102 protein-coding genes and 1 pseudogene (1 of these 103 running past the window's edge) are annotated in these 115,343 nt (G+C 42.0%); 21 read left to right on the top strand and 82 right to left on the bottom strand.

Going from position 1 to position 115,343, the window contains the following annotated elements; all coding sequences use genetic code 11:
• On the bottom strand, nt 1-715 hold the 5' portion of the coding sequence (locus IGJ25_RS08945; RefSeq protein ID WP_225000824.1) for an acyltransferase domain-containing protein. Its footprint begins 200 nt before the window's first position; only the first 715 of its 915 coding nucleotides appear in the window; its start codon is at nt 713-715; its stop codon lies off the left edge, out of view.
• 117 nt (nt 716-832) lie between these two features.
• Between IGJ25_RS08945 and IGJ25_RS08940 the strand changes: the two genes are divergently transcribed.
• Nucleotides 833-1,687, top strand: a complete 855-nt coding sequence (locus IGJ25_RS08940) for a LysR family transcriptional regulator (RefSeq protein WP_225000823.1) — start codon at nt 833-835, stop codon at nt 1,685-1,687.
• Nucleotides 1,688-1,900: 213 nt separating this feature from the next.
• Here the strand turns inward: IGJ25_RS08940 and IGJ25_RS08935 are convergent, their stop codons facing one another.
• From IGJ25_RS08935 to IGJ25_RS08920, 4 genes are all read right to left on the bottom strand, one after another.
• Entirely contained in the window at nt 1,901-2,320 is a 420-nt protein-coding gene (locus IGJ25_RS08935; protein ID WP_225000822.1) for a cupin domain-containing protein, read from the bottom strand.
• On the bottom strand, nt 2,321-2,665 hold the full coding sequence (locus IGJ25_RS08930; protein WP_074535874.1) for a carboxymuconolactone decarboxylase family protein: 345 nt from the start codon (nt 2,663-2,665) through the stop codon (nt 2,321-2,323).
• Complete coding sequence (locus IGJ25_RS08925; RefSeq protein WP_438779251.1) at nt 2,634-3,200, bottom strand: flavodoxin; 567 nt, start codon at nt 3,198-3,200, stop codon at nt 2,634-2,636. The genes IGJ25_RS08930 and IGJ25_RS08925 overlap by 32 nt, the downstream gene beginning before the upstream one ends.
• 166 nt (nt 3,201-3,366) lie before the next feature.
• The gene (locus tag IGJ25_RS08920; protein ID WP_005226043.1) at nt 3,367-4,248 is read right to left on the bottom strand and encodes a LysR family transcriptional regulator; all 882 of its coding nucleotides are present in this window, start codon (nt 4,246-4,248) and stop codon (nt 3,367-3,369) included.
• A gap of 289 nt (nt 4,249-4,537) precedes the next feature.
• Between IGJ25_RS08920 and IGJ25_RS08915 the strand changes: the two genes are divergently transcribed.
• Entirely contained in the window at nt 4,538-4,726 is a 189-nt protein-coding gene (locus IGJ25_RS08915; RefSeq protein ID WP_225000820.1) for a hypothetical protein, read from the top strand.
• A 210-nt stretch (nt 4,727-4,936) separates the two neighbouring features.
• Here IGJ25_RS08915 and IGJ25_RS08910 read toward each other — a convergent pair whose 3' ends face one another.
• The 7 genes from IGJ25_RS08910 to IGJ25_RS08880 form a co-directional block, all read right to left on the bottom strand.
• Nucleotides 4,937-5,641, bottom strand: coding sequence for a flavodoxin (locus tag IGJ25_RS08910; RefSeq protein WP_225000819.1), 705 nt, complete (start codon nt 5,639-5,641; stop codon nt 4,937-4,939).
• Between the two features lie 192 nt (nt 5,642-5,833).
• Nucleotides 5,834-6,775 (bottom strand): ABC transporter ATP-binding protein, encoded by a 942-nt coding sequence (locus tag IGJ25_RS08905; RefSeq protein ID WP_225000818.1) that lies wholly within the window; start codon nt 6,773-6,775, stop codon nt 5,834-5,836.
• 102 nt (nt 6,776-6,877) lie between these two features.
• Nucleotides 6,878-8,014, bottom strand: coding sequence for an ATP-binding cassette domain-containing protein (locus IGJ25_RS08900; RefSeq protein WP_225000817.1), 1,137 nt, complete (start codon nt 8,012-8,014; stop codon nt 6,878-6,880).
• Complete coding sequence (locus IGJ25_RS08895; RefSeq protein WP_318248580.1) at nt 8,011-8,307, bottom strand: ATP-binding cassette domain-containing protein; 297 nt, start codon at nt 8,305-8,307, stop codon at nt 8,011-8,013. Before IGJ25_RS08895 ends, IGJ25_RS08900 begins: the two co-directional genes overlap by 4 nt.
• A gap of 6 nt (nt 8,308-8,313) precedes the next feature.
• Nucleotides 8,314-9,210: an ABC transporter permease gene (locus tag IGJ25_RS08890; protein ID WP_413118775.1), complete on the bottom strand. Its 897-nt coding sequence runs from the start codon at nt 9,208-9,210 to the stop codon at nt 8,314-8,316.
• A gap of 11 nt (nt 9,211-9,221) precedes the next feature.
• Nucleotides 9,222-10,151, bottom strand: a complete 930-nt coding sequence (locus IGJ25_RS08885) for an ABC transporter permease (RefSeq protein WP_225000815.1) — start codon at nt 10,149-10,151, stop codon at nt 9,222-9,224.
• 61 nt (nt 10,152-10,212) lie between these two features.
• Nucleotides 10,213-11,790, bottom strand: coding sequence for an ABC transporter substrate-binding protein (locus IGJ25_RS08880; protein WP_438779250.1), 1,578 nt, complete (start codon nt 11,788-11,790; stop codon nt 10,213-10,215).
• A 492-nt stretch (nt 11,791-12,282) separates the two neighbouring features.
• Here IGJ25_RS08880 and IGJ25_RS08875 point away from each other — a divergent pair, with 492 nt between their 5' ends.
• The gene (locus tag IGJ25_RS08875; RefSeq protein ID WP_225000812.1) at nt 12,283-12,795 is read left to right on the top strand and encodes a GNAT family N-acetyltransferase; all 513 of its coding nucleotides are present in this window, start codon (nt 12,283-12,285) and stop codon (nt 12,793-12,795) included.
• Nucleotides 12,796-12,879: 84 nt separating this feature from the next.
• On the opposite strand, the gene IGJ25_RS08870 is transcribed toward IGJ25_RS08875, so the two are convergent.
• Entirely contained in the window at nt 12,880-14,922 is a 2,043-nt protein-coding gene (locus IGJ25_RS08870; protein WP_315975637.1) for a glycosyl hydrolase 115 family protein, read from the bottom strand.
• Between the two features lie 436 nt (nt 14,923-15,358).
• On the opposite strand from IGJ25_RS08870, the gene IGJ25_RS08865 reads away from it, so the two are divergent.
• Both IGJ25_RS08865 and IGJ25_RS08860 read left to right on the top strand, forming a co-directional pair.
• Complete coding sequence (locus IGJ25_RS08865) at nt 15,359-15,763, top strand: hypothetical protein (RefSeq protein ID WP_225000810.1); 405 nt, start codon at nt 15,359-15,361, stop codon at nt 15,761-15,763.
• A gap of 39 nt (nt 15,764-15,802) precedes the next feature.
• Complete coding sequence (locus IGJ25_RS08860) at nt 15,803-16,312, top strand: AAA family ATPase (RefSeq protein WP_225000809.1); 510 nt, start codon at nt 15,803-15,805, stop codon at nt 16,310-16,312.
• Between the two features lie 213 nt (nt 16,313-16,525).
• Here IGJ25_RS08860 and IGJ25_RS08855 read toward each other — a convergent pair whose 3' ends face one another.
• From IGJ25_RS08855 to lepA, 3 genes and pseudogenes are all read right to left on the bottom strand, one after another.
• Nucleotides 16,526-16,777 (bottom strand): hypothetical protein, encoded by a 252-nt coding sequence (locus IGJ25_RS08855; protein ID WP_015509648.1) that lies wholly within the window; start codon nt 16,775-16,777, stop codon nt 16,526-16,528.
• 271 nt (nt 16,778-17,048) lie between these two features.
• Nucleotides 17,049-17,998, bottom strand: a pseudogene (locus IGJ25_RS08850) (zinc-binding dehydrogenase).
• Nucleotides 17,999-18,178: 180 nt separating this feature from the next.
• Nucleotides 18,179-20,014: a translation elongation factor 4 gene (lepA, locus tag IGJ25_RS08845; protein WP_074535928.1), complete on the bottom strand. Its 1,836-nt coding sequence runs from the start codon at nt 20,012-20,014 to the stop codon at nt 18,179-18,181.
• Nucleotides 20,015-20,159: 145 nt separating this feature from the next.
• On the opposite strand from lepA, the gene IGJ25_RS08840 reads away from it, so the two are divergent.
• The 4 genes from IGJ25_RS08840 (at nt 20,160) to IGJ25_RS08825 (ending at nt 23,039) form a co-directional block, all read left to right on the top strand.
• Nucleotides 20,160-21,374 (top strand): GNAT family N-acetyltransferase, encoded by a 1,215-nt coding sequence (locus tag IGJ25_RS08840; protein ID WP_005226022.1) that lies wholly within the window; start codon nt 20,160-20,162, stop codon nt 21,372-21,374.
• Nucleotides 21,375-21,425: 51 nt separating this feature from the next.
• Nucleotides 21,426-21,911 (top strand): nucleoside 2-deoxyribosyltransferase, encoded by a 486-nt coding sequence (locus tag IGJ25_RS08835; RefSeq protein WP_010748216.1) that lies wholly within the window; start codon nt 21,426-21,428, stop codon nt 21,909-21,911.
• Nucleotides 21,912-22,577, top strand: a complete 666-nt coding sequence (locus IGJ25_RS08830) for a hypothetical protein (RefSeq protein ID WP_225000808.1) — start codon at nt 21,912-21,914, stop codon at nt 22,575-22,577.
• A gap of 276 nt (nt 22,578-22,853) precedes the next feature.
• A complete protein-coding gene (locus IGJ25_RS08825; RefSeq protein WP_005226019.1) occupies nt 22,854-23,039 on the top strand; it encodes a hypothetical protein in 186 nt (61 codons plus the stop codon).
• A 61-nt stretch (nt 23,040-23,100) separates the two neighbouring features.
• Here IGJ25_RS08825 and lepB read toward each other — a convergent pair whose 3' ends face one another.
• The 4 genes from lepB to clpB all read right to left on the bottom strand — a co-directional run bounded on the left by lepB (nt 23,101) and on the right by clpB (nt 29,099).
• Entirely contained in the window at nt 23,101-23,670 is a 570-nt protein-coding gene (gene lepB / locus IGJ25_RS08820; protein ID WP_081117043.1) for a signal peptidase I, read from the bottom strand.
• A 166-nt stretch (nt 23,671-23,836) separates the two neighbouring features.
• The gene (locus IGJ25_RS08815) at nt 23,837-24,790 is read right to left on the bottom strand and encodes an ABC transporter ATP-binding protein (protein ID WP_005226017.1); all 954 of its coding nucleotides are present in this window, start codon (nt 24,788-24,790) and stop codon (nt 23,837-23,839) included.
• Nucleotides 24,787-26,328, bottom strand: a complete 1,542-nt coding sequence (locus IGJ25_RS08810) for an ABC transporter permease/substrate-binding protein (protein WP_438779249.1) — start codon at nt 26,326-26,328, stop codon at nt 24,787-24,789. The genes IGJ25_RS08815 and IGJ25_RS08810 overlap by 4 nt, the downstream gene beginning before the upstream one ends.
• A 167-nt stretch (nt 26,329-26,495) precedes the next feature.
• Complete coding sequence (gene clpB, locus IGJ25_RS08805) at nt 26,496-29,099, bottom strand: ATP-dependent chaperone ClpB (protein ID WP_225000807.1); 2,604 nt, start codon at nt 29,097-29,099, stop codon at nt 26,496-26,498.
• 309 nt (nt 29,100-29,408) lie between these two features.
• Here clpB and IGJ25_RS08800 point away from each other — a divergent pair, with 309 nt between their 5' ends.
• Nucleotides 29,409-30,935 carry an ABC-F family ATP-binding cassette domain-containing protein gene (locus tag IGJ25_RS08800; protein WP_225000806.1) on the top strand — a complete coding sequence of 509 codons (1,527 nt, stop codon included), beginning with the start codon at nt 29,409-29,411 and terminating at the stop codon, nt 30,933-30,935.
• A gap of 38 nt (nt 30,936-30,973) precedes the next feature.
• Here IGJ25_RS08800 and IGJ25_RS08795 read toward each other — a convergent pair whose 3' ends face one another.
• From IGJ25_RS08795 to IGJ25_RS08740, 12 genes are all read right to left on the bottom strand, one after another.
• Nucleotides 30,974-32,005 (bottom strand): lysylphosphatidylglycerol synthase transmembrane domain-containing protein, encoded by a 1,032-nt coding sequence (locus tag IGJ25_RS08795; protein ID WP_225000805.1) that lies wholly within the window; start codon nt 32,003-32,005, stop codon nt 30,974-30,976.
• Between the two features lie 27 nt (nt 32,006-32,032).
• The gene (locus tag IGJ25_RS08790; protein WP_010748207.1) at nt 32,033-32,305 is read right to left on the bottom strand and encodes a DUF1294 domain-containing protein; all 273 of its coding nucleotides are present in this window, start codon (nt 32,303-32,305) and stop codon (nt 32,033-32,035) included.
• A 33-nt stretch (nt 32,306-32,338) separates the two neighbouring features.
• Entirely contained in the window at nt 32,339-33,247 is a 909-nt protein-coding gene (locus IGJ25_RS08785; protein ID WP_159160594.1) for a diacylglycerol/lipid kinase family protein, read from the bottom strand.
• 99 nt (nt 33,248-33,346) lie between these two features.
• A complete protein-coding gene (pepT, locus tag IGJ25_RS08780; protein WP_438779248.1) occupies nt 33,347-34,579 on the bottom strand; it encodes a peptidase T in 1,233 nt (410 codons plus the stop codon).
• A gap of 11 nt (nt 34,580-34,590) precedes the next feature.
• Nucleotides 34,591-35,709 carry a Nif3-like dinuclear metal center hexameric protein gene (locus IGJ25_RS08775; RefSeq protein ID WP_280115273.1) on the bottom strand — a complete coding sequence of 373 codons (1,119 nt, stop codon included), beginning with the start codon at nt 35,707-35,709 and terminating at the stop codon, nt 34,591-34,593.
• Nucleotides 35,706-36,401: a tRNA (adenine(22)-N(1))-methyltransferase gene (locus IGJ25_RS08770; RefSeq protein WP_015509637.1), complete on the bottom strand. Its 696-nt coding sequence runs from the start codon at nt 36,399-36,401 to the stop codon at nt 35,706-35,708. Before IGJ25_RS08770 ends, IGJ25_RS08775 begins: the two co-directional genes overlap by 4 nt.
• 95 nt (nt 36,402-36,496) lie before the next feature.
• Nucleotides 36,497-36,958 carry a hypothetical protein gene (locus IGJ25_RS08765; protein ID WP_225000804.1) on the bottom strand — a complete coding sequence of 154 codons (462 nt, stop codon included), beginning with the start codon at nt 36,956-36,958 and terminating at the stop codon, nt 36,497-36,499.
• 26 nt (nt 36,959-36,984) lie between these two features.
• Entirely contained in the window at nt 36,985-37,914 is a 930-nt protein-coding gene (gene dnaI, locus IGJ25_RS08760) for a primosomal protein DnaI (protein WP_005226006.1), read from the bottom strand.
• Nucleotides 37,914-39,290: a replication initiation and membrane attachment family protein gene (locus tag IGJ25_RS08755; RefSeq protein ID WP_438779247.1), complete on the bottom strand. Its 1,377-nt coding sequence runs from the start codon at nt 39,288-39,290 to the stop codon at nt 37,914-37,916. The genes dnaI and IGJ25_RS08755 overlap by 1 nt, the downstream gene beginning before the upstream one ends.
• 13 nt (nt 39,291-39,303) lie before the next feature.
• Nucleotides 39,304-39,774, bottom strand: coding sequence for a transcriptional regulator NrdR (nrdR, locus tag IGJ25_RS08750; protein WP_005226004.1), 471 nt, complete (start codon nt 39,772-39,774; stop codon nt 39,304-39,306).
• Between the two features lie 203 nt (nt 39,775-39,977).
• A complete protein-coding gene (locus IGJ25_RS08745; protein ID WP_225000803.1) occupies nt 39,978-40,619 on the bottom strand; it encodes a FusB/FusC family EF-G-binding protein in 642 nt (213 codons plus the stop codon).
• A 248-nt stretch (nt 40,620-40,867) separates the two neighbouring features.
• Nucleotides 40,868-41,206, bottom strand: a complete 339-nt coding sequence (locus tag IGJ25_RS08740; protein ID WP_318248581.1) for a CsbD family protein — start codon at nt 41,204-41,206, stop codon at nt 40,868-40,870.
• Between the two features lie 168 nt (nt 41,207-41,374).
• On the opposite strand from IGJ25_RS08740, the gene IGJ25_RS08735 reads away from it, so the two are divergent.
• On the top strand, nt 41,375-42,154 hold the full coding sequence (locus IGJ25_RS08735; protein ID WP_225000801.1) for an ABC transporter ATP-binding protein: 780 nt from the start codon (nt 41,375-41,377) through the stop codon (nt 42,152-42,154).
• 174 nt (nt 42,155-42,328) lie between these two features.
• Here IGJ25_RS08735 and coaE read toward each other — a convergent pair whose 3' ends face one another.
• The 27 genes from coaE to IGJ25_RS08600 form a co-directional block, all read right to left on the bottom strand.
• Nucleotides 42,329-42,922 carry a dephospho-CoA kinase gene (coaE, locus tag IGJ25_RS08730; RefSeq protein ID WP_015509632.1) on the bottom strand — a complete coding sequence of 198 codons (594 nt, stop codon included), beginning with the start codon at nt 42,920-42,922 and terminating at the stop codon, nt 42,329-42,331.
• Nucleotides 42,919-43,761 (bottom strand): DNA-formamidopyrimidine glycosylase, encoded by an 843-nt coding sequence (gene mutM, locus IGJ25_RS08725; RefSeq protein WP_225000800.1) that lies wholly within the window; start codon nt 43,759-43,761, stop codon nt 42,919-42,921. Before mutM ends, coaE begins: the two co-directional genes overlap by 4 nt.
• A gap of 15 nt (nt 43,762-43,776) precedes the next feature.
• Nucleotides 43,777-46,422, bottom strand: coding sequence for a DNA polymerase I (gene polA / locus IGJ25_RS08720; protein WP_225000799.1), 2,646 nt, complete (start codon nt 46,420-46,422; stop codon nt 43,777-43,779).
• 126 nt (nt 46,423-46,548) lie between these two features.
• Nucleotides 46,549-47,241 (bottom strand): Bax inhibitor-1/YccA family protein, encoded by a 693-nt coding sequence (locus tag IGJ25_RS08715; RefSeq protein WP_005231333.1) that lies wholly within the window; start codon nt 47,239-47,241, stop codon nt 46,549-46,551.
• The gene (locus tag IGJ25_RS08710) at nt 47,234-47,707 is read right to left on the bottom strand and encodes a MaoC family dehydratase (RefSeq protein WP_005225996.1); all 474 of its coding nucleotides are present in this window, start codon (nt 47,705-47,707) and stop codon (nt 47,234-47,236) included. The genes IGJ25_RS08715 and IGJ25_RS08710 overlap by 8 nt, the downstream gene beginning before the upstream one ends.
• Nucleotides 47,708-47,848: 141 nt before the next feature.
• Nucleotides 47,849-49,183 carry a UDP-N-acetylmuramate--L-alanine ligase gene (murC, locus tag IGJ25_RS08705; RefSeq protein WP_005225995.1) on the bottom strand — a complete coding sequence of 445 codons (1,335 nt, stop codon included), beginning with the start codon at nt 49,181-49,183 and terminating at the stop codon, nt 47,849-47,851.
• Nucleotides 49,184-49,297: 114 nt separating this feature from the next.
• Nucleotides 49,298-49,762 (bottom strand): SprT family protein, encoded by a 465-nt coding sequence (locus tag IGJ25_RS08700; RefSeq protein ID WP_005225994.1) that lies wholly within the window; start codon nt 49,760-49,762, stop codon nt 49,298-49,300.
• Entirely contained in the window at nt 49,759-51,945 is a 2,187-nt protein-coding gene (locus tag IGJ25_RS08695) for a Tex family protein (protein ID WP_262119337.1), read from the bottom strand. Before IGJ25_RS08695 ends, IGJ25_RS08700 begins: the two co-directional genes overlap by 4 nt.
• A 137-nt stretch (nt 51,946-52,082) precedes the next feature.
• Nucleotides 52,083-52,817 carry a metallophosphoesterase gene (locus tag IGJ25_RS08690; RefSeq protein WP_225000797.1) on the bottom strand — a complete coding sequence of 245 codons (735 nt, stop codon included), beginning with the start codon at nt 52,815-52,817 and terminating at the stop codon, nt 52,083-52,085.
• A 165-nt stretch (nt 52,818-52,982) separates the two neighbouring features.
• Complete coding sequence (locus IGJ25_RS08685; RefSeq protein WP_225000796.1) at nt 52,983-53,354, bottom strand: VOC family protein; 372 nt, start codon at nt 53,352-53,354, stop codon at nt 52,983-52,985.
• A gap of 22 nt (nt 53,355-53,376) precedes the next feature.
• Complete coding sequence (locus tag IGJ25_RS08680) at nt 53,377-53,790, bottom strand: DUF1149 family protein (protein ID WP_005225990.1); 414 nt, start codon at nt 53,788-53,790, stop codon at nt 53,377-53,379.
• Nucleotides 53,791-53,881: 91 nt separating this feature from the next.
• The gene (locus IGJ25_RS08675) at nt 53,882-54,934 is read right to left on the bottom strand and encodes a SepM family pheromone-processing serine protease (RefSeq protein ID WP_005235759.1); all 1,053 of its coding nucleotides are present in this window, start codon (nt 54,932-54,934) and stop codon (nt 53,882-53,884) included.
• Nucleotides 54,924-55,418 (bottom strand): pantetheine-phosphate adenylyltransferase, encoded by a 495-nt coding sequence (gene coaD / locus IGJ25_RS08670; RefSeq protein WP_225000795.1) that lies wholly within the window; start codon nt 55,416-55,418, stop codon nt 54,924-54,926. The genes IGJ25_RS08675 and coaD overlap by 11 nt, the downstream gene beginning before the upstream one ends.
• A gap of 1 nt (nt 55,419) precedes the next feature.
• Nucleotides 55,420-55,974: a 16S rRNA (guanine(966)-N(2))-methyltransferase RsmD gene (rsmD, locus tag IGJ25_RS08665; RefSeq protein WP_005225987.1), complete on the bottom strand. Its 555-nt coding sequence runs from the start codon at nt 55,972-55,974 to the stop codon at nt 55,420-55,422.
• Between the two features lie 100 nt (nt 55,975-56,074).
• Entirely contained in the window at nt 56,075-56,419 is a 345-nt protein-coding gene (locus IGJ25_RS08660; RefSeq protein WP_005225986.1) for a YlbG family protein, read from the bottom strand.
• Nucleotides 56,406-56,834 carry a YlbF family regulator gene (locus IGJ25_RS08655; protein WP_005225985.1) on the bottom strand — a complete coding sequence of 143 codons (429 nt, stop codon included), beginning with the start codon at nt 56,832-56,834 and terminating at the stop codon, nt 56,406-56,408. Before IGJ25_RS08655 ends, IGJ25_RS08660 begins: the two co-directional genes overlap by 14 nt.
• Nucleotides 56,821-57,951, bottom strand: a complete 1,131-nt coding sequence (locus IGJ25_RS08650; RefSeq protein ID WP_225000794.1) for a CAP-associated domain-containing protein — start codon at nt 57,949-57,951, stop codon at nt 56,821-56,823. Before IGJ25_RS08650 ends, IGJ25_RS08655 begins: the two co-directional genes overlap by 14 nt.
• 15 nt (nt 57,952-57,966) lie before the next feature.
• Nucleotides 57,967-61,395, bottom strand: coding sequence for a pyruvate carboxylase (locus IGJ25_RS08645; RefSeq protein ID WP_225000793.1), 3,429 nt, complete (start codon nt 61,393-61,395; stop codon nt 57,967-57,969).
• A 22-nt stretch (nt 61,396-61,417) separates the two neighbouring features.
• On the bottom strand, nt 61,418-62,581 hold the full coding sequence (locus IGJ25_RS08640; protein ID WP_086338268.1) for an FtsW/RodA/SpoVE family cell cycle protein: 1,164 nt from the start codon (nt 62,579-62,581) through the stop codon (nt 61,418-61,420).
• A gap of 2 nt (nt 62,582-62,583) precedes the next feature.
• Complete coding sequence (locus IGJ25_RS08635) at nt 62,584-62,883, bottom strand: YlaN family protein (RefSeq protein WP_010748186.1); 300 nt, start codon at nt 62,881-62,883, stop codon at nt 62,584-62,586.
• 370 nt (nt 62,884-63,253) lie between these two features.
• On the bottom strand, nt 63,254-64,288 hold the full coding sequence (locus IGJ25_RS08630; protein WP_010748185.1) for a diacylglycerol kinase: 1,035 nt from the start codon (nt 64,286-64,288) through the stop codon (nt 63,254-63,256).
• A 10-nt stretch (nt 64,289-64,298) separates the two neighbouring features.
• A complete protein-coding gene (gene gatB, locus IGJ25_RS08625) occupies nt 64,299-65,729 on the bottom strand; it encodes an Asp-tRNA(Asn)/Glu-tRNA(Gln) amidotransferase subunit GatB (RefSeq protein WP_005225979.1) in 1,431 nt (476 codons plus the stop codon).
• Complete coding sequence (gatA, locus tag IGJ25_RS08620; protein WP_081117062.1) at nt 65,726-67,198, bottom strand: Asp-tRNA(Asn)/Glu-tRNA(Gln) amidotransferase subunit GatA; 1,473 nt, start codon at nt 67,196-67,198, stop codon at nt 65,726-65,728. Before gatA ends, gatB begins: the two co-directional genes overlap by 4 nt.
• Complete coding sequence (gene gatC, locus IGJ25_RS08615; protein ID WP_005225977.1) at nt 67,198-67,503, bottom strand: Asp-tRNA(Asn)/Glu-tRNA(Gln) amidotransferase subunit GatC; 306 nt, start codon at nt 67,501-67,503, stop codon at nt 67,198-67,200. The genes gatA and gatC overlap by 1 nt, the downstream gene beginning before the upstream one ends.
• Nucleotides 67,504-67,718: 215 nt before the next feature.
• A complete protein-coding gene (gene ligA / locus IGJ25_RS08610; RefSeq protein ID WP_081117063.1) occupies nt 67,719-69,749 on the bottom strand; it encodes an NAD-dependent DNA ligase LigA in 2,031 nt (676 codons plus the stop codon).
• A gap of 13 nt (nt 69,750-69,762) precedes the next feature.
• Complete coding sequence (gene pcrA, locus IGJ25_RS08605; protein WP_005225975.1) at nt 69,763-72,006, bottom strand: DNA helicase PcrA; 2,244 nt, start codon at nt 72,004-72,006, stop codon at nt 69,763-69,765.
• A gap of 211 nt (nt 72,007-72,217) precedes the next feature.
• Complete coding sequence (locus IGJ25_RS08600) at nt 72,218-73,684, bottom strand: alpha-amylase (RefSeq protein ID WP_225000792.1); 1,467 nt, start codon at nt 73,682-73,684, stop codon at nt 72,218-72,220.
• Between the two features lie 205 nt (nt 73,685-73,889).
• Here IGJ25_RS08600 and IGJ25_RS08595 point away from each other — a divergent pair, with 205 nt between their 5' ends.
• From IGJ25_RS08595 to IGJ25_RS08585, 3 genes are read left to right on the top strand one after another with little or no spacing between them, the layout of a single operon-like run.
• Nucleotides 73,890-74,645 (top strand): DeoR/GlpR family DNA-binding transcription regulator, encoded by a 756-nt coding sequence (locus tag IGJ25_RS08595; RefSeq protein ID WP_005225973.1) that lies wholly within the window; start codon nt 73,890-73,892, stop codon nt 74,643-74,645.
• The gene (gene pfkB, locus IGJ25_RS08590; protein WP_438779246.1) at nt 74,642-75,559 is read left to right on the top strand and encodes a 1-phosphofructokinase; all 918 of its coding nucleotides are present in this window, start codon (nt 74,642-74,644) and stop codon (nt 75,557-75,559) included. Before IGJ25_RS08595 ends, pfkB begins: the two co-directional genes overlap by 4 nt.
• A gap of 13 nt (nt 75,560-75,572) precedes the next feature.
• A complete protein-coding gene (locus IGJ25_RS08585; protein WP_225000790.1) occupies nt 75,573-77,498 on the top strand; it encodes a PTS fructose transporter subunit IIABC in 1,926 nt (641 codons plus the stop codon).
• A gap of 105 nt (nt 77,499-77,603) precedes the next feature.
• Here IGJ25_RS08585 and IGJ25_RS08580 read toward each other — a convergent pair whose 3' ends face one another.
• The 3 genes from IGJ25_RS08580 to IGJ25_RS08570 form a co-directional block, all read right to left on the bottom strand.
• On the bottom strand, nt 77,604-78,479 hold the full coding sequence (locus IGJ25_RS08580) for an IS3 family transposase (protein ID WP_413118969.1): 876 nt from the start codon (nt 78,477-78,479) through the stop codon (nt 77,604-77,606).
• On the bottom strand, nt 78,449-79,015 hold the full coding sequence (locus IGJ25_RS08575; RefSeq protein WP_016249835.1) for a helix-turn-helix domain-containing protein: 567 nt from the start codon (nt 79,013-79,015) through the stop codon (nt 78,449-78,451). The genes IGJ25_RS08580 and IGJ25_RS08575 overlap by 31 nt, the downstream gene beginning before the upstream one ends.
• Before the next feature lie 72 nt (nt 79,016-79,087).
• Nucleotides 79,088-80,419, bottom strand: a complete 1,332-nt coding sequence (locus IGJ25_RS08570) for a hypothetical protein (RefSeq protein WP_438779245.1) — start codon at nt 80,417-80,419, stop codon at nt 79,088-79,090.
• 129 nt (nt 80,420-80,548) lie between these two features.
• Between IGJ25_RS08570 and IGJ25_RS08565 the strand changes: the two genes are divergently transcribed.
• A complete protein-coding gene (locus IGJ25_RS08565; RefSeq protein WP_010748176.1) occupies nt 80,549-80,725 on the top strand; it encodes an SPJ_0845 family protein in 177 nt (58 codons plus the stop codon).
• Between the two features lie 113 nt (nt 80,726-80,838).
• Here IGJ25_RS08565 and IGJ25_RS08560 read toward each other — a convergent pair whose 3' ends face one another.
• From IGJ25_RS08560 to IGJ25_RS08525, 8 genes are all read right to left on the bottom strand, one after another.
• Complete coding sequence (locus IGJ25_RS08560; protein WP_438779244.1) at nt 80,839-81,720, bottom strand: helix-turn-helix transcriptional regulator; 882 nt, start codon at nt 81,718-81,720, stop codon at nt 80,839-80,841.
• 171 nt (nt 81,721-81,891) lie between these two features.
• Nucleotides 81,892-82,476 (bottom strand): ribosome biogenesis GTP-binding protein YihA/YsxC, encoded by a 585-nt coding sequence (gene yihA, locus IGJ25_RS08555; RefSeq protein WP_005225967.1) that lies wholly within the window; start codon nt 82,474-82,476, stop codon nt 81,892-81,894.
• Between the two features lie 69 nt (nt 82,477-82,545).
• On the bottom strand, nt 82,546-83,790 hold the full coding sequence (gene clpX / locus IGJ25_RS08550; RefSeq protein WP_010748174.1) for an ATP-dependent Clp protease ATP-binding subunit ClpX: 1,245 nt from the start codon (nt 83,788-83,790) through the stop codon (nt 82,546-82,548).
• Nucleotides 83,791-84,016: 226 nt separating this feature from the next.
• Nucleotides 84,017-85,300: a trigger factor gene (gene tig / locus IGJ25_RS08545; RefSeq protein ID WP_005225965.1), complete on the bottom strand. Its 1,284-nt coding sequence runs from the start codon at nt 85,298-85,300 to the stop codon at nt 84,017-84,019.
• 119 nt (nt 85,301-85,419) lie between these two features.
• Nucleotides 85,420-86,367, bottom strand: a complete 948-nt coding sequence (locus tag IGJ25_RS08540; protein ID WP_413118964.1) for a hypothetical protein — start codon at nt 86,365-86,367, stop codon at nt 85,420-85,422.
• A 37-nt stretch (nt 86,368-86,404) separates the two neighbouring features.
• Nucleotides 86,405-87,235: an RDD family protein gene (locus tag IGJ25_RS08535; RefSeq protein WP_208773496.1), complete on the bottom strand. Its 831-nt coding sequence runs from the start codon at nt 87,233-87,235 to the stop codon at nt 86,405-86,407.
• Between the two features lie 2 nt (nt 87,236-87,237).
• The gene (sppA, locus tag IGJ25_RS08530) at nt 87,238-88,269 is read right to left on the bottom strand and encodes a signal peptide peptidase SppA (protein WP_081117328.1); all 1,032 of its coding nucleotides are present in this window, start codon (nt 88,267-88,269) and stop codon (nt 87,238-87,240) included.
• A gap of 31 nt (nt 88,270-88,300) precedes the next feature.
• Nucleotides 88,301-88,591: a hypothetical protein gene (locus tag IGJ25_RS08525; protein ID WP_005225961.1), complete on the bottom strand. Its 291-nt coding sequence runs from the start codon at nt 88,589-88,591 to the stop codon at nt 88,301-88,303.
• A 445-nt stretch (nt 88,592-89,036) separates the two neighbouring features.
• On the opposite strand from IGJ25_RS08525, the gene glmS reads away from it, so the two are divergent.
• Nucleotides 89,037-90,848 carry a glutamine--fructose-6-phosphate transaminase (isomerizing) gene (gene glmS, locus IGJ25_RS08520; protein ID WP_208773497.1) on the top strand — a complete coding sequence of 604 codons (1,812 nt, stop codon included), beginning with the start codon at nt 89,037-89,039 and terminating at the stop codon, nt 90,846-90,848.
• Nucleotides 90,849-91,139: 291 nt separating this feature from the next.
• On the opposite strand, the gene glmM is transcribed toward glmS, so the two are convergent.
• The 4 genes from glmM to nifJ all read right to left on the bottom strand — a co-directional run bounded on the left by glmM (nt 91,140) and on the right by nifJ (nt 98,456).
• Complete coding sequence (glmM, locus tag IGJ25_RS08515; RefSeq protein ID WP_005225959.1) at nt 91,140-92,495, bottom strand: phosphoglucosamine mutase; 1,356 nt, start codon at nt 92,493-92,495, stop codon at nt 91,140-91,142.
• 39 nt (nt 92,496-92,534) lie between these two features.
• On the bottom strand, nt 92,535-93,626 hold the full coding sequence (locus IGJ25_RS08510) for a CdaR family protein (RefSeq protein WP_081116837.1): 1,092 nt from the start codon (nt 93,624-93,626) through the stop codon (nt 92,535-92,537).
• Nucleotides 93,623-94,504 (bottom strand): diadenylate cyclase CdaA, encoded by an 882-nt coding sequence (gene cdaA / locus IGJ25_RS08505; protein WP_005235688.1) that lies wholly within the window; start codon nt 94,502-94,504, stop codon nt 93,623-93,625. The genes IGJ25_RS08510 and cdaA overlap by 4 nt, the downstream gene beginning before the upstream one ends.
• Nucleotides 94,505-94,772: 268 nt before the next feature.
• On the bottom strand, nt 94,773-98,456 hold the full coding sequence (gene nifJ, locus IGJ25_RS08500) for a pyruvate:ferredoxin (flavodoxin) oxidoreductase (protein WP_438779243.1): 3,684 nt from the start codon (nt 98,454-98,456) through the stop codon (nt 94,773-94,775).
• A gap of 227 nt (nt 98,457-98,683) precedes the next feature.
• Between nifJ and IGJ25_RS08495 the strand changes: the two genes are divergently transcribed.
• A complete protein-coding gene (locus tag IGJ25_RS08495; protein ID WP_438779242.1) occupies nt 98,684-99,199 on the top strand; it encodes a DsbA family protein in 516 nt (171 codons plus the stop codon).
• Between the two features lie 86 nt (nt 99,200-99,285).
• On the opposite strand, the gene whiA is transcribed toward IGJ25_RS08495, so the two are convergent.
• Nucleotides 99,286-100,221: a DNA-binding protein WhiA gene (gene whiA / locus IGJ25_RS08490; RefSeq protein WP_081116840.1), complete on the bottom strand. Its 936-nt coding sequence runs from the start codon at nt 100,219-100,221 to the stop codon at nt 99,286-99,288.
• A gap of 322 nt (nt 100,222-100,543) precedes the next feature.
• On the opposite strand from whiA, the gene IGJ25_RS08485 reads away from it, so the two are divergent.
• Entirely contained in the window at nt 100,544-101,731 is a 1,188-nt protein-coding gene (locus IGJ25_RS08485; protein WP_438779107.1) for an IS110 family transposase, read from the top strand.
• A gap of 128 nt (nt 101,732-101,859) precedes the next feature.
• Here IGJ25_RS08485 and IGJ25_RS08480 read toward each other — a convergent pair whose 3' ends face one another.
• The 6 genes from IGJ25_RS08480 to uvrB all read right to left on the bottom strand — a co-directional run bounded on the left by IGJ25_RS08480 (nt 101,860) and on the right by uvrB (nt 110,959).
• On the bottom strand, nt 101,860-102,861 hold the full coding sequence (locus IGJ25_RS08480) for a gluconeogenesis factor YvcK family protein (protein ID WP_438779241.1): 1,002 nt from the start codon (nt 102,859-102,861) through the stop codon (nt 101,860-101,862).
• Nucleotides 102,858-103,748, bottom strand: coding sequence for an RNase adapter RapZ (gene rapZ, locus IGJ25_RS08475; RefSeq protein ID WP_005225952.1), 891 nt, complete (start codon nt 103,746-103,748; stop codon nt 102,858-102,860). The genes IGJ25_RS08480 and rapZ overlap by 4 nt, the downstream gene beginning before the upstream one ends.
• Before the next feature lie 113 nt (nt 103,749-103,861).
• The gene (locus IGJ25_RS08470) at nt 103,862-104,572 is read right to left on the bottom strand and encodes an amino acid racemase (RefSeq protein WP_005225951.1); all 711 of its coding nucleotides are present in this window, start codon (nt 104,570-104,572) and stop codon (nt 103,862-103,864) included.
• 3 nt (nt 104,573-104,575) lie between these two features.
• Complete coding sequence (locus tag IGJ25_RS08465) at nt 104,576-105,829, bottom strand: carboxylate--amine ligase (protein ID WP_438779240.1); 1,254 nt, start codon at nt 105,827-105,829, stop codon at nt 104,576-104,578.
• Between the two features lie 308 nt (nt 105,830-106,137).
• Nucleotides 106,138-108,954 (bottom strand): excinuclease ABC subunit UvrA, encoded by a 2,817-nt coding sequence (gene uvrA / locus IGJ25_RS08460; RefSeq protein WP_005225949.1) that lies wholly within the window; start codon nt 108,952-108,954, stop codon nt 106,138-106,140.
• Nucleotides 108,955-108,967: 13 nt separating this feature from the next.
• Nucleotides 108,968-110,959, bottom strand: coding sequence for an excinuclease ABC subunit UvrB (uvrB, locus tag IGJ25_RS08455; protein WP_010748162.1), 1,992 nt, complete (start codon nt 110,957-110,959; stop codon nt 108,968-108,970).
• Between the two features lie 270 nt (nt 110,960-111,229).
• Between uvrB and IGJ25_RS08450 the strand changes: the two genes are divergently transcribed.
• Both IGJ25_RS08450 and IGJ25_RS08445 read left to right on the top strand, forming a co-directional pair.
• Nucleotides 111,230-113,383 carry an amino acid ABC transporter substrate-binding protein/permease gene (locus IGJ25_RS08450; RefSeq protein WP_010748161.1) on the top strand — a complete coding sequence of 718 codons (2,154 nt, stop codon included), beginning with the start codon at nt 111,230-111,232 and terminating at the stop codon, nt 113,381-113,383.
• Between the two features lies 1 nt (nt 113,384).
• Complete coding sequence (locus IGJ25_RS08445; RefSeq protein WP_005225946.1) at nt 113,385-114,122, top strand: amino acid ABC transporter ATP-binding protein; 738 nt, start codon at nt 113,385-113,387, stop codon at nt 114,120-114,122.
• A gap of 48 nt (nt 114,123-114,170) precedes the next feature.
• On the opposite strand, the gene IGJ25_RS08440 is transcribed toward IGJ25_RS08445, so the two are convergent.
• Entirely contained in the window at nt 114,171-114,410 is a 240-nt protein-coding gene (locus IGJ25_RS08440) for a hypothetical protein (protein WP_074934010.1), read from the bottom strand.
• 388 nt (nt 114,411-114,798) lie between these two features.
• On the opposite strand from IGJ25_RS08440, the gene IGJ25_RS08435 reads away from it, so the two are divergent.
• Complete coding sequence (locus IGJ25_RS08435) at nt 114,799-115,338, top strand: hypothetical protein (protein ID WP_438779239.1); 540 nt, start codon at nt 114,799-114,801, stop codon at nt 115,336-115,338.
• The last annotated feature ends 5 nt before the right edge of the window (nt 115,339-115,343 follow it).

The following is a 115,343-nucleotide window of genomic DNA, read 5'->3' as shown; positions in this document are numbered from 1 at the left end:
TATTTTGCAGCAAATCTCGACGGATCTCTTCAGGGTTCATGGTCATCCGACCATCCGTATTTTTGAGGTACGGACAGATAGGCACATCAAGGAATACCGTGTTCATAAATGGCGCAAACCGTTTCACGGGTTCTGCCATCAACACACAATGGGACGGGACAGGCACTGCTAAAAGTTTGGCGGTTTGCGCATGATAATCTTTCGCTTGAGCTAGCGTCTTGCGCAAGCCTTTGATATGACCAGAGATCGTATGCTGCATGGGGAAATTTTCATTTGATAAATAGACGGGAGCAGCAGGATCAAATGTTTTTGCCACGAGCGCTTCTGCTTCACTTCTCGTTACACCAACCAGTACCCCCATGGCATAATCAGTCGGATAGGCTTCTTTCATCAATGTCGCCCGATGATAGACCAAGCTAGCGGCATTTTCGAAACTCAAGCTTTCACAAGCTAACGCAGCGGAAAAAGCGCCAATCGAATGCCCCGCCACAAGCTGAGGTTGCACACCAGATGCTTTCATCTGGTCCGTGTAAAAAGCCGCTTTTACTAAAAGGGCCAACTGAATAGAGACGGTATCTTGTTTGAGACCCCCCGATACAGGGTGTAAATCAAAGCCTGTCGCCTGTTCTAGCCGATGGAAATAACTGGCAGGCACGTCCTCAAGCATCTTGCTGGTCTGACTGCCTTGTCCTGGGTATAAGAAACCTGTACTCATGAAACACCTCCTAAACAATTTCTCTTTCCTGTGTCATAATAACGGAAGTTTGTTATAATAAAAAATACCAGTTTCGTGAATATCCATAACCAAAAGGTATGGAAAGAGGAGTATCTGATGAACCTTGATCATTTACGCTACTTTAAAAAAGTAGCCGAATCGAAAAATATTACCCAATCTGCACAAGAATTATACATCTCACAACCTGCCTTGAGCCGTGCCATGAAACACCTAGAAAGTGAACTAGGCGTTCCTTTGTTCTATCATGCCGGTCGGCATATCGAGTTGACGATGTATGCTGAAGAATTTTATCCCTATGTCGTTGAGACGTTAGCACGTTTCGACGAAGGAATGAGTGCGATCCAAGCCTTAAATGGAGAAATGGTCCCTGCAGTGACGATTTACTCTGAAGTCGCTTCTGTTTCCTTGCCCAACTTGGTGGCGACATTCGTTGAAAAGCACCCTGAGATCCAACTTTCGATCAAGCAGCACGGCAGTAAGGAGACCAACAAAGAACAAGCCTTCTACATTACCTCTGAGCCAAAGAACGGCTTGACCAATCTGCCAATATTCACGGAACCCATCTTACTGGCGATCCCCAAAAAGCATCCCTTGGCAGAAAAAAAAGACTTGCAAGTTGCCGATATCCAACACGTGCCCTTGCTGATGCTGGTTGAAAACAGCCCGCTGCGTAGAACCATCGACGAAGCTTTTGAAGCAAAAAAAATCAGTTTGGCTATCGGTTCAACGACGGAAGATCCGGCGACGTTGCGCTCCCTCATCAATCAAGGACTAGGAATCACGTTCTTTCCTAAAATTACTTGGGGCTATGAAGATGAGGCACCTTTCGTTTTACGTGAACTAGCAGATTTCCCCTTATCAAGGACGATCTATTTAGCATCAAGCTTTACTAAAGGTCATCCCATGACAAAACTAATTGCAAAAACGTTGATTGAATTTTATCTTGGCTAAACAAAAAGAAGCGTCCATTCGCACGTTAGCTGTGCAAGTGGACGCTTCTTTTTTCTCTCCTATTTACAAAGGTTGAATCATCGGCTCGACCGTACATTCATTCACATTGATCACTTCGATCTCTTTTGACTCGCCACACTATTGGCTGCCCCAGTCAGGTGAGACCCCATAAGATTTGTTACATGCCTTCCAGTACGGCTGCCTTATCATCGCTTATGCATCAGGCAATTGATCGTATTCTTCATCACTAACTGCTTCTAACCATTCTAAAGCACCAGCAGTAATCGCGACATGGGCAAACCAACTATTTTTTGATGCACCATGCCAATGTTTGACCCCTTCCTTGATGACTACGACATCACCAACAGTAAGTTTTTGCGGTTTCTTGCCTGCTTCTTGGTACCAGCCTTCTCCTGAAGTCACCAACAACAATTGATACCCACCATCAATATGCCGATGCCAATTGTTGCGGCAACCTGGTTCAAAAGTCACATTGCCAACGTTGACTGGAATCGCTGGATCAGCTACTAAAGGATTCAAGTAACTCTGACCGCTAAAATATTGTGCATAGGCGTCATTTGTGTTCCCTAATGAAAAGATTCCAGCTTCTTTTGCTGCATCGAGTTCTGACATTTATTTTTCCTCCAATTCAGCTAGCTCTTCTTGATAAACCGTTTTGGCGATGTTAAAAGCAGACCAAGCTTTGGGCCAGCCAACATAGAAAGCCAGATGAGTGATTACTTCTGCAATTTCCTCTACAGTGATCCCGTTTTCCTTGCCAATCGTCAGATGGGCAGTCAATTGTTCAAAATTGCCACCCGAAATCAAGGCAGATATCGTTAATAAACTTCTTGTATGAGGAGCCAATTCTGCCTCACGTGACCAAACTTCACCAAATAACACATCATCATTTAATTGCGCAAATTTCGGCGCAAATGTCCCTAGATTATCTCTTCCTGCAGTTTGTTTCTTTACCATATCGATCGACTCCTTCTTCTATTATGATAAAATGCTGGCTCACCCAATTTTGAATGGCAGTATCCGCCTTATTCACTCGTGAACCACGGATGGCTAATCCAGGATAAATGAGGGCTTCAGGACAAGTTTTTTTAAAGTCTTCTAGGCTATTGCCGAATCCTGAGCCTTCATGAGTACAAAAGGGAAAAATAATCTTCCCATCGAAATGATGGTCTTTTAAAAAACTCGCCACGATCATCGGATAGGTCCCCCACCAGTTGGGAAATCCAACAAATAGTATCCGTTCTTTAAAAAACGCAGACGGTACTGTTTGATAGCGGGGAAAATCATTAGCAGCTTTTTCTTTTTTTGCATGTTCGACCATCGCCCGATAACTTTCAGGATAAGGTTCCACAGGGCCAAGAGTATAAAGGGGGCATTGCAGCTGCTCTGACAGCTTCTCTGCTAGAATCTGCGTATTTCCTATGCCCAGTTTTTTGAGCTGTCCCTCAATCAGATTTTCACCAGCTCGTGAACAAACAAGTATTGCCGCCATTGTGTCACCTCCTACTCTTTGTTTCCTGATAGATTTAATGGTAAGCCAATCGAGTTGGATTGGCTAATGCTTTTTCACACAAGACCTTATGCTTACAAAGCATAGCTGGTTTCGATATACAAAAAAGAAGCGGATATCACCGCTTCTTTTGATGTTTACACTGAGATTATTGAAAGGAATCGCGAAATCGTCGAATAAACTCGATAACGACTGGCGACAGTACACGATTCTTTTTCCAAACCAATACACAGCTGGTCTCGATTTGTGGTACTAAAGGCAGAAACTTGATTGCCTCATTCCTTCGCTGACCAACAGCGCCACTTACAGTCAGTGCCGAACCAACATGGTTTTCTACTAAGGAAAAGACATTGAATATTAAATTGTAGGTACCCACGATCGGCAACTCTTCCACTGGTGTCTTCGACCATTGGCTGAACATTTGCTGTACTTCTGGACGCTTGGAGATCAATAAAGGCACACCTTTGATGTCTTCGGGTGTAATTTCTTCTTTATGCGCAAGAAAAGAATCAGCCGAAGTCAAAAAGCCCCATGTTTCTTTTCGTGGTAGAACGATTTTTTCATACTTCTCGATTTCAATCGGTTCGATCAAGATCGCTAGATCCAACAAGCCTTTTTCCAGACGATCGCTGATATCATCTCCGGTACCACTATGAATATGAAAGCGAACATCCGGATAATCATTGATAAATTCTTCCAACATCAAGGAAAGCGTATCGGAATTATCTGCTTCCACACAACCAATCGTGAAGTGACCGCTAAATAAATGTTTTTTACGATCTTCAAACGCTTGCATTGTCTGGTCTGTCAAACTCAAAATCTCTTCCGCACGGCTTTTAAAAAAACGCCCCGCTTCCGTTAAAACCATTTTACGATTATCACGAGTGAATAGTGCCGTCCCTAACTCGTCTTCTAATTCTTTTAATTGTCGACTCAATGTCGGTTGTGTGATGTGGAGCACTTCTGCAGCTTGAGAAATCGTCCCTTCCTCCGCAATCGTGTAGAAATATTTTAATAACCGAATTTCCACAAAATCTCCTCCTCATTTTTTTCTTTTGCATTCAAGGTGTTCGAAACAAAAGAGAACCTCCCTCTCCAGTCTCCTTTTCAAGTCTTATGATAACAAAGAATCACTGTTCCAGCGAATCTAGCTAAAAAAGCGTAGGAAATTGCAGAATTGTAAAAAGATTCGTCAACAACATGTAAAAACTGTTCGCTTAAACGAACAGTTTTGTCAGCTGCTTGCTTTTTACGGCTTTTGGCGTAGGATGTATGAGTATCTTGGTATGAGTCCTCATACAATGATTTGGAGGAATATGATGTTAAATTTATCAATTCTTTTATTTTGTGTAGCGATCGCTTTACTCGGATTTGGAGGATTCATCTTTAGAGTGCGTGCGTTGCTGAACAAACGTCCGTGGAATGGTCCTGTATTGCCATTGTCGGTTATTGGTGTGATTCTTTTCATCGTCTCTTTGGTCATGATCTACCTTTCTTATCCGAAATAACAGAATTGTAGTCAACCTAGAACGAATAAATCGGAAAAATTGACTATTCTCGGGAAGAAGAAGCTCTTGCTTCTAATCCATCAACTCATCCCAAATGATTCATAAATCAACCGCACTAGTTTACCATAATTATATTATGATTATTTCGGCTTGTGGTACATCATGAACATATAGCCAATTGAGAAACGGCTATACTAAACTTGAATTTTGCTAATATCCTAGTTCATCGAGCCAATTCAACAGATTCGGTTCAGCGTCTTCAACACTTCCCGCTCTTGCTGCAAAGCCTTCAAGAAAGTCATACGCTGGATACAAAGTTTGAAGTTCGTTTTGACTATTGTTCAATCCACTTCCCCCATGGGTTGCAAAAGGAATGATTTGTTTATCCGTAAGATCATAGGTTTCATGAAATGTTAAAACGGCTCTTGGGGCACGGTTCCACCAAACGGGAAAGCCGATAAAGAGAACATCCACTTCAGTCATTTCGGCAACGTCAGCCTTCAACGTTGGTCGGGCATCTTCTTCCACCTCTCTAGTCGCAAAAGCTGTATGTTCATCGTAAACGTTAGGGTAATCTACTTCTGTTTGAATCGAGAACAACGCACCTCCTGTCTGTTCAGCAATCATTTCTGCTATCACCTGGACATCTCCTACTAAGGTGTCATCGATTACATTAAAACTACTTCCAGAAACTGCTTCGACTGCTGGTTCATGCTCTAAATTTTCTGGTCTTGTGAAGTAGGCGATCAAAATATCGGCATCCCCATCAATCCCTGTTTCTCTCATTTGTTGCGTAATGGTGTCACTAGTACTTGTTTCTGTTGTACCAATGTCTGGCTCGTCATTCATTGAATCACTGCTGCATCCTGCTAGAAAAAGCATTGTCAGAAAAAGTCCTTTTGTCCATTTGTTCATTGAATTACTCCTTTCTTTTTCCACCAAAATTGGTAGTTCCAGTATAATTCTTGAAGTGGACTTTAAGGCAAGGCTCTTGAGGAAACCTTCCCCTATTTTTTACATCTTTCTCACAACTTCCTCACAAAAAGTCTTCCTTCCCAGCATATTGAAAAAAGTCGTAAACAAAGCTTTGTTTTACGACTTCTTCATTTAGTTATCGATTTTTCTCAAACTGGCAGCGACAAAATGATTTGTTCCTACCTGAACCCAATCCGGGTCCGCTGTTTCTTCTGTTTTAAATGTGGTGAAATCAAAAACATTGTTTTCCTTGCTGTAAAAGTCATCAGGCGCTGTTTTCTTGTTTCGAATGTCGGTTCTTAAAAATGCAGCAAGTAAGCGCCTTGTGTACGGATGGTAAGCATTTTTGAATATCTCATTGATTGGGGCACTCTCGACGATTTTTCCCCCATGCATCACGATCACATCATCGGCCATTTTACTAATGACACCCAAATCATGGGTAATAAATAAAATACTTGTATCCAGCTTGTCTTTTAACTCATTCATTAACTTAAGGATTTCTGCTTGGATGATCACATCGAGTGCGGTAGTCGGTTCATCGGCAATCAATAGCTTCGGATTGCAGGCTAATGCCATTGCGATCATTACCCGCTGACTCATTCCTCCAGATAACTGATGAGGATATTGCTTGGCTACTCGTTTAGGATCTGTGATCTTGACAGCTTCTAACAGCTCATATGCCCGTAAAGTCGCCGTCTTATTGTCGACGTGCTGATGAAGTTTCAAGGCTTCTGTCAGTTGTGCTTTGATTGTAAATACCGGATTCAAACTTGTCATAGGCTCTTGAAAGATCATTGAAATATCATTCCCACGAATTTTTAAAAGCTCTTTTTTGCTTAATTCGAGGATATTTTTTCCATCAAAACGGATCTGCCCTTTCGCTATATACTGATTTCGCTGAAAAAGTTGAAGGATCGACATGGCTGTTTGACTTTTGCCACTCCCACTTTCTCCAACCATTCCTAATGTCTTCCCTCTTTTTAATGAAAAAGTAACGCCTTTGACAGCTTTGACAGTGCCCCGTTTCGTATCAAAATACGTATGCAGATTATCAACTTCTAGTAAATCCATCTGGACCTCCTTTTGATTTTTCCCATTAAACCAATCGTATCATGCTTATGGTTCGATTGATTGACTCATCAACCATGTTTCAATTTCTATGTTCTAAAAAAACTATTTTCGCGTACACTTCACAAAATGATTCGGCTCGACTTCTACCCAATCTGGATCAGCATCAGTTTCTTTTGAATAGTTGAATACCAAATCAGGATGGGTTTCATCAAGAGCCCATGGGCGATACTCTTCGTCTAGCGTTGGAATGGCATTTAATAATTGCCGTGTGTACGGATGGATCGGGTTAGAAAAAATCGTCTCAGCTGAAGCTAATTCTACAAGATGCCCAAAATACATCACACCGATCCGATCAGAAATAAATTTTACGACCCCAAGATCATGGGTGATAAACAAGTAAGTCAAATTGAGTTCTTCCCGCAAATCATGAAGCAAATTGATGATCTGTGACTGAATCGAAACATCTAACGCTGAAACAGCTTCATCGCAAACAATGAATTTGGGCTTTAAAGCTAAGGCACGAGCAATCCCGATTCGTTGTCGTTGTCCACCAGAAAATTGATGCGGATAGCGATGAATAAATTCTTTCTTTAACCCGCATTTTTCCATGATATCAAGAATATAGGTTTCATAGTTTGGGTCCTTTTTACTAGCAAAAAATTTGTGTATCAACAAACCTTCTCCAATAATATCACCCACTGTTAACCGTGGATCTAGTGAGGAGTAAGGGTCCTGAAAGATAATTTGCAGGTCTTTTCGTAAAACTCTTGATTCCTTTTGAGTCAAAGCAGCTAGATCGATGCCAGAATCAAGCTGCTCTTCATAGTATGAAAAATCTTTTTTGTTCATGACATCTTTTTTTAGTTGTGCGACTTGCTTATCAATAGCTGCTAAGTCATTTTGTTGTTCAGCGATCGTTTTTTCCAAATTTATGAGCTCTGATTGATCCACTGCCCCATTCATTGCTTGTTTTTGCTGATTAAATGTTAACGCCCGCTTGCTAGCGGCGACTTTTGCTGCAGCTTCGTAACGAGACGAAAGAAGCTTACTGACCTTTTGTAGATCATCATGCAAAATCAAGCCTCCGACTAATCGTAGGGTATTGCCATATTCATTTTCAAAAGCGATTTTCTTTAGACGCAACCGTTCCGTTGTTGCTTCTACATCAGCAGCTGAATCGGTAGCGAGTTTTGATTCGATCGACTGGAGCTCATTGACAGAATCAGTAAACTGTTTCATCTTTTGTGGCAGTTGTTGATAGACTTTTTTACGTAACGAGGCATGAAATCTTCGATCGTCTCTCCATAGTAAAGGGTCGAGCCTCCGGTTTGTCGTTGGAGCTGAATAATCGTGCGTCCAAAGGTCGATTTTCCACAGCCACTTTCACCGACGATGCCTAATGTTTCTCCTTCATATATATCGATCGTAAGATCTTTATTTGCTTTCACATAGTCTTTTCCCACCCCAAAAAAGTTTTTCTTCTTCACAGGAAAATACTTTTGTAGATTCTTGACGCGCATGATCGTGTCCATAACTGCTTACCTCTCTCTCATCTTCGGATCGATGGCATCTCGGATTCCGTCACCGATCAAATTGAAGGATAAAATGGTCAACATGATCGCGATCCCTGGATAAATCGTCAGGTAGGGATGTGTTCGGATATAGCCTCGTCCAAAATTTAACATCGTTCCCCATTCCGCAACGGAAGCCTCCATACCTAAGCCAATAAATCCTAAGCCAACAGCAGATAAAATTGCTGTGGCAACGCCCATTGATGAATGCACGATGACTGGTGAAAGGATATTTGGCAAGATGTGTTTAAAAATCAGCAATCCATTATTTGCGCCCAGCGCTTTTCCAGCTTCAATAAATTGCTTCTCTTTGACCGCCATCACACTTGCCCGAATAATACGAGCAAAAATGGGGATATTCGCCAACCCGATCGCCAAGATCATGTTCGGCAGACTGGATCCCAAAGAAGCCACGATGGCGATTGCCAACAAAATGGAAGGGATGGATAGTAAAATGTCACAAAAACGCATAATCAGCGTATCGATCCACCCTCTGAAATAACCGGATAAGACACCTAAGATACCACCAAAAAAGAGTGCCAGTAACACCGCACAAACGCTTACAGTCAGCGATATTCTCGTGCCGTAAATCAAACGAGACAATACGTCACGTCCCAAGTCATCTGTCCCAAACCAATGAGAACGACTTGGAAATTGCAATGCATTGGCTAGATTTTGCTCCCGCATACCATAGGGAGCTATAAAGTCTGCAAAAATCGCAGTAATCGTCAGTAACGTGATAAATAGTAACCCAAACATTGCTCGGCGATTTGCTTTTAAGGAAAGCCAAATCTCTTGTTTCGATCCTTCTGGTACGCCTGCAAGTGCTTGCGTTTTCGCAATGGCCTTTTTTCTAGAAAACATGAGTTCCTCCCTTAATCATATGAGGTTTTAATTCGCGGATCGATATATGCATAGAGAATATCGACACATAGATTAACCATCGTAAAAATAAATGCAATAAATAAAACGCCGCCTTGGACGATCATTGTGTCTCTTGTACGGATCGCATTCACCATCAATGTCCCGATCCCATTGATACTAAAAACAGTCTCGGTCAATACAGCCCCACCTAATAAAGCCCCAAACTGCAAACCAATGACTGTCACTACGGGAATCAAGGCATTTCTTAAAGCATGATGGAACGTCACCTTTGAACCATTTACTCCTTTGGCTTTTGCCGTGCGAATATAATCTTGGTCTAAAACGTCCATCATACTCGACCTTGTGATCCGGGCGATCGTGCCAATTGATGAGGAAGCCAATGCAAATACTGGCATGATCATTTGCTGCCAAGTATCAAAACCAGATGCTGGCAACCAGCCCAGGGTAGAAGTAAAAAGAATAATTAAAAGGAGTGCCTGCCAAAAGGTTGGCATAGAAACCCCAACCAGTGAAAGAAACATCACGAAATTATCAACCTTGGAATAAGGTCTCGAAGCAGAGATCACTCCCAGTGGAATACCAATCAGCGAGGCAAATAACACACTCCATACTGATAATTTGATTGTGTTGGGCAAACGGACTAGGATTTCATCCATGACCACCCGGCCAGAAACATACGATCTCCCAAGATCAAATTCGATGACAACATTTTTTATATAATGAAAAAATTGTTCGATAAAACTACGATCAAGTCCCATTTGCACACGCATAGCCTCATATTGTTCAGGAGTCGCTCCTTCCCCCAACACCATCGTTACAGGGCCTCCAGGTGATAGATACATAATCGTAAATACAATAAAAGAGACGCCTAGCAGGATAGGAAACAACCACAGAATTCGTTTTACAATATATTGGAACATCTATTCATCTCCTCAAAATAAAGAGCCATTGCGGCTCTTTATTTTATACTCTCAATCTAATTTAGTTTTTTGACACCGTATCTAAGAAGTAACTTCCAGTTGGATGATGTTCGAACCCTTGCACCCAGTTGCGGATACCTGAAACATTTTCTCTGGTTTGTAAGTAAACCCATGGCATCTCATCATTGATAATCTCTTGCGCCTCGTGATAATAGGCCAAGCGTTCCTCTTGGTCAGAAGTGCTACGAGCTGCATCAAGTAATTCATCTACCCGTTCATTATGATAGAACGTACGATTTCCAGCTTCGCCAAAGCTACTTGAATGGAACAGTGGATACAATCCATAGTCAGCATCTGTTGTGATCGTTGTCCAACCTAGTAAGAACATATCTGGTTCACCAGCTGCTGCAGCATCTAAAAATGCTCCCCACTCCATTTGGTTGACCTCAACAGTGATACCTAATTCTTCTAAAGCAGCGGAAACAACCTGCGAGACACGGATTCGTTCTTGATTGTTATCACCGACATACAACGAAAGGGAGAACCCGCCATCTGGATAACCAGCTTCTGCTAATAGTTCTTTTGCTAATTCAACGTCATAAGGAGTAGCTTCCAAGTTTTCATTATATCCAAAAACCAATTCGTTGATCGGTCCACTCATTTGAGTCCCGATCCCCATATGAACCGTTTGGATAATCGATTCGACATCGATAGCATGGGCAATCGCGCGACGTACCCCTACTTCTTGCAATGGTGTATCATTTCGAACGTTGAAACCCAGGTATTCCGTTCCTAAATTTTCTGTCGCTATTAAAGTCAATTCATCGTTTTCTTCAACTTTTTCATTATCAGAAGGAGCGATATCATAAACAATATCGACGGTTCCTGACTCTAGTTCAATCAAACGAACACTTGAATCTGTAATTGTCCGAAACTCAATTCTTTCCATTCCCGCTGGCTCATCCCAGTGATCGTCAAATCGATCTAACGTCACGTGACTACCGGTTGCCCATTCAACAAATTCAAAGGGACCCGTTCCCACAACGCTGCTGATACCATAATCTTCACCAGCTTCTTCCACAGCTTTCTCACTCAAAATTCCAACCGCAGGATGTGCTAAATGAGTCAAGAAAGGCCCGAAGGCACCATTTGTCCCGATATGGATCGTATGATCATCGATCACTTCGATCGTATCAGGATCGATCGAACCAATGATATGACTGATCGAAGGTGAGTCAACCGCCCGTCGAAGGGTGTAGGCAACATCAGAAGCTGTCATCGCTTCCCCATTATGAAAGACAACATCTTCTCGCAACTTGAACTCATAAAGGTTCTCTTCAATTTCTTCCCACTCTGTTGCTAACCCTGGCACTAACTCAAGATCGTTCGTCTGTTTGATCAGTGTTTCGTAAATCTGTCTTGCTACCCTGGTAGTTGCTTGGTCGTTCGTTTGATGGATATCTAATGTCACTGGATCCGCACCTGATGCGACCACTAATACATTAGGATCAGAACTAGCTCCCCCTGACACATTCCCTCCCGAACTATCTGTTGGGTCTTGGCCTCCACTACCACAAGCACCTAATACCATCAGACTTGTTAACAATACGAGAGCCCAGCTTGTTTTCCTTTTTTTCATGTTATCCTCCATTTCGTCCCCTGTAACTTAAGGATTTTTTTTTGCGCTCTTCTTCATACCAGCAAATATAGAAATTAGACGCATTGGTGTGTAACTTGGATCGAAAACACATACGCTCGTCCTGTTTTCTATAAACTAACTATAAAAAATTTGCTCATAATGAAGAAGCTTTTATCTGAATGATGAAAATTTTCAGATAATAACAAACTTTAGCTTGGAAATGTGATAAATTTGTGATGAATACCTAAGAAAATTGTCATTTTGTTAGAATAAAATGAAGAATTGCGATTTATTATCATTAATTTGACTTTTTCTTATAAGAACCCATTCAGTTAACAACTACTAATTCTTATTTTTGTTTCATTTTATTGAAAGTATGACAACGTTTCTGTACTAGGAATTTTGAGTCTCTAAATTTTTATCGTTCTCAAATATAAACGTCATATATCATTATGTGATAAACTATTTTTGAATAAAGATGGGAGTGATTGAATGAATATTTTCTTCAGACCACCAAAAGAAGAGGATATTGATCGAATCATGCAGATTGAAAATGCAGGATTTACAGCTGATGAAGCAGCATCCAAAACTGCGATGATGAATCGAATACATACAATATGTGACAGTTTTATTGTTGCAGTAAATGAAAAGGATTGTCCGATTGGCTATGTTGTAGGGCCCATTATTTCTAAACGTTATCTCTCTGACGATCTCTTTGAAAGTACTTGTCCTAATCAGCCTTTGGGTGGCTACCAAAGTATTCTGAGCTTAGCTGTCGCTCCTGATTATAGAAACTGTCAGATTGGCAGTAAACTACTGTCAGTCCTCGAAGAACAATGTCGTCTTCAAAACAGAAAAGGAATCACCTTAACTTGTTTAGAATCATTGATTCCATATTACAAAAAGCATGGCTATCAACTAGAAGGACTGTCAGATTCCCAACATGCAAATGTTGCTTGGTATAATATGGTGCTGGAATTGGACGATACGCCTAGTGAATTCTAATAAAAACTGCATACTAGATGAAACGCCATTCAAAAGTAAGATATTTAGTCTAACTTTTGAATGGCGTTTCATCTCAATTTAATATTATTTAGGAATTTTTCTAAAACTTACTCTGATTTTTCTTGCTAACTTTTCATCCGTCAGCGCTTTTTTAGTATTTGAAAGCAACATAACTCTTGATTCAGTGGGATCCATAATATATTTTCTCTCCCACTGATCTTGATCTGGACCATCGCCAATGATGCGAATGTAAGACAACAGACTTTTGATCATCTCTTTTGTCAATGTTAGGTTGGTATAGCCATCATTTTCATAAAAATCATACCATGTATCACTAGGATTTTCCTTCAGTATTTGAATTAGTTGATGGATTTCTTCTAATGCATCGAAAACTTTTACAAATACAAAGACTATTTCTTCCCGATCAATCATCTGATAAGCGTCTAACAAATGGAGCAGTGCTTTTAATGTTTTGCATTGAACGGCTACTGAGAGGTAAATATCATTAAAAAAGTGAGCATTTTGTGCATGTTTATCCTGAAGGGTTAATGTAATCTGCTGGCATCTCAGCAATAGATTCTCCCAGGCTGCTATCTTTTCTCCTACCATAGAGAAAATTTCTGTGACTTGCTCCTTGTTTTTCCGATCACCCGTCAACCATTCTATCCTCGGAATTTTTGTTTCTTGCTTGAGCCAGGATTGAATAATTTTTCGAATCAAATAACAGGCAAACTCGTCCCCAGCGGTTTGATCCTCATGTGTTCCATAGCGAATAATCGCTTCAAAGTAAGCTTCATAGACAGCTTGGATCTCTTCTTGCTGATTTTGATAATATTGTGTTACATGCTCTGAAATTATCTCTTGATTGGTTCGTAACTGATAATCTGCTCGCCAGAAATTCGCTATTTCTTGTAAGAACAAAATATGCGGTTTTATGTTGCCTGTATTGACTAAGACAAACTTATCCATCTTGACTTCTCTAACCGCCATTAACTCTCTAGAAACAAATTCTGGGCTATTAGGCAAGATCGTCAAGAAATTAGATGCTTGTAAATCATGAAAGGCAACGTGATAATAGATTCCTCTTGATTGATTTGGTTTTGATGTGTTTGTTAACACTTCATCTCGTGGATCGTGATTTTCTTGTCTACGAGAAACCATTTTGCCATAACCATTATCCGCCCAAATCTCAATCACATCATCTGGAAGCTCAAGTAAGCCAAGATTAAATAATTCCGTCATCTCCCCATAAACGTTCATTGAGCATACTGCATGAGGATCGACTTCTTTAACCATATGATATTGCAGATGAACGATTTCGTTGATCACTGCTGCTTTTTCCGCTGCTGACCACTGTCGATCAAGATCTTCTACCCAAAAAGGACAATCCCCTTGTCCGCGAAAACCAAGTGTGTAGATAACCTTGGTACCTTTTTGCTCGTGTAGGGCTTTTTTCCATAATTCCTGAAACAACGCAAAATGTTCCTCGTATGAAGCCTTCAAACCAGGATACCTTCTAGCAAACATCTCAGCGCCTAGTGGCTCGGCATGATGATGTGTATAGATCAACCCCATCGCTTGCGCACTTTCTCGATGTCTATGACTGTTCTTATCTGTTCCAGGGATGATGACATTTCCGCCTAAACGTAACAATGTTTCATAAATACGTTCCCATACATATTCATTTGAACCATTATCTTCCCATTGATCCAGCAGCAACTCATCATTGACGAACCAGCCCCGATAGTCCGTTGCAAAATCAGGCAATGTTAAGTCAAAACCTGTCCATTCAATAAATGGCTTTTTTATTGGGGGAATCTCCATGAAATACCAAAAGGGTTGAACACCTAAAATTTTATGAGAGATTTCAAGAACCCCATACATTAATCCTAACGGTGTTTCAGCACACACTTTTACTTTATCTGGCGATACGAAAAGTATATGAAAAGCATCCGTTTCATTTTTTCCATCAAGTAAAACCAATTCAATTTCATTTGCCTTCCTCGTGTCTGTCACAACGGTTAAAATGTCACGCTGCAAGATCTTGCAAGCATGTCCAATCACTTCATTTTTCAACTGTTTTGACGTGACAGAAGTATTTTTCGAAATGAAAAATGTTGTTTCCATGTAATCCCCCGTTTCATCTTTTTCTTTCATTATTTTAACTCTAATGAGAATCCAACTACTGTACTGTAACTAATATTCTATCTATAACTTGATAGTCAATTCGCTCTTAGAAAAAATAGGACCACATTCTAAAAATCATTCTAATAATCCCCATCTAAACACTTTGAGATCGTTTACAAGTATAGAATAAACGAAACCTTTCCCAAAAAAAATAGAGAAAATCGATGAAAAAATTAAAAAAACAGACTTTTTTCGTATTGTGGTTTTAATCGTCTTCTTTTAAGTAAACACGTCTCTCATAGATAGATTACTTTAATTCAATCAATAATTTCGTCCTTCCCATTACTAGATTGGCGATACAAGTTAGCTAAAATTTCCCTCGCTTAGCACCTTCATCCTGATATAATGAAGTAAATCAACGACAAGGAGCCATAGCATGTCAAAAATAATTATTTCTGGAAGTATCGCTTTTCAAAAGGATTTTGAAGAACTGACGAATACACTTACTGAAAATGGTCATCAGGTGATCAATTATCCAAAAGCCACGGACGATCTTTCTACTCAGTTTCCAACCTTATTCGTAGACTTTTATAAAGACATAGAAAAAGCCGAGATTTTTTATTTGTATAACAAAGAAAAAAATGGTATCTGTGGTTATATCGGTGCAGCTGGCTTTGCGGAAGCAACCTTTGCTTTGACTCGAAAACTACTGAACGGACAGAAAATCCAATTGTTTTTGCATGAGGAACCGAGTGAAAAAGTAGCTTGCTCTGAAGAGATTGGGCTGTGGAAAGAGAATGGTTGGATCACAGTTAAAAATCTAAACACGTTTTTGGATTGAGAAAAAAATACTTTTTATATGAAAGCTGGCGGTAGTCTGATGAAAAAGCTTATATTGATCAGTGGTACGATGGGAATTGGTAAATCAACTATAACTGAAGAACAATCCAAACAAACAAAGCAGTCTGTTTACCTTGACGGGGATTGGTGCTGGATGATGAATCCGTTTATCGTCAATGAAGAGAATAAGGATATGGTGATCAACAATATCCATTTTCTGTTAAACTCTTTTATCAATAACTCTATGATCAACGTCATTTATTTTTGCTGGGTTATGGATGAGCAAAAAATTGTGGATCGAGTCTTGAACGGCATCGCATTGGAAGATATTGACGTGCAACACTTCTCATTAATTGCCTCGCCAGAAAAATTGCAGAAAAACTTTGAAGGAGATATAACCACCGGGAAACGAACACTATCTGATTTACAGCGTTCACTGGATAGGTTACCAAAATATACTGAATTGCGTTCAAGAAAAATTGATATTTCCCATTACTCTGTTGCGGAGACCGTTTCAAAAATAAGAAAAATAATTTTGGCATCTTCTTAAATATTCCTTCAATTAGTAAATTTTGGCCCATGTTTTTTAACGCAACTATTCTCAGAGAGCTACTTCTTGTGACTGACACAAATAAGCCCACACTCATAAGAGCATGGGCTTATTGAGATCATTGTCAATTCTATATCTTCAATTGAAATCTGGCTTTTATCAGTTCAGATTTCAATTGCTGAATAATGGTGACAATTTCTTATTATTCTTCAATTACATATACTTCTCAACTTCATCAATTTCTTTTTGTAGTGCTTTTTCATCGTACTTTTCATACTTACCGGCTTCGTGTGCGATCTTTTTGATTTCATGAATCGCTTTTTTCTCAACGATCCATTTCTTCATACTATGTTTTTTTGCATCTGCATCTAGTGTGTCTAATTCAGCTAAATTTTCATCTAACTTATCAAGAACCTCTGCAATCTTTACCAATGCTTTTGCTTCCTTTTCTTCATAGTTTGTCATAGATATCACTCCTTAAGTATTTGATATATTTATCTTACTGCTGTAATTAAATATTTTCAAATTAAATGTACTGTGTATCACAAAGTTTTATCTTATTCTCACTGAATAGATAAAAACTATAATTTCTTTGCAATATTCTTTTCATTTTACATTTATTTTTATCCTTAAAGATGTATCATAAGAGAAATATCGATTATATAAAAAATGCCTTAGTGAAACATCAAACATTCGGTGTATCGTTTGCAATAAAAACATCTAGTTTTTTACCTTCTTATGGTTGCAGCAGAATTTTACCGATACTTTTTCCAGATTCTAAATAATCATGGGCAGCTTTTCCGTCAGCTAATGAAAAAATGGTTGGTTGACTGATTTTCATTTGATCCTTGCTAAAGTAGTCAAACAATCGAGAGCTTCTTCTCTCCCGCTCTTGAAAACTTGTCAAGTAATCCCAGAGATCTCCTGTCAAAATACTTTTTGATTTAGATAGCAAGGGAATAAAGTCGATCGCTGGCGGATTTCCGCCGGCCATTCCAAAAAAGACAACCTTCCCTCTATTTTTGAGCAAGTCGACACTTTCGGCTAATGTATGCCCAATGCCATCATAAACGGTATCAAAGAAAGAAGTGTAGGTATCTTGCCATTCTGTATTTCTTAAAAAGACTTGTTTTGCGCCTTGGTCTAAAGCCAGTTGCCGCTTTTCTTCCGTAGACGTGACGCCATACACTTCTAAACCATCTGCGGTTAATAATTGCGATAAAATTTGTCCGACGCCACCACTTATCCCATGGACGAAGACCTTACTATGATTCACATTATTGCCAAGATCATGAGCAAAAAATCAGCTGTCAACCCTTGCAGACCAATACTGGCTGCTAATTTAGGTGGTATACCTGATGGGATACGGATGGCATTTTCCTCAGAAACAGCCACCAATTCTGCATTAGCAAAAGGAACATCCACAAAAAGAATCGTTTCCCCTAGCTGAAACTTGGAGACAGATGTTCCTTTTTGAATAATCCTCCCTACCCCTTCATAGCCATTAATAAGAGGCTCTCGGGATTCAATATGATAGGTGCCCTTTCTCCGATAAATATCAGCATAATTCAACCCAATATACACCATTTCTACCAATAGCTCATTTTCATGAATGATGGGATCCGGCAAATCCCCATATGTTAAAACAGTTGAATCACCGAATTCATTAAAATACAACGCCTTCATGCGCAAATCATCTCCGATCTTCAATCTATCAAAAGCCACGCATCAATCGATTGAAACTATCTACTAAACAACCGACGAATGTCCCTTCGGTCATTTTATATTTTTCCTTTTATTAAAAAAAGCACCTTCTTTCGAAGGTACTTTCATTTTATTCCTCTTACTGACATCCGTCAAAACAGATTATTTCTTCGGTTCGTCCTCATCCATTTTCAGAACGGCCATGAAGGCTTCTTGCGGTACTTCGACGGAGCCGATTTGTTTCATCCGCTTCTTCCCTTCTTTTTGTTTCTCTAGGAGTTTGCGTTTTCGAGAAACGTCACCGCCGTAACATTTCGCCAATACGTTTTTACGCAAGGCTTTGATGTCGGAACGCGCAACGATTTTTTGTCCGATGGCTGCTTGGATCGGTACTTCAAATTGTTGTCGTGGGATCAGTTTTTTCAGTTTTTCAACGATGGCTTTACCGCGTTCATAAGCAAAGTCACGGTGAACGATAAAGCTTAACGCATCGACTTTTTCAGTATTCAGCAAGATGTCCATCTTCACTAGCTTGCTAGTTCGGTAACCAGACATTTCGTAATCGAGTGATGCGTACCCTTTGGTGCTGGATTTCAATTTATCAAAAAAATCAAAGACGATTTCCGATAGTGGGATCTCATAAACGACGTTCACTCGATAATCATCCAAGTAATCCATCGTGACAAAGTCTCCCCGTTTGCGCTGGGACAATTCCATTACAGCACCGACGTAATCATTAGGCACCATGATTTGTGCTTTGACGTAAGGCTCTTGCACGTTGTCGATCGTGACTGGTTCAGGAAATTCTGCTGGGTTATCAACGACGACCATTGAGCCATCTGTCTTGTTGACGTGATAGATTACGGATGGTGCAGTCGTAATCAACTCAAGGTTAAATTCACGTTCTAGCCGTTCTTGCACGACATCCATGTGTAATAGGCCTAAGAAGCCGCAACGGAACCCAAATCCTAATGCTTGAGAGGTTTCTGGTTCAAATTGCAATGCTGCATCATTCAATTGTAATTTTTCCAATGCTTCTCGAAGGTCGTTGTAGCGTGAAGTATCGATTGGGTACAATCCGCAATAAACCATCGGATTCATTTGACGATAACCAGCTAAGGCTTCTTCTGCTGGATTGTTGGCTAATGTCACCGTATCCCCGACTTGGGTATCTTTAACGGTCTTGATGGCAGCAGTGATATACCCAACATCGCCCACCATCAACGCATCTCGTTGAATGGCTTTTGGTGAAAAGACACCAACTTCCGTAACATCAAAGGTCTTGCCATTGCTCATCATTTTGATTTTATCTCCAGGTTTGACCATCCCGTCCATGATACGGACGTTTAAGACCACCCCACGATAGGAATCGTACACGGAGTCAAAGATCAACGCTTTTAGCGGTGCTTCAATATCACCTGCGGGAGCTGGGACATACTCAACGATTTGTTCCAAAATGTCTTCGATCCCAATACCTGCTTTGGCACTTGCTAAAACAGCTTCACTGGCATCGATACCGATCACATCTTCGATCTCTGTTCGTACTCGCTCAGGATCGGCAGCTGGCAAGTCTATTTTATTAATGACTGGTAGGATCTCTAAATCATTGTCTAACGCCAAGTAGACGTTTGCCAATGTCTGTGCTTCGATCCCTTGAGCTGCATCAACGACGAGCACGGCGCCTTCACAAGCAGCCAAACTGCGGGAAACTTCATAGGTGAAATCGACGTGCCCTGGGGTGTCGATCAAATGGAAGATGTAGGTTTCGCCGTCTTTGGCGGTATAGTTAAGTTCCACGGCATTTAATTTGATTGTGATTCCTCGTTCACGTTCAAGATCCATGGAGTCTAATAGTTGGTTTTGCATTTCTCGTGACGTCACCGTATGGGTTTGTTCCAAAATACGGTCCGCCAGTGTTGATTTCCCATGGTCGATATGGGCGATAATGGAGAAATTACGAATCTTCTCCTGTCGTTTTTTCATTTCTTCTATGTTCATGGATACGTTCCTCATTTCTTTTAGTCAGCTTTTCTATTATACCAACGAAACGCCAATAGATAAAGTATTTTTCTTAACCGTTATTTAGACATATTCATTCAGGTTTTGCTATACTAGAGCTAGCAAATAAATTGGAGTTGAAAGAATGGACAATAATTTTCATCAAAATCTACATATTCGAGCGGTGGAAGAAAAAGACGTTGATCAGTTCAACGAACTGTTAAGCTATGTTTTTCAGATCACTGAATCGGATATTGAAGAAAGCGGCTATGAGAGCAAACGGGAAATGATCAAATCTAAGCGCCCGATCTTAGAGCTTTCCAAGGTCTTTGGCTGGTTCAATGAAGACAAGTTGATCTCGCAAATCGCCGTTTATCCTTGTGAAGTCAATATACACGGCAAATTGATCAAAATGGGCGGAGTGACCGGTGTTGGGACCTACCCTGAGTATGCCGGGCATGGCCTGATGAAAGACTTGATCAAGCTTGCCTTAGAAACGATGCGGGAAGACCAGCAATGGATCTCCTACCTTTACCCTTATAATGTGCCCTACTATCGTCGCAAGGGCTGGGAGATCATGTCCGACAAGCTGACCTTTAAAATTCGTGATACCCAGCTTCCGAAAACCAAAGAAGTCCCTGGGATCGTAGAGCGCAAAGAAGTGGATGACCCTGATGTCTTTACTGTCTACAACCAATTCTCCCGCGACAACCATGGTGCCTTGCAGCGGACCTCTTTTCACTGGGAAGAGTATTGGCGCTATGAAAATGAAGAAGAGCGCACCGCGGCTGTCTATTACAATGCCAGTGGTCATCCGACTGGTGTACTTTTTTATTGGGTAGCCGAAGAAGTCTTCCATGTAAAGGAAATGTTCTACTTGAATCAAGAAGCCCGCAATGGTCTTTGGAATTTTATCTCTGCCCATTTCTCAATGGTTTATTGGGTCAAAGGAGACATTTATTCAAATGAACCCCTGTCCTTCTATTTGGACGATAGCCAAATCAAAGAAACCATCGAGCCTTATTACATGGCGCGGATCGTCGATGTTGAACAGTTTTTGAAAAACTTCCCATTTGAAGCCTTCCAAACACCCTTTCACTTTGTTGTTTCCGACCCAGTTGCCGATTGGAACAACGGGATCTTCGGTGTCCAATACAATCACGGGGAGATCGTGGTTTCAAGAGAAGCCATCGGAAAAGCGGTCCAGCTGGATATTCAGACATTGTCTTGTCTTTTGATGAATTACCGCCGCCCAGCTTACTTAGAGCGTGTGGAACGGCTAAATACCGATTCAGAAACACTGGCATTACTGGAATCGATCATCCCTGATATGGAAGCCTATTTCAGCGATTATTTCTAAACAATGAATCAACAAAATGTACAACTATGAATGATTAAGGAGTGTTTTTGAATGAAACTATATTTTGCTGCTCCCCTGTTTGCTGCTAGTGACCTGCGCTACAACGCCGAACTTGTTGCGTCGATTCGTCAGCAGTATCCGCAGCTGGAGATTTATTTACCTCAAGAAAATGCCGCGATCAATGATAAATCCGCCTATGCGGATAGCAAAATGATCGCTTTGGCAGATACCGAAAAAGTGCTGGAAAGTGATTTGATGATCGCATTGCTGGATGGTTTGACCATCGATGCTGGGGTTGCCTCTGAGATCGGTGTCGCTTATGCTAAAGGCATTCCTGTTTTAGGGCTTTATACGGATAGTCGCCAACAAGGTGCCGACAATCAGCAAAAGCTGGCAGCATTACAAACCGTTGCGGAAAATCAGTTCCACTATGTCAATCTTTATACGGTGGGTTTGATCAAGCTAAACGGGGAAATTTACTCCTCTGAAGCAGCCCTTTTAGCTGGCTTAGCCGACTATCTTTCGGAGGACAACTAAATGGGGCAAAATTATCAGCGACTGCAAAAGGTATTCACTATTTTTGGTATTCTCGTGTTTTGTTTTTCTTTGTGGGAATTTTTCCGTGGTGTCTATCCGCAAACACAAGGATTGATTTTCCTCGTCCAAGCCTTGCTTGGGATTTTATTGATCTTCGTCCCAGAAATGAGTAAAAAGTTCTTGAAGATCCAGCTACCAAACGCCACCGTCTACTTTTATTGGTTTTTCTTGCTGATCTCTGTATTTATGGGGACGATCTTACATTTGATCGAAACCATTGCTTTCTGGGATAAAATTCTGCATGCGGTAAGTCCAATGGTCTTGACGGCTGTCGGCTATGGATTGATCTGTCTGCTACTGAAAGAAGTCAAAGTTTCAAATGTCTCTCCCTGGTTATTCTTACTGATGGGCTTTGCTTTTGCTGGCTTGTGTGGTATCTTCTGGGAGTTTTGGGAGTTTATCTGCGATTCTGTTGGTGGAATGAACCTCCAACGTTATGCAACCTTAGATGGTACTCCGTTTATCGGTCGTGAAGCATTGATGGATACGATGGGTGATTTACTGACCAACACGATTGGTGCTGCCTTAATGGGCGTGATCGCGTATGTGCAAGGTCGAGGCAAACCTGATTACTTTGAAAGTTATCGGATTAAAAAATTATCATAAACGACCTTTAAAAGCTTGTTGAAACCATCGTTTTTCAACAAGCTTTTTTCTTTTGTTCTTTTATTCATAAAGAAAAATTTATAAAAATACTTAAATAACACATCTTGTTTTTATAGATTCGCTGTCTATCAAGGTTTGACCTTTCTTACACTTCCCTATAAAACGATTACATCCACAAAAAAATTCCCTCGTTTAATCATTTTTATTTCCCCAAAAAACCATGGTCTGTTATAATTACATTATTCATTTGACGTTGCGTCAGTAAAGGAGAGGCTTATGGTTCTAACAGTGTTTTTTATTTTATGCTGCTTGATTTTTTCATCGATCACCTATGCGTTCTCTAAAGATGCTCGAAAATTTGTCCAACCTTTATCAATCAAAATTATTTTTATTGCATCAGCTATTATTGCGGTTTGGACAATGTTCTTTTCAATGGTTGCATTTGTCGCTTGGGTCATCTAAAAAACATTCTTGTCAGTTGCGATCGTTTTCGCTGCACTGGCAAGAATGTTTTTTCTTTTGATTAAAATAGTTTGATTTGATTCAATGGCCAAAAGCGCAGCAGCACTTTCCCTTCCATTTGATCTTCCGTTACAACCCCGAAACTGCGACTGTCTCTAGAGATCAAACGATTGTCTCCCATCACAAAATAGCTGCCTTCAGGCACCGTTACTGAGAAATCTTCCGTAAACTGTTCCGCACCAGCGGCGATTTGCTGAAACATTTCGCGATAAGAATATTCGTCTTGTAATTGATCGTCTGCAAATTTCTCTTTAAACTCATCTAAATAGGGTTCTTCGTATACTTCTCCATTGATCGTTAGGACATCATCTTTCATCTCGATGGTATCACCGGGTAAACCAATCAACCGCTTGACAGCGATTTTACTTGGATCATCTGGTTCAACACATATCACGATGTCTTGTCGGTCATAGGAGGAGATTTTTGATGCAATCAAACGCTGTTTATCTGCCAACGTTGGGTCCATAGAATGGCCACTGACTTGAACTGGGGTCAGGACAAACAGACGGATGAGAACCACGGCGACGATAAAGAAAAGCAGTAACCAATTTTCTTTGAGGATTTTTACCATAGCTGCTCTTTCGCTCCTTTACTGCATCTTTTGTCATCGGCGAAAGCTTGTTCTGCCATTTTGACAAAAGATATCTTCCTCAATCTTACGTGGAATTTTTGCTTTGAGCAAGAGAAATCATCGATTTTAAAAAATTTATGATATTTCTCGTTGCGAAAAGAATCGTTTACGTTCGATCACGACTCAAGAAAGCAAACACATCTTTTCGACGTAGACTCCCTATCAGTTGGTGATTTTCTTCGATCACCAACGTCTCATGACTCGCAAATAAAGTATACAACTCATTTAATGGCGTAGATGCTGCAATTTTCGGGTCAGCTTGATTGATGTCATTGCTGAAAAAGTTCATCCGTATCAAATCTCCTGCTGTGACCAGTTTCGCTTCATCTTCCCCGGTTTCTTCAAAGAAGCTTTTCACAAAAGCGGTTTTTGGTTGTGAAACAATGACTTCTGGTGTATCGCATTGAACGATCTTCCCTTGATTCATCACAGCGATGCGCGTCCCTAATTTTACCGCTTCTTTCATGTTATGCGTGACAAAAATAATCGTTGTCCCAAGCTCTTGGTGCAGATCGAGGACTAGCTCCTGTAAGGAATTACGAGAAATTGGATCAAGGGCACTAAAGGGTTCGTCCATCAGAATGATTTCGGGATTGGCAGCTAATGCGCGCAAGATCCCGATCCGTTGCTGTTCTCCACCAGACAATTCTTTCGGCATTCGATGACGGTACTGCTCTGGGTCGAGTTTGACCTGTGTCAGCAAACGATCCACGGCTTCTGAGCGATCTTTTTTTGACCACCCTAACATCTCTGGGATCACTTCGATATTTTGTTTGACATCCATCGTCGGAAACAGAGCGATTTGTTGGAGAACGTACCCCATTTGCCAACGCATCTTTTGAATATTGTATTCTTTGATGCGTTTTTCTTTGAAGTAAATATCACCATCTGTCGGTTCTGACAACGCGTTGATCATCTTCAAAGTCGTCGTTTTCCCACTCCCAGAAGGACCGACCAAAACAAAGATTTCTCCTTTATTGATACTCAGATCTAATTGATCGATCACTAGTTTTTGATCAAACTTTTTACTGACGTTTTTAAATTCAATAATTGGTGTCATTCTTGTCCCTCCTTAATTAATCCTTCATCTATCAGGAAGGTACGTGCAACTTCTGCTGGATTTTTTCCTTCGACATTGACCTGATAATTCATTTCACTCATTTGTTCTTCGGTGATTTTCCCTGCCAACTTTTCCAATGCACGGACGACTTCTGGATGTTCCTCGGCAAAGGCTTCTTTCATCAAAGGGGCTCCTTGATAAGGTGGAAATAGTTCCTGATCGTCTTCTAGAATAACTAAGCCATATTGACGCAATTCACTGTCCGTGGAATAGGCATCCAATAGATTGATATCACCATTATTGATGGCTTGGTAACGCAATGCCGGTTCCATACTTTGGACACTTGGAAAATCTAGCCCATAAAGTTCTTGGATCCCCGCATATCCGTCCGTCCGATCAATGAATTCGAGAGTGAAGCCAGCTTTGATTTGATTTTCGATTTTCTTCAAATCAGAGATCGTGGTTAGTCCATTTTCCTCAGCAAATTCTTTTTTGACAGCCAACGCATAGGTATTTTGATACGCCATCGGCTGAAGCAAGGTCATCTCAAACTGATCCATCAATAGATTGACTGCTTCGGTATAGGTTTCGTCGGAGTCAAGGTTTTGACTCGCAAGCTCTTCTGGTACCTCAACTAAGCTCTCCAACACAGTACCAGTAAACTCTGGATATATATCAACTTGACCATTGTCCAATGCGCTGAATAAGAAAGAGGTTTTTCCAAAATTTGGCTCTAGTTCAACTTGGGCATCTGGGTCTTCTTGTTCAATCAATTCTTTGTACATGTTGATCAAGATATCAGGTTCAGACCCTAGTTTCCCTGCGATCGTAATGGTTTTGGGAGCAAAAAATCCGCTTTGTGAGAAGGAAACCCCACCAATCAGCAAGATGATTGCAGCCAACGTGATCAAGGTATAGCGGGGTTTTAAATGTTGCAGGTAACGAATCAGGGTACTGAAAACAATCGCCAACAAGGCAGACCCGATCGCACCAATCAACGTTAACTCAGGCGCATTTCGATCGATCCCTAACAAAATAAAGGAACCTAACCCACCAGCGCCAATCAAAGCGGCTAAGGTCGCTGTTCCGATGATCAAGACCAGCGCCGTGCGAATCCCAGAAATTATGACAGGCAAAGCAATCGGCAATTCGACTTTGATCAATCGGCGCATCCGAGACATACCAAATGCCGCAGCAGCTTCTTCGATTGATGGATCGATCTCCGAAAGGCCAATATAGGTATTTTGAAAGATCGGCAACAACGCATAAATAACTAGTGCGATCAATGCAGGTGGCGTTCCGATCCCCACGAATGGAATCAATAAACCTAACAGTGCCAGTGATGGAATCGTCTGTAACACACTCGTTATTTGTAGGCCGACTTCCGCTGCCCGTTTATGATTAACCAGCCAAATAGCTAAAGGAACAGCAATAACGATCGCCACGAGCAGCGCAATGATCGACAATGACAAATGTTCAAAGACAGCTGTCAGCAATTCCCCTTTTCGCTCATTCAACGTTTCAAAAAAAGTATTCATCTTTTCATTCCTCTCCTACTCCATAAGAACAGTATAATCGAAGTGCGAATTTCCTCCAAACAACAAGCAAGGGGAACTTTTTTGTCTTATGTTGAGCGACAAAAAAACGATGGCTGCCAATGAAATGGCAACCATCGTTTTGCATTTATCCATTTGTTCTCTTTTTATTATTCGGTCATTGGCGTATTTTCAAAAACCAGCTGATCGTTCAATAGTTCGATCGTGACTTGGGTCTTTGGTAAGACTCTGCCAGCAACGATTTCTTTTGCCAATGGGGTTTCGACTTCTCTTGTGATAAACCGACGGAGAGGTCGCGCACCATACGCTGGCTCATAAGCATTTTCAGCGATCCAGCGTTTGGCTTCTTCAGTGATCGTCAACAGTATATCTTGGACTTCCAGTCGTTGTGAAAGCTGTGCGATGATCTTGTCGACGATGCCTGTCACATCGTTTAGACTAAGCGGTGTGAATAAAATCGTATCGTCGATCCGATTTAAGAATTCTGGTTTGAAATGTCCTCTCAAGAGATTACGGACAGTTTCTGCGACAGTTTCTGGGATCGTCCCTTCTGCAGTCACGCCATCTAGCAAGACTTGAGAGCCGATGTTGCTGGTCATGATCAAGACGGTATTTTTGAAATCAACGACGCGTCCTTTTGAGTCTGTCAAACGGCCATCATCAAGCACTTGCAATAAGATATTGAAGACATCTGGATGGGCTTTTTCGATCTCATCCAATAAGACGATCGTGTATGGATTGCGTCGAACGGCTTCGGTCAATTGTCCGCCTTCTTCAAATCCAACATAGCCTGGAGGGGCACCGACCAAACGAGACACCGAATGTTTTTCCATGTATTCGCTCATATCGATCCGAACCATATGCTCTTCAGAGTCAAAGAGGTTGACCGCTAACGCTTTCGCTAATTCGGTCTTACCGACGCCGGTCGGTCCTAAGAACAAGAAGGAACCTAATGGTCGATTTGGATCTTGCAGACCAGCTCGGGAACGAATGACTGCGTCACTGACGGCATCGACTGCCTCGTCTTGTCCAATCACTCGTTGATGCAAGGTCTCATTTAATTTCAACAGTTTTTCTCGTTCGCCCTCCACTAATTTCGCAACAGGGATTCCTGTCAAGCGGCCCACGACTAAGGCGATCTCATTTTCTGTCACTGACTCTTGAACCATCCGAATGCCTTCGTCTTGGTTTTTTTCTTCCAATTCAGCGAGTTCTTTTTCCAGTTGGGGAATCGTCCCATGACGAAGAACAGCTGCCCGTTCCAAATCATAGTTATTTTCAGCATCTTCCAACTCATGCTTGGCTTTATCGATCTCTGCCCGTTTATTGGAAACTGCATTGACTTCTTCTTTTTCCGTTTCCCACTGCATTTTCATGGTATTGACTTCTTCACGCAATTCCGCCAATTCTTCTTGTAAAATGCCTAAACGTTTTTTCGATGCATCATCAGATTCTTTTTTCAGTGCGGCTTCTTCGATCTCCAATTGCATCAAACGTCGAGTGACCTGATCGAGCTCGGTAGGCATCGAATTCATTTCTACCCGAATCGTGGCACTTGCTTCGTCGATCAAATCGATGGCTTTGTCTGGTAAAAAGCGGTCCGTGATATACCGATCAGATAAGGTCGCAGCAGCAACAAGCGCATTGTCATGGATATTGACGCCATGATGGATCTCGAACCGTTCTTTCAAGCCACGTAAAATCGAAATCGTATCTTGAACGGTTGGTTCCTGTACCAGCACTTTTTGGAAACGACGTTCCAAGGCTTTGTCCTTTTCCATGTATTGACGGTATTCATCAAGGGTGGTTGCGCCAATCGTATGCAATTCTCCCCGTGCCAGCATTGGTTTTAGTAAGTTTCCAGCATCCATGCTGCCTTCCGTCTTACCAGCACCTACAATATTGTGGATCTCATCAATAAAGAGAATGATCCGTCCATCGGCTTTTTTCACTTCTTGTAAGACGGCTTTCAAACGCTCTTCAAATTCACCTCGGAACTTGGCACCTGCGATCAAGGCACCCATATCCAGAGAAAAGATCGTTTTGTCTTTTAGGTTTTCTGGGACGTCTTTTCGCACGATCCGTTGAGCCAATCCTTCAACAATGGCTGTTTTACCAACCCCCGGTTCACCAATCAAAACGGGATTGTTTTTTGTTTTCCGAGAAAGGATGCGAATCACGTCGCGAATTTCTTCGTCTCGTCCGATAATGGGGTCCATTTTTCCGCTGCGGACTTGTTGGACCAAGTCAACGCCGTATTTTTCTAATGCTTTGTATTGTTCTTCTTGATTTTGTGAGGTCACACGATCCCCTCCTCTTAATGTTTCGATCGTTTGCTTGATTTCTTTCGCGGTGATTCCTTGTTTCTTTAAATACACCGTCAATGGATGATTATTCAATTTCATCAACGCATAAAGGACGATTTCTGTGGAAAGATACTCGTCTTGAAATTCATTTTTTAATTGATCTGCCTCAGACAAAAGATGAAACAGATTTTGACTCATGGATTGACCATAACGAACATTTCCTCCTTCAACCGAAGGCAGTTCATCTAGTAGCTGGTCGACTTCCTTTTCAAATGCATCGACATCAAGGCCTGTATCCGTATAAAAATTGCGGCCGAATTGATTGGCTTGCAATAAAATCTTCCATAAATGCGGAATATCGATTTCTTGGTGGTGACGCGTCATGGCAATCTGCTGTGCTTCCGCGATGGCACTCTGTAATGTAGTCGTCATTTTTTCTGGGTTCACACTTTTCCCTCCCAAAATGGTAGTCAGAAAAATTAGTACACTGCAAGCAGCATCCTTTTTTCTACTCTTCTATTATACAATATTGGTCAGTAATGGTCAAAAGATTTCCCTCGAAGATCAAGATTTTTTTCAGTATTCTTTCATGAAAATTGACAGATAGGAAGCCGCAATGGTATGCTAGGTCCTGATTGGTCAGGAACAATCGATTTTCCTGATCCTTTTGATCGCTCTTTGGCGATAGTTATTCAGTAAGATTATCTACTTAGCTGTAACGTCTACTGTTTACAGCTTTTTTATATGGAGGAAACGATGTTAACATTAACGAATATTAGCCAACAATTTGGCGACAAATTGCTTTACGAAGATGTTTCCGTTCAAATCAACCGTGGGGAAAAAGTCGGGTTGATTGGACGGAACGGCGCCGGCAAAAGTACTTTAATCAAAATCATCACAGGAGAAATTCTCCCAGACGATGGCTTTGTTCAATTTCCGAAAAATTTGAAAATGGGCTATTTGGATCAATATGTCAATGTTGATGAAACGCAATCGATCCGTGATTTTTTGCGCTCTGCCTTTGCAGAAGACTTCGAAAAAGAACAACAGATCGCAGATCTTTATACTGCTTATGGCGAAAGTCTTGACGATAAGCTTTTAGAAAAAGCCGGCGAATTGCAAAATCAATTGGATCAAGGAAATTTCTACCAAATGGATACATTGATCGATGATTTAGCAGAAGGATTAGGTATTTCGGTTCTCGGCATGGATACCCCCCTTGCTTCCTTAAGTGGTGGTCAACGCTCAAAATTGATCTTAGCAAAAATGCTGCTAGAAAAACCCGACATGCTGATTTTAGATGAACCGACCAACCACTTAGATGATGAGCATATCAAATGGCTGGTTGAGTTTTTACAGGACTTTACTGGTACCTACTTAGTCGTTTCTCATGATCGTCAATTCTTGAATGAAATCACGACCCATATCATTGATATCGAATTTGGCAAGCTTTCTAAGTATACGGGGAATTTAGACAAAGCATTAAAGCTAAAAACGCTGAAAAATGAAAGTTATATGAAGCAATACGAAGCACAACAAGAGCATATCAAGAAAACCGAAAGCTATATCCGTAAATACAAAGCTGGTTCTCGTTCAACAATGGCAAAGAGTCGTGAAAAACAATTGGCAAAAATCGAACGTTTGACCCCACCCCAAGATGTCCCTAAACCGCATCTAGGATTTGATTTGGCACCGATCGTTACGACCTTGGCATTAGAGACGACCAATCTAGTGATCGGTTATGACCAAAAGCCTTTACTATCGCCAATCAACCTAACGATCCGCTATGGCGAAAAAATTGCGATTCGGGGATTTAATGGGATCGGTAAATCGACGTTGATCAAAACAATACTTGGTGTGATCCCTGCAATTGAAGGAACCGTTTCTTACCCACAGCATACAAAGTTTAATTACTTTTCTCAAGATCTTGACTGGGAGTATCCATTACAGACGCCTCTGCAATACCTCGAGGATCTTTTCCCAAAGGCAACCAACAAAGAATTGCGACGACAACTTTCTCGTGCGGGATTACCTAGCCAGCTTGCTCAAGAGGAATTGAAATTATTAAGTGGTGGCGAGCAGACAAAAGTGAAGTTAGCTGAAATGATGTTGATCAAAAGCAACTTTTTGATTCTTGATGAACCGACCAACCATATCGATCAAGACACGAAAAACAATTTGGAAGAAACCCTGGCAGCTTTTCCCGGAACCGTTCTGATCGTTTCCCATGAAGCTGAATTCTATGAATCCTTTGTTGATCGGATCATTGATTTGAAAGACTAAAAAAAACGCTTATCCTCTACTCGAAGATAAGCGTTTTTTTAACTTTCCACTTTTTCTTTTCTAAGCTCTGTCAGCTCTTGGCTAATGTCTTTGCGCTTTTCTTTCATTACATATGCAAAGCCAATAATGAATGGCCAAATGAATGTCGCTAAGCGATACAGCAGCATAGAAGATGCTGCATCGACTGTGCCGACTAATGGACCAAAAAGCAGCATATAAATAAATTCAAAGGAACCGATCCCTGCCGGTGTTGGAATCACTCCGGACAAGACGACGGCAAAGCTGATGAAGGATAACGTCAACAAGAAATCGATCTCTGGGTGCTGCACGACAAGAATCACATAAGGGATCGCGTACCAAGGCAGCATCTTCAAAAGATTCCAAAGATAGATGCGTAAAAAAGCGGTCCGGTCGGTAATGATTGCATTGACCGTTTCTCGCAAAGAATAGATCTGGGTGTTGCATTTGTCAACGATTCCTCTTAATGTCGCACTTTTGAACAGCTTATTACTGACGATCACAAAAAAGACTTGAATGTTGATACTGACAGAAAGTGCCAATAAAGCGGCAATGATCAAAAAGACGAGTACGATCCCCGCCAATATCACCCAAATCATATTCGGCGCATTGTCATAGAATAACGAGAATTGAATGATCAACCCAGCGATCGCATAAGTCAATATGGCAAACTTATACATCACCATGTGTAAGGTGGTGACCCCAACCCCTTGTGACAACTGCAAACCATTTTTACGATAAAAATTCACCTCTGAGATCAAGGTGCCCGCGCCAAACGTCACGATCCGATAAAACCCACTGTAACAGACGGTTAGAAACCCCGCCTTGGTGGTGAATTCCGGTTGAAAAGTCACTGCGATCTCTTTAACTGTTCGTCCTTCAATCACTAGGTACAATGTGCCAAGCCCCATAACCAGTAAGACGACGAGAAAGCTGGTCTCTCTTAGCCCCGCTAAAATTTCCATCATCGAGTTACGGACAAAAAAATACATCACACCCAGAATGCCTACTAGTAAAAGTAAATTAAGGGCGAACTTCACTTTAGTTTTCATATTAACTCCTTGCTTGTTAAACCGAATTTATGCAAAAAAGACCATCAGCAGGATAGCAAAAACGGTGCCGAAAGCAAAAAAGAAATAAAACTTCTTCTTTCTTGTTTTGTGGCGAAACACGCGTTGCGCGATCAAACCGCCTAATCCGCCGCCAATCGCCCCCATAAAAAGGAGATTTGCTTCGGGAACCCGCCAACCTTGTTTTACTGCCTGATATTTATCATAACCCATCAGACAGAAAAGATAAAGATTGACTGCAATTAAATAAAACCACAATGGATTGTAAATCAGTGCATCCATCCATTTCCTCCATATGATTGATCGTAGGGACCATTATTTTGATTCTTGTGCTTCCTCAGGTACCAACATCGTCAACCCGTGCTTGATGACTTTCATCTCGATTGGCAGATCATCCGTTGGATCGCCGTCGGTCCGAGTATGAACCGTTTTTTCTTTCGCTTTGATCGAGACCTTTGCGGCAGTGAAGTATTCAACACTTGGTACTTTGGCAATTCTACCCCGAATAATTCTTGGCAAATACAAAATAAACCGTAAAATATTCAATTTTGGCAAAAGAATAACATGGAACAAGCCATCGTCAGGTTTTGCTTCTTCATCAAAGTTCTTAAACCCACCTGCTGAATTCGACATAACGATCGTCAGTAATTGACTTTTCCCCTGCCATTTCCGTTCGTCAGCAATGATTTCCAATTTGTATTGTTTCTTTTTGATCAACAGATGAATGAACCGTTTCATAAACGCCAACGGACCGTACTGTTGTTTTTCTTCTTGGGAAGTTGCGGCGGCGGTATCTGCCAAAAGACCAATGGTCATCGTCGAGATCATTACTTGATCATTGACCATCCCATAATCGATCGGACGTTCAACCCCTGTTAAAATATTCTCAAACGCTTCTTCTGGCTTGACTGGAATACCCAACATTCGAGCGAAGTTATTTACCGTTCCTCCAGGAATGATCCCGATCTTCAGCTCATCCAGCTTTTCTTTGAATGTTTGCAGCCCATGATGGATCGTGCCATCTCCGCCGATGATCACAATCGTATCGACTGCGTGTTTTTTGGCAGCCTCTCGAACGTCTTTTGGATCCACGTCTGGATTTGAGGCCTGCAAGAACGCTTGATGCTCATCGCCTTGTTCGTTCACATAGGCTTGGAATTTTTCTGCTGTTTCTTTTGCTTCACTTTTCCCCGCTGTATCGTTGTATAATACGAGAATTTTCATCCTACTCACATCCTAATAAAAGGCCGGGCCTTACGCAAGACCTGCGTGAAGAGTTCCCAGCCCTAAAGTTATTCTTTTCTTTCAATGAAGAAGCTGCTGCTATGCTTGCGCATTCAGTTCGGCGATTTTCACGATCACATCGGTCGCTTTCATCATTGATTGTAGTGAGACGAACTCATAACGTCCATGCATATTTTCTCCACCAGCAAAGATATTCGGGGTTGGAATCCCTAGATAGGAGATTTTCGAGCCATCCGTACCACCACGGACAGGTTCTGTCATCGGTGTGATTCCAACTGCTTTCATCGCATCTTTCGCTAAATCAATGATGCTCATATCTTTTTCGATGATTTCTTTCATGTTGTAGTATTGATCATATAGATGTACGTGCACTCGTGGTTCATCAAAGCGGGCATTCAAACTTTCTTGAACCGCTAATAATTGTGCTTTTCTTTCTTCAAAACGACTCCGATCATGATCTCGAATAATGTATGCCATTTTCGCTTCTTCTACTGAACCACTAAGGCTCATCAAATGGAAGAACCCTTCTGTCCCTTCGGTTTTCTCAGGAACTTCATCAGCAGGTAGCGCATTTTGAAAATCGACTGCTAGTTGCAAGGCGTTGATCATGGTGTCTTTAGCTGTTCCAGGGTGGACATTCTTTCCTTGGATCGTAATTTCAGCTTGCGCCGCATTGAAGGTTTCGTATTGCAATTCTCCTACTGGACCGCCATCCATTGTATAGGCAAAATCAACATTGAAATCTTCCACATCGAATTTATCGGCACCAACACCAATTTCTTCATCAGGTCCAAATGCGACTTTGATTTCCCCATGCTTGATCGTTGGGTTTTTCAGTAAAATTTCCATGGCTGTCATGATTTCTGCAATACCTGACTTATCATCAGAACCTAATAAAGTGGTACCATCAGTAGTGATCAAGGTTTCGCCAGCATAATTTTTTAAATTCGGAAAATCTTTTGTGTTTAATGTGTATTTTCCTTCTTTATCTAATTTAATGGTCGATTCGCCATCGTAATTTTCGATGATCTGCGGATCAACATTTTCTGCATTAAAATCGGCGGTATCCATATGGGCGATAAAACCGATGGAGCGCACGTCATGATCGACGTTACTTGGTAATGTTGCGATCACGAAACCATTTGATTCATTGTAATGAACATCGCTTAACCCTAGTTCTTCAAGTTCTTTTTGCAGTTCTTTAGCAAACGCGACTTGTGTTTGGGTGGAAGGTGTTGTGGTGCTTGTCGCATCTGAGCGAGTTACTGTTTTGACATATTTTAAAAAGCGAGGCAATAAATTTTCGTACATAAAAGATTCTCCTATCTATAGTCAAATGGATTTGTTGAAGTGGTGGAAGGAACAAAGGTCACAGCCCAGTTCTCTTCTGCTTTCCACTGATTGAATTTCTCAATAAACCGAGGAATACATTCCTTTTCGATGTTGTGCCCTGGATCGATCCCGATCAACCCATTGGCTTGCATGTCATGGGCGAAATGGTAACTGATATCGCCAGTGATGTACACATCCGCTTGATGGCGTAAGGCATCGGAATAAAACGATTGACCACTGCCGCCACAAATGGCGATTCGCTGAATTTTTTCAGGTGCATTAGGAAAACTGACAACCCGTAAAGCAGTCAAACCAAACCGCTCTTTGACACGTGCGACAAACTGATCAATGGAAAGAGGCTCAGCGAGGTTGCCAACCCGTCCGATTCCATAGGTCTTCGGCAAATTGTCTAAGGCATACAGATCATAAGCTGGCTCTTCGTAAGGATGAGCAGCGATCATTGCCGAAAGGACCTTTTTCTCGATCGTTTCTGGAAAAATGACTTCGATTTTCGCTTCTTGCACCTGTTCTTCTTTTCCGATCTCACCGATGGCTGGATGCGCCGCTTGCTGTGGTGTAAAGCGACCGGTGCCAATCAATGAATAGCTGGTGTTTTGGTAATTGCCTTGCTGACCAGCACCAGCTTTTCCTAATGCCTTTCGCAATGCTGGTGCCGATTCAACAGGTGTAAATACAGCTAGTTTCTTCATTTTTACTTGATGGGTTTGCTTCAAGTACGTATCTGGTTCAACTTCTAGCAGTTCACAAAACCAATCGTTCAAACCGTCTTCAATAATATCCATATTGGTGTGGGCGGCGTAAACGGCGATATCATGCTTGACGAGATCCATCAACATCTTTTGTTGCGGATCATCGGTCAGCAAGCGGTTCAAAGGGCGAAAGATCGGTGGATGTTTCGCGATGATCAAGTCGATCTTTTTCTCGATGGCTTCGGTTACCACTTCTGGACGGACATCAAGGGTCATCATGACTCGCTCGAGGGGTTTGTTTAATGTACCAACATGCAGACCAACAGGATCGCCTTCTTCTGCCAACCATAACGGGCAGTATGCTTCAAAGCGTTTGATAAATTCTTGACCAGAAATCATGCCAGTACCTCCTTGATCCATTCGATTTGTTCTTTCAATTCATTCATTTTCTCAGCAGGTGGTTCTTTGGCTTTCTCTAACTCTTTGACCACTCGTTGACGCTGCTTCAATTCATGCTGCCATTTTTTATAAAAAACTTGATTTTTTTCTTTTAATAAAAAGGGACCAAAAAATAATTGCTGGGGCGTGTACGTCGCTTTTCCAGTTTCCGCAACGATGATTTCGTAATTTTTGTCATTTTCTTCTAACAGCACTTCATGAATGATCGTAAAATTGTGATCAACGAGCCATTCCCGCAAGGTTCTTTCGCCAACATTCGGTTGTAAGATCAAACGTTTGACCCCCGCTAAGCGATTTTTTCTGCTGCCTTCTTCTAAAATAGAGCGAATCAAAGTCCCCCCCATTCCAGCAACAACAACCGTGTCGATCTTATCTTCCGGCTGAACAGCGTCCAATCCGTCTGCTAAGCGCACCACGATCTTCTCTGTTAGCCCGTTTTTACGTACTTGTTTACTGGCAGAATCATAAGGTCCTTGAACGACTTCTCCAGCTACAGCATAAGTGATTTTGTTCTGCAGCATCAATGCCACAGGTAAATAAGCATGGTCGGAGCCGATGTCGGCGATACGTGCTTGGTCGGGAATTTGTTCGCCCACGCAAGCCAAACGATCCGATAATGCATGTTCGTTCATATTGTCACTCCTTCTTTCGTAGTATAACACGCTTTCCATAAATAGAAAAAAATGTGCGTCTTGACTGTGGTGCCATTGCCAAGGCGCACATTGCATTAATCGTTCACTAATTCAACCTTTTGAATCGAATTACCAGGAATTTGCTGTGGGATCGACATCGTCATGATCGGGACGCCTCGCAGCGACACTTGGACTTTGTCTCCTTCAACTAACTCCTCGATCTCTCCTGAATAAGCCTCGATAGGGACATGGAGAATGACCCCATCATTTTGAAAACTTTGGACGACTTGATCCTCATCTTCAACTGCCGCTACGTCTTTCAAGAATAATTGAAAGGTATCATCCGAACCTGCTCGGGCATCTTCTTGGATAATACCAGTAAAAACCGTCGTTGTTTCGCTCTCTGAAGAACTATTGGTAACGGAACTAGCATTCTCACTTGATTCAGAAGGCGTGTTATCGCCACTTGATGCATTGTTGTTTTCGGGACTGCCACAAGCCGTTAACAGCAACACTGCTGCTAAGGACAAGCCTAGAATCACTTGTTTTTTCATCATCTTCTTCCTCCAGTAATGGTCATTTTTTAGGCATCATTTCGTCGATTTTTGCCCGTCATTTGGATCTCTTGTGTCAAGTAACGAATACGCTCCATAATACGTTTGGCTTTCAATGGTTCGGATTCGCCGCGTTGCGTTACTGAAAGATGCTGCTCCAACTCATGCATGGTAAAATTCGAGGTAAAGAACGTCGGGAGTTGCTCTTGCATTCGGTATTGTAGAATCACACCGAAGACTTCATCACGAATCCAACTGCTCATCGCATCCGCACCGATATCGTCCATCATTAAGATTGGGGCTTTTTTCACTGCATTCAGCTTATCCCCCACCTGGTCTTTGCCAATTGCTTGTTTCATCTCTACTGCAAATGTCGGGAAGTGAACCAATGTCGTCGTGTAGCCTGCCTCCGCTAAATCTCTGGCGATCGCGCCAAGCAGATAGGTTTTTCCGATCCCAAAACTCCCCACAAAGTAAAGTCCTTTATGAAACTCCTGTGGATTGGCTGTCAACTCACTAATAAAATCAACGGCAGCTGCGATGGCCTCCATTCGGCCAGGCGTTTGCTGATAATCTGCAAAACTTGCTTCTTGTATATCTTTAGGCATATCCATCGCTTTGATGCGGCTGCGAATTTCTTCTTGTTTCTGATATGCCAGTAGTTCTTTCGTTGGTACATAGGTGACGTCAATAAAATGAAAATTTAACGCTAAGCGCGGCTCATAGCCCGGTGCGATCATGGATGGATCATTGATGCGGAATTTCCGCTTTTCTTGGACGAACTCATACAGTTTCGCATAGCTTTTTTGAATATCTGCTTCGGTCAATACCTCTTCATTTTCGGCAATAAACGCTTTGACATCAGGATCTTGTAAAACCTCTGCCATCATTGCTGAAAACTGATCACGGTAATTGCGTTTATCCAATAGTTTTCCTAAGTTTTTCCCTACATCTTCCATTACTTGTCACCAGCTTTCTTATGCAAGTAGTTTTGCAGTTTTTTATCTAATTCTGCTTGTCGCTCTGGCGTTAAGGCTGTCTCTTCCACTGGTTTTTCAGCCCAAGAAGGCAGCTTTTCTTCGCGAATGATTTTTTTGCCGCTGGTTTGTGGTCGGCTGCGTTTTTCCTTGGCACTTCGAACAAGGCTCCGAACATGTTTGATGGCATCTTCTGCCGTGCCAATTTTTAATTCTGACCACTGGGCGGCGATATTGTTCACATAATTTCCTGACAAGGCGGCATTGTTTTGGACCACCAAGACATAATGAACCAGAACATTGATCACACTATTTGGCAATGGTGACCGTTCGACAAGGCTCTTGATCAGCCATTGTTCTGAATCCGTCATGAAACTGTTTTTTTCCGCTTTGATCGCCTTGAGAAAAGCGATCGGTGCATTGTTCTCACTTTCTTGAATCAATAAGACATCATTTTCTGAAAAACCATGCTGTTTTAAGGTATTGAAGCGGCGCAACTGACTTTCCGCTTGGGGATCTTCTCTTTTTGATGTTTTCGTAAATGTTTGTCGTGATTTCTTCATGATGGCTTGTTCCAGCTTTTTCTGGTCGACCTCGCCTGTTGTCAAAGAAACATTGTCCGCCATCAAATCCAACAATTCCAACACATCATAGCCATATAAAGAATGGTATAGAACTAACTTTTGTCGAAAACTTGGTGTGAAATTAGCGGCACGGATATACCGACGCTGCGCTTCATATAAAAGAAAGTCCCAATCCAACTGCTTTTCATCAAGCACCAAGTTCGCATTGGTTTCTTGAAAGGAATCACTGACTGCCTGTAACGTTTCTTCATGTGAAGCAAAACGTGCGGTATTTAACCCATAGGCGGCTGAGAAGGATTGGGTCACTTCCTGATAATCGGTCAAGGAACACTGCTTTGGTTGATACAGCTTGACCAGCTGATCAAATTTACGCTCCCCGACTCTTTCCAACAACAGATAGGCATACAATTCATCTTGAAAAAACGCTGCTGGATGGACCGGTTCTTGCAACCAATACAGATACGAGCTCCCGTTTTGAGCATCTGCTTTCTCATAAGACTTTAGCAAGCCGATGCCCTCTAAGTTTTGCTTGGCTTTTATGAAGCGAGGCATTCCCGCATTCATGGCATTCAAGATATCTAGATGCACGGTCGTCATCGACTCCTCGCCAGAAAAGCTTTGGGCTTGGACATCACTTGCGAGTGTCAAATACAACGCTAAAGCATCACTTTCAATAATTGGTTGATACAAATAAATGAGGGCGTCTTTCCCTTCCGTTGTAAGTGGACGGCTTTTGAACACTTTGTACGATTGATTCGGTAAACTATTGCCCACTTGTTGTCCCCCTCTATTCTTGTGGTTCTTTCGCTTTTTCGACGATGTCTTGTAGTTCTTTCAAGAAAACTGACATGTCTTTAAACTGGCGATAGACACTGGCAAAACGGATATAAGCGATCTCGTCTAAATCAACTAAATCTTCCATCACATACTCACCAATCTGTGTTGTAGAAATTTCATTTTCACCAAGAGCACGAACACGACTTTCCACATGATCGACGATCGTTTCCATCTGATCCATTGTCACTGGTCGTTTTTCAGCAGAACGAATCAACCCCCGTAGGATTTTTTCTCGATTGAATTCTTCACGGGCACCATTCTTCTTAATGACAAGTAGGGGTGCCTCTTCGATACGTTCAAATGTTGTAAAGCGATAGCCGCAATTTTCGCATTCACGACGGCGGCGAATCACACGTCCATCATCGGCTTGTCGACTATCAACTACCCTAGAATTGTTATGATGACATTTTGGACATTGCATAGTTCCACCTCATTTTCTCTCTTATGCGCTTACGTATTTACGTAAAGTCATCGGTTTCTATGATTAATTATAACATGAAATCCGTTGGTACAATAGCCAAAGTGGTTTATTCTGTTCATTTATTACAAAATTTAAATAATGTTATAACTACTGTTTTTTTGAATTTGAAAAAACGGCAGAAATCTTTCTGCCGTTTCATTTCGTTATTTATCTTTCATTTGCAGCAAAGAAACAAAGTCATGCAAATTTTCTGGCTGTTCCATCTGCTGATTGCACCGTTGGCTATCACGACAAATATAGTTCCCCCGTTTGGTATACGTTCCATCACCATTGCTTTTCGTCAGAGAAAGAAACATCGAGACATTCCCTTCATGCTGGCACAAGGGACAGATTCCTTTCTTGACCTCGGTTGAGACATGACCGTGAAGTCCTGTAAACCCTTGTTCAGTGGCAATGATCATAAACTTGCTTTGACTACCGTTATCATCCCAAGAAAGATAGGTGGTCTCTTTTAAATCAACGGAAGCAAAATCAGGTATTTTCAGTTTTTTTACTTTCCGAAACATTTTTTCAATTTGTTTTGTTGTCGGTACCTGAAAGGGTCGGACGTACTCTTTGAGCTCTGTTAATAGCTCATTGCTGCGACTGATCGTCATCCCCGGTTGAAAGAAAGCAGCTAAAATTTCTTGTGGTGCTGTTTCTTCTTCAGGAAAAAATTGTTCTATGGCGTCTTTTGTCATCGTTTCAACCGTTTTGATCGTTCGAGGATCATTGACCGATTGATATGTTCGTACTAATTGGTATACTTGATGTTTAATTGAATGAAATTGGTAAGGTTCGATCATAAAAAAGCCTTCTTTCTAATTTTCCGTTTCCTATTGCGGCTGTTCTACTTTCTTGACAGTCGTACACAATGCATAAATAAGCATTTGATGACCACCTCCCAATTTCTTTGCTTCTTTCCATGCGATCTTAATGGATTATAATGAGAGGTTGAGAAATTGTCAACTGTGCAGGTGTTTGTCTTTCAACCTCTCTTTGGTCTCATTAACAAAAAATGCCTCGTCTAGAAGACGAAGGCATCCATGTTTGTTTATAATTTATCTTCAATTCCTGTGTAATGCTTTAGCTGGTCTGCATCCCGTCGATCATTCGAAGAAATTTTATTTGCATCGGGATTTTCAGCTCGCAGTAGTTCTTCGCTGCTGACATTTTCAGGGGTGGTTCGATCATTGCGGGCATCACGCTCATCATTTTGATCATCTAGTTCATTGACTCGTTTTTGATCGTCCTCTTTCTTGATTTGACCTTCTTGTGCTTGTTCTTTCCCAGAGTGGGCAAGTTCTTCATTGTTGGTCCACTCACCAATTTTTTCTTTGGCTTTGCCAACGATCACATCTTTTTCATCTTTAAAAGTACCCATAGTTATCATCCCTCCTGTATAGTTTCATCATAACAAGCATTCTGATTTCTGACAAAAGATATGAATGCGATACCAAACAGTCAGCAAAATGTTTTTCTTTATGCTATAATATGAGCGATTATTTTCTGAATATTCATACAACTGGAGGTGAAGAACCTGTCTAAGGTTCGACAATAGATGACAATCCTCGATTTCCAACAGGTTTCTTTCGTTCGCGACAAGAACTATTTATTAAAAGCAATCAATTGGCAAGTGAAAAAAAATGAGCATTGGGCGATTTTAGGTCTGAATGGTGCTGGCAAAAGTTTATTACTCCAAATGATCACGGGAAGTTTATGGCCTTCTTCTGGTCAACGAACGGTCTTAGGTGAGCGTTACGGAAAAACGTCTGTGCCCGATCTTCAACGGCGCATTGGTTGGGTCAGTTCAGCGCTGCAAAGCAAGTTTTATGGTCGCGATCTTGCCGAAGAGATCGTTCTTTCGGGGCTTTATTCCAGTATTGGTCTTTATGCGTCCTACGAAGAAGAGCAGCTGATCCAAGCAAAAAATCTTTTGGCTGACTTAGGTTTGTCGCATCTGATCCATCGTTCCTATCACGTCCTTTCTCAAGGGGAAAAACAATTTGTCATGATCGCACGTGCCATGATGGCACAACCAGAGATCCTCATTTTGGACGAACCTTGTACGGGCCTTGATTTATTTGCGCGAGAAGAACTGCTAACCCGTCTGGAGGCTTTTTCACATCTGCCGAATACGCCGACTCTTCTTTACGTTACCCATCATACGGAAGAGCTACTACCGATTTTCACTCATTTGCTGATGTTAAAAAACGGCAAAGTCCACGCCGCTGGTCAACGAGAGACGATTTTTACTGAGGAGGTTCTCACCTCTTTTTATGATCAGCCGATCATTCTTCACCCCTTTTCCAGCAATCGCGTGATCGTGACCCCAAAATAAATCAGGGCTGGTACTTTGATATTTAACCATTCATACACGATCGTCTTACTTTCCAAACCAAACAGTTTCCGACATGTTTCAGCGCCAGTTGTTTTTGGAAATGATAGGGCTAGGTTTGCTTTTGAAAGATAAAATAGCAGGTTCCCTTTTACTGAAGGGAACCTGCTGTCTTATCTATTTGTTTAAGGATGCTAACCAATCATCGATCTGCTGATTGAGTTGGGCGATCGTTCCTTGATTATCAAAGACAATATCTGCCCGTTGTTTCTTTTTCTCAATGGAAAGCTGACTGTCGATTCGTTGTTGCGCTTCTTGCTCACTCAGTTGATTACGTGCCATCAACCGCTCTTTTTGAAGCGCTTCTGGCACATAAACGACTGCGGTTTGATCCATGTATTGGTCGTAGTCGGCTTCATAAAGCAAAGGAATGTCAACGATCAACAAGGGCACTTGCTGCCTTTTTTCTTCGATCTGAGACAAAATCTCTTGTCGAATAAATGGCGACAGCGTCTGATTCAACAAGCGACGTTTTTCTGGATCATTAAATATCAGGGCACCGAGGGTTTGCCGATCCAGGTGTCCGTCATCGGTCAAAATTTGCGGACCAAAGGCTTGCGTCACCGCCTGCAAGCCCTCCGTATTCGGTTCAACGACTTCTCTGGCGATGATATCGGCATCAATAATCGGTAAGCCCAGTGAGCGAAAATGCGCGACTGCGGTACTTTTCCCAGTGGCGATCCCGCCAGTGACCCCTAAGACAAAGCTCATTTGCTGGACCTCACATGCAATTTTTGGCACTGAGGACAAAAGTGCGTCCCCCGTTGGGCAACTTTGGTCTTGACGATTGGTGTCCCGCATCGCCCGCAAGGATTGCCCGTCTGGCCATAGACATTTAATGACATTTGGAATTTTCCTGCTTCGCCCAATGCATTGAGATAGGTCCGAATGGTGGTCCCCCCTGCTTCAACGGCGCGTTCCAAGACATCGATGATCGCTTGATGCAACACGTTGGCTTCTGCTGGGGTGAGCGAATCTGCTGGTTGTTCAGGATGGATCTTCGCTTGCCATAGCGCCTCATCTACATAAATATTACCCAAACCAGTCACAAGTTTTTGATCTAACAAAAGGGGTTTGATGGCTTTTTTAGACCGCTTCAATCCTTGCTCAAATGCTTCTAATAAAAACAATTCAGGCTTAGGCTCAGGACCTAATTGCATGATGCCTTTATAGGCTGCGCTTTGGTCTTTATCCACTAAAGTCATACGACCAAATTTTCTTACATCATGGTAATTTAACTGACTGCCATCCGTAAAATGGAAAATGACATGTGTATGTTTATCGACAACCGGGTCTGACTCAAAATACTCGTACTTGCCTTCCATTCGTAGATGAGAGATCAGATCATAATCTGTCAATTTAAAAATCAAAAATTTTCCACGTCGTTCAAATTTTTCAAAACGTTGCCCTTTCAACAGTGCCGAAAAGATCGGCACTTCAGGACTTTCGATGATTCGCGGCCAAAGGATCTCGACCGATTCGATCGTTTTATTTAAAACAAGTTTTTCAAGTCCTTTGCGGACCGTTTCAACTTCTGGTAATTCAGGCACCTCTGTTCACCTCATTTATTTTGCATCGTACCATGTTTTGCCCCAATTGCTGTCTGTCAGTAAAGGGACATGCAATGCAACGGCTTGCTCCATCACTTCTTTCACTAAAGCGTCAAGACGAGGCAATTCAGATTCAGGTACTTCAAAGACTAGTTCATCGTGTACTTGCAGCAGCATCGTTGCTGCTAATTTTTCTTCTTTCAAACGTTTCGCCAAATCGATCATGGCAATCTTTAAGATATCCGCCGCACTGCCTTGGATCGGTGTATTGATGGCGGTTCTTTCCGCAAAAGTCCGAATATTGAAATTGCGCGAATTGATATCAGGTAGGTAACGACGGCGATGATACAAGGTTTCAACGTACCCTTTGTCCTTCGCCTCACGAACCACTTCCTCCATATACGTTTTCACACCAGGATATTTTTCAAAATACGTATCAATGTATTGTTGGGCGGCTTTTCTGGTGATTCCTAGATTCTGGGATAAGCCATAATCGGAAATACCATAAACGATACCGAAGTTGACCGCTTTGGCTTGACGACGCATATTTGGTGTCACATCTTCTGCTTTTTCGATACCAAAGACTCGCATCGCTGTGCTTGAGTGGATATCTTGACCTTCGATAAAGGCTTCTTTCAAATGGGTATCATCTGAAATATGTGCCAACACTCGTAATTCGATTTGAGAGTAGTCAGAAGAATAGATCACCCAATCAGCTTCTCGTGGCACAAAGGCTTCACGGATTTTTCGACCTTCTTCTAAACGAATCGGAATGTTTTGTAGGTTCGGATCGACAGAACTTAATCGACCAGTTTGGGTCAAGGTTTGTACATATCGTGTATGGACTTTGCCATCCCCTTGGATCACTTTTAATAAGCCTTCTACATAGGTTGATTGGATCTTAGCGATTTGACGATAAGTCAAAATGTCTTCAACGATCGGTGCTTGCTCTTTTAGTTGTTCTAACACATCGACGGCTGTCGAATAGCCAGTCTTGGTTTTTTTGATGACTGGTAAGCCCATTTTTTCAAATAAGATCACACCCAGTTGTTTCGGTGAGTTTAAGTTGAAGGTTTCACCAGCTTCGGCGTAGATTTTTTCTTCAATTTCATGCAACCGTTGCGCAAATTCGCCCTTCATCTGATGCAAGCGAGACGCATCAACTTTGATTCCAGTAATCTCCATATCAGCTAAAATCATTGATAAAGGCAATTCCATTTCTTCAAATAGCGCTGTTTGATTCTTCGCTGCCAATTCTTCCGTAAGCTTTGGTGTTAGGTTCGTAATCGCTGCTACTTTACGGGCTAAATGAGCAAAGAAGTCTTCCTCATCCGCTGGCAGACCTTTTTTCGCACCTTTTCCATAAATCGCTTCATCCGATTGGATCGCATCATAGCCATAGTGAGCGGCAACACCTGCGATGTCATTATTCGCATCATTCGTGTCTAAAAGATAAGCTGCCAATAAAACATCAAAAGCGATTCCTTTTGGTGCTGTCGTGTATCGGTTTAATGCCACGTACGTGCGTTTGGCATCATAGACGAACTTTCTACGCTCCTCGTCTTTTAACCAATTGGTAAAGACTGGACTTTCAAACAATTCTTCACGATTGCTGACATAAATTTTTTCTTGATTGCCCCAAGCAACACCGACGATGTCTTCCAAATGATAGTTATCCCCCATCATCTCGACATACAATGCCGTGTCTCCTTGGAACATATCTTCTGTTACTTCTTCAACGACCGAAAATAAAATGTCTTCCATCTCAACTGGTTCAGCTGTAATCTGCAACTTCTCTAAGAAGCTATTAAAGTTCATTTCTTGGTAGAATGGCACCAATTTCTCTAAGTCTTTGCCTTCATATTTCAGTTTGTCGACATCGACCTCAATGGGCGCATCCACATCGATGGTTGCTAACTGTTTTGAAAGAAAGGCGATCTCACGGTCATTGATCAAGTTTTCTTTCATCTTGCTTTTTTTCATTTCATTGATGTGTTCATAGATCCCCTCAACGGAGCCATATTCCTTCAATAGCTTGATGGCTGTCTTCTCACCAATTTTGGTGACACCAGGAATATTATCGGAAGCATCACCAGCTAGTCCTTTCATGTCGATGATTTGTAAGGGCGTTAGGCCGTCATATTTTTCAGCCACATGAGCGGGTGTATAACTTTCAATTTCGCTAACTCCTTTGACCGTAATGTCAACTTTGACGTGCTCCGTTGCCAGCTGGGTCAAATCGCGATCGCCAGATAAAACGACAACGTCAAATAGCTCCTTGTCGACTTTATTCGCCAATGTACCAATAATATCATCGGCTTCGTAATTATCTAATTCGTAATATTGAACACCTAACGCGTTGATCAATTCGCGAATGTAAGGCATTTGTTCTTTAAATTCCCCAGGGGTTTTTGAACGTCCGCCTTTATAGTCTTCATACATCGCTGTCCTGAAGGTGGTTTTTCCAGCATCAAAAGCCACTAAAACATGTGTTGGCTGTTCTTTTGCCATCACATTTTCAAACATAGTATGAAACGCATAGATGGCATTTGTGTGCAGCCCATTGGCATTTTTAAACCGTTCTAATGAATTATGCAACGCAAAAAACGCGCGAAAAGCCACACTATTTCCATCAACGAGTAGTAATTTATTTTTTGGCATTTGATTACTCCTTTTCTCAAAAAGTTCCTCTTTATTCTATCAAAGAACGGGCACAAAAGCGATGAATTGCTTTGTTTTCTCTCTCGTTTTATACAAAAAAAAAAGGCGAGTTTCCTCGCACTTTTTTTAGTTGTTTTTTCCAAAGATTCGCAATAACGCAAGGAATAAGTTGATAAAGTCCAAATACAGTTGTAATGCCATGAAAACGGCCACTCCTGTATTTGCGCCACCATTCGTTGCGAAGTATACATTGCGGATTTGCTGATTGTCATAAGCGGTGATCCCCATAAAGACAAAGACGGTCACGATCGATAAGAAAAAGTCAACCGGTTGACTGCGTAAAATAAATACATTCAAGAGCGTCGAGATGATGATCCCGAGCAACAGACCATAGCCGATACGACCAACCACACTTAGATCACGTTTGGTCATGATCCCAAATGCTGACATGACACCAAAAGTGACAGCTGCTGAAACAAATGCTCCCACGATCGATCCAAAGTCATAGATCATCAGTGTCACAGACAAGGTCAATCCATTCAAGAGCGAATAGACTAAAAAGCCAGCAACGGTCAAGGACGGATTTTTCTGCGCCTTCACCCCTAATACAATAACTAGAATGATCTGTAAGATCCAAAGACCAGTAAATCCTAGCGGAAAGTTGCTGATAAATTGTAGGGTTTGCGCTTGAAAGACTTCCCCAAATATATAGGCTGAGATCGCACTGATCGCAAGCCCAACGCCGAAGAATAAATACACTTTTGAATAAAAGCGATTTAAGCCTTGGGCTTGGACAGTTTCATTATTTAAATTATTCATCTTGTTGTTCCTCCTCATTTTCTGCTACTGCTTTTGGTGGCTGGACCATGACCACAGCATCTAAAATACGATGATCTTCTGTGTTGATCGCTTCAACCGAAATAGTTACCACGTCTTTCATTTTATCCACTTTGATCACTTCGAATTCAAAGGTCAACGTTTCATAATGATATACAGGTTCAATAAAGTTTACCGAAAAATTGACTACATGAGAGCCAGGACCAGGCAAATGTTTCGATACGGCACTGGTGATGATCCCCATCAACATAATGGATGGTACGATGGGACGCTGGTACTCAGTTTTTTGCGTGTAGTCATGTTGTATATACAAAGGATTGGCATCATTAGTCAGCCCTAAATATAACAACAGTTGATTGTCTTCGATCGATTCTGTTAAGGATAACGAATCGCCTTCCTCGATATCTTCAATACTTTTTCCTATTTTTCGCGGTTTCCCTATATTCAAAATTTAATTCCTCCAAAAAGAATAGTTTCATCTGAGTATATTCTATCAGATGCCGACAAAAGTGCAAGTTCGCGGTGCTGCTTTTGCAAAAACTTCAGATGTAAAAAACTCTTGCAGCAAACACGCCACAAGAGTCTTTAATTACAATACGTTACGAGTTGTATTGCTTAATAGTTTTTCATAGGCTGTCTCAAATTTTTGCACATCGCCTGCTCCCATGAAAATCACGACAGCATTTTGATGATCCAATAGCGGAGATACGTTCTCTTCTTTGATCACAGTTCCGCCTTTTTGAATTTTCTTGCCTAGATCTTCAATTTTAACATCTCCTCGTGATTCACGAGCAGATCCAAAAATGTCACATAGATAGACATGGTCTGCAAGATCCAATGCTTCCGCAAATTCATCCATCAAAGCGATCGTGCGGGTAAAGGTATGTGGCTGGAAGACAGCAATAATTTCTTTCTCTGGATATTTTTGACGAGCGCCATCGATCGTTGCTTTGATTTCTGCAGGGTGGTGGGCGTAGTCGTCCACGATCGTCATATCCGCCACGATTTTTTCGCTAAAGCGGCGTTTCACTCCAGGAAATGAAATCATCTCAGCAGCAACTTCTTTCATATCCAATCCTTCTTTGTAAGCCACAGCGATCACACTTAATGCGTTGTTGATGTTGTGCTGACCAAACGCTGGCAAGACAAAATGGCCAATATTTTCACCATGGATAAAGACGTCGAACTCTGAACCTTGGGTGGTGCGTTCAATATTTTTTGCTTGGACATCGTCGTTATCGTTGACGCCGTAATAGTAGATTGGGACATCGGCTTCAAGTTTACGCAAGTATTCATCATCACCAAAAGCAAAGATGCCTTTTTTCACTTGACTTGCCATCGATTGAAAGGCTGAGAAGACATCCTCGATCGAGTGGAAGTAGTCTGGGTGATCAAAATCGATGTTGGTCATGATTGCATAATCCGGTGAATATGCTAAGAAATGACGACGGTATTCACAGGCTTCAAATGAAAAGAATTCCGCATCAGGTTCCCCATGACCAGTCCCGTCGCCAATCAAGAAACTTGTTGGACGGATGCCGCTTAAGACATGAGAAAGCAATCCTGTCGTACTGGTTTTCCCGTGAGAACCGGTCACCGCAATACTCGTATAGGGCTGAATGAATTGGCCAATAAAGTCATGATAACGAGTAACTTCTAAACCAAGTTCTTTTGCCCGTACGATTTCTTCGTGGGTGTCAGGGAAAGCATTCCCTTGGATAATGACCATTTCTGGTTGAATGTTTGCTTTATCGAAAGGCAACAATTTGATCGCTGCTTTTTCTAGATCACGTTGAGTGAAGAAATATTCTTCCACATCAGAGCCTTGTACTTGGTAGCCTTTTTCGTGCAGAATCAAAGCCAATGAACTCATACCGGAACCTTTGATTCCAACAAAATGATGTATTTTGTTTTGATTTTCCATTATTATAATCCTCTTTTCTCAAATCCGCGTCGTAAAAAAACGCGTGTATTGACAAATATCAGGTTGTCACACGACCTACATTATCATACAAAATGAAAAAAATAGCAACGAGTTTTATTTTTCGACTTGACTTTTCTCATCATTTCCTATTTCTAGCAAACGTCCACGACATTTTCCACAAACATATTTTTTGATATCCACACGTCGCTGCCGCCGAATCTCGCAGCCGCAATTTTGGCATCGATAGCGATGTTTGGCTGTCCTTTTGGCAGGAGGTGCATAACGCAAGCCTCCCGTTCTTGCCAGCAATGCTTTAAAGGCAGGATCTTGGTGACGGTGACCAAGACCTGCTAAGTGCAAATGATAATGACACAATTCATGCTTGATAATGCCGATAAAAACCTCCATCCCGTGTTCTGTGAGCATGGTTGGATTGAAATCCAAGTGGTGATCACTTAGATGGTAGCGGCCACCGGTTGTTTTTAAGCGAGAATTAAACACCGCTCGATGCGTGAATGGTTTGTTGAAAACAGACAGCGACAGCTCTTCCACCAAATGCTGCAATTCTTGTTGGGTCATTTTGCATTTCCCGGATCGACCATGGTTAAACTGATACGGCCTTTTTTGACATCTACTTGCTCGATCCAAACGGTTACGACATCACCGACGGAAACAACGTCTTTCGGATGCTTTACAAACGAACGGCTCAGCTTCGACAAATGCACCAGTCCATCTTGTTTGACACCGATATCGACGAAAGCACCAAAGTCGATCACATTTCGAACCGTTCCCTTCAGTTCCATTCCCGGTTTTAGGTCCTCCATACTCAGCACATCTTTGCGCAATAATGGCGCTGGCATTTCATCACGCATATCGCGTCCAGGCTGCATTAACGCCTTTAGGATATCCGTGATGGTTTCTTTGCCGACTGACAATTTTGCGGAAAGCTCCGCTGGGCGTAGTTGGGCAAGTTTCGCTTTATTTTCTTCCATTTGCTCTTTCCCTAGCTCCGCTAAAGAAATACCCGCGATCGCCAAAATTTCTTTGGCAGTGTCATAACTTTCTGGATGGATCCCGGTATTGTCCAAAATGACTTTTCCGCCAGGTATCCGCATAAAGCCGATCGCCTGTTCATAAGCTTTTGGTCCTAATCGAGGGACTTTTTTCAGTTGATTCCGCTGCGTAAATACACCATTTTCTTCTCGATAAGTCACGATATTTTGAGCAGTGGTTTTATTTAAACCAGCTACATGCTGCAAGAGTGCCGCACTTGCGGTATTGACGTCAACGCCAACTTGGTTGACAACAGTCTCAACAACAAAATCCAATTGTTCAGCGAGGCGTTTTTGCGAAACGTCATGCTGGTATTGTCCGACGCCCACGGATTGTGGATCAATTTTGACTAATTCTGCCAAGGGATCTTGCAGACGGCGACCAATACTGATGGCGCTGCGTTCTTCCACTTGCAGATCAGGGAATTCTTGACGAGCGATCGGACTGGCAGAATAAACAGAAGCGCCTGCCTCATTCACGATCACATAATATACTTCTTGATCGATCAATTTTAATTGTTCAGCGACGAATTGCTCTGATTCCCGACTCGCAGTCCCATTACCGATTGCGACCATCTCGACTTTATAGGTTTGTAATAAGCGACGAAACGCTGGTCCGGCAGCTTCTCGCTTATTCATAGGCGCTGGTTTATGAGGATAGATCACTTCGATCGCTAGTACTTTTCCAGTCTCATCAATGACGGCTAGTTTACAGCCTGTACGATACGCTGGATCAAAACCTAAAACGACTTTGCCCTTCAATGGCGGCTGCAGCAACAGATTGCGAAGATTTTCTCCAAAAATTGCAATTGCTTGTTCGTCAGCTTTTTCTGTCAATTCATTGCGGATCTCTCGTTCGATGGCTGGTGAAATAAACCGTTTCAGCGCATCAGCAGCTGCAGCTTCAACAAAACCGGCTGCGGGTGAATCCCTATTCGTGATCAATTTGCGACGTAGGTATTCCATGATTTTTTCTTCATCTGCCACAAGGGCGACCTTCAAGATGTCTTCTTGTTCCCCACGATTAGTGGCTAAAATTCGGTGGGATACCATCTTATTGATAGGATGCTGGAAATCGTAATACATTTCATAAACGCCTTTTTCATCTTTTTCAGCATTTTTGACCGTGCTTTGATACAATCCTTTGTTTGTGTAATAGCTGCGGATCCAACTACGAAACTCTGCAGTATCACCAACGCCTTCTGCAATGATCTCGTGCGCGCCTGCTAAGGCATCTTCTACAGTAGGAACAGCATCACTGATAAATTCGGCCGCTTTTTCTTGAACGTCACCTGCTTTTGGGAAGCTTAACAGCCACTGAGCAAATGGTTCCAAGCCGTTCTCTTTGGCGATCGTCGCTTTGGTGCGTCGTTTTTGTTTATAAGGACGATACAGGTCTTCGACGGCCTGCATTTTTGTCGCAGCTAAAATCGCCTGTGATAGTTCAGGCGTTAGCTTTTCTTGTTCTTCTATCAAACGCAAAACCTCTTGCTTGCGTTTCTCTAAGTTTTCTAAGTACTGGTATCGCTCTTCAATTTCTCGAATCTGAACTTCGTCAAGTCCATTCGTCATTTCTTTACGGTAGCGGGCAATAAAGGGGACGGTATTTCCTTCTTGCAATAACTGCAACACCGTAATGATTTGTTTTTGGGTAAAAGCGGTTAATTCTTGTTTTACTAAATCAAGTACCTCTTGATTCATTTCTGCCATTTGTTCTCACCTTTCCTTTGTTGCTTTTGCTATTTTAACATAAAAAAGACAGCCATTGAGCGAACAAGATTGCACGAAAACAATGTTGCTTTCGCGACTCTTGTTATGGCTGCTTTTGTCTTTTCTCAAAAAGACTTTTAAAAGTCTGGTTGCCAAGGACCTGCTAAATTTTGGTATTCGATGTCCTGAACGATCCCTTTGTCATCAAAAATCACGCCATGCACCGATCCACCAAATACTGCCCCGCCATCGATGCCGATTTTGTCGTCTTGTTGCCATAGATCCGTCGTCTGCATATCTCCATGCAGCAAGGGCGTGATGGTATGGCCAAAAACGATCGTTTTTCCTGTACGGTTTTTTCCTTTATGAAACGGCTCGCGAATCCAGATAAAATCATGGTCTGCGGTCTTACGCCAATCTTTTTTACTTAAATCCACGCCCGCATGAACAAAGAGATACTTTCCCCATTCGTAATAAAGCGGTCGCTCCATCAAAAACTCTATTAAGTCTCGATAGCTACTGCGGATCATTAAGGCGATTTCCGTCGGCGAATACTCCTCAGTAGCGCCTGTATGCAAAAGACTTTCAATCGTTTCTTTACCGCCATTGCGTACGTAAGCGGCAAACCAATCCTCAGGGGCATTTAGAAATTGCAGAAAATACTCCTCGTGATTGCCGCGTAAATAAATCGCTTGGTATTCTTCGACTAACTTTTTTCCCAGAAAAAAACACTCTTTTGACTTCGGCCCCCGATCATTTAAGTCTCCAATCAAAAGCAGCTGATGGAGCTTAGGGTCATAATCGGTAAGAAGTTTTTTAAACAGATCGGCCATTCCATGAATATCACTGATTGCATATAGATAGTTTTGCATAGTCATTTCCTCCTTAAAGGCAATTGATTCTCTTGTTATCAATTTTAGACCTTTGCCTGTAAAATGTCTTGCAATAAAACGAAAAAACCAACCATTTGTCCTGAACAGTACGACAACATAAAGTCGGGTTCAAAAGGACGAATGATTGGTTACGATCGACAAAAGCTATTTTCCTGATACAGCAAAATAATTGCCATCCGGATCGGCAAAATTGAAAACCAGTTGTTCTTCCATCTGAATCAATTCACCCACTTCTGCTTCCATCTCTAAAAGCTTCTTATAAAGTATCGTAATATCTTCTGCAAAAAACATGATCGATGGGGAATTCAAAACGACTTCAGGTGAATGTGTTTCGATAAACTCACGGTCATATAAGACAAAATGTGCCTCCGCCTCTTTTGATGGCGCGATTTCAACGACGGATGTTCCATCAACGGTTTGTTGTTCAATGATCACAAACCCTAGTTCTTGCCAAAACTCAACTGCTTTCGTCACATCGTCGACGTATAGCATCACTTGCATTTGATTGGAAAACAATGGGCATCCCTCCTATTTCTCGTTATTCGTCTGCTTCCTTCGCTTCTTGCGCAGCGTTCGAATTGGTATTAAAGTTCAATTGTAAACCTGGTTTGTCGGTCACGATCTCTGTCACTTCATAAGTCAAGCGTTTGACGATATCAAACAAGGGCTCAACCAAGCGATCAGTTTCGGCTTTCGTCAAATCCTCTCCAGAATTGACTTTGCGATTCAAAATATGATTGACTTGTCCGACACGTCCTGACAAAACGTAATCAGGGAACACCAATTGGAATTCTAAGCGGGCACCAATAATACTGTTTTTTTCCATATATTCTTCATCTTTGACTTTTAACGGCGCAAAGCCGACATTCAATTTTGTTTCCATTTCTTTGTCTTTCGGTTTCATATCGAAATGATATGCTTCAACGATTGGTTGTTGTCTTTTTAATTCCACTAGATTCACACTCCTTATCTAAAAGTATAGCATAACCTTTTCTTTGAGCCTACTGTATTCTTTAGACAATAAAAAAACGGCAAGTGCCGTTTTAATTTGCTTCTTTTAGTGTTGCTAGGTAGTCCAATGCATCTTGGACATTGGCGATCGGAACGATTTTCATGTCTGTGTCTAACTTCTTCGCTGCTGCCACTGCCTCTTCGTAATTCGTTTTAATGGAAGGATCTATTTCACGCTCTTCATCAGTGATTTCATCGTCCGGAGCAAAAAAGATTTCTGCTCCACTTTCGCTGGCACTCGCTACTTTTTTGTCAATCCCACCGATTCGACCAACCGTCCCATCAGCTGAGATCGTTCCGGTTCCAGCAATATTATGGCCTTTACGCAAGTTATCTCCAGTTAGCTGTTCATAGATTTCAAGGGTGAACATCAACCCAGCTGAAGGCCCACCGATATTGCCAGAATCGATCACGATCTCTTCATCAGAAGTGATCTCTGTATGATCGACGAGTGAGATACCGATACCTGCTTTTTGATTGCTTTCCAGTTCAATTAATTTGCCTGTTGCTTCTTTTTCTTCACCATCTTGCAAGTAAGTTACGGTGATCTCATCACCAATGGTTTGACTTTGTACATAGTCGATAAAGTCTTGGCTACTTTTAAATTCTTTGCCATTGACAGCGGTGACGGTATCTCCAACGGATATTTTCCCCGCAAAACTGGAATTTGGATCGATCCCCATGACATAGACCCCTTTATAGGTCATTTCATAAGGCAAGTCTGCCAGCTTTAATGCTTGCTCAATCGCACTATTTTGCGAGGATTCCATATAATAGCGCTGGATGCGATTGTACTCCTCATCTGTCGCACCGCCTAAAAGTTCTTCCTCACTGATCAAGTCTTGAAATTCATTGAATTTTGTTCCAATCGCCGTAAACACGGTAGCCTGTCGAATCCCGACACTGGTTAAAGAAAAGGAGCCGGCTGAGGTGTCTTCTTTTTGATTGACGGTAATCAATTCTTTTAAATCGATCGTTGCACCAGGTTGCTCGATATAATAAGGAATCGGCAAAAAGGCACAGGCTGCGATGATCAGTGCTAAAACAAACAAGAGAACATATTTGATCGTTGATTTAAGATTCATGGGTATCACGCTTCTTTACTATAGCATCGTAGATATTTTGTGGTAAATATTCCGCAACATCGCCGTTAAAGGTTAAGATTTCTTTCAACAAACTGGAGCTGATGAAACTATGCTTTGCATCTGCTAAAAGAAAGACGGTCTCTAGGGAAGGTTCTAAGTGATGATTCATTTCCATGATGTCCCGCTCATACTCATAATCTTTCACACTGCGAATGCCTCTAAGCAGAAACTGTGCGCCTAGTTTTTTCGCGATCGTGACCGTCAGCTCCGTTTCTTGCGCCAGAATCTTGACGTTTGGAATATGAGCGAGGGCTTCTTCAATTAGATGAACTTTTTCTTCACTTGTAAAAAAACTTTTTTTATTGGTATTTGTAAAAACACCCACGATCAGTTCATCAAAAAGCGTTGCGCCTCGCTCAATCAGATCCACATGACCTGACGTCAGCGGATCAAAACTTCCTGGAAATAAAGCAATCTTTTTCATGTTATCCCTCATTTCTATAGATCGTCACCGCAGATATGCCATAGGTTTGGGCGCGCATCAAATGCAAAGAACCAATCTTTTCTGGCAAGACGATGGACTTATCTGTTTCGCAAACTACATAAGCAAACGGACGAATCAATTCATCCTTCAGCATAGCTTCTAGCTGTTGCAGGATCTCTTGCTTTGCGTAAGGTGGATCTAAAAATAGATAGTCAAAGCTTTGTCCCTCAGCTGCAAACTGGCGTAAAGCTTGATTGGCATCCATTTTTAGTACCGTGAACTTTTCTGGTTCTTTGGTTATTGCAATATTTTCACGGATCACTTTGATAGCTGGAAAACTACGGTCGACACAAACGGCATGCTCCGCACCACGAGAGACCGCTTCGATCGCTAAGCCCCCGCTCCCACTAAACAGATCCAGTACAACTCCTCCATCTAAATATTGCCCTAACATGTTAAAGATCGCCCCTTTTACTTTGTCTGTCGTGGGGCGAGTGTTATCTCCAGCAAGACTTTTTAATCTGCGGCCACCATATTCTCCGGCTACTACACGCATGCGTTTTTCCCTCCAAGATCTTCGTAAATACAAATATAGCACTGTTTCTATAAATAGCAATAAAAAAATGGCGGTGACTCAAGGCACCCCCACTTTTCTATTACACGTTTTCTGCCAATCGAATCATCGTATTTTTTTCTTCGATATCAAACCCTTCATCTTTCACTGGATAGGCTGCTGATGTACCAATTTTTTCAGCAAAATCCATTTCGACATCTGGTCGATAGGAAGCTTCAACTTGTCGAACAAAGTGAAACTGCTCGATTTTTGTTTTTTTGCTTTCGTATTCTTCTTCGTTCAAATACATGACCACGTATTTCATTTTGCGTGACACATAATGAACGAAGCCAAAACGACGCAAATTTTTTAGTTGACGTAGGCTGTAGACCCATACGATCAATCCTCGACGCTTCTGCATCGTAAAAGGCGTTTTATCCTCGTGCATGACAATTTCCTCCACAACTTGATTTTGATTGAAAAAAAGGACTTCCAGCATCCACTTTGACAGTTGGTGAAAAACACGTAGAAATCGCTACGGTCAGTTCATCCAGCAAACGCTGCAGCTGCGTTTCACTCCAGCGGTACTCGCTCACTTGCTCATTGAGATCCAGCTGTCGCTTAGCTGTGCGCATCGCACGCTTTTTCTCTTTGAAATCAGGGGCATATGCGCCGTACGCTTCAATTCTTTCAAAATCCAGCTTTTTTTCTAAAAACGTTCGCATCAATTCCTGAGCAACAGGATCTTGATGCATGGTTTGTTTCGCTATTTGATAGTTTCTACACGTTTCACTCGCTTTGATTGCCGTTACAAGTGAATCGATTTGATCTTCAATCTCGAAAAAGGCTTCATCGTAAATCATCTGATGTACTATCCTCGGTCCCTTCTACATCTTCTTGCACTAAGACTACCATATTTGCTTCAGAAAAAGCAATTCCTATCTTTTCTGATTGTTCATGGGTCAAACGTTCAGTAAATCTTGGGTTACTGAACCAAGATAAAATAGTAAAGGTTGGATCATAGACAGGCGCTTCAAAAATCGAAGCAGAAGCCTCTAACTCCTTCGCTGCTAATAACTCCTGCCACTCATCGTTCGTCAAAACAAAATTACTCGTTTTTTCCGAAGAAAGAGCACGTTGATAGGAATGGATGCGTTGAGAGGTCAAATGATCCGATAGATTATTCGTCAAATCCGCTAAAAGTCCGACCGCATCTTGATGCGTCTGGGTATCTTGTACAAAGCTTTCCAAACCGATTTGATTACGAAGCTTATCAATAATGACAAAGGCTAACGTCTCTTTTTCAAGATCAGCTTGTGCTTGGTCAATCGTTTGCGAAACTTGAAACAGCGGTCGTTCTCCTTCTGTCAAGGGATAGGGCGCTAACTTAAGCAGGGTCGTCTGATCCAAATAAGTGATCGCCTGCAGTTGAGCCGTCTCTTGATCAAAGAATAAAACAGCAAATGTCCCATTATCAAACGCTACTAAGGGTCGGTAGTTCATATCTTCTTCCATCAACTCAAAACTGATGGTGCGATCATTTTGTGTCAAGGTAAAATTTGGATAAATCATGGTCAGCTCAGTCAAGTCAGTCAAGGTCATGCCCATTGCAAAGGGCGCTAGGGAAGATCCCCCGGCGCCGATCACTTTGATTGCCTGCACACTCTCACCATCAGTATTGATCTCAACATATTGCTGATCGTCTAATTGATTGTAGACCCGAATTTCAAACTCGTAGCCCGAGCGATACGTTTGAACTGGAAGCCCGTAGATTTCTTCAAAATCAGAAACAGGCTCCCCAATCAATTCAGCTAATCCTTGGGCTGCGATTGGTTCATAATTCATGGTCGTTGGTGCTTTGATTGGGTTCTCGATCGTCATTCTTGAATCTGAAGCGTTTCGCATGAATACTGGCTGCAAATACACGATTATCAGGGCTAGGACAAATAAGCCGCAAAATAATAATCCCCTTCGCTTCATCTGCTGATCGACTCCTTATTTTTCTTTGACTTCAATCAGAAGGTCTCCTGACTGGATTGGTTCCCCATCGGTTACGTAAACATGCTCAACTACACCAGAGAAGCGAGCTTCGACGGAAGTTTCCATCTTCATCGCTTCAGTGACCATCAACGTCTGTCCACGTGCCACTCGATCACCTTTTTTGACTAATACTTCTAAAACTGAACCACTCATGGAGGCACCGATTTGTTCTTTGTTCGTTGGCTCTGCTTTGCGTTTTGTTTGAACAGAACTGATGATCGAACTATCTTTCACAACGATTTCTCGTCGTTGACCGTTTAAGTTAAAGAAGAGGGTCCGATTGCCTTCGATATCTGGTTCACCGATTTCATCGAGACGAATGATCAAGATTTTGCCTTTTTCTAATTCGACATTGATCGTTTCGCCTAAGCGCATACCATTAAAGAAGGTTGGTGTATCAAGGACTTTTACATCGGCAAACTGCTCATACGCTTTTCGATAATCAAGGAAGACTTGCGGATACATCAAGTAGCTCAAGACTTCTTCGTGTTTTGGTTCATAGCCGATTTTTTCGGCTAGTTCTTGTTTCACTACGGCAAAATCAACTGGTTTGGCAAAGGCTCCTGGACGTTCCGTAAAGGCTGGGCGTCCTTTTAAGATAATGCGTTGCAATTCTTTCGGGAAACCACCGACTGGCTGACCTAACTCGCCTTGGAAGAAGGTGATCACTGATTCTGGGAAACTCAATGTATCGCCTTTTTCAAAAATATCTTTTTCTGACAAGCCATTTTGTACCATGAAGAGCGCCATATCGCCCACGACTTTCGAAGAAGGTGTCACTTTCACGATGTCTCCAAACATCATATTGACTTCATGATACATTTCTTTGATTTCATCCCATTTTTCGCCTAAACCAACGGCTTTGGCTTGTTGCTGGAGATTGGTATATTGTCCTCCTGGCATCTCATGCTTGTACACTTCCGTTTGAGGGGCGTTCAAGCCATTTTCAAAGGAATGATAGTACATGCGGACATCTTCCCAATAGTGATTCAATTGTTGGATATTATCCACATTGATCTCTGGGCAACGCTCGCCGTTTAAAAGAGCATAATACAAACTACTCATACTTGGCTGACTCGTTGCGCCACTGATAGCTGACATAGCGACATCCACGATATCAACGCCAGCTTTGGTAGCTGCTGAGTAAGTGATAATCCCATTCCCGCTGGTATCATGCGTGTGCAGATGGATCGGTACATCGATCGTATCTTTTAACTCACTGATCAAACGATAAGCCGCTTGCGGTTTTAATAATCCAGCCATATCCTTGATCGCAATAATATGGGCACCAAGATTTTGCAATTCTTTTGCCATATCTTTGTAATATTGTACCGAATATTTTTGGCGGGATGGATCATTGATATCCCCTGTATAACAAATCGTCGCTTCTGCAATTTTCCCCGTATCACGAACAGCTTGGATACTTTTCTCCATTTGTGGGACCCAGTTCAAACTATCAAAGATTCGGAATACATCGATTCCTTGTGCCGCAGATTCTTTGATGAATTCTTCCAAAACATTGTCTGGATAATTGGAATACCCGACAGCGTTGGAGCCTCTAAACAACATTTGTAAGAGTGTATTCGGCATTTTTTTCCTGAACATCCGCAATCTTTCCCATGGATCTTCTGTTAAGAAACGGTACGCAACGTCAAAGGTTGCCCCACCCCACATTTCACTTGAGAACAATTGTGGTAGGCCAGCTTCCGTCATCGCGGCAATTTTCTTAAAGTCATGGGTTCTTACACGAGTTGCCAACAAACTTTGATGGGCATCTCGGAAGGTTGTATCCGTCAGTAAGACATTCTTTTGTTGACCGATCCATTCAATGACACCCTCGGCACCTTTCGTATCTAAAATATTTTTGGCGCTGACAAAATCAGGCGTTGCTTGGATGTGTTGTGGCATCCGTGGTTCATTGTAGAAAGGTTTCTTTTGTTTTTCGATTCCCGGGAATCCATTGATCGTGATTTCACCGATATACTTCATGGTTTTGTTTCCACGGTCACGAATCCGAGGGAAATTGAATAGTTCTGGCGTATTGTCGATAAAGGTAGTTTTGGCTTCCCCTGAACGAAAGGCTGGATGAGAAACAACATTACGCATAAAGAGAATGTTTGTTTTCACACCACGTACTCGGAATTCTTTCAGACAGCGCATCATTTTTTGAATTGCTTGGTCGAACGAAGCAGCATGCGTACAGACTTTTACAAGTAGCGAGTCGAAATAAGGGGTTACCACTGCACCGGCATAAGCATTTCCGACATCTAAACGAACCCCAAACCCACCCGGAGAGCGGTAGGTATCGATCTTACCAGTATCTGGCATAAAATTATTCGCTGGATCTTCTGTCGTCACGCGACATTGGATCGCAACACCCTCAAAGCGAATGTCTTTTTGTTCAGGAATTCCGATTTCTTTATGCAAGTCTTTGCCTTGTGCAATCAAAATTTGTGTCGTCACGATGTCTAAATTGGTGATCATTTCAGTGATCGTATGTTCCACTTGGACCCGTGGGTTTACTTCGATAAAGTAGAATTTGTCGCCCTCTACTAAAAATTCCACGGTTCCAGCATTGATATAGCCGACATGCTTCATTAGTTGAACGGCTGCTTGGCATATTTTTTCCCGTTGTTCATCAGTCATTGACACACAAGGTGCCACCTCGACTACTTTTTGGTGGCGGCGCTGAACCGAGCAATCACGTTCAAATAAGTGAACGACGTTTCCGTGCGTATCTCCTAAAATTTGGACTTCAATATGTTTTGGATTACTAATGTATTTTTCAACGTAGACTTCATCGCTACCAAATGCCGCTTTGGCTTCACTTTTGGCACGTTCGTAGCCGTCTCTTGCTTCTTTTTCATCATGAGCGACACGCATGCCTCGCCCACCGCCCCCAAGGGCTGCTTTGATCATGATTGGATAATCATGTTCGTTTGCAAAAGCTAAAACGTCATCGATCGATGCAACTGGACCGTCAGAGCCAGGAATTGATTGAATCCCGGCCTCGATCGCTGCTGCTTTTGCTTTGATCTTGTCGCCAAAAATATCTAAATGATGGGTGGATGGTCCGATGAAAATCAAACCTTCTTCTTCACAGCGTTGAGCAAATCCCAGATTTTCTGATAAAAAGCCGTATCCAGGATGGATTCCTTCGGCACCGGCCTTTTTCGCCGTGCGAATGATATCTTCAATGTCTAAATACGCATCGATTGGACGTTTGCCTTTCCCCACTAAATACGCTTCGTCTGCTTTAAAGCGATGGACGGAGTATTCATCCTCCGCAGCATAAATTCCGACAGTTTTGATCCCAAGTTCCGCACATGCGCGGAAGACACGGATCGCGATTTCTCCACGATTGGCAACAAGAATTTTCTTCATCTAATCCACTCCATTCAATTGATCAATAATTCAAATAAACCTGTTTCCTCTTTTCTTCGGCACTGATATTTAACACAAAACCGATACAAATCGATAGCATCAGCAAGCTTGATCCACCTTGACTTAGAAATGGGAAAGTGATTCCCGTCAATGGGATCAAACCAGTGATTCCACCTAAATTGATAAAAATCTGAGACATAAATAATGTCCCTATACCTATACACATCATGGAATTAAAGGGATCTCTTGAACGAATACCGACAAGAAAGATTCGTCCCACCATATAGAATAAAACACCTAAAATGATGATCGATGGAATCAGCCCTAATTCTTCCATAACGATCGAAAATATATAATCGGTGTGCGCTTCGTTTAAGAAACCACGTTTTTGGATACTATTTCCAAGCCCGCGCCCGAACAGCCCACCGTTGAACATTGCGTAATACCCATTAACCATTTGATGACCTGTATTGTATTCATCAGCAAACGGGTTCAAAAAGGATGAAAAGCGACTATAGACATAGTCGGGTAAAAGCTTACCACCAGTTAGATTTACTAAGAAGACGATCAATGTACTACCTACAATTCCTGCCACCCCTAATATCAAGGTATACAGGTAATTCAGGCCACTAGATAATAACACGACAAAAGCCAGCAACATAACGATTACAGCATTCCCTAAGTCGGGATAAAAGGCCATGATCCCTGTGTAAACGAAAACGATTCCGATTGGACGCCAAACCGTTTTCCAAAACTCTTGTTGGATGCCTTTTTGACGATAAGATAGCGTCACCGATAAAAACCAAATCACAATAAATTTTAAATACTCTGCTGGTTGAATAGAAAAGCCCGCAATCGTTAACCAACCATGGGCCCCGTTTCTTCTTGGGAAAAAGAAGGCTGCGATCAATAAAAACAAGATGACGATCATAGCGATCTGGACAAATTTTTTATTCCGAAAAACATCCGTTTTCATTTTATACATGACAGTGATCGCTACTAGACTCAACAACCAGAAAATCGCTTGATTGATGACGTAAGAAGCAGCTGTCGTCGGTTGTGTGGCGGTCATCGCAACATAAGATGTGGAACTATAAACCATCATCAAGCCCGTGACACACATAACAATATATGGTAATAAAATACTATAATCTAATAAATGTCTTTTCTTTACTTTCTCTGGCAAGTTTATGCCTCCTTGCCGATGTCAGGTGTCCGCTGGTCCTCGTAGACCTCGCTATACAATTGGTTCAAATCTTTTTCAAGATCCGCCATCAATTGCTGCCCTGTTTGATTATCAACGATCCCCAAGCGGATCGCAAATGCCACTTGTCGTGATAGACCATACATCTGGGTATCAACCACTTCTTCAAATGCTTTGCATTGTGCGATACATAAACTATTTTCTTGGTTTCGGATCAGCTTTTTGATTCGTTCTGCGTCATCTCTCAGCAGATCAAGCGCTTTTGTAGAATCGATTTGCTCCATTCCGGTCCCCCCATTTCTTCGTTTCACCATTATAGCATATTCTTATTCGCTTTTGCATCCATAGATTGGATAGAAATACGGAAATAACGAACTTTAATGAGCATATATTCGAAAAGTTCGCTTTTTGATGATTATCATTCGTGTTTTGGAAATTTTATTCGTTTTATTTATATGATCCGCGCCCGATTTCGTGAAACAAAGGCAGATCGTGAAACACTTTATAAAAAACGTCCTTTACTAAAATTTAAGAAAAGCTATTCTATCAAGTATTCGAAAAAAAATCGGTGCCTGCTTTTCCACAATTACGTTTTAAAAAAAGAACAGGTCCAAAAGTCCCTGTTCTTTCAACTCGCATGAAAAGAAAAATCGTTTACTTTGTTTCATCGCCGATCTTGCCATCCCCATTGATGTCCTCATCGGAAAGACGTTCGACTTCTTTAATAAAACCTTCGCTCATCTCTTGATAATTTTGCTCACCAACGACCGCATCGTCAGGGATTTGATCGACATTTGCAAAAAACTCAATATGATTGTGTAGGTTTTCAAAGCGCATAGGAGCATCTCCGCCGTATTCGCCATCAAGGTTGATCATTAAACGATTGACCTGTTCTGGTGCGTCTACTTCAAGAAAAGATGTTTTCGTATAAATCAGGCGACGATCGTTGATGTGTTTTCCACCATTCATCATTAAAGCAACTAAGTGGACGATCTCAAAAATATTGGCCGTTTTGACAATGATCAACGAAAATTTCCCATCGTCAAGCTTTGCATCAGGCGCAATCTGTTCAAAGCCCCCAACTGAATTCGTCAGCCCTAAAAAGAACATCGACGCTCCGCCAATGTATTCTCCGTCTTCATACTTTAGATGCATTTTGATTGGTTTGACACGAGGGAGTAATTCCGCTCCTTTTGCTAGATAAGCTAAGTAGCCAAAAACACTTTTCAGTTCAGAGGGAACATCGTAGGTCAATTCCGTTAAGTGCCCACCAGCAGCAATGTTGATAAAATACGTGTTGGGTGTTTTTCCGACATCCATTTTCACTGTCTGCTGCTTCAAAATCACTTCCGCAGCTGCTTTGATATCCGTACGGGGAATCTTTAGCGCTCGTGCGTAGTCATTGGTCGTGCCTCCAGGAATGATCGCCATTTTTGGTCGCTTTTCTAAAGGAGCGATCCCATTGACGACTTCATTGATCGTGCCATCCCCACCGGCAGCTACCACCAAATCAAAACCAGCTTCGCCGGCTCTTCTTGCTTCATCACGAGCGGAAAATGGCGCAGCGGTCGTGGCAAATGCACTCGCCTCATAACCGCCAGTTTCCAAAACATCTAAAATATCTGCTAAGTTTTTTCGAATCAATTCTTTCCCAGATGTCGGGTTGTAGATTACTCTTGCTCTTTTCATCGCTTGCCTCTTATCGCTTTGCTAGTTCTTCTTGCAACAGCTTGTTCACAACGCCTGGATTCGCTTGTCCTTTGGTTGCTTTCATGATTTGACCAACTAAGAAACCGACTGCGCGGTCTTTTCCGTTTTTGAAGTCATCGACGGATTGTTGGTTATTATCTAATACTTCATTGATCATTGGTAGTAATTGCGCAGGATCTGATAATTGGATCAATCCTTTGGCTTTTACGACTTCTTCAGCGTCGCCGCCGTTTGTGATCAACTCTTTGAAGACTTTTTTCGCAATCTTCGAACTGATCGTGCCATCGGCGATCAAACGAATCATTCCCGCTAAATTGTCTGGGGTTAGTTTCGTTTCTGGCAGTTCCAATTTCTCGCTGTTCAGATACGCTGAAACTTCACCCATCAACCAGTTAGAAGCTTGTTTAGGATCAGCACCAGCATCGATGGTTTTTTCAAAGAAATCGGACATTTCTTTTGATAAAGTCAAGACCATTGCATCATATTCTGGTAAGCCCAATTCAGAGATGTAACGGGCACGACGTTTTTGCGGCATTTCTGGCAAGCTTTGACGTACACGTTCGATCCATTCATCATCGATCACAAACCGTGGGATATCTGGTTCTGGGAAGTAACGATAATCAGAAGAACCTTCTTTGACACGCATCAATAAGGTTTTGCTGGTTGCTTCATCAAAACGTCGAGTTTCTTGTTGGATCTCGCCTCCAGAAAGCAATACTTTGGCTTGGCGTTTTTCTTCAAATGCCAACCCTTTTTTCACGAAGGACATAGAGTTTAAGTTTTTCAGTTCTGTTTTTGTTCCGAATTGTTCTTGGCCGTAAGGTCGCAACGAAATATTCGCATCACAACGCATGGAACCTTCTTCCATCTTCACATCGGATACTTCTGTAAACAAGATGATTGAACGCAACGCTTCTAGATACGCATATGCTTCTTCTGGTGAACGCATATCCGCTTCGGAAACGATCTCGATCAAAGGGGTTCCTTGACGATTTAGATCAACATAAGAATAACCGCCTTTGCCGTGCATGTTTTTCCCAGCATCTTCTTCCAAATGAACTCGCTCGATGCGAATCTTTTTCTTTTTGCCTTCCACTTCGATCTCGATCCACCCATCATGACCGATCGGTTGATCGAATTGCGAAATTTGATACGCTTTTGGATTGTCGGGATAGAAATAGTTTTTGCGGTCGAAATGCGTTTCTTTTGAGATTTCACAATTCAGCGCAAGCGCAGCTTTCATCCCAAATTCGATAGCCGCTTTGTTCATTACTGGTAAAACACCTGGATAGCCCCAGTCGATCACATTCGTGTTGCTATTTGGTTCAGCGCCAAAGTGAGCAGGTGCTGGAGAAAAAATCTTTGATTCTGTTTTTAATTCTACGTGGACTTCAAGCCCAATGACTGTTTCGAAGTTCATGCCTTATCCCCTCCTAAAATCACTGGTTTTTTCGTGTGGAAATCAGTTGCTTGTTCAAAGGCATAAGCCGCTTTATACATGGTTGCTTCATCAAAATGTTTCCCAATGATCTGCAAGCCGACTGGCAGTCCTTCAGAAAAACCTGCTGGGATCGACATCCCTGGCAGTCCTGCTAAGTTCACAGGAATGGTTAAAATATCATTCAAGTACATGGTGATCGGATCATTGATGTTTTCTCCAATACCAAATGCTACCGTTGGGGAAGCTGGGCCAATGATCAAGTCGTATTGGCTGAAGACCTTATCGAAATCTTTTTTGATCAACGTCCGTACTTGACCGGCTTTTTTGAAGTAGGCATCGTAGTAGCCAGCACTTAGTGAAAACGTACCTAACATGATCCGGCGTTTTACTTCTTCCCCGAATCCTTCACTGCGAGAATTGACATAGACATCTTCTAGATTGCTGACATTTTCTGAACGGAAACCATAACGAATACCGTCAAAACGTTGCAAATTAGAACTTGCTTCAGAAGAAGCGATGATATAGTAAACGGCTACCCCGTATTTTGAGTGTGGCAAGCTGACTTCTTCCACAGTCGCTCCTAACGCACGGAAAGTGTCCGCTGCTTTTAAGATTGCTTCTCGAACGCCTGCTTGGATCCCTTCACCTAAGTATTCTTTTGGCAAAGCGACTTTCATACCTTTGATATCACCCGTCAAACCTGCTGTAAAATCAGGAACAGCAGCGCCTGCTGACGTACTATCTTTCGCATCAAACCCACTGATGGCATTTAATGCAAAGGCATTGTCTTTCACACCACGCGTCATCGGACCAATTTGATCTAAAGATGATGCAAACGCGATCAGACCAAAACGAGAAACCCGTCCGTAGGTTGGCTTCATCCCGACGATCCCATTGAAAGCTGCTGGTTGACGAATCGAACCACCCGTATCGCTACCTAATGATAGGGGAACTTGTCCAGCTGCAACGGCAGCTGCCGAGCCACCTGATGAACCACCAGGTACTTTTGTTTCGTCCCAAGCGTTTTTCGTTTTCTTAAAGAACGACGTTTCGGTACTTGCGCCCATGGCAAATTCATCCATATTTAACTTACCAACTGGAATCATGTCTGCTTGGTAAACTTTGTCCATAACGGTCGCATCGTAAATTGGATCAAAATTACCTAAGATTTTTGAAGCAGCTGTTGTCCGCAAATCTTTGGTAACGATGTTGTCTTTGATTCCGATTGGAATTCCCGCCAACACATTGCTTTCAGTGATGCCTTTTTGATCGATGGCTTGTGCCAATTCCTGCGCTTTTTCTTCATTCAACGCTAGAAACGCATCGACTTTCGGCTCTGTTTCTTTAATGCGAGCAAAGGTTTCGCTCGTTAAGTCTGTTGCAGTAATTTCCTTTGACACTAATAAGCTGTGTAATTCTTCTAAGCTTTTTTTATATAATTCAGTCATTAGGCACCCGCCTCCCCATTATCAATGATTGCAGGCACTTTGATAAAGCCTTCTTCGGATTCTGGAACATTTTTCATTAATTCATCACGGTCCCAGCCGCCGGTCGTTACATCTTCACGCATCACGTTAATCGTTTCTGCGACATTCGATGTGAATGGTACTCCTGTGGTGTCCACTTCTTCAAGTGTTTCAACCATATCAATAATTTTCCCTAGCTGAGAGGTAAACTCATGTAATTCATCGTCTGAGAATGAAAGTTTTGCTAGTTTGGCAACGTGTTTGACTTGTTCTTCGCTGATCGCCATAAAATCCTCCTCTTTCTCGTATCCGTAATCTACGTTTACGTTTTTCCAATGTATTGTATCATTTTTTTAACAAATCATGAAATAGAATTTGAAAATTATCAAATATAATTGTAAATAAAAGCAGAAATCATTTCTTTCCTCGTAGTGCAGGGAAGAAATGATTTCAATTAGACAAGAAAAAACAACTGCTTCTCGTCTGTGACAATGCTTAAAGGTTATTGATCTGCCGAATGACTGCCTTCGATCGCAGCCACCATTTGAGCTTCATCCCAAACGGTGACACCTAGGGATTGTGCTTTGGTCAGTTTGCTGCCTGCCTCTTCCCCAGCAACAACGATATCGGTCTTTTTCGATACACTCCCTGTTACCTTCCCACCGAGATTTTCAATTCGTTCCTTGGCTTCTTCACGAGTGAAGTGACTTAATTTTCCTGTTAAAACGACGGTTTTCTCTTTAAATGGTGATTCGACGTCTTCCAACTGTTCATTTCTAAGCCCCAAATAAGCAAAGTTGACACCCGCTCTTTCAAGTTCATCTAACAGGTCGTGAACTTCTTGATTGTCAAAATACGTGACGACACTTTCAGCAATCGTTGCGCCGATAGCTTCTAGCGAAATGATTTCTTCTTCCTTGGCTTTGCTGAGCGCCCGCAGATCACCGAAATGTTCTGCTAAAATCCGAGCCGCTTTCGCACCGACATGACGGATGCCTAGCCCAAAAATCAAACGTTCAACCGAATTTCCTTTACTTTGATGAATCGCCCGCAACAGGTTATTGGCTGATTTCTCTTTGATTTTATCAAGGGTCAACAATTGTTCTTCTGTTAAAAAGTACAAGTCGGCCACATCTTTAACTAAGGATTTATCGAACATTTGCTCTAAAACACGGGGCCCTAAACCGTCAATGTTCATAGCATTCCGTGAAACGAAATGGCTGAGTCCTTCTTTGATCTGTGCTGGACACTTTGGATTGATACAACGCAAGGCAACTTCTTCATCTAAATGGATCAGCTCACTCCCACATTCGGGACAATGTGTAGGCGATTCAAAGGGTTGACTTGCTTCTGTTCGTTTTTCTTCCAAGACTTTCGCAACCTCTGGAATAATGTCCCCCGCCTTATAGATGATGACCGAATCGCCAATGCGGATGTCTTTCATTTTAATGAAATCTACATTATGGAGACTGGCACGGCTGACCGTCGTTCCAGCAACACGAACAGGGGTCATAACAGCGGTCGGTGTCACAACACCCGTCCGTCCCACGGTCCATTCGATCGTTTCGATCACTGTTTCCGCTTCTTCCGGTGGAAACTTATATGCTGCCGCCCATCGGGGTGCTTTTACGGTAAAGCCTAGCGCATCTTGATCTTTGAAATTATTGACTTTGATGACTACGCCGTCAATCTCATAGGGAAGCTCACTGCGCTTGTCATGAAACTCTTCGATATATGCCCAAACCTCATCGATGGTGTGACACACTCTGCGTTCGTGATTTGTACGAAAGCCTAATTGATCCAGTTCATTCAATGCTGAAAATTGATCATTGGCTTCAATTGGTCCAAAGTCAGCTAGTGTGTACAAGAAGGTGCTTAAGTTTCTTTGGGCTGCGATCCGTGTGTCTAATTGTCGCAAGCTTCCAGCCGCTGCGTTTCTAGGATTGGCAAAAACTTCCGCCCCTTCTTCTTCTCGCTGTTGATTCAATTTCAAAAACGAAGCCTTTGGCATATAGCATTCGCCACGAACTTCCAACGAGATCGGTTCTTTTAATTTCAGTGGAATCGATTTGACGGTCTTTAGGTTTTCTGTAATGTTTTCACCTACCGTACCATCTCCTCGAGTTGCTCCCCGAACAAAGCGCCCTTCTTCATATTTCAAGGAAATTGACAATCCATCGATCTTTAACTCGCAGACATAATCTACCGCTTTCCCCAGTGCTTTTTGAACACGGGCATCAAAAGCCACGATTCCTTCTTTGTCAAAGACATCGTTCAGGCTATACAGCGGAATATCATGCGTGACCTTTTCAAAGCCAGGTAAAATGATACCGCCTACTCGTTGGGTGGGTGAGTCTTCGGTTACTAGCTGCGGATAATTGGTTTCAATTTCAACCAGTTCTGCATATAGCTGATCATAGAGATAATCTTCCACGGAAGGCTGATCTTTTACATAGTATTCGTAAGCATACTGATTTAATTGTGTGCGCAGCTCTTCTGCTCGTGATTGGATTTCTTTTGAAGGGACATCCATCCTAATATCCTCCTTATTTTTCAACTTTTTCAATCGGCGCAAAGGCCGCCAACAATCGTTTGACGCCTTGTTGTGGGAACGCCACATCTAATTCAACATCTTGCGCGCTGCCAGTCGTCCGAACGACGGTACCGATTCCCCATTTTTTATGTTGAACTTTCTCGCCTACTTGCCAAGTATTACCAGCTGCAGAAGTCTGTTGTTTAGAAGCGACGGTCGTTTGACGCGGTTGTGTATAGCTCGGTTTGAACACTTTTGGTTGAAACGGTGCAGCAGCTTTCGGCTGTGAACGCTCGCCTAATGATTGCAGCAGATCTTGTTCGATCTCTTCGATAAACCGAGACGGACGATTGTATTGGGTCCGACCGTATAATGTTCTGGAAAAAGCGTTGGTCATAAAGAGCTCTTCCTCGGCACGAGTGATTCCCACGTAAGCAAGGCGCCGTTCTTCTTCGAGCTCGCTTTCTTCCATTAAGGCACGAGAAAGCGGGAAGATATTTTCTTCCAACCCAATCAAAAATACCACTGGAAACTCTAGGCCTTTTGCAGCATGCAAGGTCATCAAAGTCACTTGACTACTTTCTTCTTCATAACTATCGACGTCTGACAATAAAGCTAAGTCATTTAAGAAAACACTCAACTTCTCATCTGGCGCATCTGCATCGTCTTCGTTTTGCGCCTCAAATCGTTTGTCGAATTCTTGGGTAACCGATAAAAATTCTTCCAAGTTTTCAAGTCTAGCTTGTGCTTCTAAATTATTCTGGTTGACTAACTCTTGACGATAACCCGTTTTTTCTAATATTTCTTTCGTCAGTTCGGTTACTGATAGGTAAGGAACCATCTGGGCGAAGCCATCCATCATCATCCCAAAGCTCCCTAATTCTTTGCCAGCCTTTCCAGAAATATTCGCTAACTCGACGTTCATGGCTGCTTCTAACAATGACCATTCATGAAGATTCGCAAACGCTCGTAGTTTCTCGACGGATGTCGCACCGATCCCACGTTTTGGTACATTGATGATACGCTCTAAGCTGATGGAATCTCGCGGATTGGCGATCGCCGATAAATAGGCCAAAATATCACGGATTTCTTTGCGGTCATAGAATTTTCTGCCGCCGACCATCGTATAAGGAACGTTGGCTTTTAAAAGCATTTCTTCAATGATCCGTGACTGGGCATTGGTCCGATACAATATCGCAAAATCACCGAATTTACGGTTCTTTTCTGCAATTTGTTTTTGCATTTCACTGACGATAAATCGCGCTTCATCTCGTTCACTATCCCCGCGATAATAAGTGATCTTTTCCCCATCATGATTTTCTGTCCACAGATTTTTATCTGGACGGTTGCGGTTATTTTTGATTACTTGGTTTGCCGCATTTAAAATCGTTTGCGTTGAACGATAGTTTTGCTCTAACAAAATCGTTGCGGCATCTGGATAGTCCTTTTCAAAGTCTAAAATATTTTGCATGTTGGCACCACGCCAACCGTAAATACTTTGGTCCGCATCCCCAACAACACAAAGATTTCGAAAACGAGCGGCCAATAAATTGACCAGCGTGTATTGGGCGTGGTTGGTATCTTGGTATTCGTCGACATGGATATAGTGGAATTTCCGTTGATAAAATTGCAGCGCATCTTCATTGTCTTGGAAGAGGCGGATCGTATTCATGATTAAATCATCGAAGTCCATGCATTGATTGTTTCGCAGCTCTTTTTGATATTTTTCATAGCAACGACCTACGATCTGCTCAAATAGACTACCTTCCATGGCTTGGTAAGCTTCAGGTGTCAACAGCTCGTTCTTGGCATGAGAGATCGTTCCCAAAATAGAACGAGGATCATATTTTTTGGGATCGATATTCAATTCTTTTAATACCCGTTTCATCAGTGTATTTTGCTCAGAAGAGTCAATGATGGTAAAATTCTTCGAATAGCCGATACGATCAACATCCCTGCGCAAGATTCTGACACACATCGAGTGGAAGGTTGAAACCCAAACGTCTTCTCCACCTGATCCTAATAGTTGACTGACCCGTTCCTTCATTTCACGTGCCGCTTTATTCGTAAATGTGATGGCTAAAATATTCCATGGATTTACATTTTTTTCTTCTATTAAATAGGCGATTCGGTGGGTTAGGACACGGGTCTTCCCGCTTCCTGCACCTGCCATCAGCAGCAACGGTCCTTCCGTATGCATAACGGCTTCTTTTTGCCGTGGGTTCATGCGTTCAAGTAATTCACTTTTGGATGACATGATTTTAAACATCCTTTCTTTCTCAATCTTCTCAATTATAGCATTATCCGGGAAAGGGGAAAACCGAACGCTTTGAAAACTTTTAATTAAAAGCGCTTTGATTTTTTCCCTTACGATTCATGCGATTTTTCAAGAGAAAGCAGGCTTGGTTTGTTTACATAATAAAAAGGCTGTAAACCTACCAGCCTTTTTATTCGTTTGAAGATTTTGGTTAACTAAAGTACTTCTCTACTAGTTTTTCATTTACATAAATCGAGACTTGCCCATCATTGACCGGGAAAACACCTTTTCCGGTATCATCTAAAACAACTTTCGCTTCATTGTTTCTCAATATATCCACGAATGTCTCTCCACCATGGATCGCACTGATAGTCATTTCTTTTTCCGCTCCTTGGGCATTGGTCATCACGACCGCTAATCCAGAAAGCTCATGTTCATAATCGCCAGTTAATACCCAGCCAATGCAATTAGGATCATCGAAATAATCGACTTGATTCCCGAATGCAAGCTTCTCCCGAAGTTTCAGCATATGGACCAGCGCATCCCCGACAGGGGCGATTTCTTGCGCGGGAATCCCAAATAAATCCCCCCAGAAAACTACTGGTACGCCAGCTTTACGTAAAAGGATCAATGAATAGGCATGGACTTTGAACCATCCGTCTATCCAAGATTGTAAACTTTGCCCAACCTGCGTGTCATGATTATCCACAAAAGTCACTGCATAATCTTCGCGAGCGGCGGTCAACGTACCTGCAAAAATTTGGCTCATATCGTATTCGCCATTTGAGTGAGATGCTTCATATAAATTGTAGTGCAATGGCACATCAAATAAATAAATCAAATTTCCTGAAGAATCTAAATACTCTTCTAATTTTGGCAGCTCCCCTGACCAATATTCTCCGACAACAAATAGTGGTTTGCCTTTTTCCTCGCGTCGGTTTAAGATCCAATCCGCGTAATAGTTGAACTCAATGTGTTTGACCGCATCTAGTCGATACCCGTCAACGCCGGTCAGTTCTTGGTACCATTGGCCCCATTTATTGAGTTGTTCCACTGTTTCGGGATTTTCCATGTCCAAATCACAACCCATTAAGTAGTCGTAATTGCCCATCTCATCATCCACTTGGTTTTCCCAGCCCTTGTCAGCGAAGTTAAAAATCCCGTGGTCTTTGTTGCGGTCATCATAATCGACACCAGAAAAATTATGCCACGTCCAAACGTAATCATTGTACGTCCCCTGACGTCCTGGGAATGTGAACTTGGTCCAAGCTTCGATTTCTTCCTCATCACTGATCGGTTCATTACGGTTTTCGGTATTGTATTTAACCGCTGGAACGACTTCTTTTTCATCGGCACCAATCAAGTGATTGAAAACGATGTCGGCATAAACCTCTATTCCTTGTTCTTGCAGTGCTTTGATGGCTTCTAGGTATTCAACCTTTGTCCCATATTTTGTTGGCACCGACCCCTTTTGATCGAATTCGCCTAGATCATAATAATCATAGACACCATACCCAACGTCTTCGGACCCAGCTGTCCCTTTATAGGCAGGCGGCAGCCAAATTGCGGTAAATCCATACTCTTTGATTTCTTTACTCATTTCTTTCAATTTGTTCCAGTGCTGGCTATCTGCCGGCAGGTCCCATTCGAACCCTTGTAAAATGACTTTGTTATTCATTTATTTATCCCCCCTTACTTCAATTAAGCCAAATAATAGTAAAAATTGTCAAATATAAGAATAGCTATTAAATCAAAATGAAGGTTATCATGACCGTTTATGACCGATTCCGTTTATTCACGCTTTCATTTTGAATGCTTTTTACTGTTTATGATTGATTTTGAACGAATCATGTGGTATCATGGCAAGTGAAGAGGTGATGAAAATGCTTACAGAGGAGCGTCATCAAGCGATTTTGGCACGATTGGAACAAGAAGAGATCGTCAAGGTCAGTGAACTGATTCAACTGTTAGATGCTTCAGAATCAACGATCCGTCGAGACCTGCAAGAGTTGGAAGACAAAGGATTTTTAGTCAGAATTCACGGTGGAGCCAAGAAAAGTCAGCAATTAGGCTTCGAACCAAACATGTCAGAAAAAACGGCGAAGTTTCAAACGGAAAAGCAAAAGATAGCAAGAGCAGCTGCCCAGACGATCAAAAATGGTGAAGTCATTTACTTAGATGCTGGCACAACGACCCTCGAAATGATTCCTTTCCTATCGGCTATCACAGGCCTTAAGGTGGTCACAAACTCCGTCAAACACGCTTCCCTATTGATCGATCATGGGATCGACACCATGATTTTAGGGGGGACCATTAAGATATCGACGAACGCTGTGTTAGGGATCAATGCTGGTGAGCAACTGCGAAAACTACGCTTTAATCGTTGCTTTATGGGCATGAACGGGGCTCATTCTGAGGCTGGATTCACAACACCTGATCCTGAAGAAGCCCTGATCAAGCAGATCGCTTTAGAGCACAGTCAACAAGCCTATGTCTTGCTAGACCATTCCAAATTTCAGCAAACGACTTTTGCTCAAGTTGCCTTTATCGAAGGTGCGACGATCATCACCGATTATTGCCCAAAAAACTATTTAGCGAAATTCAGAGCAAAAACAACCATTATGGAGGTAATACAATGATTTACACAGTAACACTCAATCCTTCGATCGACTTTATCGTCCATGTCGATCATTTGGAAATCGGCGCCCTTAATCGAATGAAACAAGACTTTAAACTACCTGGCGGCAAAGGAATCAATGTCTCACGGATTTTAAAACGCATCGGCATCGCCTCGACTGCCCTTGGTTTCGTTGGCGGATTTACTGGTTGTTTTATTGAAGAGTGGCTGACCAAAGAGGAAATCAACAGCAACTTTACCCAAGTCGCTGCGGACACACGAATCAATATCAAACTAAAATCCGGCGAAGAAACAGAAATCAACGGTCTTGGTCCAGTCATTCGCCAGCAAGAAATTGCTGAATTGAAACACCAATTAGCCACTCTTTCTGCCGAAGACATCGTCATCCTATCAGGAAGTAAACCAGCTGGTCTTCCAACCGACTTTTATAAAGAATTGATCAAAATCGTTAAAGAAGCGGGTGCGGAATTTGTCATTGATACGACCGGCGCGGAACTTTTTGACGCTTTATCCGATCAGCCTTTGCTGATCAAACCAAATAATCATGAATTAGCCGAACTTTATGAAACTTCTTTTTCAACAATCGAAGATATTTTGCCTTATGGTCAAAGAATGCTAAAGGATGGCGCTAAAAATGTCATTGTCTCTCTAGGCGGCGATGGCGCCCTGCTCTTTACTGGCAATGAGATCTATCGATCCAATGTGTTGAAACGACCTTTGAAAAATTCAGTTGGCGCTGGAGATTCCATGATTGCTGGATTCATTGGGCATTATGCAAAGACCAAAGATGTGGTTGAAGCATTCAAATGGGGAGTCGCTTGTGGCAGTGCCACTGCGTTTTCAGATGATTTAGCTGAGGCGTCATTTATCGAAGAATTACTACCGGAAGTCATAATTGAAAAAGTGAATCTATAGGAGGATGGAAAAAATGAAAATCAATGAGTTGATGCTGAAAGATGCCATGATCATGGACTTACAAGCAACAGACAAAAAAGGTGCCATTGATGAAATGGTAGCAAAATTATATGCTGTCGGACGAATTTCAGATATCGAGGTCTACAAAGAAGGAATTCTTGCCCGAGAAGCTCAAACATCAACAGGGCTAGGTGACGGCATCGCAATGCCTCATGCCAAAAACAGTGCGGTCAAAGAAGCGACGGTCTTATTCGCAAAAAGTAATGCGGGTGTTGACTATGAGGCGTTAGATGGACAACCAACGTACCTCTTCTTTATGATCGCAGCACCAGAAGGAGCAAATGATACTCATTTACAAGCATTAGCAGCGCTATCTCGCTTGTTGATCGATCCAGACTTCGTTGCTAAATTAAAAACAGCGACGACTGCTGATCAAGTACAGCAACTTTTCTCAGAAGCTGAGGCACAGCAAGAAGCCGATGCTTTAGCAGAAGAAGCGGCAAACCAAGAAGCAGCACTTGCTAGCGAACGTCCCTATATCGTCGCAGTTACAGCTTGCCCGACAGGAATCGCCCATACCTACATGGCAGAAGATGCTTTGAAAAAGAAAGCCAAAGAGCTGGGTGTTGACATCAAAGTCGAAACAAATGGTTCAGAAGGAATCAAAAATCGTCTAACAGAAGCTGATATCGCCCGAGCTACTGGTGTAATCGTAGCTGCTGATAAAAAAGTAGAAATGGATCGCTTTGACGGCAAACATTTAGTAAACCGTCCTGTCAGTGATGGTATCCGTAAAACCGAGCAATTAATCAATGAAGCAATGAGCGGTACTGCTCCTGTTTTTCATGGTAGCGGCCAAGCTTCTGATAAAGAGGACGCTTCTGCTGATGGTTCAGTCGGTCAACGAATCTATAAAGATTTGATGAATGGTGTTTCTCATATGCTGCCATTTGTTATTGCCGGTGGAATCATGATCGCTATTTCCTTCATGGTGGACCAGTTCATGGGTGTCCCTCAAGATGCCTTGAGTCAATTAGGAAACTACAACCAAGCAGCTTCTTGGTTCAATCAAATCGGTAGCGCGGCATTTGGTTTTATGCTACCTGTCTTAGCTGGATTTATCGCTTCAAGTATCAGTGACCGACCTGGATTGATCGTCGGTTTTGCAGCAGGTGCGTTAGCAAATACAGGTGGTGCTGGTTTCTTAGGTGCCTTGATCGGCGGTTTCTTAGCTGGTTACGTCATCAAGTTCTTACGTTCATTATTCAAAGGCTTACCAAAATCATTAGAAGGAATCAAAACGATCCTCTTCTACCCTGTTTTCGGCCTATTGATCACTGGCTTCTTGATGTTACTGATCAACGTGCCAATGAAAGCTATCAACGACGGCTTGAACAGCTTCTTGACTGGCTTAAGTGGTACCAACGCAGCTTTACTTGGCGCTTTGTTAGCAGCGATGATGGCAGCCGATCTAGGCGGCCCAATCAACAAAGCCGCTTATGTTTTCGGTACTGCAACATTGGCAACGACCGTTGCTGAAGGTGGTAGCGTCGTAATGGCATCTGTAATGGCGGGCGGAATGGTTCCTCCATTAGCAATCTTTGTCGCAACGTTATTGTTCAAAAATAAATTTACAAAAGACCAAAAAGAAGCAGGTTTGACAAATATCGTCATGGGGCTGTCCTTCGTCACAGAAGGTGCGATTCCATTTGCAGCAGCAGATCCACTGCGAGCGATCCCAAGCTTTATCGTCGGTTCTGCCCTGACTGGTGCACTTGTCGGTGCCTTTGATATCCAATTGATGGCGCCACATGGTGGGATCTTCGTTGTCCTATTATTATCTAAACCAATTTTGTTCTTGCTATTCATCTTGATCGGTGCGATCGTTTCTGGCGTCGTATTCGGTTTGTTGAAAAAAGCGCCTGAGCAAACAGCTTAATTGAAAAGACCCACAAGATCCTCGTGATCTTTGTAGTGACCCCAAAAAGTTAGACTTTTATGGAGTGGAGAAATCCACTCCTTTTTTGTACGATAAGATTAACTGTTAGACAGCTGTTTTTACAGCTTCTCGAAACTGAACCGGACTTCGCCAATTTAATTTCTTTTTGATGCGTTTATGGTTGTAATAATAGATATATTGGTCAATTTTTGTTTTCAATTCATCTAAACTCCGATAGACTTCTCCATGAAAAATCTCTTGCTTTAATAAACCAAAGAAGTTTTCCATAGGTGAGTTATCTAAACAATTCCCTTTACGAGACATACTCTGGAAGATTTTATGCTGCTTCAATTTATTCTTATAAGCATTCATTTGATAGGCCCATCCTTGATCTGAATGGAAGGTTCTACGAAATGGACAATCATTTGTCATCTGGATTGCTTCTTCTAATCCTTCCATTATGGCTAGTGCGTTTGGTTTTTCAGAAATCCGATAAGATAGAATTTCACTATTGTAGAAATCCATGAAAGGATCTAAATACAGCTTTTTCTGACGAACGACACCTGCGGTGTCTACTTCATAATACTTAAACTCTGTGGTATCAGTTGTAATTTTTTGGTGACAGATATTTGTATAAAACCGACGATGAATACGATTTTTGGCGACAGTACCAACCTTCCCACGATAAGAATTGTACCGTCGAGATTTTCGAGTGTAAGACTTTACTTCGATACCTAGTTTTTTTATCAGACGTTGAATCTTCTTTTTATTGACATGAATCCCTTGATTCTCTAATTCTTTTTTTAGTCGCAGACAGCCATAGTCTTTATGCTCTTTGCGAATTTCAAGCATTTTTTCTTCAATTTCTTGGTCTGGGTTTGGTCTGTCAAACCGTTTCTGCCAATACATATAGGTTGCTTTAGGAAATTTCAATGTTTCAAGAAGCTCAACTAGTTTGAATGATCCTCGGAGGCTGGCGATGATTCGTGCGATTGATTCTTGCGTCTTTGCTGGGCTTCCTGTTTTCGCAGCTTCCTCAACTCTTTTAAAAAGGCATTCTCAATTTGAAGGGATCGGACTTGCTTTTCTAATGCCTTGATACGATCGCGTTCTTCAGTTGTTGTATTTTCTTTTTTGTTTTCTTTTTTTCTAGTCAAAGTAAGTGGTCGCCCTTTCTCTTTTGAGAGCCCCTCAATACCTGCTTCTCTGAAATTACGCATCCAATTGGCAATAAGCGCAGGGTTGTTCATTTCTAAAGTGCTAGCAACTTCTCGATAGGACATCTCACTTGTTTGATATAACTCTAGCGCATTTAACTTAAATTGAACAGAATATTTCTGATTTTGATGCTTTCTCAATAGACCTTCCTCTCCGTATTCACGATAGGCATTCACCCAATTACTTACTTGAGACTTGCTTGAAATACCGTATTTGTTGGCAAGATACCGATATCCGCCCACGCCACTAAGATATTCTTTAACGATTTTTAGTTTTAATTCAAAAGGATATTTTGCCATACAAATAACGACCCCCAAAAGTTAGATTTTTTTGGTCTAACTTTTGGGGGTCGCTTCACTTGCGGGTCTTTTTCATTCTTGATTGGTAAAAAGCTGCTGCTCGACTAGCTTTTGGGTGTTCATAAAATACACTCGTAGTTTTTTCCCATCCTTCTTTAGATTGACCCATGTATATTTGCGCGTGCGGTGCAGATAGCCAAAATGAACATCAGGCATGGCCGCTTTCAAAGCATCTAGCGGTAAGTGCTTCAAAGCAGTCTCCGGCAAATAAAATTGCAGGCAAGCAGTATAGTCTTTAAAACGATCCTCTGAATATTCAATCTCAAGATGGCTACGAATATAGAATGAATAAGCCTCTACTCCATCGTCTATCGTTAGTTCTGGCTTTAATACGATATAATCCATCATGCGCAACCGCTCTTGATCCACCCAAGGAAAATACGCTTGGGCATTCAAATACCCTTTCACTCTCCGCTCTTGATACTCTTCGTTCACGAGGTCGAAGCTTCTGGTGACAAAATGTGTCGCGCTTCGTTTTGTTGTTGGCTGCAGTCGATCATTTTGGTATTGGATGGTTTGGATCAAGTGATCGCCAAAGGCATATTCAATATATGGTTCTCTCAAAATACCGACCCCGTTATCCCAAGTCAATTGATCGATTCCAGTTTGATCGCGAAACAATCGCTGGTAGGATAGATTCAATTCGTGATCCCACTGGAAAGGATCTCGATACAATTCCACCATCACAACCCCTTGGTCTCTTACCTGCACTTGCTCCACCTGCTGCGCATCAGTAATGATCACCTGAGGAATGATATGCGCGTAGAATGCCGAAAAGTACATGCGCCAGCAAGAAGTCAGTGTATAGCCATTGTAAAAGACGTCGTAACCAGAAAACTGATTGCAGTCGATGACGATTTCTTGTTCAAAGTTTTTCCGCTTCGGTAACGCGTTGATTTCAGCAATCGATTGAAAATTTTGCCTTTTCTCGATTCCCTCGACGTTATGCATCAAGTACTCATCATATGAACGCAAATAGCCGAACAAGCCATCTCTTTGCATCGTTTCATCGAAGTAACTTAAAATCACGGGTTTTTGCGTGGAAAATACGTCTTTCGTAAACAGGTGCCGTTGTAAAACAGCCTCTTGAATGATATGGATACTGGACTCATTTTGGCCGTCCGTCACAATCAATTCCGTATTGATTTTTTCAGGGGCGCTATGCAGTAGTTGACTGACCTCATCCAAATCATAAGGTTTCTTTGCTTGCTGATTGTAGTAGTATTCCGTCGGCTGATAGCTAAGACGAACCAAAGCGAACCAATTTTCAATAAACAAACGCAACTGTGCTGCTTCCATTTGGGTTGATTGTAGAAAGCCATAGATTTTTTCAGTTTTGATCATCGCTACCCCTCTTTTCTATCCCCTTTCTTTAATTATAGTAAAGGGGGAAACGATTGAACACTATTTCGCTTTTTTTTGATGAAATCTACCACCGTTCGTGGTAAACTTAAGGCGCTTGGAGGTGAACCTATGGGCTTAAAATTCCAACGAGAAGACTCGCTAGATAAAATGTTTGATGATTTTGCCTTTCTTCCCGATAACGACAAAGACAAGAAAAAGCAGGAAAACGATATTGAGCGTTTCTTGAAAAACGAATCTGATGAAAAGAAAAAAACACAACCTAAAGATAGTAAGAAAGCAGACTAATAAAAAAGGCAAAGGACGCGTCAGTCCCTTGCCTTTTTTTACTTGTCGAAATAGAAAATGAGCCACTGAAGCTACATAAGTTCAACGATCAGAATCATCATCTAGAGGTTTTCTTATAGCTCTTCATACAACATGCTTTGACGTAATCGCACCAAGCCAATGGTCAACAAGCAAAGAATAAAAAAGATGGTTGCTAAGATCGTCATCACGAAGATCACCACAAAAATCGGTGAGCTTGTAAAACGAATCATTGGTTCAAAGATAGTTGTTTTAATCAAGTCAGGGATCTCAGAGACTAAGAGTTGTTGAATCGCTTGGTTAAAATCTTCCGTTGATGAATTTGCGGGCAAAACAGCCATAAAACTCCCTACACCATAATTTGCGACCCCAATCCAAGCAATTGCGACGTTTGCTAGAGCGAGCCAGCCAACGCCAAGATTACCGACAACGATCGAACCGATCGCAAGATTGCCAATCCCAACTAATAAGCCAAAGCAGAGATTCCCTATTGCAATGACACCGATACTGACTGTCCCAATTTCCAACATTCCGAAGGACAATAAGCCAATCGATAAAAAGCCTAAACTGACAACCCCCAAAGCAATAATCCCTTTGGCTTTGACACCAAGGCTAAACCAGCCGCTGGCAGTTGGTAACTCTTTCATCAGCACAAAAAACGCTCGAACACTCGTCACTTGATTCAGTAATAAGAATAAATTGGGAATCAAAATGTGCATCAACGGAAGCCGCAGAACCGTCCGTTCACTTTTGTATTCATAATAGTAGGTTTCTTTTTTTTCTTTTAATAGCTCTTCCACTGGTGTGCCTAATAAATCGGCTAGACGGACCAATGTCTCGATGTCTGGCAACCCATTTCCTCGTTCCCATTTTGAAATGGCCTTATCAGAAACAAATAACCTCGCAGCTAATTCCTTCTGTGTTAAATTATGTCTTGATCGATACTCTTTTAATTTTTTACTTAATGATTCATGCATTCGACCACACCTCCTTGTTACAAGTTTAACAAATAACAAGGAGATTTTCGCTAAAATGGAGCATATTCAGCACTCTACGCTGCGTAGAATAGCTTAAATCAGCTGATTTCCACTGTAAAATGAGAAAAACCGAAGCAAAGGACTTTCTTGCTTCGGTTTCCTAAATGATAATTATTTTATTGCTGCTTCAATCGCTTTCCACGCTTCTTCTTTTCCTTGTTTGGTAATGGAAGAAAAGAGGATAAACGTATCTGCTGGATCAAAGGATAATGCTTTTTTGATCATGCTTTCGTGCTTGTTCCATTTCCCACGAGGGATTTTGTCTGCTTTGGTGGCGACCACGATCACTGGAATCTCGTAGTATTTCAAAAACTCATACATTTGAATATCTTCTTGTGAGGGGGCATGACGCAAATCAACAAGAGATACGACTGCACGCAGTTGCTCTCTTTGTTCAAGATATGTCTCAATCATTTTCCCCCATTTCGCTCGCTCTGTTTTCGATACTTTTGCATAGCCGTAGCCGGGGACATCGACAAAATGCAGCGTATTTTCAATCAAATAAAAGTTCAGCGTTTGCGTCTTCCCAGGTTTTGATGAGGTACGGGCTAAATTTTTACGATTGATCAATGTATTGATGAAGGATGACTTTCCGACATTTGAGCGGCCTGCTAAGGCAATCTCCGGTAAAGGTGTAGCTGGATATTGTGCTGGAGAAACGGCACTGATGACGATTTCAGCATCATGTACTTTCATCGAATCGCTCCTTTCTATTTTTTCAAAAAGAAAGCCGGATAGCAATGAAACTATCCGACTTGGTCTCGATTAGACTGCTTTTTTTGTCTCTTCATTGTAAATGATTTTTGGTTCACCAAGTCCTTTTGCCGCTTCTTCCGTGATGGTGACTTTTTGGATCGACTCATCAGAAGGGACATTGAACATGACATCCATCATGATATTCTCGATGATCGAACGCAACCCACGAGCACCGGTATTTCGCTCAATGGCTTGCGCAGCAATGGCACGCAAAGCCTCTGGCTCAAATTCCAGCTCGGTGTCATCTAATGCCATTAACTTTTGGTATTGTTTGACCAGCGCATTTTTTGGTTCAGTCAAAATATGCACTAAATCATCTACTGTTAATTTCTCTAGCGCAGCCATCACTGGCAAGCGGCCAATAAATTCAGGAATCAAACCGAATTTAAGCAAGTCTTCAGGAATGATTTGCTGCATCACGCTTTCGCCTTCTTCAAGGCGCTTATTGTTCGTGCCAAAACCAATTGTTTTTTCACCTAAACGGTTTTTAACGATGGTTTCGATTCCGTCAAACGCCCCGCCAACGATAAAGAGAATATTGGTGGTATCAATTTGGATCATCTCTTGATGTGGATGTTTCCGTCCACCTTGTGGCGGTACACTAGCAGTCGTTCCTTCTAGGATCTTCAGCAATGCTTGCTGTACGCCTTCACCGGATACGTCACGAGTAATCGATACATTTTCACTCTTACGGGCGATTTTATCGATCTCATCAATATAGATGATTCCTTTTTCTGCCATTTCTACGTTATAATCAGCAGCTTGTAACAGTTTCAAAAGAATGTTTTCCACATCTTCACCGACATAGCCGGCTTCTGTCAAACTGGTTGCATCAGCGATTGCAAAAGGCACGTTTAGTGAACGTGCTAACGTTTGTGCCAAAAATGTTTTCCCAGAACCTGTTGGTCCGATCAAGCAAATATTGCTTTTTTGTAATTCTACATCTTCTGCTGTCGTTTCTACATTGACCCGTTTGTAGTGATTGTAAACCGCTACAGCCAATGTCCGTTTCGCACGATCTTGTCCAATCACATATTCATTGAGAACATTCAGTAGTTCTTGCGGTTTCGGCACTTCGGTAAATTCACGAATTGCTTCTTCGTAAAACTCTTCATCAATGATTTCTTTACACAAATCGATGCATTCATTACAGATATAGACCCCAGGACCTGCAACGATCTTTTTCACCTCTTCTTGCGTTTTGCCACAAAAAGAACAACGAACAGCTTCATTACCGTTTGTATTATCGTACATACTGTTCACCCCTTGAAAATTTTCCAACCTATTTAAAGGAGTGGAATTTTGTTTACTAACTTTGCAGTCTTAAACAATCATATCATAACTTTTTTGAAAGAAAAAGTTCTTTTTACGTTGCCTAACGTTTTCTTATCATTTGTTAGTAATTGTTAAACTAGCCCCTCTTACTCCCAAGAAAAAACGGCAAACACCGCTAGATGTTCGCCGTTTTTAAGCATTTTGCTTACGCTTCTTTTGCAGTACCTGTGACAAGTTCAACTGCTTTCTTCATCGTGATATCATGTTTCAACATGTCTTCTGTTAAGACGCGTTTGATTTGATCCACTGGCATGTTGTAAGCTTCAGAAAGTTCTTTGATTTCGTTTTCGATATCTTCTTCTGTTGCTTCCAAACCTTCTGCTTTAGCGATTGCTTCAATAACAAGGTTTGTTTTCACGCGGGTTTCTGCTTCACCTTCAAATTGTGTGTGCAGATCTGCTTCAGTTGAACCAGTTAATTGATAATACATTTCTGGTGAGATTCCTTGACGTTGCATGTTGTTCAAGAATTCATCCATTGAACGGTGTACTTCATCATGAACCATTGAATGTGGTAATTCAACGATTTCTGCGTTTTCAACTGCTTGACGGATCGCAGCTTCATCTTTTGCATCTTCAGCTGCTTTTTCTTTTGTTTCAGTCAATTCAGCACGGTATTTTTCTTTTAATTCAGCTAATGATTCAACGCTGTCATCAACGTCTTTTGCGAATTCATCATCTAATTCAGGAAGTTCTTTTGCTTTTACTTCGTGAACAGTTACTTTGAAGACTGCTTCTTTACCAGCTAAATCTTCTGCTTGATAATCTTCTGGGAAAGTAACGGTAACGTCTTTGCTATCACCAGCTTTTGTTCCTACTAATTGTTCTTCAAAACCAGGGATGAATGAGTTTGAGCCAAGTTCAAGTGAGTAGTTTTCACCTTTGCCGCCTTCAAATGTTTCTTCCCCTAAGAAGCCTTCAAAGTCGATAACGACTGTGTCGCCATTTTCAGCTGCTTCGTCTTCTTTGATAACTAATTCAGCTTGTGCTTCTTGTTCACGTTTGATGCGTGCATCCACGTCTTCTTCTGTTACTTCACGGTCTTGTTTTTCAACTGTTAATTCTTTGTAATCACCAAGTTTTACTTCAGGTTTTACAGTAACTTCTGCTTTGATAACCCAATCTTGGCCTTTTTCCATGCTGTCAACGTCGATTTTTGGTTGCGCAACAGGATCGATCCCTGCTTCTTTTACAGCAGCTTCATAAGCTTCTGGAAGAACAGCGTTCAATGCATCTTCATACAACGCTTCTTCGCCGTACATACGGTTAAATACTTGGCGTGAAACTTTCCCTTTACGGAAGCCAGGTACGTTAAGATTGCCTTTCACTTTATTGAATGCAGTCGTCAAGCCTTTTTGGATTTCTGCTTGAGCGATCGTAAATGTCAAAACACCATCATTGGTGCCTGTTTTTTCCCATTTTGCAGTCATTTATTTCCCTCCGAATATTAATTGATTTACATATGAAATAGCTTCATGCATACCTTTAAATAGTACACTAACGTTGTTTAATTGTAAACATTTTACCATGAAAGTTGCGAATTTTTCTTTCAGCGAATGCTCAATCGTAGGATATTGCGTAGGTGTCGTTTGCGTTCTTCTATTTCATTCGCTGCTTTTGGCTGTTCTTTTTCTTCAAATAACCCACGATAATCTTCAATGTAGCTTGCCACCCATGCTTTTGCCTCCTCTTTTGCAGGTAAAAATGGGTAGCTGATGGCTAAATGATCATTGATTTCTGCTGAGATGCTTTCTGCTAAAATCGGATCTTCTTGGGCGATCGTTTCGTCAATCTCTTTCTGGATCGCTTTAACAGCGGCATCTTCTTGCAAAAGTTTTAACTCTTTCGGAACGATTTGCTGCATATTCCCAAGGTAATCAATCAGTTCAAAAGGTTCGTCCACTTCAAGACGCACGAGCTCATCCACTAATTTGGGCAGCAAATATGGATTTTTGATGGAAGCTAACGTTTCATGCATCAGCGTGACAAATTGTGGTTTGGTAATGGCTTGGGTAAAAACGTGCCATTCTGTTGCACTCACCGGTTGATTGGCTTCATCTAATGCACGTAAATGCTTGCGTTTCCCATGAAAATCTTCCAGCCCTAAAATTTGCTGCACTTCTTCTACCTTTGCTAATTCACTTGCTAACTGTTCCTGATAGCGGCTTGCAATTTTTGTTTTTTTACCTAATGTAAGCCAGCGCCGAGCTTTTAAATACTGACCATCCAAGATCAGCAGATGACCAATTTGTAAATACCCGTCGGTTTCTTTTAGATAATCATCCAAATAGTCTTCCGCCAGATCTAACGCTTTGGCAAAATCATTCAACTGCTGCAGACATTCAACAAGCCATTGATTGATCTCAAAACTGACATTTTTTTGATAGAGTTCATTGTACAGGCGAAAAGCTTGCAAAAACTCCTTTGACTGGTAGGCTTTTTCTGCCGCCAGCCGAAGCCGTTCATTTGGTCCTGGGAAATCAATCGTCTCACCCATTCTCGATCCCTCCTTTACTACTTGCTTGATCTGCTAGTTAGTTTTGTGCGCCAATCATTACGTGATTGGCATCCACCTGTTTATTGAAAGCTTTGATCAGATTAATGGTCACCACACTGGTTTCTGCAAAATAATCCGCAGCCTGCTGCTTATTTTTATTAAAGACGATTGGTAAATAACCGAGATAAAAGAAAAGATTGAATTGTAATACGTAGCGTCCGCATAGCTCGCGAATCAACACAGTTTGCCAGCTGAGTTCTTCCTCTACAAAAGAAACCACTCGAATGCCAAAAAGCATTTTTCCAATCGTTTGACCATGATTTAGCTTTGTCATTAGAACAAAATAGCCTAGATAGATTGCTAAGGCACAGATGTTGTAAAGGCCAAACCGCTGATTGGTTGCCGTTAAATTCGCTAGATTGTAGATACTACCGATCGTTATTTGGGTAATCGCTCGGATCACCAACACATCAACGAGATAAGCAAAGAAACGAATCCAAAACCCAGCAAAAAAGTAGCTAGGAAAATCATTGAAGAACCGTTTGTCTTCTGCCTGTTTTTCAGGTTCTTCATACCGTTGCCAGGCTTGTTGTTTTTCCTCGATCTCGCTTTGGGTATACTCTTCTTCCCTAAAAGACGTCAAGACTTGTTGGTAAAAATCATCGGGATGATTTACTTGTGTGTTCCTCATCGCTTTGTTGGCAGTTACTGGTTCGGTTGTTTCTGAAACCTGCGCTTCAGTTTGCACATCCGTATGATTGGTTGACGGTGTCGAGGTTTCCCGCTGTTCCCTTTGATCGATTGACGAACTTGTGTGATTGTCATCCCTTGACGATGTGCCAGCGGAATACTTGTTTTTCTCTGTCATAGTCATTCACCTCCATAGTAATAAAGAGGTTTCGGAGCATCGCTGGTTCCAAGGCTTTCCATCAATTGGATCACTCGCTCTGTGTTTGATTCTTTTAATCCTTGTAGTTCGGCTAAACTTGAACCTAACCAAGTAGAAGCAAATCCAGTAGATGAAACATCATAGCTGAAAATCTCGGCATCTTCCAAGCCTAGATCTGCTTGCATTGCTGCTAATGTATCTTCAGGAAAACCGATTTCATCCACTAAACCAACGGACACTGCTTGCTGCCCATCATAGATGCGGCCATCAGCGATCTTTCTAACGGCTTCTTCTGTCATGCCACGTCCTTCTGCTACGATTTTTACGAACCGACCATAGGCATTGTCGACATAGGTCTGCAAGACTTCCTTGTCGGCTTCTGTGGGTTCTCTCGTTGATGAACCTACATCTTTTAGTGCGCCACTTTTATACGTATTGTCTTCGATCCCTAGCTTTTCGAATAAGCCAGCATAGTTTAGCCCTGACATGATCACCCCGATTGAACCAGTAATGGTTTCATCCGTTGCAAAAATTTTATCAGCACCTGCCGAGATATAATAACCGCCACTGGCTGCCATGTTTTTCATACTGACATACATTGGAATCCCTAACTCTTTGATTTTTGCTAACTCACGAGCGATCTCCGCACTTTCATAGACGCCGCCTCCTGGGGTATTGACTTCCATCAAGATGCCCCCAATAGTTGGATCTCCTTGGATCATCCGTAGTTCTTCTAAAAATCGCTGATGATCATAAGATTCTGTTGTGAATAAGCCACCACTGGAGCGGCTGGCGATGGTTCCTTCTAAAGATAAGCGAACAATACGATTGTCTTGATCTCCGGCAACTAACGTTGTCTCTTCGATCGCATTACTTCCATAGAACAAAGCATTTAACCCTTGTAGCGTCTGAGTTTCCTCTTGCTCTGGACGATTTATGATTACTGAAAAAACCCCCGAGCAGATAAATAACCCTGCTGCGATCGCCGCTGCGATCCATCTTCTTTTATTCATTTTCCCACCTAACTTTTCACCTTTCCCATTTTTAGTATAGATTTTTGATGACGATCACTGCTTCTTCGTCTCCAACCGCATCAAATTTCTCGCTTTTTTCAGCTAAGACGTAGCCACCAAAAAATTCCTTTGTCAGTTCATCCTGGACTTCGAATGTTTGCGCGGTTTCCACGGTGACTGATCCAGGCAAAATTTCTTGCAAGCTGTCCCAGCCCGTATCCAACATGACCTTTGTTTCATCTGTGACATTAGGATCTTTTTCTATCGCAGCTACCATTTTCTTTAGCTCTGAAAAAGTCATACAATTTACAAATTCTGGCATTTCATTCCCTCACTTTCTTACTTTTTTATTGTAGCGAACTTAAAAAAAAAAGCATAGCTTTATGAGGAAATTTCTTGGGAATCTTATTCGACAAAGCTATGTCAGCTGTTTTGATTTCCTTTAAACAGGTTCAAATCAACCTTACAAATAACTATACCAATTATTTTTATATAACTTTTAGTTGACAGAAACAGGAATAAATATTATGATATTGCTTGTATTTCTATAAAATATCTCACAAGGAGGATAGATAGACCAATAAGGATAGCGCCTGATCTGGAAACAGATGACGAGGAAAGAGTTTATCGAAACATTCGGCGGATGACTCTAGGGACTGCACTCTACAGGCAAGAACAAATCTCATCGTAAGGTGATGACAAAGACTTGCTACGCAGATAGAAATACATAATGCCAAACTAAATTTTTTGAAAGTAGGATTATCATTATGTGTGGAATTGTAGGAATCGTAGGAAAATCAAATGCAGAACGAATTATTTTGAACGGATTGGAACGCTTAGAGTATCGCGGCTATGACTCAGCAGGTCTTTATGTCGCTGATCGGACTTCGGATCACTTAATTAAAGCCCAAGGAAGAATCAAAAACTTGGAAGAAAAAGTGACTTCTGAAGTAACAGGAACGATCGGTATCGGACATACCCGTTGGGCGACCCACGGCAAGCCATCAGAAATGAACGCTCATCCTCACACTTCAGCAAACCAAGCACTCGTGTTGGTTCATAACGGTGTGATCGAAAACTTTGAAGAGCTTCATCAAGAATATTTAAGCAACCACCAATTTGAAGGTCAAACAGATACGGAAATCGTTGTTCATTTGATTGAAGCATTGAAGGAGCAAGACAACAGCACGACCAAAGCAGCCTTTAAAAAAGCTTTGTCCTTGATTCGCGGCTCTTATGCCTTTGCCTTAGTAGAAAAAAATGATCCAGAAACCATTTATGTTGCCAAAAACAAAAGTCCTTTATTGATCGGTTTGGGAGATGGGTTCAATGTCATCTGCAGCGATGCCTTAGCAATGCTCGATCAAACGACTCACTTTGTTGAGATCGAAGATGGCGAAATGGTGACCGTAACAGCCGATGCGATCGAAATCGAAGATCCAAAAGGAAACCTTGTGTACCGTGAGTCTTATGAAGCACAACTAGATCTGACTGACATCGAAAAAGGAACATACCCTTACTACATGTTAAAAGAAATCGATGATCAACCAACTGTGATGCGCCGCTTGATTCAAGAATATCAAGGAGAATCTGGTGAAGTAGTGATCGATCCAGCGTTAAAAAACGAACTTTTAGCTAGCGATCGGATCTACATCATTGCTTGTGGTACCAGCAATCATGCTGGCTGGGCAGCAAAAGCCATTTTAGAAAAACTAACACAGATTCCTGTTGAGGTTCATTTATCTAGTGAGTTTGGCTACAACATGCCATTGTTGTCAGCAAACCCCTTCTTCTTGTTCTTATCACAAAGTGGTGAAACGGCAGATAGCCGTCAAGTATTAGTGACGATCAACCAGTTAGGTCTTCCTAGTCTGACGATTACCAACGTTGCTGGTTCTACTCTTTCTCGAGAAGCGAACCATACCTTATTGCTTCATGCTGGTCCAGAAATCGCTGTTGCCTCTACAAAGGCGTATACTGCACAGATCGCAGTGATGACGTTATTAGCAAAAGCCATTGGTGATGAAAAAGCTGTTCCTGAAGCATTGGACTTTGATGTTTTCCATGAACTAAGCATCGTTGCTTCTGCAATGGAGGCTTTAGTGGATGAAAAAGCTGTTATCAGTCAATTTGCTGAGGATTTCCTTTCCGAAACCCGTAATGCGTTTTACATTGGACGTGGAAATGATTACTATGTATCGATGGAAGCGGCATTGAAATTAAAAGAAATTTCTTATATCCAAGCGGAAGGCTTTGCGGCTGGTGAATTAAAACACGGCACCATCGCGTTGATCGAAGAAGGTACACCAGTGATCGGTGTGATCACGGAAAAAGTGACCGGCTCTCATACGCGAGGCAATTTGAAAGAAGTCGAATCTCGTGGGGCTCATACCCTTGTGATCGTTAGCCAAGAATTAGCAAAAGCGACTGATCAAATCATTTTACCAAACGTTCACCCATTGGTAACAAGCTTAGTGGCAGTCGTTCCAACACAGCTGCTGGCTTACTTTGCCACTTTACAGCGCGGATTCGACGTTGATAAACCAAGAAACTTAGCAAAATCCGTTACCGTTGAATAAGTTTTTTAAAAGATTGAAACCGAATTGGTTATCTTCTGTATAATAAAAAGAACTCCTCGTTCGATGACTCGATCGTTCATAGGGGTTCTTTTTTTCTTATTTTCTGCACAACAAATCCGAAAAGACTTTTAAAAGCAACTATCCTTCGCAAGGCTTGCCCACTGCGTCTCCTCTGTTAAACGTTGCCGACAAATTCGTTGACAAGTTTCTCTAATTCGCAATTGGCTTCTTGCTGGTAAGTAGACAAAAGAAGACGACCAAAGGATATCTTTGATCGTCTTACTTCTTCATTTATTCCGCACCGATTTCCTCTCGAACGACCGCTGCGATTTTTTCAACATAGTAATCGACTTTTTCAATGGTTGGCGCTTCTGCCATCACCCGAAGCAATGGTTCTGTTCCTGAAGGACGAACCAAGATACGGCCTTCGCCGTTCATTTCTGCTTCTGTCTCTTCCACGATTTTACGGATAGCTGGAACATCCATCGCGCCATTTTTATCTGTCACTCGAATGTTGACAAGTTTTTGTGGATAGATCGTTACCTCTCCTGCTAATTCCGACAGTTTCTTGCCCGTTTGTTTCATGATATTCAATAGTTGAATTCCTGATAGCAAACCGTCACCTGTCGTATTGAAATCCAAGAAAATCATGTGACCTGATTGCTCGCCACCAAAATTATAATCGTTTTTACGCATTTCTTCGACGACATAACGGTCACCGACTTGTGTGATGACATCTTTCAGTCCAATTGCTTCCACTGCTTTATGGAACCCTAAATTGCTCATGACTGTTGTCACGATCGTTCCTTGGTTCAAGCGCTTTTGCTCCGCTAAATATTTCGCACAGATATACATGATTTTATCGCCATCAACGATGTTTCCTAGTTCATCTACTGCGATGACCCGATCACCATCTCCATCAAACGCAAGACCAGCATCCGCCCCTTTTTCAACGACAAATTCAGCTAACGCTTCAGGGTGAGTCGATCCCACACCATCATTAATGTTCAACCCGTCTGGAGACGTCCCCATTGTGAAGAATTCTGTTTCTAGATCGGCAAACAAACGATTGACACTTGTTGCTGTTGCGCCATTTGCTGCATCAACACACACCGTGATTCCTTCCAAATCATCAGGAATCGTTTGACGTAGAAATTGAGAGTATTTCAACAACCCTTCTGGAAACTCATCCACTGTTCCTAAGCCATCGGCAGAAGGACGTGGAAGCGTATCTTCCGGTGCATCAAGTAATGCTTCAATTTCAGCTTCTTGTTCATCGACTAATTTAAAGCCATCATTCCCGAAAAACTTGATGCCATTGTCTTGTGCAGGATTGTGAGAGGCAGAGATCATTACACCTGCACTCGCTTTTTGCACTTTCGTCAAGTACGCAACACCCGGTGTAGAAATAACACCTAATTGGAATACCTCGATCCCGACAGATAATAGTCCAGCAATCAATGCATTTTCTAGCATCTGTCCAGAAATCCGTGTGTCCCGTCCCACCAAAACGCGGGGACGGCGGTCACCAGTTTCATGTTGACTTAATACATAGCCGCCGTAACGACCTAATTTAAATGCTAATTCAGGTGTCAACTCCTTATTTGCTTCTCCTCTAACACCATCAGTACCAAAATATTTTCCCATTTTAATAACCTCTCTTATTCATTCTCTACAGTCAAACGACTAAGAACTGCTTGTCGTCGTTCTGCTTGCGGAATTCTCTGTTTGTTCTTGCGTCGTGTCGACTGTCGAAGAATTGGCTTGAGAATTCGCACTGTTCGTTGCTTCATCGCCATCATTGTTTGATTGATTCTCAGTAGTTGTTTCTGCAACCGGAGTGATTTGGATCGTCACTACTGTTGGATTGATCGTTGTTCCCTCTGGTACTGGAATCGTTACTGTCCGTTCGGTCGTGGTTGTGATCTCACTAACATCCACTGGGACACCGATCTGCTGGGTCTCATCCAAAATACTTTGTGGTCCTGTTAGCACCGCACTGATACTACTCATCCGGTAGATGTAATGAGAGATCCCATCTGGTGTTGTCCCCTGTTGAGTGACAAACAATTCAATTTCTTTGCTTGGTGCTTCCATCATCAATGCCACATCGACCGAATCTGGCTCAGGAATGATCGCTAAAGGATTGTTTTCACTATCCCAAGCCTCGATCGTTCCATCCACCGTGATCGAATCGCCAGTAATATCATCTGGATTCACGATCGCTATCACTCGGTCGATTTCTGCCAGTGTCTTGTCGCCAGTAGTGATCTCTACTTCTTGCGGTTCAACACTCATTGAATCAACGCCGTAACCACTCGTTGATCCATCAGTCGAGATGACTGGCTCAACGGTAAACGTTTGGGTGACTTTTTTCTCGATCGTCACAGTGACGGTTTTGGGTTCGATTTCGGCTGTCACACTTGAGCTAAGATTTTTCACTTCTAAAGGGACCTCATGGGTTCCTTCATCGAGTCCAGTCAAATCAGCAACTACTCGAAAGCTCCGCGTTTCCTCGCTACGTTCAGCATTCAATTGCACCCGATTTCGACTAGACAAAGTCACGTCTACTGTTGTTTCAAATCCTTGGATAAAGTATTCATCTGTGTCATAGGTGGTCTGAATCGGTACATTATCGATCTCTTCCTCATAAGGATTTGAAGTTCCTGCAAGGTTGACTTGCAGGCTTGATCCGCTGGCGATGAAAAACAGAACCAGACTAAAGAACAGCGCTAGTATACCATAAAATACGTTTTGACGACGTTCTTTCTTGATCATTTTCTTCCTCCTTTGTTGACCCCTTCAAAGAAAGATTGCAGCAAGTTGCGTTTACCAGGCTTTTCTTCTGGCACTAATTCGCGATTCAACACGTCGAGATACTCTTGTCGCGAAAGCTCAGTAAGCATCCGATTATTCAGGGTAATACTGACGTCTCCCGTCTCCTCTGAGACGATAATGGTCAACGCATCACTAACTTCTGAAATCCCGACAGCCGCTCGATGGCGCGTCCCAAATTCTTTGGGGATCAGCGGACTTTCTGACAGTGGTAAGTAGGCACTAGCAACAGCGATCTTATCATCTCTTAAGATGACTGCACCATCGTGTAGCGGTGTATTGGGAATAAAAATATTGATCAGTAATTCGCCCGTCACATCCGCATCTAAAGGAATCCCCGTTTCAATATATTCTTCTAACCCCGTCGTCCGTTCGATCGTGATCAATGCACCGATTTTTCGTTTTGCCATATATTGAACAGCTTTGTCCAACGCTTGGACCAACACTTCATCCCGTCGTTTTTCATTCTTAGAAGTCTTGAAGAAAGAGCTACGGCCAAGATGCTCCAGCCCTCGTCGAATTTCTGGTTGGAAAATAACAATCGCGGCGATCACCCCATATGTGATGACTTGATCCATCAACCAAGATAGCGTCTTTAATCCTACGATACCTGCCAAAAACCTTAGAACAATGAATAGGCCAACGCCTTTAAACAACTGAATCGCTTTTGTTCCTCGCACAAGCTGGATCAGCTTATAAACCAAGTACCAAACAACGATCACATCTAAAACATTTACTAAAAATGACCAAGAAAATATATCAAATGAGAGCAATTCTCTCCAATAATCTAAATTAAAAAAATCCCTGAAATTTATCAACATAAACAGCCTTCCTTTATTCTTAAGACTTCAGATAATAGTATAACATAGGACCTCTTCAAAGATTTGAAAAAAAACAAATTTATGAAAAAGTTTTGAAAAAATAAACAGCTCTTTTACTTAGTTTACCATTATCCTGAAATCATTGTTTGTCAAAGGTCTTAGAAGATTTCATCTAAACGAGCTTCTTGCACTCATTTCTTAGGAAAAACAACAAATGACCCTGAAAAACGGGTCAAACCGTTTTTCAGGGTCATTCCTCAGCGAGCGATTACTCTTGCTGACGGCGCTTTGCGCGCGCTGCACGCCGTGCTGCTCTTTCAGCGAGCTGTTCTTCGCTTAACGGCTGTTTTTCTCTTCGTACACGCTCCGTTTTTACTGCCGTTGGTTGTTCTGCATCAGTACTTACCTTTTTTTCAAGCTTTGCTCGTATTTTTTCTTCTTGACCTGCTAAGCGGGCATAGTTGTAGAAACGAGTTTTCGCATCTGAAACGGTTTTTTCAAACAATGCTTGCGCCGCATTCGGATTGGCAGACTGCAAGGATGCAAATCGAACTTGTGTCTGCATAAAGGCAGGCATTTGATCAAATGCTGGCTTTTTGAAGTCGAGTGTCATTGGCTGTTTCCCTTTTTCTGTCAACAGCGGGTTATAGCGGTAGAGACTCCAATACCCCGATGCAACTGCTTCTTGTGCTTCTTTCAAGGATTGACGCATTCCGCCTGCAAGACCGTGGGTGATGCATGGCGTATAGGCAATGATGATTGACGGTCCTGGGAACCGCTCGGCTTCTTCAAAGGCTTTGATCGTTTGCATTTGATTTGCACCAGATGCGATTTGTGCGACATAGACATGTCCGTAGGTCATCGCCATCATTCCTAAATCTTTTTTGGAAACAAACTTGCCACTCGCAGCGAATTTAGCAATGGCCGAAGTCGGTGTCGCTTTAGAGACTTGCCCCCCTGTATTAGAATAGACTTCATTATCTAACACGAGAATATTGACGTCTGCACCAGAAGCGAGAACATGATCGATACCGCCAAACCCAATATCATATGCCCAGCCGTCACCGCCTATCATCCATTGGCTTGGCTTAACAAACAAATCTTTCTCCTGCAAGATTTTGTTCAGCTGAGGTGTTGTGGCAGCTTCAGCTTCTAAGGCGGCGATCAATTTTGCTGCTCGCTGTTGCGTCCCAGCACTTTCTTCTCGATGAAGGTCCCAATCATCAATCAAAGCCTGCAATTCTTCTGATACATTGGCTTTCAACGACTGCAGCTGGGCCGCTAATTTCTCCCGTCGGGTTTGGTTGGCTAAGAACATGCCATAGCCATATTCGGCATTGTCTTCAAACAACGAGTTTGACCAAGCTGGCCCTTGTCCTAAGTGATTGGTTGTATAAGGAGATACTGGTGAGGTTCCACCCCAAATCGAAGAGCAGCCGGTCGCATTGGCGATCATCATGCGATCACCAAACATTTGGGTCAATAGTTTCACATAGGGGGTTTCCCCACAGCCCGCACAAGCACCAGAGAACTCCAACAAAGGTTTATTGAATTGAGAGCCCAAAACAGTTCCTGGTTTTGCTGGATTTTCTTTTTGACGTAAAGTCATCGCAAAAGCCCAATTTAAAGCTTGTTCTTTTTGTTCTTCGTAAGGACGCATCGTCAAAGCTTCCCCTTTGGCGGGACATGCTTCCACACAAAGGCCGCAACCTGTACAATCTTCAACGGAAACTTGAATTCGATATTTTTGCCCATTCGCGCCTCGCATCTCTCTGACGATAAAGCCTTCAGGTGCTTCGGTTAATTCATCTTCATCTGCCAAAAACGGACGGATCGCCGCATGAGGACAGACAAAAGCACACTCATTGCACATGGTACAGCGATCTGATAGCCACTCGGGCACTTCAACAGCGATGCCCCGCTTCTCAACCGCTGTTGTCCCGACAGGGATCACCCCTTCAGTCATTTGATTTCGTACGAGGGTACCCACGCTTAGTTGGTTGCCTTCTTGACGGTTGATGGGCTCCACGATTTCTCGCACAAATTGTGTTGTAGCAGTGGATGTCCTCTTCGGTACTTCGATCGTTGCCCACTTGCTTGGAACAGGGATTTCTTGTAATAATTCGATGGTGCGATCGATGGCTGCTTGGTTCTTTTCAACGATCGCCATCGATTTGTGCCGATAACTTTTCAGCGCCTCTTCTTTTAAAATCGGCAAGATTTCCTCAGTCGGAATGATGTTTGCCAAGTAAAAGAAGGCTGTTTCCATCGCGGTATTGATCCGCCCACCTAAGCCGACTTCCATTGCCAACTGCATGGCATTGATGGTATAAAAGCGAATCTCGTTTTCAGCAAGATAACGTTTCATTTTCTTCGGTAGATTTTTTAAGATTTGCTCTTGTGACCAGGTCGTATTTAATAAAAAGGTTCCGCCTTTTTTGAGTCCTTTCAGCAAATCATACGTATGCAAATACGCAGGCGTATGACACGCAACGAAATCCGCGTGTTCGATCAAATAGGTAGAACGAATGGGGGTATCCCCAAATCGCAGATGAGAAACCGTTAGACCACCAGATTTTTTCGAATCATAATGGAAATAGCCTTGTACATATTTTTCGGTATGGTCACCGATGATTTTGATTGCTGACTTATTTGCCCCGACGGTCCCGTCAGAGCCGAATCCCCAGAATTTCGCTTGGAAGGTGGATGGATCAGTTAGATCTAGCGTGCCCTTTGATGGCAACGACAATTGCGTCACATCATCCGTGATCCCAATGGTGAAGCGTTTCTTTTGGCTCGCTTTTGGCTTGAGCAATTCGTCATAAACGGCAACGATTTGATCAGGCGTCACATCTTTTGACCCAAGACCATAGCGTCCACCAATGATCGTCGGCCGAATCGCTGCATCATACATGGCACTTTGCACATCCAAAAGCAAAGACTCGCCATTGGCACCAGGTTCTTTGCTGCGATCCAATACAGCGATACTTTTAACGGTAGCAGGCAGTTTTTCTAAGAAGACTTCTAGTGGGAATGGTCGATACAAATGGATCGACAAGACCCCCACCTTGCGGCCTGAAGCGCATAAATGATCCACCGTTTGCTGGATCGTTTGCGTCGAGGACCCCATCGAAACGATGACTTCTTCGGCGTCCGAAGCACCATAATAATCCACTAAATCATAGTTGGTTCCTCTTAAAGCATTGATTTTTTTCATGTAAAAACGAACGATCTCAGGCACTGTTTGATAATGCTGATTGATCGTTTCCCGCTGTTGAAAATGGATATCAGGATTTTGATTCGTTCCACTCGTCGTCGGGTGATTCGGGTTCATGGCTTTTTGTCGAAAGGCAGTCAATTTTTCATGATTGACCAACTGTGCCAATTCCTCATAATCTAAGACCTCTATTTTTTGAATCTCATGACTGGTTCGAAACCCATCAAAAAAATTTAAAAATGGGATATTGGCTTCGATAGCTGCTAAATGAGCGACTGGCGCTAAATCCATTACTTCTTGAACACTGCTTTCCGCTAACATAGCAAAGCCTGTTTGTCGGGTGGCCATTACATCGGTATGATCTCCAAAAATATTCAAAGCATTGGTGGTCACTGCTCGGCTGGCGACATGAAAGACGCCTGGCAGCATTTCCCCAGCAATCTTGTACATATTTGGTACCATTAATAAAAGTCCCTGGGATGCCGTATAGGTCGTCGTTAAGGCGCCCGTTTTTAATGAGCCGTGAACCACACCGGCCGCCCCTGCTTCAGATTGCATTTCAACCACTTTCACCGGCTGGCCAAAAAGATTATGCTTTCCTTGAGCAGACCACTGATCCACTAATTCAGCCATGGTTGAACTAGGGGTTATCGGATAGATCGCCGCAAGTTCCGTAAAGGCATAGGAAATATAGGCTGCTGCCGTATTGCCATCCATTGTTTTTCTTTTTCTCATCTATATAACTTCCTTTAATCATCATTTTGCACAATAAAACACAATTCATTATAGCTGAAAATCAAGGAATATAAAAGCACAGTCAGGGGATTTTTCTTAATTTCGTGAAACGAAATACATAGTATTTAGCTCATTCTCCTCCTCTTTTCACAGACTTAAATCAAAAGACCTGAGGCTTTTCTTTCAGTAGAAACTTCGGTAAACTAAAAGAAAAAGGAGGAATCTTAATGGATATTTCAATCATCAAAGCACAGGAAACAAATGCGGTAACAGGGATACAAATCGGAGACCCTTCCGCTAAACCGATCGTCGAATTTATGAATTTGCGCTGTCCTTATTGTCGGCAATGGTTTGAAGAATCGTTACCGATCTTAAGTGAAGCTGTCGCAGCTGGGAAACTACGCCGTGTCATCAAATTATTCGACAAAGAAAAAGAATCATTGCAACGAGGCAATGTGATGCACCGCTTTGTTTCCAGTACAGATCCTCAGGCAACGATCGCTGAGATCACAAAAATTTATCAAACACAAGACGAATGGGGGCATTTATCTTTACCTGAAGTGGCAGAATATGCGAAAAATACCTTAGGGCTATCTGAACAAAACCATCCTGTGATCGCAGGAGAAATTGTGGAAGAAGCGAAAAACGCCAACATTCAATTTGTGCCAACGATTATCTTAGATGGGCACATTTTTGATGAATCGATCTCTGCTGAGGAATTAACTGCATTGATCAATGAATAACCTCTAACAAAAAACAGGAGCTGATTTGACGCGAACTTCCACGTCAAATCAGCTCCTGTTTTTTGATTCATTTTTATTCCATTCGACTAGCTGACTTGTTCACGCAAATGATCCGCAAATTCATTGATTTTGCGAATGCGATGATTGATTCCTGATTTCGAGATCGCTCCTGATGGAATCATTTCTCCTAGCTCTTTCAAGCTGATCTCGGGATGTTCCAAACGTAATTCGGCGATTTCTTGCAGCTTTTCAGGTAAAGCTTGCAAGCCAACTCGATCTTGAATAAATTCGATATTGTCGATCTGCTTCGAAGCAGCGTCGATCGTTTTGTTCATATTGGCGGTTTCGCAATTCACCAAACGGTTGACTGAGTTACGCATATCACGCACGATCCGCACGTCCTCGAATTTCAGCATGGAATTGGTGGCACCGATCAGTGTCAAAAAATCAGCGATTTTCTCAGCGCCTTTCAAGTAAGAGATATACCCATTTCTGCGTTCTAATGGACGGGCATTCAATCCATATGCGTTTAGCATATCGCAAATATCTTGGTTATGCTCCTCGTAGATGGAATAGATCTCTAAATGATAGCGGCTGGTTTCTGGATTGTTGATGGACCCAGATGCCATGAAAGCGCCTCGTAAATAGGAACGCATTTTTTGAGTATTGCCCATGATCTCATCAGAAACATGGCTTTGAAACATCAGCCCGTCCATGATATCTAAGTCCAAAAGCACGCGCTGTGTATCTTGCTTCAAACGAACGATGTAAACGTTGTTCTTTTTTAATTTCATTTTACGACGGACCAGCAATTCGCTGCGCACGTCGTAATGATCTTTTAGTAACGAATAGATGCGTCTGGCGATCGCCGCGTTTTCTGTTTGAACGTTTAAAACAAATTGTTGGTTGTTGATACTTAATGACCCATTCATCCGAATCAAAGCGGCCAATTCTGCCTTGGCATGTTCGCGATGAACTTCTAATGCGGTCAATTCTTTTTTTACTTCTGCTGCAAAGGACATAAAAAAATCCCTCCTTGTATATTAGAGTTAGGGTTTTAACCTTCCGGTTTTGATTGGATAACCCTATGAACCATCGTTATTTTAATTTGGTATTAACTCATTCATTTTGAGATAATATATTTATTGGATTGAGAGGCTATGCCGTTGCCTCCTTGAGTTTTGAAGCTCGTAATCGAAAGACTGGCACCTCTCTCTGATAAGTGGATTACGTATGAGTTAGATGTTGAAAGTTTTTGCTTTACTCCGTATCTCGTACAAGGTAGTGACGCTTTTCAGTTGAGCGGGTTTCAATCCAAAATATTTTTTTAGAAAGGTCAAATGTATGTACTTCTTAGGAATTGATATCGGCAAGCGAACTCACGTGGCTTCTTTAATGAGTGAAGAAGGTAAAGTGATCCTAAAAGGTTTTTCTTTCCCTAACACTACTGAAGGAGCTGATTCCCTGATTGAGCGGCTTTCAAAATATTCAGAGACTCCCGCTGACTTTATTGTCGGAATGGAAGCTACGGGTCATTATTGGCTCTCCATCTTTTCATACCTCCACGAATCAGACTTTTTGATTCACGTTGTGAATCCTCTTCAAACCGATGGCTGGCGCAAAGGAACAGAAATCAGAAAACGAAAAAATGATATTATTGATTCTGTTTTGATTGCTGACTTGATGCGTTATGGTTCCTTTGTAGAAACAGTATTGTCTGATGAAAATGTTTTTTCGTTAAAACAACTTTCACGTTACCGAACCTATTTAGTAGGTACCGCAAGCGACTTCAAACGAAAAATCATAGCTGTACTAGATCAAGTGTTTCCTGAATATGCATCAATTTTTTCTAAACAAGGTATTTTCGGAAAAGCGTCTAAAGAGTTATTGCTTGAGTTTAGTTCTCCTATAGAGCTAGAAGAAATTTCGGCAGAAACGTTGGCTCAATACTTAGCTGAGTTAAGCAGGAACCGAATAAAGCCAGAGAAAGCAGATCAATTGAAGCAAGCAGCTTCTAACTCCTTTGGAGTGAAATTTGCTCAAGAAGCTTTTACATTTCAATTACGCTCCATGATTGAACAATTGAAATTCATCGAAAGCCAAGTAAAAGAAACTGAAAAAGAAATTAAGCGCATAATGAGTAATTTAGACTCTGTTATTCTCACAATCCCTGGAATCGGCCCTATAAATGGCGCGACAATTCTTGGTGAAATTGGAGACATTCGCAAATTTTCTAATCCGAAAAAACTGGTTGCTTATGCTGGCATAGACGCGTCTGTGTCCCAATCTGGGCAATACGAAGCAACACATAATGTTATGAGCAAGCGTGGATCTCCATACTTACGAAAAGCCTCGTTTTCAGCTGCTCTAGTTGCTTCTCGATGTGATCCTGTTTTTCGCGCGTTTTATCAGAAAAAAATTTCTGAGGGAAAGCATCATCTGACGGCCTTAGGTGCTGTTTCTCGTAAGCTTTGTTATGTGATTCATGCTATTTTAACTAAAAATGAACCTTATAAGATTGTTTCCGATTAGCTATTGAACAATCAAAAAAATCTAATAGTGAAAGGTCTATTTGTTGTACTCATTTTTTGGACTTAACTGTTATAAAATATTTTTTTGATTTAGCTAATTTTCACTTGACTCTATATAGTTAGTCTTTCTTAGATTTTGGCCCCGTAAACGATACGTAGAAGTTCTTCAATCACTTTATCTCCGTCATGAAAAACTCCGCCATCTCTAAGCTCCAGAAAGTCAGCTGAAATGACACGGCTGGCTTCTTCTCGCAGTCCTTGGAAATCGTGTTTCACTTGTACAAGATATTCATCATAAATCTCTGGGTCCATATACCCTTCTGGAACTTTCTCGGTGTTGACTAACACCGTATCAATAAAGGGTTTGCCTAAATGCTTATGCAGGACCCGCACATGGTCGGCATCACTAAAGTGTTCAGTTTCACCTTTTTGGGTCATGATATTACAAATATAAACCGTTTCAGCTTGTGTTTCCAACATTGCTTGGCCGATCTCGCTAATCATGAGATTGGGCAAAATACTAGTAAAAAGACTACCAGGACCCAAGACGATCATATCTGCCTCCATAATTGAAGAAACAACTTTACGAGCTGCTTTCGGCTCATCATTATTTTCTTGATTACGAACAAAGACCCGATCGATCGTTTTGCGATCAACCGCGATCTTGGACTCTCCTACCGCTTCGGTGCCGTCTTTAAAAACAGCGTGCAACACCAATGGCAGATCTGACGAAGGATAAACTCGTCCATCGATATGCATGATTTTTGACAAAATTTGAATGGCTTCATAGGTACTGCTGCGCATTTCAGCAATCGCCGCAATAATCAAGTTCCCCAGGGCATGATTGGCTAAAAATTTGTCTTCGGCTTTAAAACGGTATTGAAAAATATCATTATACAGTTGCGGTATATCAGATAGAGCCGCCAAAACATTGCGCAGATCCCCTGGTGGCGAGATAGAGGAAACCAAATTGCGAATTTCGCCGCTGCTACCGCCATCATCAGCGACCGTAACGATCGCTGTGATGTCGACACCCTGATTCCGCAAGCTCTTCAGGATGACTGGTAACCCAGTTCCGCCACCTACCACAACGATCTTCGGCTTTCTGATTCGGTACGTTTTCATTTTCATGAACGATTCACCGTCTCTTTACGCTTATCTTTGTCGCGATGAGTAATATTGACGCGATAGTCTTCTGCCAAAACCGCACCGATGCGCTCAGATAATGCAACTGAACGGTGTTGGCCCCCAGTACAGCCGATAGCCACCGTCAAGCTGCTTTTGCCTTCCTTGACATAGCCTGGCATGATCGTTTGCAACAGTGTACTAAATTGCTGATAGAATTCTTCCGTTTCTGGAAAAGACATGACGTACTCATACACGGGTTCATCTTTACCCGTTAAAGGACGCAACTCTGGAATGTAATGGGGATTCGGTAAGAAACGAACATCCATCACAATATCAGCATCGATCGGCAAGCCATACTTGAAGCCAAACGAAAGTATTTCAATACGAAACCCTGTCTCATGAGAAGCACGAAATTCTTGATTGATTTTTTCTCTCAATTGCCGTGGGGTCAGCGTCGTTGTGTCGATAACAATACTGGCACGCGTCTTCAAATCGTTTAAGATCGCTCGCTCTTTGCGAATGCCTTCCGTAACTAAGCCATCCATCGCTAATGGATGTGCTCTTCTCGTTTCTTTGTATCTTGACACCAATTCATTGTCCGATGCATCTAAAAAGAGCATCCGTGTGTCGATAAAATTCGTGTTTTCAATATCGATCAGCATACTTTGGATTTCTTCAAAAAACGATCTTGAACGCAGATCGACAACTAAGGCAATTTTTGTCACTTTTCCTGATTCTTTGATCAGTTCCCAAAATTTAGGGATCAAGCTTGGGGGCATATTATCGATACAAAAGTACCCCATATCTTCAAAACTCTGGATCGCGACCGTTTTGCCGGCTCCGCTCATCCCAGTAATAATGACCAATTCTAAATGATCCACTTCAGTCATAGGTAAAACTCCTTTCTGAAACAACTCTATTATATCATGCCGGGCGTATCATTGGAACACTGGCATAAAAAAAGACGTTAGCTCAAAAAATGCCGCTAACGTCGCTATCAGCTTTAGATTGCTTGGCGATTTGCCAATGCTTTTTCGATCGTCCGATCAACTAAAATCGATTGGGCATCGACGACTGGATACGGATTATCAGTCACAAATTCATCCATCAAGGACAACTCGGTACATCCAAGCACTACGCTTTCACAGCCGATACGTTCGGTGACTTCTTCCAGTATCTCAAAGTAAAGTTCTTGATCCAAATGATCATTTTCTTTGATTCGATCATAGATCAATGTATTGACCTTTTTTTGGATCGTCGGCTCTGGAAGATAGACGTCAAGTCCGAACTTCCGCAATTCTTTTTCATAGATGCCAGCTTTGACACTTCCTTCCGTCCCAAGAAAGGCCACTTTTCCAGTGACGCCTTTTTCAAAAACGACTTTCGCAGCCTCACGAGGCATATGCAAAATCTCGATCTCAGTGGCAGCTTGCAGCTCATCAAAAAAATAATGGGCGGTGTTACAAGTCAACACAATAAAATTTGGCTTTAACAAATTTTGTTTTTCGATGTCGTCCATTAAATATGGAACAGGGTTTTCTAACGTGTTGTCTAAAATATATGCCGTCCGATCTGGGACTGTCGCATGATTGAATAAAACATAGTTCAAGTAATCTTGGTCTTTATGGGTCTGTGTCCGTCGGTTTAATATGCGGACAAAACTTTCCGTCGCTAACGTTCCCATGCCGCCTAAAATACTAAAAAAATTCTCCATCTTCTAGCCTTCTTTCGTATGGAAATACGTTTTGAATCGTTTGTTGTACAGATGGAACATTCTCTTTAATAGAATCCAGCGCTTTAGAGATAAGTCTTCTTTGTAAAAGACAGTCGTTCCCCAGCGATTTTCTGCTAATAATTTTTTTGCTCGTTCTTTCGCAGGATTTTCTTTTGCATAAGTCAAGAAAATATTTTTTGGTACCCCTAGCCATAATTTCGCTTCAGGTGCGTCAGCTTTGCCATAAACCGTTTCTGTGTATGGTTTTTCGAAGACTAAATCCTCTGTGATGAACTTCGCCAGATTCAATCCGCTTAAGGTAATAAAGAAACTGCTTCTTCCTTGACGCAAGTTGATTTCAAATAATTTATATTGACCGTCCCGCGCATCATATTTCAAATCAAAATTGGCAAATCCAACATATTCGATCTCTTTTAAAAACTTACGGATCATTTGATAGATTTGATCATTTTCATCTGGAATGATCACGACATAATTCCCAACAGCTCCAGGCGTTGGATCCTCTAATAAAGGATGACCTAAGCCCATCACGCGAACTTCGTGATTCTCATCAACATAGGCATTTAAGACCCGCATGTTGCTGTCATCGCCAGGAATAAAATCTTGGACGATCATTTCATATTGATAACCCGCTTGATAAATGCGAGAAACGATTTCTTCAAATTCTGTTCGATTGTCAATAATGAAGGCTTTTTTGCGCCCTTCAAAATCAACTGACAGCCACGCGACACTATTTGCTGGTTTCAAAGCCACAGGAAAATCAAAAGGCAGCTCTCCTTTGAACGTTCCTTCCGTCAACAGTTCAGGTGTTAAAATGAAGGTCTTAGGATAAGGCAAGCCATATTCCTCGCAAACTTCGTAAAAACTGACTTTATTGATCAACCGTTTTAATAAGGAATAGTCATTGGCAATAAAGGTATAATAAGGCTTCAATTCTTCTTTATGCTTCGCTAACAGTTCTGTATAGCCATCGCCGCAGGGAATCAATAAATATTTCATGGCAGGATCGTTGTAAGTATTTTTACCTAACTTGATCAACGTCTCAGTGAATCCTGGATCATGGTCAAAACCTTCCACTTGATTGATTGTAACAATTTTACTAAAGCGGGTTGGCGCAAGTTCCGCACCAGCATAAGCAACTGATTGAATGCCATATGCTTCGTGGAATGCTCTGGCCATACCATAAACATTCATATCGCTTCCTAATAATATGGGAAGAAAATTTTCCTGACTCATCAAAAATCACTCTCTCTTTTGAATACGAAAAACGACCTCTCTCGTTTCGTTTAATTACAATAGAATTATAATACCACAAAGAAAAAAGCAATCAAAGTATCTATCTTTGATTGCTTTCTCCCACTTTGAACGGATAGAACTTATAGGCAGTTTATTCAATGCGAATATACGTATACCTATTGCTATTCTATCAAATAAAATTTTGATTTCAAGCCCTTATCATGAAATTTGCAGATATTTCACGCTTCCTTAAACTTTAGCGAAACCTATTGACAGACAAGTAAAAAAGTGAGTGCTCTTTTCCTTGCTTAAAGGACTTTTTTCAAATAATGACCGGTGTAGCTTTCAGAAACCGCAGCAATTTCTTCTGGTGTACCAGTTGCAATGATCGTTCCACCGCCTTCGCCACCTTCTGGACCTAGATCAATCACATGGTCCGCTGATTTGATGACATCCAAGTTGTGTTCGATCACTAAAACGGTATTGCCAGCGTCGACAAATCGTTCCAAAACTTTCAACAAACGGGCAATATCATCCGTATGCAGACCAGTCGTTGGTTCATCTAAGATATAAAAACTCTTGCCATTGGAATTTTTGTGCAGTTCACTGGCAAGCTTCATCCGTTGCGCTTCCCCACCAGACAAAGTAGTCGCTGGTTGTCCCATCGTGACATAACCTAGACCGACATCGACGATCGTTTGCAATTTTCGATGGATTTTAGGAATATGTTGGAAAAATTCCACTGCATCTTCCACGGTCATATCTAAGATTTCCGAAATATTTTTTCCTTTGTAATGAACTTCTAACGTTTCTGAGTTATAACGTTTGCCATGACAAACCTCACAAGGTACGTAGACATCAGGTAAGAAGTGCATCTCGATCTTGATGATTCCGTCCCCTTTACATGCTTCACAACGTCCACCTTTTACATTAAAACTAAAGCGGCCTTTTTTATAACCACGGACTTTCGCCTCATTGGTTTTAGCAAATAAATCGCGAATGTCATCAAAGACACTGGTATACGTTGCTGGATTGCTTCGAGGCGTCCGACCGATAGGGCTTTGATCGATATCGATCAATTTCTCAATCGCTTCATAACCAGTAATGGTTTTAAAGCGACCAGGCTTGTTCGAATTCCGATTGATTTTTTGCGCCAAGGCTTTTTTCAAAATTTCGTTGACTAATGTCGATTTACCAGAGCCAGAGACCCCAGTAACGGCGACGAACTTTCCTAATGGAAAATCGACCGAAATGTTTTTCAAGTTATTCTCAGAAGCACCGGTCACACGAATCTTTTCACCATTGCCTTTGCGGCGTTCCGTTGGTGTCGGGATTTGTCGTTTTCCTGATAAGTACTGACCTGTTAAGGAAGACGCATTGGCTGCGACTTCATCAGGAGTGCCTGCAGCGACGATCTCACCACCTGCGTGTCCTGCACCTGGACCGACATCGATCAAGTAGTCCGCTGCCCGCATCGTGTCTTCGTCATGCTCAACGACGATCAGGGTATTCCCAAGATCACGCATTTTCCGCAATGAATCTAGTAAGCGATCGTTATCCCGTTGGTGAAGACCGATCGATGGCTCATCAAGAATGTAAAGCACCCCAGACAAATTGGAGCCGATTTGTGTTGCCAAACGAATCCGTTGCGCTTCCCCACCAGAGAGTGTGCCTGATGCACGACTCAAGGTCAAATAGTCCAATCCGACATTTTTCAAGAAGCTTAAACGATCATCGACTTCTTTCACGATCGGACGTGCGATCATTTGCTCTTGTTCCGATAGTTTCAATTCTTCGACAAAGTTCAACGCATTGTTGATTGCCATCTCGCTCATTTCACCAATGTGTTTTCCGTTGACTTGCACGCACAGCGCTTGAGGGTTCAAACGATAGCCATGACAAGTTTTACAAGTCAATTCCGTCATATACAAACGCATTTGATCACGGGTGAAATCAGAGTTGGTTTCATGATAACGGCGTTTAATATTTGGTAAGATTCCTTCAAAAGCTACCTCAACATCACGCACGCCACCGAAATCATTCTCATAATGGAAATGGAAAATTTCGCCATTCGAACCATTCAAAATAATGTCTTTGTGTTCTTCTGGTAGCTCTTCAAAGGGTGTGTCCATATCGATATTGAACTCTTGACAGGCTTGTTCCAGCATTTGCGGATAGTACTGTGAACTGATTGGGTTCCAAGGTAATAGTGCGCCTTCACGCAACGTTTTGCTTTGATCGGGAATCACTAGGTCGACATCGACTTCTAGCTTCACACCAAGACCATCACAGTCTGGACAAGCACCAAAAGGCGCATTGAATGAAAAGAGCCGTGGTTCTAATTCACCAACTGTAAAGCCACAATACGGGCAAGAATAATGTTCACTGAAAAGCATCTCTTCTTGACCAATCACATCGACTACCGCATAGCCATCAGCTAAACGTAATGCCGCTTCAAAGGAATCAAACAGACGAGAACGGATGCCTTCCTTTACAACGATTCGGTCAATGATGATGGCAATATCATGCTTTTTATTTTTTTCTAATTCAGGCGCTTCGGAGACATCATAGACTTCGCCATCCACCCGCATCCGAACATAACCTTCTCTTTGGATACGTTCGAAGACTTTTTTGTGCTGCCCTTTCTTTTGATAAACGATAGGTGCCAACAATTGGATCTTGGTGCGTTCTGGTAATGCCAAAACTTCATCCACCATCTGCTCAACCGACTGACTAGTAATCTCAATATGATCATTGGGACAGATTGGGTGACCGATTCTGGCGTAAAGAAGCCGCAGATAATCATTGATTTCAGTAACCGTCCCCACTGTTGATCGCGGGTTCTTGCTGGTGGTTTTTTGATCGATAGAAATCGCTGGACTAAGTCCATCAATGCTATCTACGTCGGGTTTATCCATTTGCCCTAAAAACTGACGGGCATACGCCGATAGACTTTCGACATATCGGCGTTGTCCTTCGGCATACAACGTATCAAATGCTAAGGAGCTTTTCCCTGAACCCGAAAGACCAGTTACAACAACGAGCTGGTCTCTGGGAATCGTCACATCGATATTTTTTAAATTATGGGCCCGTGCCCCATGGATCACGATTTTATCATTTGCCATATTGTTTCTCCTTCTAATCAGCAGCTTTTAGCTCAAGAATAGTATCTCTCAAGGTAGCAGCCGTTTCAAAATCCAGTGCTTTCGCAGCATCTTTCATTTCTTTTTCTAATTTCAACAACAAGGTTGCTTTTTCTTCACGACTCAGCTCTTCATAAGAAGTCGTGGTGTATTCGCCAGTTTCTTCCGCCACTTTCGTGATTGCGATCAGATCGCGAATCTCTTTGATGATGGTTTTCGGTACGATTCCATGTTCTTCGTTATAGGCTTCTTGAATACTTCGGCGTCGCGCTGTTTCGTCGATCGCTCGCTGCATCGAATCGGTCATTTTATCGGCGTACATGATTACTTTTCCTTCTGAGTTACGAGCTGCTCGTCCGATGGTTTGGACTAATGAACGCTCGCTGCGCAAGAAGCCTTCCTTATCGGCATCAAGGATCGCAACCAGGGAAACTTCTGGGACGTCTAACCCTTCTCGCAATAAGTTGATTCCGACCAGTACATCAAATTCACCGAGACGCAGGTCGCGAATGATCTCTGTTCGTTCCAATGTTTTGATGTCACTGTGCAGGTATTTGACTTTGATCCCTAATTCTTTAAAGTAATCCGTCAAATCTTCAGACATTTTTTTCGTCAAGGTCGTGACAAAGACCCGTTCATTTCGCTCGACTCGCTCATTGATTTCTCCTACGAGGTCGTCAATTTGACCCATGATCGGTCGTACTTCGATCACCGGATCTAACAGACCAGTCGGACGAATGATTTGCTGAATGACGGTATCGGTTTGATCGTATTCATATGGTCCAGGTGTTGCTGAAACATAGACGATTTGGTTGACATGCTTCTCAAATTCTTCCAAGCGTAGCGGACGGTTATCCAGTGCAGAAGGCAAACGGAAACCATAATCCACTAACATTTGTTTTCTAGCACGGTCACCATTATACATCCCACGAACTTGCGGCATGGTCACGTGGGATTCATCAATAACGATCAGAAAGTCATCAGGAAAGAAATCTAATAACGTATAAGGCGGTTCGCCTTCTTTTCGTCCATCCATGTGGCGAGAGTAGTTTTCGATCCCTGAGGTATACCCCATTTCTCGCATCATTTCAATATCATAGTTGGTTCGCTGCTCTAAACGCTGTGCTTCCAACAGCTTATTTTCTGCTCGCAAAACTTTCAGTCGTTCATCGAGTTCACTTTGGATCGAAGCGATCGCATGTTCCATATGGTCTTCATTGGTCACAAAGTGAGTTGCTGGAAAGATCGACACATGTTCGGTGTCACTCATGATCTCGCCCGTCAAGGCATCGACTTCACGAATCCGATCGATTTCATCGCCAAAAAACTCAATGCGTAACGCTCGCTCATCACGAGAAGCTGGGAAAATCTCCACAACATCGCCACGTACGCGAAAACGTCCCCGTTGAAAATCGATGTCGTTTCGTTCAAATTGGATCTCGATCAATTCTTTTAATAGTTGATCGCGAGACTTTTCCATCCCTACTCGTAAAGAAACAACCTGTCTGGCATACTCGATCGGCGAACCTAAACCGAAAATACAAGAGACAGAAGCTACAACGATCACATCGTTTCTCTCTAATAAAGAACTTGTGGCCGAGTGACGCAGCTTATCGATTTCATCGTTGACACTGGAGTCTTTCTCGATGTATGTATCACTGGAAGGAACATACGCTTCTGGTTGATAGTAATCATAGTAACTGACAAAGTACTCGACCGCATTATTTGGGAAAAAGTCCTTGAACTCGCCATATAATTGTCCAGCCAGTGTTTTATTATGGGCAATGATCAATGTCGGTTTATTGACTTCCTTGATTAGATTAGAAATCGTATAAGTCTTACCGGTCCCAGTGGCTCCCAACAAAATCTGTGCTTTTTTTCCACCGACCACCCCGTCAACCAATTGATGGATCGCTTCTGGTTGATCCCCAGCTGGTTGATATTTTGATACTAAGTCAAATTCATGGGAAGTTGTTCTTTCGATCATCTTCATTCCCCCTCGATTATTCTAAACGACAACAAAAAAAGAAAAACTCGCTGCCGCTTTTCCATAAATAAGTATATCATAGCGAACATACTTTCGCCATCATTTGCTATGAAAGTTTCATGCGATTAAGCATAACTTAACATGTTTGATTTTCTAACATCTGATGTGAGGTTTAAGCAATTTTGTCATATTTTTAAAGAGAAAGACTTGTGTGTTGAAGAAAAAATCCATATAATCTATAAATACGTTATATCTAAAGGGGGAATTTTCTTGAAAAGAAAACACATGTCCTTCGCTTTAATCGCGCTGATTATCAGCATTTTTACGCTATCAGTAAAGTCAGCAAGTGCGGAGGAAACTACGTATAAGATAGGAACAGATTTAACATTTGCTCCTTTCGAATTCCAAAATGAAAATAATGAATACGTTGGGATCGATATAGATTTATTAAACGCGATCGCTGAAGATCAAGGTTTTGCAGTTGATTTACGTCCTTTAGGTTTTGACGCCTCCATTCAAGGCGTGCAATCAAATCAGTTAGATGGCATGATTGCTGGGATGAGCATCACTGATGAACGTAAAGAAACGTTTGATTTCTCAGATCCTTATTTTGATAGTGGGATTCAAATGGCGGTAGCTGCTGACAATGACAGCATTACTAGCTACGAAGATCTTGAGGGCGAAACGGTCGGTGCAAAGGTTGGTACCGAAAGTGCCCGCTTTTTAGAAGAAAATAAAGACCAATATGGCTACGACATCAAACTTTATGATGACGCTACTGGGTTGTATGGCGCTGTACGCAATGGTACTGTGGCAGCCGCTTTTGATGATTATCCAGTGCTTGGCTATGCCATCAACAACGGCGAACCGATGAAACTTGTCGGCGAACCTGAAAAAGGTGCTTCTTACGGATTCGCTGTCAGAAAAGGCCAAAATCAAGAACTACTTGAAAAATTCAATGCTGGTTTAGCCAACATGAAAGCTTCTGGCAAATACGACGAAATCGTCAATACTTACATCACAACGTCTGATTCAGATGCAGACACCAGTGAAATGGTGAAAGTCGAACCAAAGAAAGATGTTTACCGAATTGCCAGTGACTCCGCCTTCGCTCCCTTTGAATTCCAAAATGAAGACAATGAGTATGTAGGGATCGATGTTGATTTAATGAATCGGGCGGCAGAATTGCAAGGGTTCAACATTGAATTCAATTTCATCGGTTTTTCAGGAGCTTTGCAAGCCTTGGATGGTAACCAAGCAGATGGGATGATCGCTGGGATGACGATCACTGATGAGCGTCGCCAATCCTACGACTTCTCAGACTCTTACTTTGAAAGCGGCATTCAGATCGCTGTAAAAGAAGGCAATGATTCCATCAATTCCTATGAAGATCTAGATGGAAAAACCGTTGGTGCGAAAGTGGGGACAGAAAGTGCAGACTTCTTGATCGCCAACGAAGAAAAATATGGCTATTCGATCAAATATTATGATGCGGCCGATCAATTATATGCGGCTGTTAACGGCGGACAAATCGATGCCATGATGGATGATTATCCAGTGATCGGTTATGCCATCAGCCAAGGTCAAAAACTAGTGACACCGATTGAAAAAGAATCTGGCGGTCAGTACGGTTTTGCGGTGAAAAAAGGCCAAAATCCTGAACTGATCCAAATGTTCAATGAAGCATTGAAAGAAATGAAACGGACTGGCGAGTACGATCAAATCATCAATAAATACATTGAAGATGGCTCTGCCACAGAAAAACGAGTGGATGAATCAACGATCACTGGTTTGATCAGCAACAACTATAACGTCTTATTAAAAGGTTTATGGAATACCCTTTTACTAGCATTGATTTCTTTTGCCTTAGCATTAGTGATCGGCATCATTTTTGGACTATTTAGTGTTGCTCCAATCAAAGCATTGCGGGTTTTTGCAGGGATCTATGTTGATATCATTCGTGGTATTCCTATGATGGTATTGGCTTTCTTCATCTTCTTCGGCCTTTCCGATGCCATTGGTATCACGATTCCCGACTTTGCAGCCGGGGTCATTACATTGACTTTAAATGCCAGTGCCTATATCGCTGAGATCGTCCGTGGCGGGATCAATGCGGTGCCAAAAGGTCAGATGGAAGCCTCTCGTAGTTTGGGGATGACCTACACTCGGACAATGCAGAAAATCATTTTACCGCAAGCGATCAAAATCATGATTCCATCTTTCGTTAACCAATTCGTTATTTCGTTGAAAGATACAACGATCATCTCGGTTATCGGAGTCGTAGAATTATTGCAAACTGGGAAAATCATCGTTGCTCGGACTACGCAAAGTACCTATGTTTACTTGATCATCGCGATTATTTACTTAGTCGTGATCACAGCTTTAACGAAACTTGCAAAAGTTTTAGAAAAGAAGGTGAAATAGCATGAAAGAAAAAATCTTAGTTGAAAATCTTGTAAAAAAATACGGCGACAATACCGTATTGAACAATATCAATGTTTCAATCGCTGAAGGAGAAGTCGTTTGTGTGATCGGTCCTTCAGGATCCGGGAAATCGACGTTCTTACGCTGTTTGAACCGCTTAGAAGAACCAACCAGCGGCGATATTATCGTTGACGGCGCACATCTGATGGATAAAAACACCAATATCAATGCTGTTCGTCAACATATCGGCATGGTGTTTCAGCATTTCAATCTCTTCCCTCACTTGTCGGTTTTAGAAAATATCATTTTAGCACCGATGGATCTAAAAAATGCTTCTCGGCAAGAAGCGGAAAAGAACGCAATTCGTTTATTAGAAACGGTCGGTTTGGCAGATAAAAAAGACATGTACCCTGACAATCTGTCTGGAGGACAAAAACAACGGGTGGCGATCGCTAGAGCTTTAGCAATGAATCCCGATGTGATGTTGTTCGATGAACCAACCTCCGCACTCGATCCAGAAATGGTTGGCGATGTACTCAATGTTATGAAGGATTTGGCAAAACAAGGAATGACCATGGTGATCGTTACTCACGAGATGGGGTTTGCCAAAGAAGTAGCAAACCGTGTGATGTTTATTGACGGCGGGAACTTCTTGGAAGACGGTACACCTGAGCAAATCTTTACCAATCCTAAGCATGAGCGTACCAAAGACTTCTTAGACAAAGTATTGAATATTTAAAAAAGCCTCTGCAACAGTCCGACGAAGGAACTGTTGCAGAGGTTTTCTTTATTGTTTGTTCCGTTTCGTTTCATCTGCGATCCGCTTTTGATTTTCCCCCAAAAACACTTTTGTATCGATGGGGTTTGCTTTGTTCGCCCCGCCGATGCCAGTATCAACCATTTTCCCCCAGCCCTTCAACGGCTCTTTCCCTGCTGCACGAAGCTTGGCATTTTTTAACCGTAATGCCTGTTTTTTTGCTTCTTTTTTCGCTTGATGTTTTGCTTGCCAATCCCTTAAGATCTTCATTCCCTCTTCCTCCCTTTTCTATTAAAACAATGCCACATTCAAATGCTCGAAAACATTCCCAACGATCTGTTTGAGTCAAATGCCCTTTGCCACTGAAGCCGTATTTTTTTATCTTGTAGTTGACTATAGTATATCACGTGAATTTTATAATCATCAGGAATAGAGACTAAATTTTATTAAAACTATGAAATGCAATTTGAAATCGAGTAGTCAGATCAGGAGTGGCATGTTACACTTATTAAACAACACTCCCTCCATAACTGCATAAGCTGTATAAATACATTGATTCTTTTGTTTAAACATCGGTTAGAACCCTTCTTATAAAAAACAAACCTTAAAATAACAACAAAAGAAAAATGCAGAAAATTACTTTGGAGGCATGCATCGTATGAAAACCATCTATTTCTTTCCCTTACTGATTTTCCTTTCCTTCTCACTCACAGGCTGTACCCTGATTGACGAACTCCTGGATGAAACGCGACAAAGCAGTTCTTCATTAGAAACAGCGGTGACTTCTCAATCATTGTCAATGGATTCGGAAGCTAGCAGCTCTTTCTCTACTGAAAAGCAAACAACGCCTACTACAATTGACATAAGCAGCTCTTCTGACAGCCTTGATCAACAGTCAGTAAGTACCGAAGAATCCACCTCTCACTTCTCCTATTGCGAGCAATTGCAGATAGGATTGCCACGACGTTGGAATAGAACCGTCACCAAAGATTTGCTCCACCAATTGCAAGAAGGAATGTCCTGCGATCAAGTATTAGAGATCATGGGTGGACTGCCTTCTTGGCGACTAGCGATTCTAGGCGTGGAATCCAATGCCTGGATCAATCAAGAGGGCGAAGCGATCATCGTTACCCTTTCCAACCGAACCGTTACTGGCGTTACCTGGCATGATCAGTTTTCTGAAACAGAAATTGAGTAATCCAT

The sequence above is a fragment of the Enterococcus sp. DIV0240d genome (genome assembly GCF_051711245.1).
In the GTDB taxonomy this organism is placed as follows: Bacteria; Bacillota; Bacilli; order Lactobacillales; family Enterococcaceae; genus Enterococcus_D; species Enterococcus_D casseliflavus.
The sequence above is the reverse complement of the archived record's forward strand: the minus strand, read 5'-3'. Positions and strand labels throughout refer to the sequence as shown.

What these genes read in the sequence shown, in the direction of transcription:
- IGJ25_RS08940 (WP_225000823.1), top strand. Translation starts at nt 833, where the DNA reads ATGAACCTTGATCATTTACGCTACTTTAAAAAAGTAGCCGAATCGAAA.
- IGJ25_RS08935 (WP_225000822.1), bottom strand. Translation starts at nt 2,320, where the DNA reads ATGTCAGAACTCGATGCAGCAAAAGAAGCTGGAATCTTTTCATTAGGG.
- IGJ25_RS08930 (WP_074535874.1), bottom strand. Translation starts at nt 2,665, where the DNA reads ATGGTAAAGAAACAAACTGCAGGAAGAGATAATCTAGGGACATTTGCG.
- IGJ25_RS08925 (WP_438779251.1), bottom strand. Translation starts at nt 3,200, where the DNA reads ATGGCGGCAATACTTGTTTGTTCACGAGCTGGTGAAAATCTGATTGAG.
- IGJ25_RS08915 (WP_225000820.1), top strand. Translation starts at nt 4,538, where the DNA reads ATGTTAAATTTATCAATTCTTTTATTTTGTGTAGCGATCGCTTTACTC.
- IGJ25_RS08910 (WP_225000819.1), bottom strand. Translation starts at nt 5,641, where the DNA reads ATGAACAAATGGACAAAAGGACTTTTTCTGACAATGCTTTTTCTAGCA.
- IGJ25_RS08905 (WP_225000818.1), bottom strand. Translation starts at nt 6,775, where the DNA reads ATGGATTTACTAGAAGTTGATAATCTGCATACGTATTTTGATACGAAA.
- IGJ25_RS08900 (WP_225000817.1), bottom strand. Translation starts at nt 8,014, where the DNA reads ATGAAACAGTTTACTGATTCTGTCAATGAGCTCCAGTCGATCGAATCA.
- IGJ25_RS08895 (WP_318248580.1), bottom strand. Translation starts at nt 8,307, where the DNA reads ATGGACACGATCATGCGCGTCAAGAATCTACAAAAGTATTTTCCTGTG.
- IGJ25_RS08890 (WP_413118775.1), bottom strand. Translation starts at nt 9,210, where the DNA reads ATGTTTTCTAGAAAAAAGGCCATTGCGAAAACGCAAGCACTTGCAGGC.
- IGJ25_RS08885 (WP_225000815.1), bottom strand. Translation starts at nt 10,151, where the DNA reads ATGTTCCAATATATTGTAAAACGAATTCTGTGGTTGTTTCCTATCCTG.
- IGJ25_RS08880 (WP_438779250.1), bottom strand. Translation starts at nt 11,790, where the DNA reads ATGAAAAAAAGGAAAACAAGCTGGGCTCTCGTATTGTTAACAAGTCTG.
- IGJ25_RS08875 (WP_225000812.1), top strand. Translation starts at nt 12,283, where the DNA reads ATGAATATTTTCTTCAGACCACCAAAAGAAGAGGATATTGATCGAATC.
- IGJ25_RS08870 (WP_315975637.1), bottom strand. Translation starts at nt 14,922, where the DNA reads ATGGAAACAACATTTTTCATTTCGAAAAATACTTCTGTCACGTCAAAA.
- IGJ25_RS08865 (WP_225000810.1), top strand. Translation starts at nt 15,359, where the DNA reads ATGTCAAAAATAATTATTTCTGGAAGTATCGCTTTTCAAAAGGATTTT.
- IGJ25_RS08860 (WP_225000809.1), top strand. Translation starts at nt 15,803, where the DNA reads ATGAAAAAGCTTATATTGATCAGTGGTACGATGGGAATTGGTAAATCA.
- IGJ25_RS08855 (WP_015509648.1), bottom strand. Translation starts at nt 16,777, where the DNA reads ATGACAAACTATGAAGAAAAGGAAGCAAAAGCATTGGTAAAGATTGCA.
- lepA (WP_074535928.1), bottom strand. Translation starts at nt 20,014, where the DNA reads ATGAACATAGAAGAAATGAAAAAACGACAGGAGAAGATTCGTAATTTC.
- IGJ25_RS08840 (WP_005226022.1), top strand. Translation starts at nt 20,160, where the DNA reads ATGGACAATAATTTTCATCAAAATCTACATATTCGAGCGGTGGAAGAA.
- IGJ25_RS08835 (WP_010748216.1), top strand. Translation starts at nt 21,426, where the DNA reads ATGAAACTATATTTTGCTGCTCCCCTGTTTGCTGCTAGTGACCTGCGC.
- IGJ25_RS08830 (WP_225000808.1), top strand. Translation starts at nt 21,912, where the DNA reads ATGGGGCAAAATTATCAGCGACTGCAAAAGGTATTCACTATTTTTGGT.
- IGJ25_RS08825 (WP_005226019.1), top strand. Translation starts at nt 22,854, where the DNA reads ATGGTTCTAACAGTGTTTTTTATTTTATGCTGCTTGATTTTTTCATCG.
- lepB (WP_081117043.1), bottom strand. Translation starts at nt 23,670, where the DNA reads ATGGTAAAAATCCTCAAAGAAAATTGGTTACTGCTTTTCTTTATCGTC.
- IGJ25_RS08815 (WP_005226017.1), bottom strand. Translation starts at nt 24,790, where the DNA reads ATGACACCAATTATTGAATTTAAAAACGTCAGTAAAAAGTTTGATCAA.
- IGJ25_RS08810 (WP_438779249.1), bottom strand. Translation starts at nt 26,328, where the DNA reads ATGAATACTTTTTTTGAAACGTTGAATGAGCGAAAAGGGGAATTGCTG.
- IGJ25_RS08800 (WP_225000806.1), top strand. Translation starts at nt 29,409, where the DNA reads ATGTTAACATTAACGAATATTAGCCAACAATTTGGCGACAAATTGCTT.
- IGJ25_RS08795 (WP_225000805.1), bottom strand. Translation starts at nt 32,005, where the DNA reads ATGAAAACTAAAGTGAAGTTCGCCCTTAATTTACTTTTACTAGTAGGC.
- IGJ25_RS08790 (WP_010748207.1), bottom strand. Translation starts at nt 32,305, where the DNA reads ATGGATGCACTGATTTACAATCCATTGTGGTTTTATTTAATTGCAGTC.
- IGJ25_RS08785 (WP_159160594.1), bottom strand. Translation starts at nt 33,247, where the DNA reads ATGAAAATTCTCGTATTATACAACGATACAGCGGGGAAAAGTGAAGCA.
- pepT (WP_438779248.1), bottom strand. Translation starts at nt 34,579, where the DNA reads ATGTACGAAAATTTATTGCCTCGCTTTTTAAAATATGTCAAAACAGTA.
- IGJ25_RS08775 (WP_280115273.1), bottom strand. Translation starts at nt 35,709, where the DNA reads ATGATTTCTGGTCAAGAATTTATCAAACGCTTTGAAGCATACTGCCCG.
- IGJ25_RS08770 (WP_015509637.1), bottom strand. Translation starts at nt 36,401, where the DNA reads ATGAACGAACATGCATTATCGGATCGTTTGGCTTGCGTGGGCGAACAA.
- IGJ25_RS08765 (WP_225000804.1), bottom strand. Translation starts at nt 36,958, where the DNA reads ATGATGAAAAAACAAGTGATTCTAGGCTTGTCCTTAGCAGCAGTGTTG.
- dnaI (WP_005226006.1), bottom strand. Translation starts at nt 37,914, where the DNA reads ATGGAAGATGTAGGGAAAAACTTAGGAAAACTATTGGATAAACGCAAT.
- nrdR (WP_005226004.1), bottom strand. Translation starts at nt 39,774, where the DNA reads ATGCAATGTCCAAAATGTCATCATAACAATTCTAGGGTAGTTGATAGT.
- IGJ25_RS08745 (WP_225000803.1), bottom strand. Translation starts at nt 40,619, where the DNA reads ATGATCGAACCTTACCAATTTCATTCAATTAAACATCAAGTATACCAA.
- IGJ25_RS08740 (WP_318248581.1), bottom strand. Translation starts at nt 41,206, where the DNA reads ATGATAACTATGGGTACTTTTAAAGATGAAAAAGATGTGATCGTTGGC.
- IGJ25_RS08735 (WP_225000801.1), top strand. Translation starts at nt 41,375, where the DNA reads ATGACAATCCTCGATTTCCAACAGGTTTCTTTCGTTCGCGACAAGAAC.
- coaE (WP_015509632.1), bottom strand. Translation starts at nt 42,922, where the DNA reads ATGAGCTTTGTCTTAGGGGTCACTGGCGGGATCGCCACTGGGAAAAGT.
- polA (WP_225000799.1), bottom strand. Translation starts at nt 46,422, where the DNA reads ATGCCAAAAAATAAATTACTACTCGTTGATGGAAATAGTGTGGCTTTT.
- IGJ25_RS08715 (WP_005231333.1), bottom strand. Translation starts at nt 47,241, where the DNA reads ATGAATAATTTAAATAATGAAACTGTCCAAGCCCAAGGCTTAAATCGC.
- murC (WP_005225995.1), bottom strand. Translation starts at nt 49,183, where the DNA reads ATGGAAAATCAAAACAAAATACATCATTTTGTTGGAATCAAAGGTTCC.
- IGJ25_RS08700 (WP_005225994.1), bottom strand. Translation starts at nt 49,762, where the DNA reads ATGACCCAACAAGAATTGCAGCATTTGGTGGAAGAGCTGTCGCTGTCT.
- IGJ25_RS08695 (WP_262119337.1), bottom strand. Translation starts at nt 51,945, where the DNA reads ATGGCAGAAATGAATCAAGAGGTACTTGATTTAGTAAAACAAGAATTA.
- IGJ25_RS08690 (WP_225000797.1), bottom strand. Translation starts at nt 52,817, where the DNA reads ATGCAAAACTATCTATATGCAATCAGTGATATTCATGGAATGGCCGAT.
- IGJ25_RS08675 (WP_005235759.1), bottom strand. Translation starts at nt 54,934, where the DNA reads ATGAATCTTAAATCAACGATCAAATATGTTCTCTTGTTTGTTTTAGCA.
- coaD (WP_225000795.1), bottom strand. Translation starts at nt 55,418, where the DNA reads ATGAAAAAGATTGCTTTATTTCCAGGAAGTTTTGATCCGCTGACGTCA.
- rsmD (WP_005225987.1), bottom strand. Translation starts at nt 55,974, where the DNA reads ATGCGTGTAGTAGCCGGAGAATATGGTGGCCGCAGATTAAAAAGTCTT.
- IGJ25_RS08660 (WP_005225986.1), bottom strand. Translation starts at nt 56,419, where the DNA reads ATGCACGAGGATAAAACGCCTTTTACGATGCAGAAGCGTCGAGGATTG.
- IGJ25_RS08655 (WP_005225985.1), bottom strand. Translation starts at nt 56,834, where the DNA reads ATGATTTACGATGAAGCCTTTTTCGAGATTGAAGATCAAATCGATTCA.
- IGJ25_RS08650 (WP_225000794.1), bottom strand. Translation starts at nt 57,951, where the DNA reads ATGAAGCGAAGGGGATTATTATTTTGCGGCTTATTTGTCCTAGCCCTG.
- IGJ25_RS08645 (WP_225000793.1), bottom strand. Translation starts at nt 61,395, where the DNA reads ATGAAGAAAATTCTTGTTGCCAATCGTGGAGAAATCGCGATCCGTGTC.
- IGJ25_RS08635 (WP_010748186.1), bottom strand. Translation starts at nt 62,883, where the DNA reads ATGGAGCAAATCGATTCTACAAAAGCGCTTGATCTGCTGAGAGATGAC.
- IGJ25_RS08630 (WP_010748185.1), bottom strand. Translation starts at nt 64,288, where the DNA reads ATGAAAAGAGCAAGAGTAATCTACAACCCGACATCTGGGAAAGAATTG.
- gatB (WP_005225979.1), bottom strand. Translation starts at nt 65,729, where the DNA reads ATGAACTTCGAAACAGTCATTGGGCTTGAAGTCCACGTAGAATTAAAA.
- gatA (WP_081117062.1), bottom strand. Translation starts at nt 67,198, where the DNA reads ATGACTGAATTATATAAAAAAAGCTTAGAAGAATTACACAGCTTATTA.
- gatC (WP_005225977.1), bottom strand. Translation starts at nt 67,503, where the DNA reads ATGGCGATCAGCGAAGAACAAGTCAAACACGTTGCCAAACTAGCAAAA.
- ligA (WP_081117063.1), bottom strand. Translation starts at nt 69,749, where the DNA reads ATGGATGTCCCTTCAAAAGAAATCCAATCACGAGCAGAAGAGCTGCGC.
- pcrA (WP_005225975.1), bottom strand. Translation starts at nt 72,006, where the DNA reads ATGTCATCCAAAAGTGAATTACTTGAACGCATGAACCCACGGCAAAAA.
- IGJ25_RS08600 (WP_225000792.1), bottom strand. Translation starts at nt 73,684, where the DNA reads ATGAATAACAAAGTCATTTTACAAGGGTTCGAATGGGACCTGCCGGCA.
- IGJ25_RS08595 (WP_005225973.1), top strand. Translation starts at nt 73,890, where the DNA reads ATGCTTACAGAGGAGCGTCATCAAGCGATTTTGGCACGATTGGAACAA.
- pfkB (WP_438779246.1), top strand. Translation starts at nt 74,642, where the DNA reads ATGATTTACACAGTAACACTCAATCCTTCGATCGACTTTATCGTCCAT.
- IGJ25_RS08585 (WP_225000790.1), top strand. Translation starts at nt 75,573, where the DNA reads ATGAAAATCAATGAGTTGATGCTGAAAGATGCCATGATCATGGACTTA.
- IGJ25_RS08575 (WP_016249835.1), bottom strand. Translation starts at nt 79,015, where the DNA reads ATGGCAAAATATCCTTTTGAATTAAAACTAAAAATCGTTAAAGAATAT.
- IGJ25_RS08570 (WP_438779245.1), bottom strand. Translation starts at nt 80,419, where the DNA reads ATGATCAAAACTGAAAAAATCTATGGCTTTCTACAATCAACCCAAATG.
- IGJ25_RS08565 (WP_010748176.1), top strand. Translation starts at nt 80,549, where the DNA reads ATGGGCTTAAAATTCCAACGAGAAGACTCGCTAGATAAAATGTTTGAT.
- IGJ25_RS08560 (WP_438779244.1), bottom strand. Translation starts at nt 81,720, where the DNA reads ATGCATGAATCATTAAGTAAAAAATTAAAAGAGTATCGATCAAGACAT.
- yihA (WP_005225967.1), bottom strand. Translation starts at nt 82,476, where the DNA reads ATGAAAGTACATGATGCTGAAATCGTCATCAGTGCCGTTTCTCCAGCA.
- clpX (WP_010748174.1), bottom strand. Translation starts at nt 83,790, where the DNA reads ATGTACGATAATACAAACGGTAATGAAGCTGTTCGTTGTTCTTTTTGT.
- tig (WP_005225965.1), bottom strand. Translation starts at nt 85,300, where the DNA reads ATGACTGCAAAATGGGAAAAAACAGGCACCAATGATGGTGTTTTGACA.
- IGJ25_RS08540 (WP_413118964.1), bottom strand. Translation starts at nt 86,367, where the DNA reads ATGGGTGAGACGATTGATTTCCCAGGACCAAATGAACGGCTTCGGCTG.
- IGJ25_RS08535 (WP_208773496.1), bottom strand. Translation starts at nt 87,235, where the DNA reads ATGACAGAGAAAAACAAGTATTCCGCTGGCACATCGTCAAGGGATGAC.
- sppA (WP_081117328.1), bottom strand. Translation starts at nt 88,269, where the DNA reads ATGAATAAAAGAAGATGGATCGCAGCGGCGATCGCAGCAGGGTTATTT.
- IGJ25_RS08525 (WP_005225961.1), bottom strand. Translation starts at nt 88,591, where the DNA reads ATGCCAGAATTTGTAAATTGTATGACTTTTTCAGAGCTAAAGAAAATG.
- glmS (WP_208773497.1), top strand. Translation starts at nt 89,037, where the DNA reads ATGTGTGGAATTGTAGGAATCGTAGGAAAATCAAATGCAGAACGAATT.
- glmM (WP_005225959.1), bottom strand. Translation starts at nt 92,495, where the DNA reads ATGGGAAAATATTTTGGTACTGATGGTGTTAGAGGAGAAGCAAATAAG.
- IGJ25_RS08510 (WP_081116837.1), bottom strand. Translation starts at nt 93,626, where the DNA reads ATGATCAAGAAAGAACGTCGTCAAAACGTATTTTATGGTATACTAGCG.
- cdaA (WP_005235688.1), bottom strand. Translation starts at nt 94,504, where the DNA reads ATGTTGATAAATTTCAGGGATTTTTTTAATTTAGATTATTGGAGAGAA.
- nifJ (WP_438779243.1), bottom strand. Translation starts at nt 98,456, where the DNA reads ATGAGAAAAAGAAAAACAATGGATGGCAATACGGCAGCAGCCTATATT.
- IGJ25_RS08495 (WP_438779242.1), top strand. Translation starts at nt 98,684, where the DNA reads ATGGATATTTCAATCATCAAAGCACAGGAAACAAATGCGGTAACAGGG.
- whiA (WP_081116840.1), bottom strand. Translation starts at nt 100,221, where the DNA reads ATGTCCTTTGCAGCAGAAGTAAAAAAAGAATTGACCGCATTAGAAGTT.
- IGJ25_RS08485 (WP_438779107.1), top strand. Translation starts at nt 100,544, where the DNA reads ATGTACTTCTTAGGAATTGATATCGGCAAGCGAACTCACGTGGCTTCT.
- IGJ25_RS08480 (WP_438779241.1), bottom strand. Translation starts at nt 102,861, where the DNA reads ATGAAAATGAAAACGTACCGAATCAGAAAGCCGAAGATCGTTGTGGTA.
- rapZ (WP_005225952.1), bottom strand. Translation starts at nt 103,748, where the DNA reads ATGACTGAAGTGGATCATTTAGAATTGGTCATTATTACTGGGATGAGC.
- IGJ25_RS08470 (WP_005225951.1), bottom strand. Translation starts at nt 104,572, where the DNA reads ATGGAGAATTTTTTTAGTATTTTAGGCGGCATGGGAACGTTAGCGACG.
- IGJ25_RS08465 (WP_438779240.1), bottom strand. Translation starts at nt 105,829, where the DNA reads ATGAGTCAGGAAAATTTTCTTCCCATATTATTAGGAAGCGATATGAAT.
- uvrA (WP_005225949.1), bottom strand. Translation starts at nt 108,954, where the DNA reads ATGGCAAATGATAAAATCGTGATCCATGGGGCACGGGCCCATAATTTA.
- uvrB (WP_010748162.1), bottom strand. Translation starts at nt 110,959, where the DNA reads ATGATCGAAAGAACAACTTCCCATGAATTTGACTTAGTATCAAAATAT.
- IGJ25_RS08445 (WP_005225946.1), top strand. Translation starts at nt 113,385, where the DNA reads ATGAAAGAAAAAATCTTAGTTGAAAATCTTGTAAAAAAATACGGCGAC.
- IGJ25_RS08440 (WP_074934010.1), bottom strand. Translation starts at nt 114,410, where the DNA reads ATGAAGATCTTAAGGGATTGGCAAGCAAAACATCAAGCGAAAAAAGAA.
- IGJ25_RS08435 (WP_438779239.1), top strand. Translation starts at nt 114,799, where the DNA reads ATGAAAACCATCTATTTCTTTCCCTTACTGATTTTCCTTTCCTTCTCA.